This window comes from Saccharothrix sp. ST-888 (assembly GCF_000955975.1).
Lineage (GTDB): Bacteria > Actinomycetota > Actinomycetes > Streptomycetales > Streptomycetaceae > Kitasatospora.
The window spans coordinates 1-112,518 of the sequence record NZ_JYJF01000006.1; the positions used below are offsets into that span (position 1 = coordinate 1).

The following is a 112,518-nucleotide window of genomic DNA, read 5'->3' on the forward strand; positions in this document are numbered from 1 at the left end:
GCAACATGATCCGCCTCGACATGAGCGAGTACCAGGAGAAGCACACCGTCAGCCGCCTGGTCGGCGCACCCCCCGGATACGTCGGCTACGAGGAGGGCGGCCAGCTCACCGAGGCCGTACGCCGCAAGCCGTACTCCGTCGTCCTCTTCGACGAGGTCGAGAAGGCCCACGCCGACGTCTTCAACACCCTGCTCCAGGTACTGGACGACGGCCGGATCACCGACGCCCAGGGCCGCACCGTCGACTTCCGCAACACCGTCATCATCATGACCTCCAACCTCGGCTCCCAGTACCTGCTCCAGGACGCCACGGCCGGCGGCGAGATCAAACCCGAGGTACGTGACCTGGTGCTGGGCGAACTCAACAGCCACTTCCGGCCCGAGTTCCTCAACCGGGTCGACGACATCGTGCTCTTCCACCCGCTCGGACTGGCCCAGATCGAACGCATCGTCGACCTGCTCCTCGACGAGCTGCGCCGCCGGCTCGCCGACCAGCGCATCACCCTCACCCTCACCGAGGACGCGCGGCGCCTGATCGCCGCCGAGGGCTACGACCCGGTCTACGGGGCCCGGCCACTGCGCCGCTTCATCTCGCACGAGGTCGAGACGAAGATCGGGCGTGCGCTGCTGGGCGGTGACGTCCGCGAGGGCGCGACGGTCGTGATCGACGCCCGGGACGGCGAACTGGCCGTCGGCTTCCGGGACGAGTCCGAGGAGTCCGCATGAGCGGGCGGAGCCCGCGAATCATCTGGGGGTGCGCGTTGCGCTCGCGCCCGACGAACGGAGAGAGGAGGGCCGCATGAGTGCCGAGGCTACCGTCCGCCACGGAGCCATGGTCTGAGCCCCATCCGCGACCGTCCGAGGGAGTGAGCCGTGACCACCGCACAGACGCCCGTGCCGACACCGGACCCCTACGGCGCCTTCCCCCGGCTGACGGACGACCAGATGGCCGTCCTGCGCACCTGCGGGCAGCGCCGGCCGGTCGGCGCGGGCGAACTGCTCTTCCGGGAGGGCGAACTCAGCGAGGAGTTCTTCGTGGTCCTGCGCGGCAGCGTGGCCGTGGTCGAGGGCTACGGCGGCCCGGAGAACACCATGCAGCTGTACGGCCCCCGGGGCTTAATCGGTGAACTCGGCCTCCTGGAGGGCCAGCCCGCCTTCCTCACCGCCGTGGTCCGCGAACCCGGCGAGGTCCTCGCGGTGTCCTGGGCCGACCTGCGGGACCTGCTGGTCCGCGAACCCCCGCTCGGCGACCTCATCCTCCGCGCCTACCTGCAGCGCCGCGTCATGCTCGCCGGACACGGCAGCGGCTTCCGGATCATCGGCTCCCGGTTCTCCCCGGACACCCGCCGGCTGCTGGAGTTCGCCTCCCGCAACCGGCTCCCGCACCGCTGGGTCGACCTGGAGCAGGACACCGAGGCCGAGGCACTGCTGCGCCGCCTCGCCGTCACTCCCGAGCAGACCCCCGTGGTGCTGTGGCGCGAGGACCGCGTGCTGCGCAACCCCTCAACCGCCGAACTGGCCCGGGTGATCGGCCTGCGGACCGACCCGGCCGTCGCGGCGGTCTGCGAGCTGCTGGTGGTCGGTGCCGGACCGGCGGGTCTGGCCGCTGCCGTCTACGGGGCCTCCGAGGGGCTGAGCACCATCGTGCTGGAGGCCGTGGCCGCCGGCGGCCAGGCCGGCACCTCCTCCCGGATCGAGAACTACCTCGGCTTCCCGGCCGGCATCTCGGGCGCCGACCTCGCCGAACGGGCCGTCCTCCAGGCCGGGCGGTTCGGCGCCCGGATCACCGTCCCGGCCGAGGCCGTCGGCCTGGAACAGGAGGGCGGCCACCACCTGGTACGGCTCGCGGACGGAGCCGCGATCTCCGCCCGCACGGTGGTGCTGGCCACCGGCGCCCGCTACCGGCGCCTGCCCGCGCCGGGCTCCGAACGGCTGGAGGGCCTCGGTGTCCACTACGCCGCCACGCTCTGGGAGGCGAGGACCTGCCGGCTGGACCCGGTGGCCGTGGTCGGCGGCGGCAACTCCGCCGGCCAGGCCGCGCTCTTCCTGGCCGCCCAGTCGCCCGCCGTCCACCTGCTGGTACGCGGCGGCGACCTCGACGCCTCGATGTCCCGCTACCTGACCGACCGGATAGCCCGGCACCCCGGGATCGAGGTCCTGCTGAACACCGAGGTGCAGGAGGTGACCGGCACGGACCGGGTCGAGGCCGTCCTGGTACGGGACAACCGCACCGGCGAGCAGCGTGTGCTGGCAGACCGCGCCGTGTTCGTCTTCATCGGCGCGCGTCCCTGCACCGCCTGGCTCACCGGCGCCGTCGGCCTGGACTCGCACGGGTCCGTCCCCACCGGCCAGGACGCGGTCGGCACCGCCCCGGCCGAGCTCTGGCGCCATCTGGCCCGCACCCCGCTCGCCCTGGAGACCGACCGCCCCGGGGTCTTCGCCGTCGGCGACGTCCGCACCGGCTCGGTCAAACGGGTGGCCTCCGCCGTCGGCGAGGGCGCGATGGCCGTCCGCCTGGTCCACGAACACCTCAGGGTGGTCGGATCACCCATCATCCGCTGACAGCCGCCCACCCCACGAGCCACAGCAGGTGAAGCAACCTGCCCGTCAGGCGCGCCCGCCCGCGCCGGTGTCACCGTGGGGCGGTGGAACCGCCGGCCCGGACTCCAACTCCGCCACCCGGGCCAGCAGATCGTCCCGGCCGATGGCGTCGGTCCTCGTCGCCGGCACGGTGCAGGCGTGGGCTCCGGCGACGGCACCGTAGAGACCGCACCGCAGCGGCGCCGCTCAGCCAGCCGAAGAGGAAGCCTGCCGCGAAGGCGTCGCCGGCGCCGTTGGAGTCCACGACCGGCCCCGGGGGCGGGACGGCCGGAAGACGGGTCAGCTCGTCGCCGAGCAGCAGCTGTGCCCCCTCGGCTCCGGCGGTGGCGACGACCACCCGGGCGCGGCCCCGCTCGGCGATCCGCCGCATGGTCCGCTCCGGGTCCGCCAGGGCGGTGGCGGACAGGAAGACGATGTCCAGAAAATACCGGCAAGCAGTTCCGGTCGCCCCGGGAGCCTTCGGTGAAGCAGCCGGCACTATGTCAATCCCGCTGGGAGGCAAGGGCGGTGAGGCGCGGTGCCAGCGCTGCCGGGCTCGGCATCGCCGCGATCTCCGCGCGGACTTCGCGCGCTGCCCCGGCCAACGCGTCGTCGGTGATCAGCCGTTGCAGCAGGGCCGGGTCGATCTCCCCGGCGGTCGCGCTCAGCCCGGCCCCTCGCTCGTGCACCGCGTCCGCCGTGACGAAGCGGTCGGAGCCGTCGGGCAGCACCAGTTGCGGTAGGCCGGCGTCCAACGCGGCGAGCGCGGTACCGCTGCCGCCGTGGTGGACCGCAGCCCCGCAGGTGCCGAGCAGCGCCCGCCACGGCACCCAGCCGTAGGACCGCACGTTGTCCGGCAGCGCGCCGAGCGTACTGAGGTCGAGGTCGCCGGTGGCGAGCACGAAGTCCGCGTCGACGTGTGCCGCCGCCGCGATCACTCGCTCGATCCTGGTCAGCCCGTCGGTCTTGGGGGGAACGGTGCCGAGCGTCACCGCCACCCGCGGGCGGTGGGCGGGCGCGGCCAGGCGCTCGGGCAGCGGGCCTTCCCCGTTGTAGGAGACCGGCCGCATCGACCAGCCGTACCGCTGTCCCGCTGCCATGCTCGGCGGCGCCAGGTCGATGGTCTCGACGTGCTCCGGCAGCCGGTGGACTCCGTGCCGGGCGAAGGTCTGCGCCATCTCCGCGAGCATCAGCGCGCGCAGTCCCGGGGTGCGCACGAACCCCAGGTCGTGCTGCACTGCGGGCACGCCCAGGCTCGCGGCTGCGAGCAGCGCCGCCGGGAAGAGGTACTCGTACACCACCAGGTCCGGCCGCCACCGTGCGGCGAGTTCGACGGTGGCGTCGGCCACGGCGTTGTTGACGTGTGCGGCCAGCGGGACGAACGCCTCCCGGTCGGCCGCGTTGGTCTCGACCACACGCTTCAGCAGATCGGGCCGCCGGGTGCGGCCGGCCTCGCGGATCTCCCGGCGCCAGTCCAGACCGGGGGAGAGGGGCAGGAACGGCAGCCCCGAACCGGCGACCGCCTCCCCGCCGTCCATCGAGGCCACCGCGACCTCGTGGCCGAGCTCCCGCAGCGCCCTGGCCAGCGGGACCAGCGGGAAGAGATGGCCGACACCGGGTGCGCCGGCGAACAGGACACGCATAAGGACCCCAGAGAGTGGTGCGGACAACGTGGTTCAGCCGGCGGCCCGGTGCAGGGCGGTCTCGAGACCGTCCAGTACCGCGTTGCAGTCGCGGAGCAGCGTCGCGGCGTCGGTGGCGCTCAGCAGGTAGACCCCCAGCCAGTTGCGCGACCCCGCCGACGGATCGAAGACCGGTGTCGGCCGACCCGTCGGCATGGCGAACGCGGGCACGGGCTCGATGGTGCTGCCCGGTGACAGCAGGCTCTGCCAGTCCACCGCCTGCGGGTTCCAGACCGGCCTGGTCCGCCAGGGCACACCGGCCGCGTCGGTGGGGACGACGGCCACCGACGCGGCCGCCCTGACTCCGTCGGTCAGCATGGCCGCGGGGTACGCCACCCGCTCTCCCAGGAGCTGGCGGACCAGCATCCCGATGGGATCGACCCCGAACACCTCGTGGATCTGCCGGGTCGTCAGAAGGCCGCCGAACCGGGCCGCGGTCTCGATGACCACCAGCCGTCCGTCCTTCATCAGCTTGAGCTCGGTGTGCGTGCCGCAGGTCTCAAGTCCGAGCGCGTCGACGGCCTGCCGCGAGACGTCCTCGATCCGGCGTTGCAGGGGCACCGGCAGCACGCACGGGGCGGTGCTGGCCACCTCGACGAACGACGGTACGGTCGGCAGCTTGGCGGTGATGGACAGGGGGTGGTAGACGCCGTCCGCGACGATGCCCTCCACGCTCACGTAGTCGCCGTAGCCCTGTTCCTCGTACCAGCCCTCGGTGGAGCCCTGTGCGATCTCCTCGACCAGCCGGTGCCGGTCGGTGTCCGGTGCGTACAGCTCGTTCATGCCCACCCGACTGCCGGCGTGGAGCGCCGGTTCGATCTCCGCCCAGGCCGGGACGGCGTCCGCGGGCGAGGTCAGCACGAGCTGGGCGACCGATCCGGCGCCCCAGGCCGGCTTGAGCAGCAGCGGGGGCGTCAACTCGGCCAGGGCGGTGTGCAGGTCCTGGACGCTGTCGACCCGGCGGAACCGGGGGATCGGCACCTGGGCCGCGGCCCAGGTCTCCCGCATCAGCCGTTTGTCCCTGGCCCGGAGGATCCCCGGTCCGGCACCGGCCAGACCGAGCCGGCTCGCGGCGTGCGCGACGGCCAGCACCGCGAACTCCGACAGGGTCAGGACGGCGTCGGCGCCGATGGCCTTCGCGTGCTCCACGATCAGCTCGACCAGGGCCTCACCGCGCGGCGGATCGGTCACCAGGTCGATGCCGGTACAGCAGGGCCGCCACACGTCCGCTCCGGTCGTGGGCAGCGGTGCGAGCGCGAGTACGTGCAGCTCGCCGCAGGCGGCCATGCGCGGGAACGCGTACTCCAGCGGTGCGCCGCCCTTGACGTAGACGTAGAGGATCTTGTTCAACTGGCTTTCTCCTGAGAACGGTTCAGGTGCCGCCGCACCGGGTGCCGGGGGCGGGGGCGGGACGGGCCGGTGGGCCGGTACCGGGTGTCGCGGGTCAGGCCGCGGTCTGGAAAGGGCGCAGCTGGAGCAGGCTGATCCGATCGCCGTCGATCGCCCACTCGATGTCGACCGGAGCGGCGAAGGTGTCGTCGGGCGCGAAGTGCGACTGGAACAGCCGGCTCATCAGGGCCAGTCGGCACAGGACGTCCTTGGTCGCGGCGTCCAGGTCGCAGGAGGCGGATCCGAGCGACACCGTGCGGCTGCCGCCCTCGACCGTGTTGCACAGGTACTGGAGCGGGGCGCCTTCGCCGGAGACGACCTCGGTCACCGAGTGCTGGGAGATGTTGAGGTAGACGTTGCGGAAGTCCTGCGGGTTCAGCGGGTTCCAGGTGACCAGCACACCGCCGGTCGTTGCGCCGACCTGCTCCTGGACGATCACACCCATGTAGCACCGCTCCAGGGGGATGCCCGCCTCGTGCTGGAGGGCCACGGCGCGTGGGGAGAGCAGGGAGGCCCACACCTCCCTGACGCCGTCGAGGACCGCGTCCGTGGTGGTGAGGTCCGGCACCGACTGGTAGAGCCCGGCGGCGGAGAACCCGGGCAGGTCCTCGGCGTTGGACGAGCTGCGGGCCACGAAGCGGGAGACGCCGGACAGGTGCCGGACGAGCGCGCGGTCGATCTCGGTGCGGATGCCGTCCGGGACGGGGGTGCTGCGGATCAGCCGCTGCAGTTCGAGGCAGAGCTGCTCGGTCTGCTCGGTCTGCTCGGTCTCCGAAGTACCCGGCTCTAGCGCGCTCTTCAGCCGGGTGAGAGCCTGTCGGATCTCCGGCGAGGACTCCAGGAAGCGCTGCTGGAGGGAGAACGGCAGCACGATGCCCCGGGGCACCTCGGCGTACTCCTTCATCAGGAGTTCCGCGCTCGCCGTCAGAGCGTCGTCGTCGGCGCCCGGGACGCCGAGCTGCCGTGCGAGGTAGCGCAGCAGGTTCGTCCGGGGCGGCCGGGGGACGCGGTAGAAGCCGAACCAGCGCGGCGAGCCGTGCTGGAGCAGATCGCAGAGCTCGCCGAGGTTGGCGGCCTTGGTACCGAACCGGCAGTGGTCGCCCATGCGCAGCTCGGACAGGGAGGTGACCGGGGTCGGTGCGAGCTCGGGCCGGTCCAGCACGATGTGCTCGGCCGCCCGTGGCCGCAGCCGGCCGCCGTCGGAGAGCTGTTCGGCGGGTTCGAGGAGGACGTCGTGGGCGTCGGCCTCGACCCGGTAGCCGACCCACCGGCCGTCGAGGCCGGCCCGGTCGATCCGGTCGATGATGCCCAGCCGGACGGCGTTGGGAATCCGCCACCCGGCGGCCATGACGTTGACATGGGACAGCGGGGTGGTGTGTTCGGCGCTGATGATGCCCGACAGCCGGGGGATGTCCTCGGGCACTCGGGGCATCACGATGATGTCGTGCCATTTCAGTGGGTCCGTGTTGGCCCGGTATTCCTCCTCGGACCGGAACACCCGCAGCCGGCCGTGGGCCGATCCGGGGTTCAGCGATACGAAGGACGCGGCGCCGTAGAGCTCGTGGGACAGGACCCGGGGTATCTCGGACTCCGGGAGGTCCGCGACGTAACCCTCCTGCAGGTGGTTGGCCGGTTTGAGGAACAGCGGCAGCGACCGGTCGACGTGGCCGCGCACGGAGTGGTAGAAGAACCGCAGCATGTCCTTGGACATGGTGTCGACGTCGACGGTCTCCAACGACAGGAAGCTCTCCGGCCGCCCGCTCTCCGCAGCCTCCCGGGTGTGCAGCGCCAGTGTTCCCAGGTAGAAACGGCGATCGGGGTTTCGATAGACGTCGTCGTTGAAAGAATCGAGGCGCAGGGCCAGCTCGTCGATGGATATACCGAGTATGTCGCGTGCGATGTAGTGGACATGGAGAATACCGTCGGCGCTGTCGATGAAGTGGATCGTCGACTTGGTGCGGTCGATCACGATTTTCACGTAGGGGTAGCCCCCCACGGTACCGGCGAGCTGGGAGAACACCGGAAGGGTGAGTTCGTCGCCCGCACCAGAAGGCCAGGTGGTCGCCTCATTGCGACCCGGACGGGAAATGCGCACGGTTCAGCCATTCTTCATCGTGTACACGGCCAGGTGTACACCGGGCCGGAAGGTGGTACGGCTACGCACATATTGCCACCAGATCTGCACGACTGATGGATACTCTGGACGAATTCAAGCCAGGAGGTATTGATTCGGCCATTCGGATCTCGTCGGTGAATCACCGCGGCTTTACCCGGAAATCCGGGATCACGGCCAATGACCTGCGGGTTCGGTGGCGCAGGAGCTTGTGTGGGTGAGGTCAAGGTGTGGTAAAGGTCACAGGGTGGCGATGGACTCGGGTGGGGCTGAGGTGCATTGCGCGAATTCCCGGAACGCCGAATTCCGCCCGACTCCCGGTCCGGCGGTCCTCGGACTTCCTCGGCCGGTCGGCGCATGATCCCCCGGTGATCCGACGGCCTGAATGATCGCCATGTATGCATCAAGATTGATCATCTCCATGGACCGTCGCCATGGATCGCCTCCATCGACCGTCTCCATGGATCGCCTCCGCACGGCTCGGTTCTGCCGAAGTGCCGGGGCGCGGTCGTGGACCTACTGCGGCCGTACATCTCCCGGTACTGTGCTCGCCACCAACATCCCACCGGGGAAAGGGTGTTCCGTGGCGATCGCGCGCAGGTCGATACTCAAGGGATCATCGGCGGCCGGCGCCGCCCTGGCGGTGGGAGGCGCCAAGGAGGCCTCCGCCGCCGAACCGGCCTCCCCGCCCGGGTCGTTACTCCAGTCGCGCCCGCACCGGCTCGGGGCGCCGAGCGTGAGCGGACTCCATCTGCAGTTCGGCACCGACCCGTCCGCCGAGATGACCGTCTCCTGGATCACCCCGCAGTCGGTGGGGCGCCCGCAGGTCCGGCTCGGTTCGCCGGAGGGCGGCTTCGGCCGGGCCTTCGACGCCGGGACCAGGACGTACCGTGACGGCCTCTCCGGCGAAGAGGTGTACGTCCACCACTGCCGGCTCGCCGGCCTGCGCCCGGCGACCACCTATCTCTACGCGGCCGTGCACGACGGCGCCGTCCCGGAGACGGGCTCGTTCACCACCGCACCGCGCGGCCGCGCGGCCTTCACCTTCACCAGCTTCGGCGACCAGGCGACCCCCAACCTCCGCAGGACGATCACCCTTCCGCCGGACGTCCCGTCACCGACCGGAGGCTTCCCCCTCTACAGCAGCAGCCAGGTCGGCTCGGCCGCGTCCGCGGACATCGTGGCCGCCGTGGAGCGGGTCGGCCCGCTCTTCAACCTGGTCAACGGCGACCTCTGCTACGCGGCGGCCGGCAGCCGCTTCGGGCAGAGCCGGGTGGCGACCTGGGCGGACTGGTTCATCAGCAACAGCCGCTCCGCCCGGCTGCGCCCCTGGATGCCGTGTGCGGGCAACCACGAGAACGAGAAGGGCAACGGCCCCATCGGCGCCTCGGGCTACCAGACGTACTTCGAACTGCCCCGGTCGTCCGCCTCCTCGGACCAGGAGACCCGGGGGATGTGGTACGCGTTCACGGTCGGCGCCGTCCGCTTCATCAGCCTCGCCAACGACGACGTCGCGATCCAGGACGCCGGGGACAGCTATGTGCACGGCTACTCGGGTGGAGCTCAACGGGTCTGGCTCGAAAGGGAGTTGAGGCTGGCGAGAGCCGACAGGGCGGTCGACTGGATCGTGGTCTGCATGCACCAGCCGATGATCTCCAGCACCAAGTCCGGCAGCGGCAGCGACCTGGGCGTACGCACCTCCTGGGGCCCGCTCTTCGACGCGTACGGAGTCGACCTGGTGGTCAGCGGCCACGAGCACCACTACGAGCGCTCGCACCCCGTGCGCGGCTCGCTGCCCAACGAGACCCGCACCCCGGTGCCGGTCTCGACCCGGAAGGACGTGATCGACACCGGCCGGGGCACCGTCCATATGGTGATCGGCGGGGGCGGGAACTTCGCCACCTCCCAGGGCGACCTCTTCGACAAGCCGTACGGCCGGGTCATCGTCTCGCTCGGCAGCCAGGTGGGCAATGTCCTGCCGCACCACCGGGATCCGGTCTGGGTCACCGAGGACGCCCCCTGGGCCTCGGTCCAGGACCGCCAGCACACCCATGGGTTCGCCGCGTTCGACGTCGACCCCGGTGACCGCAGGAGCGGCCGGACCCGGATGAGGGTCACCTACTACACCTTCGACGGGCCGCACGGCGACCTGACACCGGTGGACACCTTCACCCTGGAGCGGCCGCGCTCCGACGCCGACGGCTGACGCCGGGCCCGCCGCCGCCCCGGACGCCGCACCCCGGTGCCGTGCTCACGGTGTGTCCGGCGTCGAGGTGCGGCGGCCGGGGGCCGAGGTCAGCGCAGGCGGCGGATCCACACGAAGCAGAAGGCGGTCAGGGCGGCGGCGACGACCAGGCTGATCCCGGCCTCGGTCCACAGCATCGGCCACTCGGCGCTCGGCGGCTGGTAGTCGGAGTACGCCTGCACGATCTCGCTGTGGTGCGCGATGCACTGGGCGGGTTCGGACGGGCAGACGGCGGTTCCGTCGGGCAGCGTGTTGATCCAGTCGTTGGCCAGCGGAATTCGCAGTCCGTCGGCGGTGAGGTAGCCGTTGCCCAGGGTGTACGACTCCAGCGGCGCACCCGTTTCGAGGTGGCCGACGCCCACCAGGGGTGTCCGGCCGCTCGGCTGGAGGACGGTCACATGGGCGGCGGCCACGGCCTGCTTCGCGGGCAGGAGAACGAACCGGAAGTGGTCCACCAGCAGCCGGACGGCCGCGGTGAGAGCGGCGGTGACGGCCATCGCGGCCACCACCCGGCGGACCACCAGGCCGGTGGCCGCGCCGATCGCGACCGAGACGACGCAGAACCCGACCATGGCCGGTCCGCTGGTCGCCCGGCTCATCCAGGTGAACCAGTGGTAGTAGCCGGGCACCGCGAAGCGGCCCTCGACCACGTGGACCCACCAGGTGGAGACGGTGGCGAGCACGGTGGAGCCGACCAGTGTCACAGCCAGCGGTATGCCCAGCCGGGCGGCCAGCCAGCGCCGCCGGGAGACCGACTGCGTCCAGGCCAGCCGGTAGGTGCCGGTCTCGAACTCCCGCGCCAGCAGCGGCGCCCCGAGGAACAGGCCGAGGGCGGGCGGCAGCGCGGCCAGGAGCCAGCCGGTGGCCAGCACCATCAGCTGCCACTTCTGGTCGAGGCCCTCCGCCAGGCCGGAACCCGACCCCTGGCACTCGGGCGGGAAGTAGACGACGTTGCAGCCCTGGATGTGGTGGGCGGTGACGTAGTCGCTGATGGTGCTGCCCAGGAAGAGCAGCCAGCCGCAGACGGCGAGCAGCACGGCGGCGGCGACGGCGAGGGCCGTCCGCTCCTGGCGGTAGCCGACCCAGCTGACGCCGTGCAGCACCCGGCGGGGCCGGGCCGGGGTGAGGGTGCCGGTGGTCATCGGGCGGCCCCCGCTCCGGCGGCGGGACGGGCGCCGGGTGTGAACAGCGCCGGGGCGTCGGGCGAGCGCAGGTAGGAGAGCAGGAGTTCCTCCAGGGTCGGTTCCGCCACGTCCCAGTCGATGTCGAGGTCCGCCGTCGGTCGGATCATGGCGGTCACCTGACGGCCGGTCCGCCGGACCTCGACCACGTGGTGTCCGTCGAGTTCGGGTACCGGGTCGTCCCCTTCGTGGGCGCCGACGATCCGCCGGTGGGAGACGAGGAGTTCGTCCACGTCGCCGGCCAGCCGGACCCGGCCGTCGCCCAGTACCAGGACGTAGTCGCAGACGCCGTCCAGCTCGGCGAGCACATGGGAGGAGATCAGAACGGTGGTGCCGTTCTCGACGGCCTCGGCCAGCACGAGGCCGGTGAGCTCCTGGCGGGCGACCGGGTCGACGTCGGAGAGCGGCTCGTCGAGCAGCAGCAGGTCGGGCCGCTTGCCGAGGGCCAGCGCGAGGGCGACCCTGGTGCGCTGACCGCCCGACAGTCCGCCGACCCGGGCGGACATCGAGAGGTTGCCGTGCCGGACGATCCGCTCGGCGGCCTCCTGGTCCCAGCCGGGGTTGAGCTCGTGGCCGGCGCGCAGCGTCTCGGCGACGGTCAGGCGGGGGTAGAGCGGCTTGTCCTGGCCCAGGAAGGCGGTCCGGCGGCGGGCCGCAGGCGTGCCGGGAGGCCCGCCGAACACCTTGATCTCCCCGGCGCCGGGAGTCAGCAGGTGGGCGGCGAGCGACATCAGGGTGCTCTTGCCGGCCCCGTTCGGGCCGACCAGCCCGCAGATCCGCCCGGCCGGCAGCCGGAAGTCGCAGTCGCGCAGCGCCCACTGCCTGCGGTACTTCAGGCCGAGGCCGATCGCCTCCAGGGCCGGGGGGTCGTCCGCCAGGTGATCGGCGGGGTCAGGTATGGGGTGGCTCACCCGGGCTCCTCGTCGGCCTTGTCGGTGTCGGTCGTGCCGGTGGTGTGGGTTGCTGAGGCCGTCCCGGCCGTGCCGGTGGTGGCCGGTGCGGGGCCGGCGAAGCCGCTGTCCAGGGCGATGGTGATCAGCGCGGCGGCGTCCTCGCGGTCCAGTCCCGCCTCGCGGGCGTGCCGGACCCAGGCGGCCAGTTCCGCGTGCAGCGGGGAGTCCGCGACGGTCTGCGGTTTGGCGAGGGAACGCCGTACGAACGTGCCCACCCCCCGGCGGCTGTCGACCAGCCCTTCGCGTTCCAGCTCGCGGTACGCCTTGAGCACGGTGTTGGGGTTGATCGCGGTGGCCTGCACCACCTCGCGTGCGGTGGGGAGTTGGTCACCGGGGCGGAGCACGCCCAGCCGCAGGGCGCGTTTGGTCTGCTCCACGATCTGCAGGTACGGGGAGAGTCCGCTGTGCCGGTCGATGAGGTACTCGACCATGCTGACCGCCATTCCACTAGTTATCTAGCTAAATCCTGCCCAGCTCGGAGGGCCTCCGTCAAGCCTGGCCTTGACAGGGCCGGGTCGGCTGCACACCATTCCACTAGTTAACTAGTGAAGTGGTGTGCAGATGATCGACAACTTGGCCCATCGACGCGTGCTTCCTCGGACGGCCCCCCGGCGGACCTGGCCGGGCCCGCAGCGGATGGCCCTCGCCGTCACCGGGCTGTTCTTCGTCCTGTACGTGCTGGTGTCGGTCCGGCGGCACGAACGGATGCTGAGTGCCGCGTACGACCTGGGGATCTTCGAGCAGGCCGTCCGCGCCTACGCCCACGGCGGGGCGCCGATCGCGGAGTTGAAGGGCCCGGGCTACAACCTGCTCGGCGACCACTTCCACCCGGTGCTCGCCCTGCTGGCCCCCGCATACCGGCTGTTCCCCACCCCGCTGACCCTGCTGGTGGTCCAGGCGGCGCTGATGGCCCTCGCCTGTCTGCCACTGACCCGCTGGGCCCACCGGACGGCCGGGCCGGTCGCCGGACTGGTGGTCGGCTGCTCGGTGGGCGCCTCCTGGGGGATCGTCTCGGCGGTCTCGTACGACTTCCACGAGATCGCCTTCGCCGTGCCGCTGCTGGCCTTCGGCACGGAGGCGCTGGCCGCGCGGCGGTGGCGGGCCGCCGTGCTCTGGGTGCTGCCGCTGGTGCTGGTCAAGGAGGACCTCGGGCTGACCGTCGCGGCCGTCGGGGCGTACATCGCCTGGTACGGGCGGGGGAGGCGGGCCCGGCGGCTGGGCCTCGTGGTGGCCCTGTTCGGGGTGGCCGCGACCGTGCTGGAGATGACGGTCCTGCTGCCGCTGGCCAACCCGCACGGTGCCTTCGACTACTGGCACCAACTGCCAGGTACGGCCGACTCGGCACCCTCCTCCGACGGCAGCGTACCGGGGCTGCCGCTCCGGCTGGTCTGGCCCCCGGTGAAGTGGCTGCTGTTCGCCATGCTCGCCGCGCCGACCGCCGCAGCCGGCCTCCGCTCACCACTCGTCCTGCTCTGCGCACCCACCCTGGCCTGGCGCCTGCTGGCCGACAACGTCCATTACTGGCAGCCGAGTTACCACTACAGCGCAGTGCTGATGCCGATCCTCTTCGCGGGCCTGGTCGAGGTGCTCGGACGCCGGGCCGACCTCCGTCGCCCGGCCGTGCTCAGGCGGATCCTGCTCGGCTGCGCCGCGTTCGCCGCGCTCACCACCGTCGTCTACCCGCTGCACGATCTGTTCCTGCCGTCGACCTGGCAGACCTCGGCCCATGTCCGCACCGCACACCGCCTGTTGGACCGAATACCGGACGGCGCCTCGGTGGCGTCGAGCAACCGGCTCGCCCCGCTGCTGGTGTCCCGCACCACCGTCGGCCTGGTCTGCCGCGAGCCCGGCCCCTACGCCGCCACCCCGCCCGACTGGGTGGTCGCGGACCGTACCGACCCCACCGTCAGAACACCGTGCGCCGCCGCGCAGACCGCCCGAATGCTCGACGTCTACCGGGCCGCCGGGTACCTGACGATCGCCGAGGAGGACGGCATCACCGTCCTCCGCCGGCCGTAGCGGGCCCGGCCCTGGCACCGGCCCTGGCCCGTGCTCAGCGGGGTGGCGTGACCAGCCCCATCTCGTAGGCGGTGATGACGAGTTGGACCCGGTCCCGGGCGCCCAGTTTGCCGAACAGCCGTGACACGTGCGTCTTGGCCGTGGCGACCGTGATGAAGAGGTCCTCCGCGATCTCGGTGTTCGAGCGGCCGCGGCCGACCAGGGTCAGCACCTCCCGTTCCCGTTCGGTGATGCCCTCGACCGGCCGTGGGGAGTGCTCCGGGACAGCCCCGGGGCGCCCGACGAAGTCGGCGATCAGACGGCGTGTCACACCCGGTGCGATCAGGGCGTCGCCGGCGGCGACCACCCGGACCGCCGCGAGGATGTCGTCCAGCGCCATGTCCTTGACCACGAAGCCGCTCGCGCCGGCCCGGAGCGCGCCGTAGACGTGGTCGTCCTCGTCGAAGGTGGTCAGGACGAGGACGCGGGTCGCCGTCAGACCGGCCGTGATCTGGCGGGTGGCCTCGATCCCGTCCATGCCGGGCATCCGGATGTCCATCACCACGACGTCGGGACTGACCTCGCCGACCAGTTGGACCGCCTGGGCACCGGTGGCGGCCTCACCGACGACCTCCAGGTCGGGATGGTCCGCCATGATCACACGCAGACCGGACCGCACCAACGGCTGGTCGTCGGCGAGTACGACCCGGACGGTCATCGGGTCTCCACCGGAACTCCGACGGCCTCGGGCAGCGGGAGCCGGGCCGCCACCCGGAAGCCGCCCTCGGGACGCGGCCCGGCGCTGAGCCGGCCGTGCAGCAGGCCGACCCGCTCCCGCATGCCCACGATGCCGAAGCCGTGGGCCGAGCCGTTCCCGGTGCTGCCGCGCCCGTCGTCGACGACCTCCACAGACAACTCCCCGTCCCCGTAGCCGATGGCCACCCGGCAGTGCCCGGTGCCCGCGTGGCGGACCACGTTGGTCAGCGCCTCCTGCACGATACGGTAGGCGGACAGGTCGATGTCGGCCGGCAGCGCACGCTGCTCCCCGCTGCGGCGCACCTCGACGCGGACCCCCGCGTCCGCGGTCGCCGCCGCCAGCCGTTCGAGGTCCGCCAGGCCCGGCGACGGCGCGAGCGGCGCCTGGCCCGAGGCCGCGTCCGGGTCGGCCTGACGGAGTGCCACCAGCGTGCGCCGAAGGCCCGACAGGGTCTCCCTGCTGGTCGCCTCGATGGCTCGAAGTGCCTCGCGCGCCTCCGCGGGCTGCGTCTCGATGACCCGGCTCCCCACCCCGGCCTGGATGGCGATGATGCCGATGCTGTGCGCGACCATGTCGTGCAACTCCCGTGCGATCCGCAGCCGTTCGGCGGTCACGGCCTCGGCCACCTCCTGCGAGCGCAGCGCCACCGCGTGCTCGCGGCGCTCGCGGCTCAGCAGACCGACCATGCAGGATGCGGCCATCGCCAAGAGGGCGATCACGACGTTGACGGTCACGTTGTCCCCGTGCGCGAAGCCGCCGATCACCAGGAGTTGTACGACGAACGAGACGGCCGTGGCGACGATCGAAGCCCGCCGCGTGCGGGTGGCGACGATGAAGCCCAGGACGAAGTCCACCGCCAGGTACGACAGGAACTGGCCCTGATACGACACCGACACGCTCGCATGGTGGGAACTCGGGGTGCCCACCACCATGGCGGTGGACCCGAAGAGCGTCATGGCCAGAGCCAGCAGCGGCATCCGTCGCAGCACACCGACGAGCAGGCTCACGGCCAGCAGAGACCCGACCGCGTGGACCGTGCCCGAAGCCCGCGGCATACCCCCCACCAGCAGACCCACCACGAGGAGGTAGAGGACACCGCCCGCCCAGGCCATGACCTTCGTTCTCGTCATCGGCGCTGCGCCCTTCCGAGCGGGAGGTTGCGGTGCGAAGCGCGCGCAGGCAGCTGCGTGGTCGGTGTGGTGTCCATGCCGCGAGACTAACCAGCCGCTGCCCGCTCGGCATCGACCCGGGGATGTACGCCCGCCGGCCGACCCGGCCGCGCGAGTGTCGCCCACGGACCGATGCCCGGACGGCGGACCGCCCGGCAGGGTTGCCCCTGTGATCGAAGTCAACGAACTCACCAAGCGCTACGGCAGCAAGACCGCCGTCGACCAACTGTCCTTCACCGTCCGGCCGGGCCGGGTCACCGGGTTCCTCGGCCCCAACGGAGCGGGCAAGACCACCACCCTGCGGATGATCCTCGGCCTGGACGCACCCACCGCCGGAACCGCGACCGTCGGCGGCGTCCCCTTCCGCAGCCACCCGCGCGGACTGCGGCACGTCGGCGCCCTCCTGGACGCCAACCAGGTCCACGGCGGACGGAGCGCCGCGGCCCACCTGTCCGCCCTCGCCCGCAGCAACGGCATCCCGCTGCGCCGGGTGGACGAGGTGCTGCAGGAGGTGGGCCTGGCGGAGGCGGCGGGCCGCCGCATCGGCGGGTTCTCGCTCGGGATGAAGCAGCGGCTCGGGATCGCCACCGCGCTGCTCGGCGACCCTCCCGTGCTGATGTTCGACGAGCCGATCAACGGCATGGACCCGGAGGGCGTGCTCTGGGTGCGCCGCCTCTTCCGGCGCCTGGCCGCCGAGGGCCGCACGGTCTTCCTCTCCAGCCACCTGATGTCGGAGATGGAGAACACGGCCGACGAGCTCGTCGTCATCGGCCGGGGTCGGCTCATCGCCGCCGAGTCGGTACGGGACTTCGCGGCCCGCAGCACCCGGACCAGCGTCCTGGTGGGCACGCCGCAGGCCGCCGAACTGGCAGCGGTGCTGGCCGGTGCGGGCGCGTCGGTCGAGCCGGAGGGCTCGGCGGGGGCCGAGCGGCTCGCCGTCACCGGGCTGGCGGCGGACCGGATCGGAGCGCTCGCCTTCGGGAACCGGATCGTGCTGACCGAGCTGACCACCCGAACCGCCTCACTGGAGGAAGCCTTCATGGAACTCACCGCCGACAGCGTCGAATACCTGGCAGGACAGCCCCGATGACCACACTCGCCTCCGTCCCCCCGGCCACCCCGGCCGCGCCCGTCGCCGAACCGCCCGTCCGCTTCCGCGATTTGCTCGCCTCCGAGTGGATCAAGATACGGTCGCTGCGCTCCATCCCGTGGGTGCTGGCCTTCACCACCCTCTTCGTCATCGGATCCGCGGCCGTGGCGGCGCTGGCGGACTACCACCACCTCGCGGACCCCGGCCCGAACCCGCGGCAGTCCCACGACTTCCTGCCCTTCGACGCCTATCCGCCGGGCGGCTACTGGACGTTGATGCTCGTCGCCGGCAGCATCGGCGCCATCACGGTGGTGAGCGAGTACAGCAGCGGCCTGATCCGCACCACCACCGTGGCCGTCCCCGCCCGCGGCTCGGTGGTGCTGGCCAAGGCGGTCGTCACCGCCGCACTCTGGACCGCGGTCGGCACGGTCGTCTCCACCGGTTCCTTCCTGGTCTCCCAGGCCATCCTGAACGGGCGGCACGCCGGAGTCCCGATCACCCACCCCGGGGTCCTCCGGGCCCTGGCCGCGTCCGCGCTGGTGGCCCCGGTCTGCGCACTGTTCGGCCTGGGACTCGGCGTCCTGATCCGGCACAGCGCGACGACGATGGTCACCAGCACCTTCACACTGATCATCCTGCCCCCGCTCTTCTCGACGCGGACCCTCTGGTCCGCCGACGTCAACCACGCGATGCCGGTCAGCGCCTGGCAGCGCCTGGTCGAGAACTGGTCACCGGATCCCGACTCCCTCGCGTTCACCGCCACGGTCCCCGGCTCCTGGATCGTGTACGCGCTCTGGCCGCTGATCGCGGTCACGCTCGCGGTGGTCGTCGTACGGCGCCGCGACGTGTGAACGTGCCTCCGGGAGTGTGGGGTCGGGGCTCCGGCCGTCGACGCACGGGCCCCGCCGTGGGCCGGCCTGCCGCTATCGCGGTCTGTTCCGTACGGCGTCGAGGACGGCATCCACCGCTTCGTCGGGGGACGGCGTCCGGAGTGGTCCGTCCCCGGCCCGGGGGCCGAGCACCTCCCAGCCGTGGACCACGACCGCCGGCTTGCCCGCACGCATGGCCAGCGCCACCTCGCTGAGTGTGCCCCAGCTGCCTCCCACCGCGATCACGGCGTCGCTGGTGCTGACGATCAGGCCGTTGCGGAGCTCGCCCAGTGCGGTGGCGACGGCCACGGACAGGAACGCGTTCCCGGCGTCGCGGTCCGTGCCCGGCAGGAGCCCCACCGTGGTGCCGCCCGCGTGACGTGCGCCTTCGCAGGCCGCCTCCATCACACCTCCCAGGCCACCGCAGACCACCACGGCGCCGTGCCCGGCCAGGAGAGTGCCGACGCGACGTGCCGTTGCGCTCTCCTCCCGCGTTGCGTCACCCGGACCCACGACGGCGACGTAGGGGCAGAACGGGGGTGCCGAGGCAGCTGCGGACATGCCGTTCGTCTCCTCCAGTCGGACAGCGGAGCCCTCCCCAGAGGCTTATAGCACCTGAACGCTTCGCCGCCCGCGAGACCCGCAGGAGAACCGGTCTCCCGGTGGACCCGTCTCCCCTGGGAAGGCCGGGCCGTCGCCCCGGCACGCGGCGATACCGACAATCGGCGATCGTCGCTGGAGACAGGCTCTGTCGGATGTCCGGGATCCGGGGCAGGATGATCCGTATGAACGACGAAGCACCGCTCAGCCGGGCCGATCAGGTCCGCCTGTACCTCGCCACGGTCCAGGCCCGCATGGACCCCGACCAGTTCAGGGTGCTGGGCCGCCTGGTCACGGGGTCCGTCGGGCTGCTCACCTCCCGGAGCGACGAGATAGGCATCGACATCCGCGCCGAGGACCAGGTCCACCTCACCCCGGAGGTGACGGACGAGTTCCTGGTCGTCATGTCCATCCTGGCCACCGGCAGGATGGTCCAGCAGGTCGTCGACCTCGGCGACGGCGCAGCCACGGTGCTGGACACGGACGCAGCCGCCGACGCGGTCAAGGTCCAGGAGATACGGGAGTGGACCGCCGAACAACGCCTCAGGCGGGGAGAGGCCGACGCTGTCCTGCGTGGCATCGTCGACGCACCGCAGACCTGACCGGTCCGGGGTTCCGAACCGGGACGGCCCGTGTGCCGGAAGTCGCGGCCGGCCGGCCCTGTTTCCCAGGCCGGACGGATCTTCGTGGTGGACCCGCCCCGCAGCCCCCCGCCGACCCGACCCCGGCCCAGGTCCTGACCTTCGCCCGGCTGCACGCCCTCGTCTCCGGCACCTGCGACGCACGCCTCGGCGCCGAACACACGCAGCCGGCATCGCACCGGCCCGACCGGGACTTCCGTCCGGCTCACCCGCCCCGACCGCCGGCGCCGCCCACGACTGGCTCTGCGCCGCCCTGGACGCCCAACTCGCCAGCTAGGTCTTCTCGTTCGGGCCATCCGGCCACCCCTTGCTCCCCTAAGTACCCCTGGCAGGGGCAGGCTGCTCGGCGCCCGGTTGCACATACTTGGCCGCATGGACAAGAGGTCGCAGCCGGGGCAGTCCTGCGGGCGCGCCGATCGCGGCTGCGATCGGCGGACGTCGGGCTGTCGGTGTTCGCTTCGTGAGGCCGAAGCGCCTCGGCGCACCAACCAGTGCGGTGCCAATGCTCCGGTCGAACTGGTGCTGACCGAAGAGAACTGACGCCGACTCGCCCAGACGCCCAGACGCCCAGACGAACAGTCGACATCGGTTGCGGGGAGCCCGGCGTGCTCACCGGCATCGCGGAATCGAGCGATGCCGGTGAGTGGCCCCACGCCCCCGAAAATCCGTGGAGGAACCAGGAAGAAGCTACTGGCAGTAGTGAGTTGCCTCGCCCTGGCCGCTGGAATCGGCACCATCGCTTCGGTGCCGACGGCAGCCGCCGCTGCTGTACCCGGTGCCGCGGTCCGCTTCGCCGCGCACTTCGACCTCAGCCGGGGTCAGACACCCGAGAACGTCACGCAGGAGCCCGACGGCGACCTCGACGTGACGTTCTCGGTGTCCCGGCAGGTGGCCAGGGTCGGTGCCGACGGTGCGACGCGCATCCTGGCCACCATGCCGCTGCCCGCTGACGGCGGGGTCAACACGCCGGTCCTGCACTTCGCGGCCACCATGGGCATCGTCCGGGGCCAGGACGGAACCCTGTACTGCCTGTATGCGGCCGGCAGCGCCGACCTGACCGGCGTGTGGCGGATACGTCCGCACGGGAATCCGGAACGGATCGCAGCCCTGCCCGCCAACGGCCTGCCCAACGGAATGGCGCTGGACCCGCGAAGCAGTGTGCTCTACGTCGCCGACAGTGTGCTCGGCACGATCTGGACCGTTCCCACCACCGGCGGTGCGGCGGCCGCCCGGACTCACCCGGACGGTCGACCCGCGCAGACCGCTTCGGCGCCTCCCGCCCGGGGTGAGTGCGGCGCCGCCGAGCGGGATCGGTGTGCGGATGATCTGCTGGGGCAGGCGCGGGCCGGACTTCGCCCCCTCGCGCGCCGTCCCGGCGCGCCCGTCCCCGGAGGACTCCATGGCTGACTTCCTGACCGATGTCCATGAGCTGCGGGCCAAGGCCCGCGCCGAGATCATGAACGGCCCGGTCACCGATGCGTACCACGCGGACCTGCCCCGGGTGATCGAACTGCTCAACACCGCCCTGGCCACCGAGATCGTCTGCACGCTCCGCTACCGCCAGCACCACTTCATGGCGAAGGGGCTCGACTCGGAGCCGGTCGCCCAGGAGTTCCTGGAGCACTCCAACGAGGAGCAGGGGCACGCCGACCTGCTCGCGGGCCGGATCGCCCAGCTCGGCGGCACACCCGACCTGGACCCGGAGCGGGTGGTCGGACGCGCCCACTCCGAGTACGTCCCCGCCACGGACCTCAGGCAGATGATCCGGGAGAACCTGGTGGCGGAGCGGATCGCCATCGCCTCCTACAGCGAGATGATCGAATGGCTCGGGGACGGCGACCCGACCACGAGGCGGATCCTGGAGGAGATCCTGGCCCGCGAGGAGGAGCACGCCGACGACATGCTCACCTTCCTGGAGTCCGACCGCTGAGACCGCTCACTTTCACCGGCGGCGTCAGTCCAGCGGGAGGTGGGCGCGGACGCGCTTGCCGCCGGCGTGGCGGTCGATCTCGCAGCGTCGGCAGAGTGCCAGGACGATCTCCAGCCCGTGCCGACCGACCCGCTGCGGGTCCGGCGAGCGTGGAGCGGGGAGCGTGGCCTCGGTGTCCCAGACGGTGACCCGGACGTCGTCGGCCGTGAGTTCGAGATCCAGCAGGCAGGGGCCGGGCGCGTACTTCGCGGCGTTGGTGACGAGTTCGCTGACGACCAGCCGCACCGTTTCGGCGGCCACCGCGGTGACCGGGACGCCGTAGACCGTCTGCACCTCGGCCAGGAAGTCGGTGGCGAAGCGCCGGGCCGCAGCGATGGTGCCCGGTCTGCCGTCGTACGTGGCGCCGGCCCACAGCCGTACCCGGCTTTCGAGCTGCCCGTCCAGCGGTCCTGCCTCCAACACGTCCTGCACCTTCCCCCCGGTACGCGGGCCCGGGTCCACCCTGGTCTCCGCGCCGCCTACCCGCACACCGGAGATTCATTCGGGCCGTCGCCGAACGGCGGTGTCCCGCCCGCGACGTAGACGGCCAGCGCACCCAGGGCGAAGACGTCGGTGGCCGGTCCGGTCGGTCTGCCCAGGGCCTGCTCGGGTGCCATGAAGGCCGGTGAGCCGATCCGCAGGCCGGTTCCGGTGAGAGCACTGGCGTCGGCGGCTCGGGCGATGCCGAAGTCGATGACGCGCGGGCCGTCGGCGGCGATCAGGACGTTGGCGGGCTTCAGGTCACGGTGCACCACGCCGACGTGGTCATGGTGGTTCTCCGGGCGGGTAGGCGAATGCGGCCCGCGCGCGCCACGAGGTATGCCCGCGCGGTCCGGCGGCGGTGCGTCGCTCCGAGTGACATCGGATCCTACCAGACTGTAATTTCAGTCAGGAATGAGGTTCGGGCCGGGGCGGAACCCCAGGTAGGGTGTTGGGCTGTGGCTGACCGTAGAACAGCAATCATGGAAGCGGCCGCGCGGGTCATCGCCCGGCGCGGAGTCCGCGGCCTGCGGGTGGAGGAACTCGCGGCCGAGGCGGGCGTGTCCACCGCGCTGATCTACTACCACTTCAAGGACCGCACCGGGATTCTGCGGGCGACGCTGGAGTTCATCAGCGACCGCGCCGAGCGGTACACGACGGAGCGGGAAACCGGCGCCCAACCACTCGATGCACGAGGCGAGTTGGAGCAGACGCTGCTGCTGGAGCTCCAGGACACCGCCGAGGTGCGGGAGAACAGCGCGGCCTGGGGAGAGCTGCGGGCGAGTGCGGTGTTCGACCCCGAACTGCGGGAGGACCTGGCGCGGGCCACGCTCGTGTGGGTGCAGGAGGTCGCCGAACTGCTGGGCCGGGTCCGGCCGATGGGCGGGGCTGCCGCGCTGGCCGGCTCGGCCGAGCGCCTGACCGCGCTCCTGGAGGGCCTGAGCGTGCGCTGGCTCAGCGGCAGTCTGCCGTTGGCGCACGCGCGCGAACTGATGGCGGGTGCGATCGACGCCGAGCTGCAGCGACTGCGCTGACAGCTGGGCAGTGAAGGCCGGGCTGTGAAGTTCGGATGCTGACGGCCGGGCGCTGAAGGCCCGTGTCCGAGGTGGCGGACGGCGCTCGTCCGGCCTCGAAGAAGGCGTTCGGGCTGCTCGCCGCAGGTGCCCGAGCGCTGTTTCCACGCCAACCCGTCGATCGGCCGGGGCCGCTCGCGCCGCCCGGCTGCTGTAGACCGGCCAGGCTACCCGCGCCGCCGGTCCGCTGTCCGCGTTCGCCCTCCCGTGGGCTCGCCTGGGCTCACCGCTCGCCGCAATTCCCGTAGGCGTTCACCGCTGTGGGTGGGGTGGCACGCACACTTTCTCCATTCTTGACTGAATTTTCAGTCAGTGTCACAGTGTGGGTACGGCAGCGCCAGGTACGAGTGGCGCCCGGTGACCCCGCCCGTTGGTGAATGCGGGCGGGTGGGCAGCGGCTGCCGTAGGACCGGCATCGGGGTGTCGACCGGAGGGGTGTCCCGCCGACTCGGCACGCAATACTTGATCTGGAGACCTCATGAGTGATCCGTACAGTGTCAGCCGCACGTTCGGCAGTCGGTTCTTCGGGGCGACGCCCTCACGCAGAGGGGTCCTGGGCGCCGCCGGTCTCGGTGTGGCCGGGGCGGCCCTGGGCTCGGTGGTGGGTGCCGCGCAGCCTGCGAGCGCGGCGGCCCCGAACTGGTGGGTGGACCGGGACGACGTACCCCACGCACGTACCTGGATGTCCTGGCCGTCCCGCAAGTCCATCTGGGGCCGGCAACTGGGCGGCGTACAGCAGGACATCGCCCTGATCGCCCGGACGATCGCACGCTACGAGCCGCTGGTCATGGCGGCCCCGGACGAGGAGAGTGCCGCCGCCGCCCGGTCCTTGTGCGGCCCGGGTGTCAGCGTGATCAGCTCGATCCCCACGGACGATCTCTGGATGCGCGACATCGCGCCGGTCTTCCGGCGGGACGGCCGCGGCGGGCTCGACGCCGTCGGCCTCAACTTCAACGGCTGGGGCAACAAGCAGACCCACGACGACGACGCCCTGGTCGCGCGGAACGTCGCCGACTACGACGGTCTGCGCTTCAGCAGGGCGGACTTCGTCGGTGAGGGAGGGGCGATCGAGACGGACGGCGACGGCACCGTTATGGCCACCGAGAGCAGCCTCGTGAACAAGAACCGCAATCGCGGGATGAGCCGGGACGAGATCGAGGACGCGGTCCTGCGCGCCTACGGCGCGGACAAGATGATCTGGGTGCCCGGTATCAAGGGCAAGGACATCACGGACGACCACATCGACGTCACCTCGCGGTTCGTCCGGCCGGGCGTCGTGATGGTGCAGCTGCCCCCGGCGGACCGCACCGACGTGTGGGCCAGGGACGCCCGCGAGCAGTTCGGCATCCTCGCGGGGGCCACCGACGCCAGGGGCCGGAGACTGCAGGTGATCCGGGTGGACGGCCCCGACACCGTGAGGTCCCGCGACCCCAAGTTCGTCGACTCGTACCTCAACTTCCACCTGGTCAACGGTGCTGTGATCACCGCGCAGTTCGGCGACGTGGTGAAGGACGCGGCGGCGAGGCAGACCCTGGCCGGAGCCTTCCCCGGGCGCGAGGTGGTCCAGCTCGACGTCGACCGCCTGATGTCCGGCGGCGGTGGGATCCACTGCTCCACGATGCACGAACCGCTGCCGTAGCCTGGATCCGGGCCCGGACCAGATGCAGCGGATTCCCCAGACCGCGAAGACCGCCTGGCTGCCCTGCCCCGCAGCCGGACGAAGTGGGGTGTCCACGCCCCAGAAAAAGCTCACCTTTTCTCTGTCGGAGTGTCCTGTGTCAGATTCCTCCTTCTCCCGTCGGACGATGCTGCGGTCCGTGGCCGGTGTCGGCCTGTTGGCCTTCGGAGGCGCGGCGTGCGTCCCGTCGGGCGACGACGAGACGGACGGAGCGCCGGCCCCGGGTGCCGCCCAGCCGTCGGCGCCGGGTGGGACGCAGGGGCGTCGGTTCGGCGCGGAGTGGGAGAGCCACGAGCGGACGTTCATGGCCTGGCCGGCCTCGACCGGCATCTGGGACAGCCAGCTGCCGGACGTCCGCTCGGACATCGCGGGTCTGGCGCGGGCCGTCGCGGGCTACGAGCCGGTGGTGATGTTCGCGCGGCCGGGGCAGGCGGATGCCGCGCAGCGGGCGTGCGGGTCCGAGGTGGAGGTCGTCCCGCTGCCCGTGGACGATCTGTGGGCGCGGGACTCCATCTCGGTTTTCGTGGAGGACGCGGGCACGCTCAAGGGCGTCGACTTCAACTTCAGCGGCTGGGGGAACAAGCAGAAGGAGCACGGCAACGACAGCAAGCTCGCCGCTGCGGTACTGGGCAAGTACGGCATTCCGCGGATCACGACGCCGGTGGTCGCCGAAGGCGGCTCCTTCGAGACCGACGGCCAGGGGACCCTGCTGGTCACCGAGAGCTCGGTGGTCAACGAGCGCCGCAACCCGGGCAAGAGCCGGGAGCAGATCGAGGCCGAGCTGAAGCAGGCGCTGGGCGTCACGAAGGTGATCTGGTTCGCCGGTGTGCGTGACAAGGACATCACCGACGCACACGTCGACTGCCTGGTGCGGTTCGCGGCCCCGGGTGTCGTGATCCTGGACCAGCCGTTCCCCGGAGCCCCCGACGACGTCTGGTCGCGTTCCGCCGCCCAGGCCAAGGAGGTGCTCAAGGACGCGACGGACGCGAACGGCAAGCGCCTTCAGGTGATCGAGCTGCCCCAGCCCGACCCGGACAGGATCACCGGCCGGGGCGACGCCTTCGTGTCCTCGTACATCAACTTCTACGTCGCCAACAAGTCGCTGTTCATGCCCCGGTTCGGTGACGCCGCAGCCGACGACCGGGCGCGGCAGATCCTGCGCGACCAGTTCCCCGGCCGTGACATCGTGCAGCTGAAGATCGACAACATCGCCTCCGGCGGCGGCGGCATCCACTGCTCGACGCACGACCAGCCCGGCAAGCCTGCGGCCTGAGCGTCCGGTCACCACACCGGTCGGTCTAGGAGACGATCCACGTGCCGGGCCCGCCGTGTGGTGGTCCCACCCACACCCCGGTCGGCCCGGGAGCGCTTCGCCGCCCCGGGCCGACCGGTCGCCGTCGGCGACACTGCGACGTCGCTGACCGCGCCACCGCGCTGACCGCCCCACCGCGCCGACGGCGCTGACCCGTGCCGGGGCCGCCTCGGTGAGCACGCCCCACCCTCGTGACCGTGCCGGCCAGGCTTTGCTGGCGCTCATTCGATCCTGCCTCAGCCGTCGATTCGAGGGCCGGTCGCAATCGCGTCCGAGTCGTCATGAGGTATATACGAAATTTCAGCCCGTTCATGCCAAGGATCCGATTTTGCTCGCTCATATGAACGAACATCAAAAAACTGTTCGTTCGAAGGGCAGGGAAGGGCGGGGCGGTGCGGGCGGTGGCAGCGGCCGCCTGCACCGCCGCACTGCCGGTCGGTTGGACGGGTTGTGGTGGTCGTCGTACGAGGTGCGGGAAAGGTGTCGAGGCAGGGGTTCCTGACGTCGTCCGGGGTGGGCCCGTCGGTGGCCGTGCCGGTCAGCGGGGGTCCAGGCCCGCCAGCATCTCCGGCAGCTCCCGGCTGTGGATGACCCCGAGGCTCCTCGTTGCGCGCGTGAGTGCGACGTAGAGGTCGTTCGCGCCGCGGGTGTGTGCCGCGAGGATCTCCGCGGGCTCCACGACGAGGACCGCATCGAACTCAAGTCCCTTGGCCTGAGCGGCCGTCATCAGCACGACGGGCGAGTCCAGTGCCGACGGACCGTCGGTGAAAGCGGCGACGCCGTCCAACCCGGCCAACCCGTCGACCAGTTCGACCGCACACGCCGGGGCGTGGATGACCGCCATCCGGCCGCCGTCCAGCGCCGCGATCTCCTTCTCGACGGCGGTGCGCAGCGCCGCTCCTCGGTCGCTCTCGGGGATCCGGAGGCTCCACGGACGGAGCCCGCCGCTTCGCACCGCACTGGGGGCGGTGAGCGCCGGGTCGACCGCCCGCAGGACGCCCTCGGTGATCCGCATGATCTCGGCCGGAGTCCGGTAGTTGACGGTGAGTTCCACCGTACGCCAGCGTCCCGCCGTGTACTCGTCGAGCGCCTCACCCCAGGAGCTCAGTCCGGCCGGCGCGCCGGTCTGCGCCAGGTCGCCCACGATCGTCATGGAACGGCCGGGGCAGCGCCGGGCCAGCAGCCGCCAGTCCATGGGGGAGAGCTCCTGCGCCTCGTCCACGATCACGTGCCCGAAGCCCCAGGTCCGGTCCTCGGCCGCGCGCTCGGCCAGGGGCCGGAGCGACTCCTCGCCGCGGTACTGTCTCGCCAGCATCTGCGCGTCCATCTCGACCAGCCCCACGCCGAAGTCGTCGAGGACGATCTTCGCGAATTCCAGCTCCGCGGCCTCGGCGGCGGCTTCGGCCCGGCGGGAGGTGGTGCTGCCGGGAAGCGCGCCGAGCAGTTCGGCGGCCTCGTCGAGAAGCGGTACGTCGGCGGTGGTCCAGACGGCGGCCGCCTGGTCCGGGCCCGGGTGTTCGCGCAGGAGTGCGGCGCGTTCGGCCTCGGTGAAGTCCGGCATGGCCATCGCCAGCAGCTCCGGGGAGCCGAACAGGGTCGTGAGCAACTGCTCCGGGCTCAGCAGCGGCCACAGCCTGTCGGTCAGGGCCCGGAACTCGGGCTCGACGACGAGCGCGTCGGCGAGGTCCACCACGGCGTCCAGGTCCATACTCGCGCCCTGGTCCCTGGCGCCCCGGTCCCTGGCGATCCGCAGGGCCAGCTCCGAGGAGAGCCGCTCGACCAGCGCGGGCCGGGCCGGGTTGTGGGGTTCGCCGGTCCTGCGCGCGGCGGCGTGGGCCCGTTCGCAGAGGGCCCGGCTGATCAGGAGCTCCTCCTCGTAGGGCGACCTTCTGCCCACGGTGATGGTCCACGGCTCCTCCGGCTCCGGCAGCTGCCGCAGGCCGTCCAGCCCGGCGGCGAGAACCCCGGCCATCCGTACGTCGCCCTTGACGGCGGCCGCCTCGGGCGTCTCCGTGTCGGTCCCAGTCACGCCCGGGTAGAGCGCGCCGATGCTGCTCAGCACGACCTCGCTCTCGCCGAGCGCGGGGAGTACCTGGTCGATGTAGCGCAGGAACGTGGTGTTCGGCCCGATGACCAGTACACCGCGCTTGGCCAGCCGGTCGCGGTGGGTGTAGAGCAGGTACGCGGCGCGGTGCAGCGCGACCACGGTCTTGCCGGTCCCCGGACCGCCCTGCACGACCAGCACGCCGCCGAGTTCGGAGCGGATCACCCGGTCCTGCTCGGCCTGGATGGTGGAGACGATGTCGCCCATCCGCCCGGTCCGGGCCGCCGTCAGCGAGGCGAGCAGGGCGGTCTCCCCGCTGAGCTCGGAGCTGTCCCGGCCCTCCAGGGCACTCACGCCGAAGGCGTCGTCGTCGAAGTCGACGATGGTCCGGCCCTTGCTCCGCAGGTGCCGCCGCCCCGCCACACCGCCGGGCGCGGCGGGCGTCGCCCGGTAGAACGGCTCCGCGGCCGACGCCCGCCAGTCGGTGAGGAGCGGCTCGTGGTCGTCGTCCGCCAGGGCGATCCGGCCGATGTACCGCCGCTCGCCGTCGGCGTTCTCGATCCGGCCGAAGCAGAGCCCGTACTCGGCGGCGTACAGTTCCGACAGCCGGCGGGTGTGGTGGATCTCCAGCGTGTCGCGCTCCATGCGGGACTGGATCGTTCCGCCCTTGTCCTGGAGATGGATCTCGCGCAGCCGAGCCGTTGCGAGTTCGCGCTGCGCTTCGAGGCGGTCGTACAGCTTGCCGACGTACTCGTTCTCCGCTCGCAGCTCTCCGGCCCGCCAGCCGTCGGAGGGCTGAGCGCCGCCGTCGCCAGGGTTCGTCCCGTTTCCGGCTCCGGCACTGACAACTGAATCGGGTTCGAGTCCGGGTTCGAGTTCGGATGAGGGCGATGACGATGATGACGACGTGGGGACCAAGGCTAGCTCCATTGACTCAGGACCCTCAATTGACCGAGCAGTTGAGGGCGGCGGCGGAATGACCGCCATTCACGGCACAACAAAATCTGGGGCCGGGACCTACGCGCACGTGACAGGCCCGGCCGGCATCAAGCCGGTCGCCACCACCGCATCACATCCCGCGGCCGCCGAGGCGACCGCACCTCCGCGCCGAGCTCCCGCAGCCGCACCGCGAGCCCCACCATCGGTTCGACGTCCCCGCGCGACCCGTGCGTCGACGACAACACACGCACTCCGCGCCTCCCAATTCCGCAGATTCCGGCCTCGGCCGACGATTCTGCGGCATGACCGGGGCCTTGCCGCAAGGCCCCCAGTGCGCTATATGTTGAGAGTGGCAAGGAGTGGGTATCCTCCTTGTCTCTGTTTTTTGCCGCTGTCTGTCGCCCGCTGTGGACGGACGACCTCCGCGCGAAGTGGCGGCGCGCCGCGCGTGATGTGCCGCGCGTCACTGTTCAAGTCCCCTGATTGCTCGGTGAGTTCCTCGAGCAGCCGGGTGCCGATGCGCTCCGGAGTGGGCCGCGGGTCTGCCGGTACCGTCCGGCTGTTGTCCGGTGGAGGAGCCTCCCCCGGTGGGATCCTCCCACACCGTGCCTGCGGCCGGGCTGGACTTCCGCTCACCAAGGCCGGACGCTACTGTCCGGTAGCAGTAGTCCGCCGGACAGGTGGACCCGGATCCTGGAGTGACCGTGGCGGCATCGAAGAACTCGGCGAGACTGCTGGCCGGTCTGCTCCTCACGGCCGGGGCGGCCCACTTCGCGAAGCCTCGCCAGTTCGACGCGACCGTGCCCCGTTCGCTGCCCGGCAGCCCGCGGACCTGGACCTACGCCAGTGGAGTCGCCGAACTCGCCGTCGGTGCGGCGGTGGCCGCGCCGCGCACCAGGCGGCTCGGCGCACTGGCGGCCGCGGCCCTGTTCACCGCCGTCTTCCCGGCCAACGTCAAGATGGCGTACGACTGGCGCCACCGCCCCGCCCCCCAGCGCGCCGCGGCCGTGGCGCGACTCCCGCTCCAGGCCCCGCTGATCCTCTGGGCGCTGCGGATCCACCGCGCCGAACAGCCGCGCTGAACGACGGCGCCGGACCGGCCCCGCCGGGTGTCAGCGCCCCGTCGCGCTGTGCGTCGAACGATGGGAGTGGACTGAAGGACGTCGTCGTACGACCGTGGAAGCAGGCTCCCCTCGTGGAAGCAGTCTCCTCGTTCGCTGGAGGTCGTCATGTCCGTCACCGACTCCGCTCCGAAGCTCGAGGTCAGGCCCGACGCGCCGAGCCCGACCGAGACTCCCGAGTGCGAGGCCTCAACCTGCCACGGGATCTCCACGGCCGAGCGTGTGGAACTGCACGACGCCTGGCCCGGCTGGTTCCCGCTGCTGATCATCACGGTCATGGTCGTGTGCGCCGTCGGCTTCATGATCGGGCGCATTCTGTCCGTGTAGCCGACGGTGACCAGCGCACGACCGTCCGGCGCGAGCGGCACCGCCGGCCGGCGACGGCTGCCGTCAGCAGCTCAGGTTCGAACCCGAGCCCGACAGGTGGAGGTGCAGGGCGTGCAACCCCGGGGTGGGAGTGCCTGGCCCGATCAAAAGGCGTTGATCTCACCGGTGATGACGGTGAAGCTGCTGCCATGCGATTTCCCACCGAGGCCCATCGAGAGGTTCAGGTCCGCTACAACCAGCCGAGCTGCATGGGCGGCTTCGCCCGGGTCGCCCTCGACTTCGAGCCGCTGCCGGACGGCGAGTTGGGCTTCGAGTTCCTCAGCCTGGTCGGCCCCGATGAGATCGAGCCGTACTGCGTGGAGCCACTGGCGGAGGGGATCCGGCTCTGGCTGCTCGGTGTGCCGCGGGACCGGCTGGTTCCGGGGCGGCGGCCACCCGTCCCCGACGACGGCGAGCTGCGACGCGGTGTCCCGGTCCGGGGTGAACCGGGGCTGGGCCTGATCGCCGTGCGGGCGGTGCTTCACGACTCACGCGTGCACGAGATCGACTCGACGCCCTGGGCCCATCTGCGTGCGGGCCGGCGGGCTGCGGACAAGGCACTGAGCGGGGCCCTCGGCCGTCCGGTCACCGAGGACCTGCGGGACCGCGCGCCCGCCGGATGACCCCCTGCCCGGCGTGCCAGGGCCGGGGCCTTCCGCCGGGCTCCGGGAACAGCCGACGTGAACGTGCCGGACTGTGTTCGGCGAGGACGGCCGCCGGGGCGGGCGGCACTCCGTGGATGACGGACAGGACGGCTACGCGGTTCGGCACGGTCACCACTGTGCGACGAAGTCCGTACGGTCCGGGGACCGTTCGTTCGGCGCGTACTCCGGGCAGTGGTCGGCCGCCTCGGCGCCCCGCTGCCGCACCGCCCGGTAGCGTGCGCGTCGCGCAGAGCGGCGGACGTGCGGGTGCCGGCCGCCTACGCGAGCCGCAGGTTGGTGCGTTCGTGCGATGCCAGGAGGTGCCCGAGTGGGTATAGCTGTCAACCATCCGGACATCCGGACGACGCCACCCGAGGAGCCAGACCATGACCAAGCCCGTACTCGAGCCTGCCGCCCAGGCCCTGGTGGAGGCCACCGCCAAGCCGCCGTACCTGTCCGACCTGGGACCGATCGAGGGCCGCAAGACGCTGGACGAGTTGCAGAGCCCGGAGGTCGAGGTCCCGGGCACCACGAAGGAGGTGCTCAGCGACCCGGCGGTCACCGTCTTCCGCCCGTCCGACGCGACCGGGCCGCTGCCGGTGATCCTGTACATCCACGGCGCGGGCTGGGTGTTCGGCAACGGCCACACCCATGACCGGCTGGTCCGAACGCTGGCCCGGGACACCGGCGCGGCGGTGGTGTTCGTCGACTACAGCCTCTCGCCGGAGGCCCGGTACCCGGTCGCCATCGGCGAGAGCTACGCCGCCGCCCAGTGGGTCGTCCAGCACGGTGCCGAGCACGGGCTCGACCCGTCCCGGATCGCGGTGGCCGGAGACTCGGTCGGCGGGAACATGGCCGCCGCGCTGACCCTGATGGCCAAGGAACGGGGCGATGTACAGCTGGCGGGACAGGTGCTCTTCTACCCGGTCACCGACGCCGCCTTCGACACCGGTTCCTACCGGGAGTTCGCCAAGGGCTACTTCCTGCGGCGCGACGTGATGCAGTGGTTCTGGGACCAGTACGCCCCCGATGCCGCCCAGCGGGCCGAGATCACCGCCTCACCGCTGCGCGCCACCACCGAGCAGCTCACCGGGCTGCCGCGGGCGCTGGTGATCACGGGCGAGGCCGACGTGCTGCGCGACGAGGGCGAGGCGTACGCGAGCAAGCTGCGCCGGGCCGGGGTGCCCGTGACGGCCGTGCGCTACCAGGGCATCGTCCACGACTTCGTGATGCTGAACGCGCTGCGCGACACCCGTTCGGCTCATGCGGCCGTCGCCCAGGCCACCGGCTTCCTGCGCCGAGTGCTGGGCCAGCGCTGACGCGGTGAGGGGCGCAGAGTAGAGGCGGACGGGTCCGCCGTCCGCTGATGGCCTCAAGCGCGGGAGGCGGACCTGGCGGAACCGCTCCAGGAATGTTCAACATTCAACACGTGTTGTTCCCGACGTACGGAACAGAACCCGGCAACGGCTTCCGAAGGAGCGTCCGATGCCCGCAATCACCGTCCAGAACATTCTCGCCCTTCCGCGGATACCCCGACCCGACGGCACGGTCCTCTCCCAGCGGCCGGTGAGCTCGGTGACCACCGCCCCCAGCGGCCTGGAGGGGGAGGGCTTCCCCGTCAGGCGCGCCTTCGCCGGGGTGAGCCTCCGGGACCTCGACCCCTTCGTGCACATGGACCAGATGGGCGAGGTCGAGTACGCACCGGGTGAGGCCAAGGGCACCCCGTGGCACCCGCACCGCGGCTTCGAGACCGTCACCTACATGATCGACGGCATCTTCGAGCACGCCGACTCCAACGGCGGCGGCGGTGTCATCACCAACGGCGACACCCAGTGGATGACCGCCGGGAGCGGCATCCTGCACATCGAGGCTCCGCCGGAGCACCTGGTGGTCTCCGGCGGGCTGTTCCACGGCATCCAGCTCTGGGTGAACCTGCCCAGTGCCGACAAGTGGAACCCGCCGCGCTACCAGGGCATCGAGGGCCGCGAGGCGGTCCTGCTCGCCTCGGAGGACGGCGGCGCACTGGTCCGCGTCATCGCCGGAGAGGTGGCCGGCCACACCGGCCCGGGTTCCACCTTCACGCCCATCACCATGCTCCACGCCACCGTCAACGCGGGAGCGGAGCTGACCCTGCCCTGGCGGCCCGACTTCAACGCGCTGGTCTACGTGCTCGCGGGCCGGGGAACGGTCGGACCGGAGGCGCGCCCCGTACACATCGGCCAGCTGGCCGTCTTCGGCGCGGGCGACCTGCTGACTCTTGCCGCCGCACAGCAGCAGGACAGCCGCACGCCCGAGTTGGAGGTCCTGATCATCGGCGGCCGGCCGATCCGTGAACCGGTCGCCCACTACGGCCCGTTCGTGATGAACACCGAGGCCGAACTGCGCCAGGCCGTCGAGGACTACCAGGCCGGCCGGCTCGGCGTCATCCCCGCCGTGTATCTGCCGCACGGCACCTCCGGCGGCGAAGCCGGGCGGGCGGACCGGACGGATCGGAGCGGGCAGCACTGAGCAGTCCCCATCAGCCCCATCAGCCATCAGCCGCCGGCCGGGCTGAGCAGGGCCGAACAGAGCACGACAGGGCCACCCCTCCCAGGAGCACATACCGATGGAACTGAACCTGACCGGCGACGTCGCCGTCGTCACCGGCGCCAGCAAGGGCATCGGGCTCGCGGTCACCGAGGCCCTGGCCCGCGAAGGCGTCCGGGTGGTCGCCGGAAGCCGTACCGAGACCCCCGAACTCGCCGCACTGTGCAAGGAGTACGAGGTCTCCTTCGTCCCCGTCGACCTGGCCGGTGCCGACGGTGCCGGCCAGCTGGTCCGATCTGCGGTCGAGCAGCACGGCAGGATCGACGTACTGGTCAACAACCTCGGTGCGACCAGTCCCCGTTCCGGCTTCCTGGACATCGACGACGGCGAGTGGCAGCGGGTCTTCGAGCTGACCTTCTTCAGCGCGGTCCGCACCAGTCGTGCCGCGCTGCCGCACCTGCTGGTCCAAGGCGGGGCGGTGGTCAACATCAGCTCCATCAACGCCCGGCTGCCCTTCCCCTCCGTCGTGGACTACTCGGCGGCGAAGGCAGCACTGACCAACCTCACCAAGGGGCTGTCGGAGGAGTTCGCGCCCCAGGGCGTCCGCGTCAACTCCGTCGCGCCCGGACCGGTCCGCACCCCGTTCTGGACCGCTCCCGGCGGGTTCGCCGAGGCTGTCGCCGCAGGGGCCGGCACCACAGGCGAGGAGGCACTGGACACCGTCGTCCCGCGGGAGATGGCGATCTCCACCGGACGGGTCACCGAACCCCACGAGGTCGCCGAACTCGTCCTCTTTCTGGCCTCCCCCCGCGCGGCCAACATCACCGGCGCCGAATTCGTCATCGACGGCGGCCAGATCAAGACCACCTGACCGCTGCCGACCGCGGACCCGCCATGCCCGGAGCGGTCGTCGAAGTGGACGGTTTCTGAGCCGCGCGCGGCTCTGCTCCGCCGTCACGTCACCACGTGGTGCCGCCCGGCGGCGGGGCGTCGGCCGGGCCGGTGCCCCAGGTGCCGGGGGAGGCGGCGAGCCGGTAGTCGAGGCGGCCGCCGTGGGCGAGTGCGGAGTGGGTGAGCCAAGTCCGGTGCCAGGCAGAGCCGTTCAGCCTGGCTTCGACGATGTGGCGGGTGTCCTGGTCGGCTCCCGGGGCGGAGATCACCACCGTGCCGCCCTGCCGGTCGCGGTACGGGCCGACGGTCAGCTCGGCGAGCGGGAACTGCGGGACGGTGAGCAGGTAGGTCCCGGTACCGGCGGCGCCGGGGTAGAGCCCGAGGGCGGTCAGGACGTACCAGGCGGACATGGTGCCCAGGTCGTCGTTCCCGGTGACGCCGTCGGGGGCGTTGGTGAAGAGGGTCTCGGCGGCCCGGGTGACGGTCGCGGTGCGGTCGGGCCGGCCGGTCCACAGGTAGAGGTACGGGGAGAGCAGGTCCGGTTCGTTGTTGGGGTCGTAGGTGGTCCTGCCGAAGTAGTCGGTGGCGCCGTAGACCCAGGCCGAACGGGCGGCGCCGGCGGGATCGGTGAGCAGCCGGTCGTAGGCGAAGAAGGAGTCGAGCCGGGCGGTGGCCGCGTCGTTGCCCCCCAGCAGGCCGATGAGTCCGGCCGGGTCCTGCGGCACCGACCACAGGTACTGCCAGCCGCCGCCCTCGTGGAAGGCGGTCTGGCCGCCGTCGCCGTGCTCGAAGCCGGAGACCGGGTCGTAGGGCGACACCCAGCTGCCGTCGGGGTTGCGCGGTGCGAAGAAGCCGGTGGCGGCGTTCCACAGGGTGCGGTAGTTCCGGCCCCGGACGGTGAGCATCGCCGCGTCCGCGTGGTGCCCCAGGGCCCTGGCCATCAGGGCGAGGGCGGCATCGGCCGCCGCGTACTCCAGGGTCGCCGAGGCCGGGTGCTGGCAGTCGTTGTCCTGTCCGTGCTTGCCGGGGCAGCCGTTCGCACCGAGGTAGGGCAGGTAGCCGAGCGCGGCGTACCGCGGATTTCCGCTGCGCCCGCTGAACGGCGAGTCGGCGGGCGGTACTTGGGTGACGTTCTGCAGCAGGGCCCGGTAGGCCTCCTCCTCGTGCCCGGCGAGCAGGCCCTTCGACCAGCCGTCGACCAGGAAGGGTGTGACCGGGTCGCCGGTCATGACCCCGGTCTCGCTGTTCTCCAGCGACCACCTCGGCAGCCAGCCGCTCTCGCGGTGGATCGCCAGGACGGACAGGTCGATGTCGCGGGCGACGGCGGGGGTGAGCAGTTCGAGGAGCTGGTTCTGGGTGCGTGAGGTGTCCCAGAGCGAGAAGTTGGCGTACGGCGTCCAGTCGGTTGCAGTGTGGACCCTCCCGTCGGCGCCCGGGTAGCGCCGGTCCACGTCGCCGATCAGGTTGGGGTGCAGCAGCGCGTGGTAGAGCGCGGTGCAGAAGGCCACCCGGTGGTCGTGGTCCGAACCGCCGATCCGTACCGAGCGCAGCCGCCGGTCCCAGTCCGCGGTCAGGGCTCGGCGGGTGCGGTCGAAGTCGTGGCCGGTGGTCTCGGCCGCCAGGTTGCGGCGCGCGCCCTCGAACCCGGTGTAGGAGAGCCCGACCTTGACGACGACCCGGCGGTCGGTGTCGGTTCCGGTGTCGGTTCCGGTGTCGAAGGTGAGCCAGCCGCCGCTGCCGTGGGCGCGGTCGGGGCCGCTGTCCCCGGCGGAGTCCCGGGAGCCGGGGGAGAGCGTGCTGCCCCGCCAGGTGCCGAAGGAGCTGAACGGCCGGTCGAAGGAGGCCGTGAACCAGAGGGTGTGGCGGTCGCCGGTGCTGCCGCAGAACCGGCCGTCCGTCACCCGGCCCTCCACGGTCCGGTCCCCGACCACGTGGAACTCCGAACTGTCCACCGGCATATGGGCGTAGCCGGTGTTGACCAGGACGTTGGCCTGGCGGCCCGCCGGGAAGGTGTACCGCTGCCAGCCGGTGCGGGCGGTGGCCGTCAGCTCGGCGTCCACCCCGCTGTCCAGGCCGACCCGGTAGTAGCCGGCCGAGGTCTGTTCGTCGGCGTGGCTGAAGTGCGCGGCGTACACGGCCGGATCCGCGGAGGTGACGGCGCCGGTGGTGGGCAGGATCGGCACCTCGCCGCTGACGTAGCACCCCGCGCCGGAGAGGTGGGTCTGGCTGAAGCCCAGGATCTCGTCGTGCGCGTAGGAGTAGCCGTAGCTGGAACCGTCGGGGGCGAGGGTGTCCGGGCTCGGCTGCGCCATACCGAACGGTGCGGCGGGGCCGGGGAAGGTCAGGCCGCCGCGGAGGGTGCCGATCAGCGGATTGACCAGGGTCGAAGGATGGTCGACCGGCACTGGTGCGGTGCCCGCCGGGGCGGCCGCGGCTGCGGCTGTGGCTGCGCCCGGGGCCGGGGCCGGGCCGACCGCCGCCAGTACGGCGGACACCAGGGCCCACACGACCCGGCGGCTGCCGGTCCGGTGGCGTCGGCGTGGGTGGCGGCGCAGTGGCATGTCTCTCCCCGGGTACTCGGCCGGCGGCGGGTCGGGTCGGTGTGATCCCCCGATCCTGCCCTCGGCGGCCGGGGGAGGGCGGGTGCAACGCCCGGCCGTGGTGACGATCGGTCAGCGGCTGCCGGTGACAGGGCCTCGACGGCGGTCGGCGTCCGGTGCGGGAGCACAGTGGCTCGTGTGACGATCACACAGGATGCGGCGACCGCACACGCCTGGGCCGCCCTCGGCGGCAGGCCCGAACTGGTCGGGGGAGTGTCGTACGAAGGGGCCGGAGAGGTGCTCCCGGCCCGGCTGCCGGTGCGGGAGCTGGCGCGCGCCACGGTGGGCGTGTGCTCGCTGGCGGCGGCCGAGCTGCTGGCGCTGCGCACCGGGACGCCCGTACCGACGGTGCGGGTGCGGGAGGGGGCGGTGGCCACGGCGTTCGTCAGCGAGCGGCACCTGCGGATCGACGGCCGGACCCCGACGTCCTTCGCGGCGCTGTCCGGTTTCTGGCGCGCCGCCGACGGGTGGGTGCGGACCCACGCCAACTACCCGCACCACCGCGCCCGGCTGCTGGGCGCCCTGGGCATCCGTGACACCGGAGACGATCGGCACTGGTGGACGCGCTGGCGCAGGAGCTGGCGGTGCGCCCCGCCCGGTGGATTCAGGAGGCCGTGTACGCGGCGGGCGGCCTGGCCGTAGCCGTGTCGCCGGCGCCCGGTGCGGACGCGCCGGCACAGGCCGGGAGGCTGGCCGAGGCGGAGCGCTCCGGGGAGGGTGCTCCCCGTCCGCTGCCGGCGGCGGCGCTCCCGGCGGACGGGGTGCGGGTGCTGGACCTGACCAGGGTGATCGCCGGTCCCGTCGCGACGCGCTCCCTCGCCTTCCTGGGCGCGGACGTGCTGGCTGATGCACGGGATCCGGCCCGCGGCGGTGCCGGGAGGCGCCTACGATCCGCAGTCCTGGCCGGCCGAGACCGCCTCGCCGTACGGTGCGCTGCGGCATGCCCGCTCCCCGCTCCACCACGACGGCGCACCTGCGGACTGGAGCCGCCCGCCCGTTCGCTGGGGCACGGACCTGCCGTCCTGGTGACCGTCCGGTAAACACGCACAGTGAGTCACCGGCGTGTCACCAGCCGTCTTGATCTTGCGTGAGGAACTGATTACCATACGTATAGTTGCTCCGGGCAACTAAGTTGACGGGTCGGACTCGAGGGGCTGCCAGGCCGGAATGACGGCCCATCAGGTCCGGTTGTCACCACCGACCACGAACTGTCGGCGCAGCGGACTCGTGCGCCGATGCCAGGAGGGGAATGACGTATGACCAGCACCACGCAGACACTCCAGAGCGACGCCGAGCCGTTCCAGAGCTATGTAGAGCGCAACCTCGACACGCTGGGGGAGCACCCCGGCCGGGAGGCGGTCGTCCACGAGGGGCGGCGCATCACCGCAGGCGAGCTCCGCGATCTCGTCCACCGGATGGCCCGCGCCCTCCAGGCGCGGGGGGTGGGCCGCGGACAGACCGTCACCCTGCTGAGCGGCAACCTGCCGGAGACGATAGCCGCGCGCTACGCCGCCAACCTGCTCGGCTGCCGGATCAACCACCTGTACAACAAGCTCTCGGCGGACGTACAGGCCGCGATCGTCCGGGACATCGAGACCGTTGCGCTGATCGTCGACCCCCGCTATGCCGAGCGGGCCGCCGAGCTGACCGCCCAGGTCGAGGTGGAGCACGTCCTGGTCCTCGGGCCCGCGAAGGACGGTGAGGACTTGCTGGAGCTGGCGGCCCGGCAGTCCGCCGAGCCGCTGACCGGCCTGGCCCGGCCCGACGACGTGTGCTCGATCCGCCACACCGGTGGCACCACCGGCCACCCCAAGGGGATCTGCGCCACCTTCGAGCAGGTGGGCGGCTTCCGGACCCAGCTCGACGAGGTGCGGCGGGAGACGCACCGCCAGCTGGTCTGCACCACCCTCGCGCACGCCGCCGGCTACCTCGTCGATCTCACCCTCTCCGCCGGCGGCACCGTGGTGCTGCTGGACGACTTCGACCCCGCCGAGGTGCTGGCCGCGATCGAGCGCGAGCGGATCACCCGGCTCTTCCTCCTGCCGCCGCTGCTGTACCAGCTGCTCGACCACCCCGACATCGCCCACCGCGACACCTCCAGCCTGGGCAGCCTGATGTACGGCGGCTGCCAGGCGTCCCCGGTCCGCCTCGCCGACGCGGTGCGGCGGCTCGGCCCGGTGCTGTTCCAGTTCTACGGCCAGAACGAGGCCGGCGGCATCAGCACGCTGGCCGCCGAGGACCACGACCCCGACCGGCCGGACCGGCTGCGGACGGCGGGCAAGGTCCTGCCCGGGGTCGAGGTGGCGATCCGCGACGAGTCGGGCACCGACCTGCCCGCCGGTGAGCTCGGCGAGATCTGCGTACGCTCCGGCAGTGTCATGCTGGGGTACTGGAAGCAGCCGGAGCTGACCGCCGAGGTGCTGCGCGACGGCTGGCTGCACACCGGAGACCTCGGCCGCCTGGACGAGGACGGCTACCTCACGGTCGTCGACCGGCTGAAGGACATGATCATCGTCGTCGGCGGCCACGTCTACACCACCGAGCTGGAGGACCTGCTCAACTCCCACCCCCAGGTCCGGCAGAGTGCCGTCTTCGGCGTCCCCGATGCCGACCGGATGGAGCAGGTGCACGCCGTCGTTGTCCCCGTCCCGGGCGGCAGCGTCGACGAGCAGCAGCTCCGCGAGCTGGTGCTGAGCGAGCGCGGCGCGATGTACGAGCCCGCCCGGATCACCTTCGTCACCGAACTCCCGCTGACCGACGTCGGCAAGCCGGACAAGAAGGCGCTGCGTCGCAGTGCCGAGTCCCGGTCGGCCTGACCGCCCCGCTGCTCCCCGCTGCCACGCCGCCACGGCGGCGGGGAGCGCTCCGTGGCAGTCGGTGCGTAAAGTCCTGGGAATGCGCCATGTACACGACGCATGACAGACTGTAGCGTCATCCTCTGTCAACCGACATGCAACGGAGGGTAGTCATGGACCGCGAGAAGATCCCCAGAATCCTCGAGGGCACGGGCACGTTCGTCGTCGACCCGGAGGACGATGAGCGGGAGTGCGCCCAGTCGTGCTGCCGCCGGGCCGATCCACCCACGCACTGGGGGCAGTGGCTGCGCCCGGCCTGACCGGGTGATCCCGCGGCGACCGGGCGCGTCCGCCTCCCCGGACCGGCCGCCCGCCGGGTGACCTGCTGCCGCCCCCGAAGAACGGGTGACTCCACCCCGTCCTTCGAACCCCCTGCCGGCCGACGGCACCGAAGTTCCGGCCGCCACCGCTCCCCCCGGTCGGTGGCGGCCGGTCTCGCCGGCCCGGCCGCGCAGATCCGCCGAGGCGCCGTGTCGGTGCCGCTGTGCGTGACCGGATCGGTCCGCCGCCGGACCCGATACGGCCTGTCGCCGCCGCACCGGCGCGAACCAGAATCAGGGACATGAACCGAGCACTGATCGTCGTCGATGTCCAGGAATCCTTCCGCGCCCGTCCGCTCTGGGAGACCGTCTCCGACCCGAAGATCGCGCACCAGGTGGACCGCCTGGTGCGACTCGCCCGCCGGGCGGGCGATCTGGTGGTGTGGGTGCTGCACTCCGAGCCCGGCACCGGCGACGTCTTCGACCCCGCCCTCGGCCACGTCCGGCTGATGGCGGAACTGGAGCGCCGGGACGAGGAACCGCTGATCCACAAGACCTCGCACAACGCCTTCACCACCACCAACCTGCAGCAGCTCCTCACCGAGCACGGCATCCGCGAGCTCACCCTCTGCGGCCTGCGCACCGAGCAGTGCGTGGAGACCACGACCCGCCTCGCGAGCGACCTGGGCTACCTGGTCACCTTCGCCATCGACGCCACGGCCACCCACCCCATCCCGCACCGCGACGCTCCCGCTCACCGGACCGCCGCCGAACTGCTGGCGGACCCCCGGACCCTGGGCACCGAGGAGATCATCAGGCGGACCGAGTACGCCCTCGCCGGACGCTTCGCCACCATCGCCACGGTCGGCGAGCTGGAAGCCGCGGCCGGTCCTCGGGCATGATGACCGGATCGTGAGCCACATCGTCTTCCTGCTGGTGCCCGGAGTACATCTGCTGGACCTGGCCGGCCCCGCGCAGGCCTTCTCCACCGCCGCCGACTTCGGGCACCCCTACACGCTCGGCTACGTCGCCGAGCGGAGTCCGGTCCCCAGCGCCCAGGGGCTGCCGCTGACGGCCCGGCCGGACTGGCCCGACCTCGGACCCGACGACCTGATCGTGGTGCCCGGCTGGCAGGTGGGGACGCTGGCCCAGGGCCCCGACATCGGTGCGGGCTCGCTCGACGCCCTGCGGAAGCACCACGCCAGGGGCGGCACCGTCGCCAGCGTCTGCGCCGGGGCCGACGCGCTCGGCCGGGCGGGACTGCTCGACGGCCGCCGCTGCACCACCCACCACGAGCTCCAGGACGAACTGGCCCGGCGCCACCCGGGGGCGGTGGTCGTCCGCGACGTCCTGTTCACCGTCGACGACCGGGTGGTCACCTCGGCGGGCATCGCCAGCGGCATCGATCTGGCCCTGTACCTGATCGCGGCCCGGCACGGGCCCGCCGCGGCCGCCCAGGTGGCCCGGGACATGGTCGTCTACGCCCGGCGCAACGGCCATGAACCGCAGACCAGCGCGATGCTCCGGCACCGATCCCACCTCGACGACACCGTGCACCGCGCCCAGGACGTCATCGACTCGCGGTTCGCCGAGGCGCTGCCGCTGCCCGCGCTGGCCTCGGCCGTCGGGGTGAGCGAACGCACCCTCACCCGGCTCTTCAGCCGGGCCACCGGCGGCCTCACCCCACTGCGCTACCAGCAGACGCTCCGCCTCGAACGCGCCGAGCACCTCATCAGCCACGGCTCGACGGTCGACGCCGCCGCCCGCTCGGTCGGGTTCGAGGACGCGCGCATGCTGCGCCGGCTGCGCGCCCGCACGGCCTGATCCGGCACCCGGCCGGTTGCGGTGGGCGGGCGTCAGCTCCGCCTGGTGGCGACGGCGAAGACGCGGCGGAACGGGTACACGGTGCCGTGGCGGGTGGCCGGGTAGGCCGCGCGGAGCAGGTCGCGGTACTCGGTGAGGAAGTCGGCGGTGGCCTCGGGGTCGTCCGCCAGAGCGGTGAGGACGGGGCGCAGCGCCGTGCCCTTGGTCCAGTCGAGGACCGGATCGGTGCCGCTGAGGAGCTGAGCGTAGGTGGTCTCCCAGGCATCGACGGTGCAGTTGAGGCCAGCCAGGAGTTCGAGGTAGCCGGCCGGGCCGAGGACGACCTGGCGCCGCCCGTCGGCCCGGCCGCCCAGGCATCGGCGCCACCGGGCGCTCTCGCAGAGTTCGTCGAGCAGGGTGTGGCTGGGGGCGGCGGACTGGTCGGGCACCTGGAGGGCGAAGGTTCCGCCGGGGGCCAGGGAGTCGACCCAACCGGCAAGCAACTCGGGGTGGTTGGGGACCCACTGGAGGGCCGCGTTGGACACGACGAGGTCGTAGGGCCGGTCGGGGATCCACTCGGCGGCGTCGGCCGCACGGAAGCCAAGGGTGCCGCCGCCACTGGTGGGGCCGGCGAACTCCCGGGCGGCGGCGAGCATGTCGGCGGAGTTGTCGAGTCCGGTGATGTGCGCGTCGGGCCAGCGGTCGGCGAGCAGGGCGGTGAGGTTTCCGGCGCCGCAGCCCAGGTCGGCGATGTGGGCGGGGGTGCCCGGCAGCTCGGAGACACGGGCCAGGAGGTCGAGGAAGGGACGGGTCCGGTGTCCCGCGTGGCGCAGGTACTGCTGTGGATCCCAGGTCGCCCGGTGCATGTGCGCTACTCCTTCAGCCAGGTGTCTCTGCGTGCGGGACTGGGATGTCCCGGTCCCTGGCCATCCTCCACCCAGAGTATCTCGATATCAAGCTTCTCCATATCGAGATACTTCGAACGGGGCAGCCGCCGTCCGGCGTGCGGTCGGCGCTGCGCGATTTCTCCGCCGACGGGCCGCTGCTCGGTGCCACCGCCGAGGGGTCACGGGATCGGGGTCACCAGGTGTGCCCGGGGGCCGCGGTCGGGGTGAGGAGGGACCGGCGTACCTGCTGGGACACTTCGGGGCTGGTGAGCAGATCGTCGTGCTTCCCCGGCGCACGGGGGCCGAGGCAGGGGACGGCGGTCAACTGCGGCTCATGGCAGGGGTGTCAGCGGAACAGCGCCGATCCGAACCAGTCGGCCGGGCTCCCGACACCGGGGAGCGTGAAGAAGTACCCGCCACCCGTCGGTGAGATGTAGTCGACCAGCGGCTCGCCCGCCAGCCGCTGCTGCACGGTCTGGAACTGCCGTGCCACGTCCTGCTGGTAGCAGCAGAAGATCAGCCCGACGTCCAGGTTGCCGTCGGTGTCCAGGCCGCGGTCGTAGTTGTAGCCGCGGCGCAGGATCCGCTGGCCCGCCGACTCGGGGGTGCGCGGGTTGGCGAGCCGGATGTGCGCGTTCATCGGGGTCAGCAGGCCCTGGGAGTCGGCCCCGTAGTCGGGGGCGTCGGACTCCTTGACCCCGTCCAGCGGCGCGCCGGAGTCACGGCGGCGGCCGATCATCCGCTCCTGCTCGTGCAGCGAGACCCGGTCCCAGAACTCGACCAGCATCCGGATGATCCGCACCACCTGGTAGGAGCCGCCCTCCACCCAGGCCGGCTCGCCGTCGGCGCCGCCGTGGGTCCAGAGCACCGAATCGGCCACCGCCTGGTTTCCGACGTCGGGATTGGCGATGCCGTCCTTGAAGCCCAGCTGGTTGCGCGGGGTGCCGGACGGACGCGGGGCGGCGTGGAAGCCGTCGGCCTTCCAACTCGGCTGCATACCGCCGCGGGTGTGCCTGGTGATGTCGCGCAGCGCGTGCATCGCGGTGTCGCGCGAGTCCGCGCAGATCTGCAGCGACAGGTCGCCGTGCAGCTCCTTGGAGTTGACCAGGTCGTCGTCCGGGAACACCGGCATCTGCACCAGCCGGGCCGGTTTGCGGGCGGCGAGCCCGTAGCGGTCGCCGAAGAGCGAGGCGCCCACGCTCACCGTGACCGTCAGCCCGTCGGCGGGCAGCACGGGCCCGAGCGTCGCACTGTCGGTGGGCGGCGAGGCCAGGTCGGTGGCGGGCACCGGGCCACCCGCCGTCAGCACCCGGGTCCGCTCGGTCAGGGTCCGGAACAGGTCCTCCAGCGCGGCCCGGTCGGGCGCGATGACATCGAACGCGACGAAGGACGCGGCGGACTGCTGCGGCGTGGTGATACCCGCCTGGTGCGGGCCGTGGAAGGGGATACGCCGCCCCGACGGCCCCGGGCCGGGCTCGGCGGCGGCCGCGAACGCCCCGGCCAGCGCGCCCGCGCCGACGGCGGCACCCACCGTGGCACCGCGCAGGAAGGCACGCCGGCGCAGCGGCTGCGCCGGCGCGGGCGGGACCGCCGGTGCGGGTGGGAGCAACGGGGCAGGCGGGACCGGCGGCTCGGGCGTCGTCATGCGTGGTTCCTCGGGGTGAGCAGGTTGGGCAGGACAGCCAGCTCCTCCAGGAGCTGACCGAGGTCTCCGTCGAGGCGCCGGCGCTGCGCCGCACCGAGGTTCGAGGATGCCGTCCAGGAGCCGTCCTTGGCCCGGTAGGCGGTCACCTCGCCGTCGTAGGAGGGGAGTTCCCGGTTCAGCCGGTCGAGCAGACCGGGGTCCCGGGGGCGGATCACGGGAGCGAGGATCTCCAGGACCTTCTCGGTCCCCTGGATGTTGGCGTCGAGCGTGGCCAGGGTGGTGCCGCTGCCGTAGTCGGCGATGCCGTTGAGCTGGAACTGCAGCGAGTTCTCCAGGATCTCGTGCACGCGCAGCGAGAGGTCGCCCGGGTCGGTGTCCTCGCTGGGGAAGTCCTGGACCAGACCGTCGATGTCCGTCACCAGCCGCTGGGTGACCGGACGCAGCCGGTCGGCGCTCCAGCCGTGCCACAGGCCGTACTCCACGGCGAAGAAGCCGGTCCAGTCTGGGGTGTCGACGCCCTGGGGCAGCCCGTTCGCCAGGCCGTTCAGGGAGGTGTCGAAGTTGCCGAAGGAGTTGTAGGCGGCGCCGAGGCGCTCGTAGTCCAGGTGGGCGGTGAGCCAGTCGGCCTTGGCGGCGGCCAGGTCTCCGCCGGCCACGTCGGCGTCGAGCGTACGTCCTGCGGTGAGCAGCCCGGGCAGCGCGGCCTTGACGTAGTCGCGGTAGGCCTTGACCGGTGCGCCCATCTCCTTGTCCGGCATGGGCTGGTAGCCGGCCACGGCGCCGGACGCGGTCCCGGCCACCGTCACGGGACGGGTGGTGAGCACCGGACCGCTGGAGAAGACGCAGCGGACGGCGTACTGACCACCCGTCAGGGTGGTGGCCAGCGGCAGCGTCCGGCCGGGGCCGAGCCAGGGGATCTCCGCGTAGGCCAGGCTCGCGTCGGGCGAGACCAGGTAGAGCGTGGCGAAGACCTTGGAGTTGTTGGTGACGCTGAAGGAGAGCGGCCCGGCGGGCAGCTTCTCGGGAGGTGTGCCGCAGGTGGTGGTGTCCACCTGGAGCCGCCCGCCGGGTGGTGCCGGGGCGCTGCCGTCGGCGGGCGCGGAGCCGATCACGGCGGTAACGCCCAGCAGGAGCAGCCCGGCCACCGCAGGGCGCAGCCGCCGGGTGGCGGCGGCCCGCGGTGGCGGACTGTCCTCCGGATCGGCCGAGGGGGTGGGTGGGATTGGCTCCGGCATGGTGTGGACTGGTCCTTCGAACGGGCGGGCGCGTCCCGGCCCGGGGCGGCGGCCGACGACGGCCGCCGCCCGTGCACGAGGCCGGGACTCCTGGACGGTGGTGTGGAGCCGGTCGGTCTCAGTTCCAGATGTCGGTGATCGGCGCGGCGGACGCGCTCTGGCCGACCGGGGCCAGGCCGTACATCTGCTCCAGGGTGGCGAGCACGTTGTAGTGGTTGATGGTCTCGCTGTACTGGCCGGGCTGGACGTGCGCGCCGAAGAACAGGGTGGGGATCTGGTTGCTCTCGGTGTAGTCGTCCTCGTCCCAGGTGACGACCAGCAGGCTGTTGTTCTGCTGGGCCCAGGTCGCGTAGTCGGCCAGGTTGTTCTGCAGCCAGGAGTCGCCGTCGGCGATGGTGCCGTCGTGCATGTCGTCGTCGAGGTTCGGGATCACGAACGACACGGTGGGCAGCGTGTTGTAGTCCGTGGGGAACGAGGAGAACGGCAGCGAGTCGGCGGCCGGGACGTTGCTGAAGTTGACCCACGGCGAGTGCTTGCGCGCGTAGCCGCCCGAGCTGCAGCTGGTGGAGCCGGTCCTCGGCAGGCCCTCCGAGTACCCCTTGAAGGTGCGGCCGGAGGCCAGCAGTTCGGAACCGAGGTTGGCCTTGTTGCCCTCGTTGACCGGGCAGGCGTCGGAGCTCAGGCCGAAGGTGCTGCCGCCGAACAGCGCCATGTAGTTCGGCTCGCTGGGGTGGGTGACACCGAACGAGGAGGTCATCAACGCGCCCTGGGACGCCAGGGAGTTGATGTAGGGAGCGTCGGAAGTGTCGCCGATGACGTCGTCGAAGGAGTGGTTCTCCTCCATCACGACCACGATGTGCGCGGGAGTGGGGACGGTGCCGGCCGTCGCCGCGGCGGTGGCCGAGCTGTGCGGAGCCAGGGCCAGGGATGCCGCAACCGCAGCCGCCGTGGCGACAGCGGAGAGCCCGGCGAAACGCGACCTCGAACGCATGGAGACTCCAGGGGAGGACGAGCCGGTCGTGGTCGCCGGCTCATACGGGAGGTGGGGGAGCTTGCCGCACGGGCCTCGTGGCGGAGCTGCGGACCGGTGCGGGGGCGGCCGGGCGACGTGCGCCCGGCCTCGGTGCCGCGTACAGCATTGGGGTCGCAGGTGCCTTTCAGTTGTCGGTGGACTGGCGAGTCTGTGAACTTAGCAAGGAGACGGCGGTTCGGGTGCGAGTCGGGTCAGATTTACCGTCATCTGGCAGAAAAAGCAGGAGAATTGACGACTGACCAGGTGTTTTCGATCGCAGCGCCCCGTGCGGATCCGGGGGGTGTGGGGGTGGGGCGTCCGGGTCAGTGCTGGGTGCCGGATCCGGTGCCGGGCTGCGGGACGAGGCGGAAGGCGTCGCCGCTCCGGCGGACCAGGCCGCCGGTGGGACGCGGGAAGTGGCTGCCGAGCAGCAGGGTGTCGGTGTCGGCCAGCTGCTCCAGCAGGCGGGCGCGGGTGCGGGCGGCCTGGGCGGGGTCGATGTCCACGCAACTGCCCACGGCCGGTTCGGCCAGCTGTACCGGGTGGTGCACGCAGTCGCCGGTGATGACGGCGGACCGGCCGCCGCTGCTCAGGACGACGGCGACCTGGCCGGGAGTGTGCCCGGGGGTGGGGAGCAGGGTCAGGCCGGGCGCGATCTCGGTGCCCTCGGGGGCGACGTCGACCAGGTCGAGGAGGCCCTGCTCGTGCACGGGCCGGACGGAGTCGTCCAGCATCTGACGGCGGCTCTCCTCCAGCTCGGCGCCTGCCCAGTAGGCGTGCTCCGTACGGGCGGTGAGGTAGCGGGCGTTGGTGAAGGTGGGCTGCCAGCTGCCGTCGGCGGCGGGCCGGGTGTTCCAGCCCACGTGGTCGGCGTGCAGGTGGGTGAGGATCACGAGGTCGACGTCCGACGGCGCGAAACCGGCGGCGGTGAGCCGCTCCAGGTAGGGCGTGTCCAGCTGGTGCCAGGCCGGGTTGGCGCGGGTCTTGCCGTTGCCGATGCCGGTGTCGACCAGGACCCGCAGCCCGCCGATCTCCAGCGCGAAGCTGTGGACGGCGAGCCTGAGTCCGCCGTCCGGACCCGCGAAGTCCGGCCGCAGCCAGGGGTGGCGGGCCACCACCTGCGGTGTGGCTTCGGGCAGTAGCCACGGACCGGTGGCGGCGGGCAGGGCGATCTCGTCGATGCGGTGGACGGTGATGTCACCGATCTCCCAGCGTGACACGGGTGACTCCTCGGAAGGTGGCGGAAGGCTCGGCACGGTGTGCGAAGCCGGTTCCGAGCCAAGCAGACCGGGGCGTCAAAAGCAAATAATTAGCCTTTAGCGTCCCGCTGTCCTGGCGCCCCTCAGCTGCTCAAGGATGTGCGGCAGTCGGTCCGCAGGGAACTCGCGCCGTGCCCGCATGGCGTGGAACGTGTCGACCGGCAAGTGGAAGTACGGTTCGTCCAGGATCGTGAGCAGCTCCCCGGCGATGCTCGACTTGCCGGAGCTCGATGTGCCGTTCAGGAAGATGATCAGCCCGCCGGGCCGGTCGTCGTCCGCCGAAGTAGCCACTGTGCGTTCCCCGTTCCCCGTCCCCTCGCCCTGCCGGTACCTGATCATGATGCCTGCCCGTGGCCCCGAGGTTCACCCCGGGGGCTGCAACAGGGAGGGCGGATTGAGCAGGGGGTCGGGACGCGCCGGAAGCCGGATTCGTGTACCCGCGCACGTGGACGGCTGTCCGGACGGCCGAACCGCACGGCAGCAGAGCATGCCTGATCGATCGTCATGTCAACTGTCCGGGTGCGGTGCCGGACCGGAATACCGGTGCGGCTTCGCGGGTACCCGCCCTGGACCGGCCCGATCGGAGGACTCCCGTATGTGCCGTCTGTTCGGCATGAGCAGCAGCCCCAGGCGCACCCGCGCCACCTTCTGGCTGCTGGACGCTCCCGACAGCCTGAGCGACCAGAGCCACCGCGACCCCGACGGGACCGGCCTGGGCTTCTTCGAAGCCGACGGAACCCCACGGGTGTACAAGAAGCCCATCGCGGCCTACGAGGACCGCGCCTTCGCCGAGGAGGCCAGGCAGGTGGAGTCGGCGACCTTCATCGCCCACATCCGCTTCGCCTCCACCGGCAGCCTCCGGGGGCGCAACACCCACCCGTTCGTGCAGGACGGACGCCTGTTCGCGCACAACGGCGTCATCGGAGGTCTGGAGCAGCTGGAGGAGCACCTCGGCGAGGACCGTGCCCTGGTCCAGGGGGACACCGACTCCGAGCGCTTCTTCGCCCTGATCACCCGAGAGACCAGGGCCAACGGCGGCGACGTCACCGCCGGCATCACGGAGGCGGCCCGCTGGGTCGCCCGGAACCTGCCCCTGTACGCACTCAACCTGATCCTCACCACCCCCGACGAACTGTGGGCGCTGCGTTACCCCGACACCCATGAGCTCTACGAGCTCCAACGCCACGCCGGCGGCCACCACGGAGACCGGCACCTGGACCACAGCGGCACCGGCGGCCGGATGCGCGTCCACTCCCGGGACCTCCGGGACGTCGCCACGGTGGTGGTCGCCAGCGAACGCATGGACGAGAACCCCCACTGGCAGCTGATGGTCCCCGGTGAGCTGCTGCACGTCGGACCGGACCTCCGCCTGACCCGCCGGATCGTCCTGCCGGAGGCGCCGGTGCATCCGCTCAGCCTCAGCGATCTGCGTCCCGAGGCCGCCGCCTCGCAGAAAGCCGCCTGACCCGCCCGACCCGCCCGCCGAGGCCGGCACCCCCTGCCCGAGCCGGCCTCGGCGCCTCCCGCTGTCGCCGCTGCCGCTGCTAGCTTCCGCCGGCGCCGGCCTCCGCCGGTGTCCGCTTCGTGCGGCGCCTGCGTCGCCGACGCTCGCCCCGCGCCAGGCTCCGGACCCCCTCCAGCCACTCGAACCGCTGGCGGTTCGCCACGGAGGCCCGGTCCAGTTCCTCCATGAGGCGTCGCGACCGGTGGTCCAGGTCCAGCTCGTCCAGGATCCGGTCGATCTCGGCCAGCAGCGAACCGTGCAGCTGCCAGGCGTGGGGGTGCTCCTGGACCTGCCGCAGCAGCATCTGGGCCACCGTGTCGCGGCTGTCCCTGGCTGCGGACAGCTCGGCGGCCAGCCGGCCCTCCGCCTCCTCGGCGCTGTGGCTCACCTGGGTGGTCACCAGCACGGCGAAACTGACCAGCGCCCCGCCGACGTGCACCAGCAGCTCCTCCAGGGCCAGGGCCACCTGCGGCGGGAAGAGGTCCTCGTCCCGGTCGCGGCGCTTGGCCAGGTCGGTGAGCGAACGGGCCATCACCCGGACGACGACCACGCAGATCTCCAGGGTGTCCAGACCGGTCCGCAGCACCAGCCTGGGGAGCTGGCCCTCCCGGATCCGCGGGTTCAGGCGCAGGCTGTCCTCGGCCTGGCGCAGCGCGCCGTCGACGTCGGTGATGGCCTGGTCGAGGCGGCGGGCCTCGTGCAGCCGGGCGGCGGCGCTCTCCACCGTGGTGGGGCCGCCCAGCTCCTCGGCGATGCGGACCAGCAGGTGGCGGGTCCGGCGGGCGAGGTCCTCGATCGACTCGCCCGCCGTGTCCACCCACACCGGCGGGGCGAACAGGAAGTTGAAGAGCAGGCCGACTCCGGCCCCGATCAGGGTCTCCAGCACCCTGTCCCACGCCTGGGACGCCAGCCGGGTCACCCCGAGCACCAGCATCGCGCTGATCGCGACCTCGTTGACGAACTCGTCGACCCGCACGAAGTGCCCGATCGTCAGCGACGCGAGGATGATCAGTCCCAGGCTCCACCAGGAGAGCCCCATCACCGAGCTGAACCCGATGGCGATCAGCACCCCGACCACGACCGAGTTCACCCGGCGGATGCTCGTGGTCAGGGTGGAGTAGAGGGTGACCTGGACGACCAGCAGCGCGGTCAGCGGTGCGGTCAGCGGAGCCGGTTCGCTGCTCAGGTGCACCGCGACCGCGTAGGACAGCGTGGCAGCCACGGTCGCGCGTACCGTCAGGACGACGACGGGCTCCTTGAGGCGGCGTCGGACGGCTTGGGTCGGCGTCTCGCGTGCAGCAGGCATTTCCTCCTTGTTCCCACTCAGGTGCCGCACTCACCTCTTGCGGTGAGTGCGGCACCTGGATGGTCAGCCGGAGGACCGGAGGCCCGGCTGCCTGAAACGCCTCGCTACGTCTGCGGATGAGGGTGCGGCCGGCCCCGTGTGCCGTTGGCGGCCGCCGCACCGGAGCCCAGCTTCCGGATCCGGGAGCGCAGCTGGATCGCATGGACGATCTCGATCAGGCCCAGGACGATCAGCCAGATACCGGCCACCAGGGTGAGTGCCGCGATCGACCGGAACGGCGAGACGATCAGCACCACACCGGCTATCGCGGTGATCACCCCGAGGAACACCTGCCAGCCACGGGCCGGCAGCGCCGGGCTGGAGATCGCCACCGTGGTCAGCATGACGCCGCGCAGCAGCCAGCCGAAGCCGATCCAGAGCGCGAGCAGCAGGATCGTCTCGGCGGCCCCTCGGAAGCAGATCAGGCCCAGGAGCAGGAAGAGCGCGCCGCTGACGAAGTGCAGCGCACGCAGGTGGCCGGGCACATGGTGACCGAAGGCCGCGGTCAGCTGGAACACGCCGCTGATCAGCAGGTAGATGCCGAAGAGGACACCGACCACGAACAGCGTCGCGCCCGGCCACACCAGGACGAACACACCGAGTGCCACGGCTGCCACACCCGCTGTCAGCAGCACCTGCCAGGTGGCGTTGGCCAGCGCGCCCAGCGCGCCGCCGTACGGATCGATGCCGTGCCCCTCCAAGGGCCCGGTACCCGCCGCCGTCCCGGTGCCCTGTGCGGCACCGGCGCGGGACGGCTCGCCGGCGCCCTGCGGCCGGTTGTCGCGCGGGTCGGCACCGGACGGGATTTCGGATGAAGAGCTCATGGCCCGCACCTGCCTATCTCAGTTCCGGGACACTGCTCTCCATCGTCACCCGCTGGGAGCAATCCCGCCTGTCCTGCGACGGCGTGAAGCGGGATCGCCGCACGGGGGCCTGTGGGTGCTGCCGCCGGACCGGACGCCGCTCCGGAGCGTCGTGCGGCTGACGCGAGGTCAGACGGCGGGCTCAGCTCTCCGGGTCGGTCTGGTCGGCCGCGTCGTCCTCGGTGCGACCGGCCCGCCAGTAGCCCATGAAGCAGACCGCGCGGGCTTCGAAGCCTCGCTCCCGGACCAGGTGGCGGCGCAGTTCCCGGACGGCGGCGGCCCAGCGCGAGCCCGGACCGACGTCGCCGTGCAGGGCGACGTCGATGTCGATCTCGTCCGGGTCCCGGCGCTGCGCCCGGACGGTGTAGGTGCGCAGCGTGGGACGTTCGTCGACCGGCATCTGCCGCCACGCCTGGTACCAGGCGAAGTCGCCTTCGTCGGACGGGAGTTGCGGCTCGTGCTGGCCGGGCAGCGGGAGCAGCGGCTTGATCCGCTGGTCGAGTCCGCCGTTCACGAAACCCGTCAGATCGTCTCCGGCGAGCGTGATCCTGACGATGTGTGGCGCGACCAGGGAGGTTCTGGCGACTGAAGCGGGAAGAGGCGGAAACGAGCTGGAGCGGCGACGGCAGTCAGGACGGGCTCCTTCCACGGGGCTGGGCCGGGCGGTGGTCCGGGCGCGGCGAACGCCGACCTGGACCACATTGGTCAACTTAGCCTAACCTAAGTTAACTGTCTTCTGGCTGGCCGTATGCCGGACCCGCCCCGGGGCGCCCCCGGCCGGGCGCCGTGGGTCGGTCAGCGGACCGTGATGTCTCCGTCGGGAACGTCCTCGACCGTGACCTTCTCCCGGGGCTGGCCGAGACCGTGTGCCACGGCCTGGGCGATCCCGTCGGGGTCGGGCTTGACGGGGTACGGCACCTCCTCGTCCGGGCCGTAGCTCTCGATCGCCTTCACCAGGTAGCCGGGGTCCCAGGCGCCGACGGCGCCCCTGACCTCCACCGCGCTCACGCGCCGGTCCCCGACCTGCTTCCGCAGGGTGGCGAGGATCTGGTCCGACCGGTACTCGCCGGGGACCTGGAACAGGCTGGCGTGGGTGCCCACCAGGCCGCCGCCCCGCAGCCGGACGGTGATGGTCAGGCAACTCGTCACGCTGGGATAGAGGATGCTGCCGCCCCGGCCGACCTCGCGGACCTGCCCCTCGGTGATCCGTACCTGGAGTGCCTGGACTCCTCGGCCGTCGACGGCGGGTGCAGGTGTGGGGGCGGGCGCGGGTACGGCTGCAGGTGCGGCGGCGACGGTGTGCGGTTGCCCGGTCGCCTGGGCCTGCGCCGCAGTCCCGGTGGCGCACTGGAGCGCCAGTACTGCCAGCACGGCGGTCAGGGAGGCGGCAGTCGGGGCCGTTCGACGATTCTGGCGGATGGACACAAGAGCTCCTTCTGGTCTGCTCCGGCGGATACTACGGCCACGACGGCACCGCCGCGAAGGCGCGCTATTCCCCGGCTCCCAGGCCCAGTGACCTGCTGCTCTGTCAGTGTGGCTTTGCTGCAACCGGGTTGGCGCCGCCCCCGGGAAACTGATGCCGACTCAGAACACTCGCTCCGTGAACAAGGGGCTGGTGGTCCAGGGCACGACGGTCAGGGTCCCCTACGACAAGCAGGTCCCGGGACTGCCCGCCCAGCCGGGAGCCGGCGGCGGCTACCTGGCGCCGAACCTGGTCTCACAGGTCTGGAACAAGTACGGCAACGGCCTCAAGGGACTGATGACCTGGTCGATCAACTGGGACGGGTCGAAGGGCTGGACGTTCGGCGACAACGTCAAGGCCCTGCAAGGTCGTTGATCCCGAGCGGCGGCCCGCCCCGCCCGTGCTCAGCGGCCGCGCGGCAGGCTCGCCAGCACACCGAGTGCGAGTGCGGCCACCACGGCGGCGAAGACCGTCCCGGCGGTGCGCAGCCCGATGTGGCCGATCAGCACGCCGACGCCGATCGCAGGCAGCGCCAGCATCGCGTAGATCACCGCGAACAGGGCGGAGAACGTCTGCCCCCGTACGGCCGGTTCGGTGCGCCTGGTGACCAGTGCGATGCCGTCGCCGAGCGCCAGGCCGGAGGAGAGCCCGACGGTCACCGAGGCGGCGACCAGCGGCGCGGCGGACGCGGTGAGCATCGCGGTGGCGAGCAGCACGGCGGCCGTGACCAGCCCCAGGCAGGCGATCGGCAGGACTCGGCGGGGAGTCGGCACCCGGGCCAGGAGCTGGCCGGTGCCGACGCAGACGAAGGCCAGCGAGACGGTCGCTCCGGACAGTGTCGGGACGCTGAGCTTCAGCAGCAGGTCGAAGAAGAGTCCGGTGGTGGCGGTGAGCACGCCGAGTACCGCGAAGCCGGACCCGGCCGCCAGCGCACAGCGCACGAACGGCACCCGGATCTCGGCGGGCACCCTGGGCAGTGCGAGGGCGATCAGTCCCCGGCCCGAGCGCCGGGGGACGGTCTCCGGGACGGTGGCCAGGAGCAGCAGGGTGAGCAGGACGAGGGCGGCGACGACGATCCAGACCAGCCGCAGCGGCGCGGGTGCCCATTCGGCCAGGCTCCCGGCGAGCAGCGGGCCGCTGGCCAGGCCGCCCATGTTGGCCGCCAGCGCGATCCGGCCCGCCCTGACCTGTTCGCCGGGCGCGGCGAGTTCGGTGAGGTGGGCGGTCGCCGCGCCGGTGACCAGCGCGGCGGCCAGACCGGAGAGCACCCGCCCGACCAGCAGGACCACCAGATCGCCGGCGGCCAGGAAGACCCCGGCGGCGGCTCCGGCCAGCAGCAGCGAAACGGCGGTGACCGGGCGCCGTCCGAGCCGGTCGGAGAGCGAGCCGAAGCAGAGCAGGCCGAGGACCACGCCGAGCGCGTAGACCGCGAAGGCGACCGTGACCATCAGGTCGGAGAAGTCGAACGCCTCCTGGTACCGGGGATAGAGCGGGGTGGGGACGGTGGTGCCCACCATGACGGCCCAGAACGCGGCGGCCACGGTCGCGGTCGCCTCGCCGCAGCGGCGACGGGACGGCCGGGAGCGGGAGGCGGTGCTGTCGGAGGTCATGGGACTCCTGCGGTCGGACCGTCGTGCGAACGGGCAGTCACCAGGCAGTGAACCACCGCGCGCGGCAGCCGTGGTCCCACAACACCCGGACGACGGTACGGGCGGGCGTCGTTCACCAACTCGTGAGCCGTACTCGGCTGCTGAGCGGAGGTCCGCCGGACAGACCGCCTCCCTGAACTCGTCCTCGTCGTTCGCCGACAGCGGCGACTGCCCGTCGCCACCCGCAGGGGCGCGCTCCGCCTCCGGCGCAACGCGCAGGAGGTCGGCTGCGCACTCCCACGCCGCTTTGATGCTTCCATAGGTGCGCCCGGCTCATCGGCGACGCAGCGCTGATCACCCGTCAGCAGAGAGGCATGGGATGGCAGAGCAGCTGGATGTCCTTCGGGACGGCGGCGCGACCGGTGGACGAGTGCGACCGGCGGTCCGGACGGGGTCGATGGTCCTGGGCTGGCTGCGCACCACCGACCACAAGACCATCGGCAACATGTACCTGCTGACCGCGTTCGGGTTCTTCCTCTTCGCGGGGGTGCTGGCGATACTGATGCGGGCCGAACTCCTGGAGCCCGGACTGCAGTTGCTCAGCCGGGACCGGTACAATCAGCTGTTCACCATCCACGGCACCGTGATGCTGCTGCTCTTCGCGACGCCGACGTTCGCCGGGTTCGCCAACGCGGTGATGCCGTTGCAGATCGGTGCGCCGGACGTCGCCTTTCCGCGTCTGAACGCCTTCACCTACTGGGTGTTCCTGTTCGGCGGGCTGATCGTGGTGAGCGGGTTCCTCACCAGCAACGGGGCGGCTTCGTTCGGCTGGTTCGCCTATGCCCCGCTGAACGGGGCGGTACGCAGCCCGGGAGCCGGCGGCGACCTGTGGGCCATGGGCCTGGTGGTGGCCGGGATGAGCACGATCCTCGGATCGGTCAACTTCATCACCACGATCGTCTGCCTGCGGGCGCCGGGGATGACACTGTTCCGGATGCCGATCTTCACCTGGAACGTCCTGTTCACCTCGGTACTGGCCCTGCTGGCGTTCCCGGTGCTGACCGCGGCCCTGTTCGCGCTGGAGGCGGACCGCAAGCTCGGCGCCCACGTCTTCGACCCCGCCAACGGCGGTGCGATCCTGTGGCAGCACCTGTTCTGGTTCTTCGGGCACCCCGAGGTGTACATCGTGGCGCTGCCGTTCTTCGGGATCGTCTCGGAGATCCTCCCGGTGTTCTCCCGCAAGCCGGTCTTCGGGTACTACGGACTCATCGGCGCGACCATCGCGATCACCGGGCTCTCCGCCGTGGTGTGGGCGCACCACATGTTCGCCACCGGGCAGGTGCTGCTGCCGTTCTTCTCGCTGACCTCGCTGCTGATCGCGGTGCCGACCGGGGTGAAGTTCTTCAACTGGGTCGGCACGATGCGCTACGGCTCGCTCTCCTTCGAGACCCCGATGCTCTTCTCGATCGGATTCCTCGTCACCTTCCTGCTGGGCGGCCTCACCGGTGTGCTGATCGCCGCGCCGCCGATCGACTTCCACGTCACCGACAGCTACTTCATCGTGGCCCACCTCCACTACGTCCTGTTCGGCACGGTGGTCTTCGCGACCTTCGCCGGTTTCTACTTCTGGTGGCCGAAGATGACCGGCCGGATGCTCGACGAGCGGTGCGGAAAGCTGCACTTCTGGCTGCTGTTCCCGAGCTTCCAGGCGACCTTCCTGGTCCAGCACTGGCTCGGCGCGCAGGGCATGCCCAGGCGGTACGCGGACTACCTGCCGTCCGACGGATTCACCACCCTGAACGCGGTCTCCTCGATCGGCTCGTTCGTCCTGGGGCTGTCGACGCTCCCGTTCCTGTACAACGTCTGGCACACCGCCAAGTACGCCGGGCGGGTCACCATGGACGACCCCTGGGGGTACGGCCGCTCGCTGGAGTGGGCGACCTCCTGCCCGCCGCCGCGGCACAACTTCCACGCCCTGCCGCGGATCCGCTCGGAGGCGCCGGCCTTCGACCTCCACCACCCCGAGTACTCGCGGGCCGCGATGGAGGCGCTGGAGTCGCACGAGGGGATGGGCAGCCGATGAGAGCCGAGAGCGCGCTGTTCGCCGGGGTCGCGGCGTTCTTCGCGGTCACGGGTGCGCTGTACGGGTGGCTGGCGGCCGAGCCGGCCGGGACGGTCGCGCTGACCGTCGCCTTCCTGATGTCCGGCCTGCTGGCGCTGTTCTGCTGGACCCAGCACGTCAAGCGGGGCGAGCGGCTCCAGGACCGTGCGGACATCGCGGTCGTCGAAGGGGCCGGGCCGCTCGACTTCTTCGCGCCGCACAGCCTCTACCCGGTGCTCTGCGCCCTGGGGGCGGCGCTGTTCGGGCTCGGCGTGGTGTTCGGCGTCTGGCTGGTGCTGATCGGCTTCGGCGTGCTGGTCCCCGGGACGGTGGGATTCGTCTTCCAGTACGGTCAGCGGGAGCGGTGAGGGCTCACGGCTGCCGCCCGGTCGGCACGGTCTCCTCGTTCTCCGGCCCCTCCTGGCTCTCGGGGAACTCGACCCGGTCCCGGTAGTACCAGGAGCTCAGCGCCGCCCGCAGCCGTGCGCGTCGCGAGGCGCCCGCCGCGGGCCGGGGCAGCGGACGCGGCACGGTCCTGGACACCAGGGTGAACCGCTCCCGAGCGCTGATCGGGTGCGAGGCGGCCGTGAATCCGCCCTCGACCGACTCGTCGACGAACCCGCTCTCCTCGCCCTCCGCCAGCCGCTCGCGGTCCGCCTGCTGGAGCGCCAGGCAGAGCCGCTTGGTGACCCAGAACGCCACGACCGGCACGACGAACAGCAGCGCCCGCAGGACCCGGTCGAGTCCTTCCACCGACAGCGCGAAGGTGCGGGCGATGAGGTCCTGGCCCCCGGCCAGCAGCAGGACCACGTAGCAGGAGAACCCGGCCACCCCGAGACCGGTCCGCGTCGGCCGGTTGCGCGGCCGGTCGCACAGGTGCTGCGGCCCGTGGTCGCCGGTGACCCAGCGCTCCAGGAACGGATAGGCGTAGAGCGCGACGAAGAGGACGAGCGGGAAGAGCACGGCCGGCAGCAGCGGATTCCAGGCGACGGAGTGGCCCCACAGCCGGGTCTCCGTGCCGGGCATCAAGCGCAGCGCGCCCTCGATGAACCCCATGTACCAGTCGGGCTGCGCGTCGGTCGACGCCTGGTCGGGGCGGTAGGGCCCGTACCGCCAGATCGGGTTGATCTGGCCGATCGCCGACAGCAGCGCCAGCACACCGGCGACCATCGCGAGCAGGCCGTTGGTCTTCACCAGGAACAGCGGGTACAGCGGTTTGCCGACCACGTTGCGGTTGCGCCGGCCGGGCCCGGCCCACTGGGTGTGCCCGAGGGCGAACACCAGCAGCAGGTGGAGCGTGATCAGGCCCGCCAGCGCCCCGGGCAGCAGCAGGATGTGCGTGGTGTACAGCCGGGGGATGATGCTCTGCCCGGGGAAGTCGCCGCCGAACAGCAGGGAGCTCAGCCAGGTGCCGACCAGCGGAACCGACAGGACGAACCCCTGCGCGGTCCGCAGCCCGGTCCCGGACAGCAGGTCGTCGGGCAGTGAGTAGCCGGCGAAACCCTCCAGCAGCGCGAGCTGGAAGAGGGTCAGTCCGACCATCCAGTTGACCTCCCGGGGACGGCGGAACGCGCCTGTGAAGAAGATCCGCAGCAGATGGGCGCCGATCGACGCCGTGAAGACCAGCGCGGCCCAGTGGTGGATCTGCCGGATCAGCAGTCCGCCGCGGACCTCGAAGCTGATCGCGAGCGTGGAGGAGTACGCCTCGCTGACGAGGACCCCGTGCAGCGGGGCGTACGGTCCGGTGTAGACCGTCTCGGCCATCGACGGCCGGAAGAAGAAGGTCAGGAACACCCCGGTGAGCAGCAGGAGCACGAAGCTGTAGAGCGCCAACTCGCCGAGCAGGAAGGACCAGTGGTCCGGAAAGATCTTCCGGAGCAACCCCCTGAGCCCGTCGAACAGCGGGATCCGGCCGTCCAGCGCCACGGCCTGGCGCCGGAGGGACCGCCGGGTCCGCCCGGCAGGCCCGGGCCTGCTCCGCAACCGCACCATCACGACTCCCGTCCACGACCGACCGTTCCGCACAGCCATACCGTGAACTCCCCGACGCTCTCGGCCGGACGCGCTCGGCGCCCTGGCCTTCACTCGTTTGCACCGGACCGTCCGTCCTGGGCGGTGGCCGGGGTGCGGGCGTGAACGACTCGAGGTGGTCCAGCCGGACCGACCGGCTCTCGGGGGCGGCCTCCCACTCCCGCACGGCCTGCCGGAGTGCGGTCAACTCACCCAAGCCACTGGTGAGTTGGTCCAGCAGGTGGTCGAAGTCGTCCCAGTGTGCGTGCGTCGGCAGGACGAAGCGCGGGTGGTCCAGGCGGTCCGGCAGGCGTGGCACGTGGTCGTGGACGGACCTGCCACCCGGGCTGGATCATCGCCGGATCAGGGTGCCAGGGTTCAGGGCTTCCGTGCCGAGCCTGCACGCGGAACGTGCTTCAGCCGGTCGCCGCCCGCGAGCAGGGCGTCGGCGAGCGAACGCACCGGACCACGGGCGGCCCGGCGTCCCGAGGTCAGGACGAACTCGGTCTCGCCGAGGTCCGGCAGCGCGGGCTGCTGCGGCAGTGCGCGCAGGCCCGGCGGGATCAGGCCGCCGGCGTGGGCCATCACACCCAACCCGGCCAGCGCGGCGGCCCGTACGCCGGACAGGCTGGTACTGGTGCAGGCGATCCGCCACGGCTGCCCGGCCGCTGCCGAGGTCAGACGCGGAGGTCGCGCCGCCGTCGGCCGGCCGGCTGTCCGGTGTCGTGGGAGCGTGCCAGCCGGTCCATCGCGAGGAGGAGCTCTCCGAAACCGCCGTGGGAGTGCGGGCGTACGCGTCCTGAGGTCACCACGGGGTGGTCCTCCGAGCGGTGGACGCGGTAGCCGGCCGTCTCCAGCGCTGAGACCAGGGCCCGGTCTTCTCCCACCGCCAGGGGACGGAACCCGCCGACCGCCCGGTAGGCGTCCGCGCGTACGGCCAGGTTCGCTCCGTGGACGTGCGGGTGGGCGGCCAGCGCGAGGTGGCGGGCGTGCCGGTGGGCTCGGTAGTGGTGGTAGAAGTACCGGGCCGTCCCCGGCGGGTGCCCGGACCAGTCGTCGACGTCGACCGTTCCGGCGACGGCGTGCCACCCGGCGGCGGCCTGCGCCAACTGGTCGGCCAGCCAGCCGCCGGGGACCACGGAGTCCGCGTCGGTGTGGGCCAGCCAGACGTCCTCCGCCCGCAGCTCGCCGGCCGGAGCGAGCAACCGGGCGAGGGCGAGGGCGCTGCCCGCCGCTCGGGCCGTGCCGGCACTGTGGGCCGAGATCTCCAGGACGTCGGCCCCCAGCCTCCGGGCGACCTCCACGGTGGCGTCCCGGCAGCTGTCGGCGGCCACGAAGACCACGACCGGAACACCCCGCAGGTCCCGATGCCCGGCCGCCCGGCCCACCGCCTCCAGGCACGCGCCGATCAGCCGCTCCTCGTCGTGGGCGGGTACGACGACCGCGACGGCGCGGATCACCACTGCCCCCTGGCGATCGCGACCGACCGCCGCCCGATCACGGCCACCGGCCCCGGTGAAGCCCGGAGCCGTCGGCCGGCTGCGCCGCCGAGCACCGGAGCGGCAGGAGAGTCGACGTCCGTCGGCAGCCGGTTCGGTCGGGAGGCCCCGTGCGTGCAGGGCCGGGCGCCGCGCGGTGCCGACGGAGCCGGACCGCTGGCTCCGCTGCCCCAGGGGCAGGTTCCTCGTCGGGTGCCGAGGGTGTCACCCGGGAACGGCAGGCCGAGTTGATCGCACTGCCGGGGGCCGTCTGGGTGAACCCGGAGGCGCCGGCCGGTCGCCGCCCGTCCGGATCGTCGGCGCAGGTACCGCCCCGCCCGGCGGCAGGCGGACCGCCACCGGCCGTCGGAACGGCCGCAGTCGGCTGCTCAGCCGCCATCGGGGCCTCCTCGCTCGACGTGGTGCTGCCGGTCACAGCTCCTCCCTCCATGCGGATCGCCTCCCGCAGGCCCTGGAGCGCCTTGCGCGCCTTGCCAGCCTGCTGTTCCAGCATCGCCGCAGCGATCGCATCGAGCTTGTGCTGGACGGCGCGCTCGGACCGCCGCTCGGCGTTCTTGGGCAGCGCCAGCGGCAGGGTGACGGCGCTCGTCGCATCGCTGACGAACAGCTCGTCTGCGCCGCGCACGCGGATCGATGGCGGACGGTCGGCGGCGAGTCACGAAGAGCGGCAGGCTGAAAATCGGCCAGCGCCTAGTCGGGCACGGCCTCCTGGGCTCCCGGGGGACCGTGCAGGACGAAGCCGGGCACGGTACCGAGGAGCAGCAACAGCGGGATCAGGGCGACGAAGCCGAAGTAGGTGACGAGAGCGGCGAGCAGTCCGCCGGGGTCGTCCCCGTACCTCTTGATCACGCCGAACAGGAAGGCCGGTGCGGCCCGGCGCTGCTGCGCGCGGCGACTGCGCGGAGACTCCGCTCCGACGGGTTCACGGCCGTTGTGCGGAGGTCAGTCCTTGGCGATGTCCTTGACCTTCTCTCCGGCCTGCTTGGCGTCGCCGCTCACCTTGTCGGCCTTGCCCTCGGCGGTGAGCCGCTTGTCGCCGAGCGCCTTGCCGGCGGCTTCCTTGGCGTGGCCCTTGGCCTTCTCGGCCATGTTCCTGACCTTGTCCGCGCCACTCATGGTTGCCTCCTCGTCTTCGGGACGGTCACTGGGTGGGCACCTGCCCACATCCGGGCGGGTCATGCGGGAGAACCGGCCGGCTCTCACTCGTAGGGCGGCAGCTCGACGTTCTCGATGCGCACCACGCGCACCGCCCGTTCCCCGGTCGACAGCCCGAGTTCCTGGTCGAGTGCCCGGGCGATCAGGTCGCTGTGCGGGTCGTCCCCGACGTCCGGTTCGGCCGGCGGGCTGTCCGGCTCGTCCTGGGGGCGGCGCCCGCCCCCCGGTCCGCCGGGCTGCGCGTGGCCGGACGTCTGGGCAGGTCCGAAGGGCCCGTGGGGGTGCTGCGACGGACGGTTCTCGGGTGTGCGGTTCATGGCGACTCCTCCTGGTGGACCGGCCGGGCGTGTGCCCGCGGGATCGGCGGCGAAACACCGGCGGAACGGTTCTGCCCCGGGTGCCCGGGGCGGCCGGCAGCCGCTGATCGCGCCCCGGGTCCGTCATACCCCCGGGGCCGCCTGCCGGGCCACCGGGCCGGGATCAGCAGGTCAGTTCGGGCAGCACCTGGTCGCGGTAGAAGTCGAAGAACCCGGGCAGTTCGGGGCCGATCTGCCCGACGTAGACCTCGTCGAAGCGGGCTTGCCGGTACGGGCGCAGCAGCGCGAGGTGGCCGGCCGGGTCGTCGCCGCAGCCGCCCGCCTCGGCGACCATCGCTTCGGTCACCAGTCCGGTGGCCTGCTCGAAGTGGCGGGGCGTGGGCAGGAGCTGTGCGAGCTCGCCGGGCAGGTGCTCGCAGGCCCAGAGGCGGTGCCGGGTGCGGACGGCCTCCTCGCGGTCGCGGCCCCAGCAGACCTTGGTGGCGCCGATCACGGGCCTGCCCTCACCACCGGCGACCCGGAACTTGCGGACCAGGTCGGCGTCGGCCGCGGTGGTGACGAACCCGTCGCCGATCCGGGCCGCCAGCCGGGCCGCCTTCGGCCCCGAACCGGCGACGTAGATGGGTAGTTCACCCTCGGGGGCGGTGTAGAGGCGGGCGTTGTCCACGGTGTAGTGGCGGCCGTGGTGGCTGATCATCTCGCCGGTGAACAGGGCGCGCATGACCGCGACGGCCTCGGCCAGCATCTCGGCGCGGACGTCGAAGGAGGGCCAGACCGTGCCCAGGATGTGCTCGTTCAGCGCCTCGCCGGTCCCGACGCCCAGCCGGAACCGTCCGCCGGTGAGCACGCTGGAGGTGGCCGCGGCCTGGGCGGTCACCGCCGGGTGCAGGCGGACGGTCGGACAGCTCACCAGCGTGGTCACCGGGAGCCCGGTGATCTGTGACAGCGCGCCGATCAGCGACCAGACGAACGGGCTGTTGCCCTGGGCGTCGCTCCAGGGGTGGAAGTGGTCGGACACGGCGAGCCGGGTGAAGCCCGCCTGTTCGGCCAGCCGGGCCTGTTCGAGCAGCTGGGCGGGCGTGAACTCCTCACAGGAGAGGAAGTAGCCGAACTCGGTCATGGGCCTGCTCCCGGGGTCCGGCGGGCGTCGCACCCGGCGCGCAGGGCGGGCAGCAGGCGGTCCTGTGCCCACTCGATGAAGGCGGGCTGGCTCTCGCCGCCGATCTGGACCAGGGCGACCTCGGAGAACCCGGCCGCCGTGAACGACCGGACCGCCTCGGCGACCTCCTCCACCCGGTCGCCGCACGGGATCGCCTTGGCCACGTCCTCCGGGCGGACGAAGGCGCTGGCAGCGGCGAAGCCGTCGGGCCCGGCGAGCTCGGCGTTGACCTTCCAGCCGCCGCCGAACCAGCGGAACTGCTCGTGGGCGCGGGCGACCGCCGCGTCCCGGTCGCGGTCGTAGCAGATCGGAAGCTGGCCCACCCCGGGCTTGCCGGAGCCGCCGTGCCGGGCGAAGCCCTCGATCAGCGAGCGCTTCGGCTCCACGGCGATGACGAAGTCGGCCAGCCGCCCGGCCAGGGCGCAGGAGTGCGGGCCGGAGACGGCGACACCGATGGGCGGCGGCGGGTCGGGAACGTCCCAGAGCCTGGCCGACTCGACCTCGAAGTGCTCCCCGCGACGGCTGACCGAGCCGCCGCCGAAGAGCTCGCGGATGATCTCCACGGCCTCGGCCAGCATCTCCTGCCGGACCGCAGGAACGGGCCAGCCGCCCCCGACGACGTGCTCGTTCAGGTTCTCCCCGCTGCCGAGCCCGAGCCGGAACCGCCCCTGTGACAGCAGCTGGACGGTCGCCGCCTGCTGGGCCACCACCGCCGGGTGGTACCGCATGGTCGGACAGGTCACGTACGTCATCAGCGGGATGCGGGTGGTCGCGCGGGCCGCGGCGCCGAGCACCGCCCAGGCGTTCGGCGAGTGGCCCTGGGCGTCGAGCCAGGGGAAGAAGTGGTCGGAGATCACCGAGAAGTCGAAACCCGCTCGCTCGGCGAGGACCAGGTCGTCGACCAGGCCGCGTGGTCCGCGCTGCTCGGTCATCATCGTGTAGCCGATCTGCACCATGCCCGGCGGCTGCCCGGAAGACGGCACCGGAAACGGCCTCGACGCCGGAGAAACCGGTGTGGTGCACCGGCACGCTGCGTAGCCGGGGCCGGGCCCGAAGGACCTGCGACGCAGCGGGAGCGGGGCGGTACGGGAACCCCAGGGGTCCTCGGCCGAACGGGAACCGCCCGGCGCTGTGGTCCGCTGCCTACAGGCCGGCGGGCGGGCCGGGAAGGTGCCCGGCCCGCCCGCCTGGCGGTGCGTCAGAACGGCTTGGTGGGAAGGTACTTGCCGTCCAGGGTGATGACGGCGCGCTCGCCGCCCTCGGGGTCGGCGACCTTCTTCACGTCGAGCTTGAAGTTGATCGCGCTGATGATGCCGTCGCCGAACTGCTCGTGCACCAGGGCCTTGAGGGTGGTGCCGTAGACCTGGAGCATCTCGTAGAAGCGGTAGACGGTCGGGTCGGTGGGGATGCCGCCCGGGATCGAGCCGCGGGTCGGGATCGTCTGCAGCAGCAGCACCGCGTCGTCGTCCAGGCCCAGCAGCTCGGCGACGGCCTTGGCCGCGGCCTCGGGCAGGGCGTGCTGGCCCAGCAGCGCGGCGGTGACGAAGGCGACCGACAGGCCGGTGACGTCGGCTATCTGCTGCCAGGAGAGGTCCCGGCGGGTCTTGGCCCCGACGGCCGCGATGGCCAGGTTCTGGCGGGCGGTGGGGTCGAACTGGGCGTGCACCATGGCAGAGGTGTCCTTTCGTGGGTGCCGGTCCCGGGGATCGGGCCCGGCGCGGTGACGGGTACTGCGGGACGGCCGGTGTGTGGGCGGCGGGTACTGCTCGGCGGCCGGCGCTGCGCGGGGTCGGGTCTCGCGTGGGCCGGTCCTGGCGTACCGCCGGGTCAGGTGTGCGGGCCGGGCTCGTGAGCGGTTCGGGCCCGCAAGGTCTCAGGCCGCGAGGACGGCTGCGCGGCCGGTCACGGGGTCGAGCCGCTCGACCCGTCCGGTGCCGATGTCGTAGACCCAGCCGTGCAGGTCGACCGTGTGCCGCGCCAGCGCACGGGCCACCGAGGGGTGTGTGGCCAGGTTGGCCAGCTGCGCGAGCACGTTGTCCCGGACCAGGGCGGCCACCCGGTCGGTACCCGCAGCGGCGTCGGTGGCGGTGCGGGCCAGGGCCGCCTCGGCGTGGCGCAGCCAGGCGGCCACCGCCGGTGCGCCGGTCAGGTCGTGGCCGTCGGCGAGGGCGGTCATGGCGCCGCAGGCGGAGTGCCCGCAGACGATGACGTCGCGTACGCCCAGGACGGCCACGGCGTACTCGATGCTCGCCGCGACCCCGTCGGCGCCCGGCGCGTAGGCCGGTACGAGGTTGCCCGCGGTGCGGATGACGAACAGCTCGCCCGGCTCGCGCTGGGTGATCAGTTCCGGCAGGACACGGGCGTCGGAGCAGCTGATGAACAGCGTGCCCGGGCGGTGAGTGGTGGCGAGGTGCTCGAAGAGCGGCGCCTTTGCCGGGAACACGTCCCGCTGAAAGCGCGCGAGCCCTTCCGTGAGGTCTTGCATGGTCACTCCCTTCGGTGGGTGTCCGCCCCGTGGGGCTGACGAGATCCACCATGCATGAACTGCATCTATAGTGTCTAAGAGCTACTGGCCATGGTTTCTATCGTTCTCATCTATAGTCGGATCCATGGCTCTGGAACTGCGTCATCTGCGCTACCTGCTCGCGGTGGCCGAACACGGCAACTTCACCCGCGCCGCCGAGGACCTGCGGATCTCCCAACCGACCCTGTCCCAGCAGATCAAGCAGCTGGAACGGACCGTCGGCGTGCAGCTGTTGGACCGCTCCGGACGGGCGGTGCGTCCGACCGACGCCGGCCTCGCCTACCTCCACTACGCCCGGCGCGCCCTCCAGGACCTCGCCGCCGCCGAACGTGCCGTCCACGATGTGCAGGACCTCTCCCGGGGCAGCGTTCGGCTGGCGATGACACCCACGTTCACCGCCTATCTGATCGGCCCCCTCGCCGAACTGCTGCACGCCCGTCATCCAGGAATCGCCCTGGACGTCAGGGACATGACGCAGGATCAGCTGGAGACGGCGCTGCTGGCCGACGAACTCGACCTCGGCATCGCCTTCCACCGGCCCCACCCGCCGGGGATCACCGGCACCGAGCTGTTCGCCGAGACCCTCAGCCTCGTCGTCGGCACCTGCCACCCCAGCGCCGACCGCACCGAGCCGCTACCGGTGCGCGAACTCGACCGACACCCCCTGGCCCTGCTCAGCGGCGACTTCGCCACCCGGGTCCACATCGACGCCTACCTCGCCCGGCACGGCGCGACGCCACGGATCATGGTGGAGGCCAACTCGATCAGCGCCCTCACCGAGATCGTCCAGCGCACCCCCCTCGCCACCGTGCTGCCCGACGCCATCGCGCACCACCACCCTCGGCTGCGCCCGATCCCGCTGGAGCCCGCCCTTCCGGCGCGCACGGTCACCCTGCTCCGCCGGGAGACCGCCTACCGGAGCGCTGCCGCCCGCGCGTTCACCGCGCTGACGTGCCGCTGGGCCGAGGGGCGGGACTCCCGCTGAACCCGCCGCTGCCGACCGGGCGGTGGGGCGGCGGCCGTCACTGAGTGCGCAGTCGCTCCAGGTCGCGCCGGTCGCGCTTGGTGGGCCGCCCGGTGCCCCGGTCGCGCAGGCCGACCGAGGCGGCCTCCTCGCGGGCGGGCGGCGGCGGGCTGTTGTCCACGAAGCACTCGGCGGCGACTCCCGCGCCGACCCGCTTGGCGATCACCCGCGAGACGACCACGATCCGCTCCCGGCCTTCGTGCTGGAGCCGCACCTCGTCCCCGGGCCGGACCAGCTGCGCCGGTTTGACGCGCGTGCCGTTGACGCGGACGTGCCCCGCCCGGCAGGCGGCTGCCGCCAGCGAGCGGGTCTTGGTCAGCCGGACCGACCAGATCCAGCTGTCGACGCGTACGGTTCCCTCGTCCGAAGTCATACCTCAGACCCTATGGCCTGCGCGGCGGTGCCCGGAGGTCCGGGATCGCCCCACGGCACCGGACCGCCCGGCCCTCCGCCAGTGCTGCCGATGGGAGCCCGTCAGCGGCTGAGGGCGGTACTGCCCTGCGGGCCGATGCCGCGCAGCAGGGTGTCGACCACGAGGGTCGCCAACTCGTCGACGTCGTCGGACTCGTCGGCCCGGTCGGTGCGGTCGGTGCGGTTCTGGGCGGCCTCGTGGATCAGGGCGTAGTAGACGCGGCGGGCCAGAGCAAGGTGACCGCCGACGTGGGGCGCCGGCGGCGTGTGCTCCGGGCGGTCAGCCGGCCGGTCACCGTGCGCGGAGCGGTCGGCGGTCCGGGCCGGGTTCCGTGCCGCCGGTGCGGGCGAGTCCGCTGAGGAGCCGGGCCGAGGGCCGTTACCTTTCCTTCGTGACGAACCATCAACCGGATGCCGATCCGGACGCGACCATTGCCCGCACCGCCGTCTACGAGTACCTCACCGCGCGCTCGGAGCACTGGCGGCAGCTCGCCATCGCCACCCACGACGGTGACCGGCAGGCGATCTATCACGCCGCCGAGAACCGGCTGACCCGCTGGCGCGAGCAGGGGACGCTGGACAGTTGGGTGGCCAACGACGTTCTCGAGGCCGCCAAGCAGAACGCGGCCCGCGAGCACAGCGAGGCGCTGGCCACGCCGGTCGGCAGCGCCGTGAGCGAGGCCGCGGTCCAGCGGGTGCAGGCGATCCGGCGCTGGTGCCGCGCGCAGGGCTACGTCCTGAGTGACGACGTGACCGAAGGGGAGTGAGGGCGCCGCGCGGCACGAGTTCGTCGTCCACCCGGGTAGCGGCCACGGGCGGGGGCCGGAGCCGCGGCGGTCGGTGCCCGATCGGCTGTCGATTCAGCTGTCGATCTCCCAGACGCCGGTGAAGACCTCGTCCAGTTCCTCCTGCCGGGTGGGCAGCCCGGGGAGCGGCTGGGGCGGCCCGGCGCGGAAGGAGTCGAGGACGAGGGCGAGGTAGCGGCGCCAGGCGTCGGGGTGGACCGAGGCGAAGGCGGGGACGGCGCGGCAGATCGGTCCCATCACCACCAGCAGGTCGATCGGGGTGACGTCGGTGCGCAGGGTGCCCTGCTCCTGGGCTCGGGTGACCAGGGCGGAGACGGTCCGGGTGTTGCGCTCGATGGTGTCGGCGAGCGCCTTGACGTCCGGGTTGCTCATGGTGACCAGGTCGTTGATGCCCCGGTCGGCGGCGACCAGGGCGAAGATCCGCTCGAAGTAGCGGGTCAGCGCGGTCCAGGCGTCCTCGATCCGCAGCACCTCCTCGGCGGCGTCCGCGAGTCCGGCCAGCGCCTCGGCGAACACCTCCTCGATCAGTGAGTCCCTGGTCGGGAAGCGCCGGTAGAGGGTCGCGTTGCCGACACCCGCCCGGCGCGCGATCAGGTCCAGCGGTGCGCCGAGGCCCTGTTCGGCGAACACCTCGCGGGCGGCGGCCAGCAGCAGTTCCCGGTTGCGCTGCGCGTCCCGCCGCAGTCCCGTGGACGCGGCGCCGGGCCCGGCTCCCAGGGCGGTCGACGCGGTGCCCGGCCGTCCTGCGGTCCCCTTCCGTTCTCCCCCCGCGGTGCCGGGGTGAGGTGCCTGCCTGTCGGTGTGCTCTGCCATGGCACGACCCTAACAGCATGCGGGGACTGCTCCCCGTTTACGGTAGAGTCCGACTCGGAATCGGGGAGTAGTCCCCGTTTTGATCCTGCTGTGTTCCCTCGATCGACAGGGGTGTGTGATGCCTTCAACCCGGACGGCCTCGCGCGGCGTCAGGGCCGCCGACCGGGCGGACGGCCGACTGGGGGTCTACTCCCTCGCCCGGGCCAACCTGCGCAAGATCTTCCCGGACCACTGGTCCTTCATGCTGGGCGAGATCTGCCTCTACAGCTTCGTCGTCATCATCCTCACGGGTGTGTACCTGACGCTGTTCTTCAAGCCGAGCATGGCCGAGGTGGTCTACCACGGCCCTTACGCCCCGCTCGACGGCATCAAGATGTCCGAGGCGTACGCCTCGACCATGAACATCAGTTTCGAGGTCCGCGGTGGCCTGCTGATCCGTCAGATCCACCACTGGGCCGCGCTGGTGTTCGCGGCCGCGATGTTCGTGCACATGATGCGGGTCTTCTTCACCGGGGCGTTCCGCAAGCCGCGCGAGATCAACTGGGTCTTCGGCTTCCTGCTGCTCTTCCTCGGCATGCTGGACGGCTTCTTCGGCTACTCGCTCCCAGACGACCTGCTGTCGGGCACCGGTATCCGCTTCATCGAGGGAACCGTCCTGGCACTGCCACTGATAGGCACCTATGTGCAGATGTTCCTGTTCGGCGGCGAGTTCCCCGGCACCGACATCGTGCCGCGGTTCTTCACCCTGCACGTGCTGCTGATCCCGGGCATCATGCTGGGCCTGCTGGTGGCGCACCTGATCCTGGTCTTCTACCACAAGCACACCCAGTGGGCCGGGCCCGGACGCACCGAGAAGAACGTGGTCGGCATGCCGCTGATGCCGGTCTACCTGGCCAAGGCCGGCGGGTTCTTCTTCCTGGTCTTCGGCATCGTCGTGGTCATCTCCGCGATCGCCACGATCAACCCGATCTGGGCGTACGGCCCCTACCGTCCGGACCAGGTGTCCACCGACGCCCAGCCGGACTGGTACATGGGCTTCGCCGAAGGACTGATCCGCGTCATGCCGGGCTGGGAGGTCCGGGCGCTGGGCCACACCCTCAACCTGGGCATCCTCATCCCCTTCCTGCTCTTCCCGCTGGTGCTCGGCGCCATCGCGGTCTACCCGTTCATCGAGGCGTGGATCACCCGCGACACCCGCGAGCGGCACCTGCTGGACCGGCCGCGCAACGCGCCGGTCCGGACCGCGCTCGGCGCCGCCTGGATCAGCCTCTACCTGGTCCTGCTGGCGGGCGGCGGTAACGACCTGTTCGCCACCCACCTGCACCTCTCGCTCAACGCGATCACCTACGCGGTGCGGATCGGCGCCTTCGCGGTACCGGTCGCCGTCTTCGTGGTCACCAAGCGGTGGTGCCTCGGCCTCCAGCGCCGCGACCGGGACGAGGTACTGCACGGCCGTGAGAGCGGAATCATCAAGCGTCTGCCGCACGGTGAGTTCGTCGAGGTCCACCAGTCGCTGGCAGCGGAGCAGTTGCACCGGCTGACCGTGCACGAGCAGCACCGGCCGCTCGAACTCCAGGCCCGGACCGACGGGAACGGCGTCGCACGGAAGGCCGGCCCGCTCACCCGGACCCGGGCCCGGCTGTCCGCGGCGTACTTCGGCCCTGGTGGCCAGACGGCCAAGCCCACCCCGGCCGAGTACCACGAGCCGGCCGGCGGACAGCACTCGAACACCCGCTGATCCCGGACGACTTCGAACCACCTCGGATGATCTCGGAGCTGTGACATGACGACGACAGCGCTCCACGGGGAGCCGGCCGTTCGGCGCCGGACCGCACAACTGGCGGCCCACCGGAACCTGTTGCTCACCACCGCGGACGGCACCCCGCTGACCGCCCCGACCTGGGTGGTCCCGGACGGCGCGGCGCTCGGGCTCTGGCTCCCGGCCGACAGCCCGGCCGTCCGGCAGGTGTCGCGGCGCCTGCGGGTGTTCGTCGTCCCGTGCGACGGCCACGGCAACCCGAGCGGAGCCCGGACGCCCGCCCGCGCCGCCGTCTGCGACCCGGACACCACGGCACGTTACCGGACTTCGCTGATCAACAAGTACGGCCTCACCGCCCTGCTCCGGCTGGCCCGCAGCCGCCTGCGGAGCGGTCTGGACGGCACCGTCGGCATCCGGCTCACCCTGGTCGGCCAGGAGAGCCTGCTGAGCGCCGAACCCTGGCGGCCGTCGGGCTGGTACAGCCTCAACTAGGCGCCGCCCCGGCCGATCCCGGTGGTACGGGAACCATGCGAGCAGCCCCGCCGCAGTGCAGCGGGGCTGCCCGAGCGGTTCCCGGCCGGCACCGCCCGGATTCACCATTTGGTGGGAAGCGCCCGGCGTTCTGCGCGCCGCGGGCATGACCGACCGTAGTCTCTGATAGTCAGTCAGTCGCCGTGCCCACGGGTATCTCCGGCGCGGCCCACGCCTCTTCGCGCATCGGCGCGGGTGGATGTCCTGACAGAAACGAGGTCTTCGTGTCACTGGCAGCCCCGTCCTGTGCCGTCGTGCGTTCCACCGCCCTCCCGGCCGAGGTGTCGAGCCACCGATGGCAGGGGTACAACTGCGAGTCGCGGCTGGTGCGGACGAGCGCGCCGCGCATCGCACCGGTGCTGCTGATCGGCGGCGCGTTCCAGACCAAGGAGACCTGGGGCAGGTTCGAGCGCGAGTTCCTCGAACACGCGGACGTGCTCACGGTCGATCCACCCGGCTGGGGAGCGGGCGGAGTCCTGCCCGACCGGTACGGTGCCGACTTCCTCGCCGACGCCCTGTGCCACATGCTGGCCGAGACCGGGCTGCCGCCCGCCAACATCGTCAGCGGCTCGTACGGCACCGCCATCGCCTACCGGCTGGCGCAGCGCCACCCGGAGCGGGTCCGGCGGATAGTGCTGATCGGCACCATGACGTCCATCCCCGAGCACGCCCGGATCGCGATGCGCCGGACCATGGACTTCCTGGCCGCCCGGCGGATGCAGGAGTTCGCCGAGGCGTCGGTCGAGGTGCTGATGAACGCCGACGGCGTCGCGTCCGTCACCGCCGGGGCGCGGGTGCGCCGGTTCCTGCTGCGCCGACTGCTCAACCTGGCGGCGGACGAGGTCGAGCAGACCTTCGCCAACACCCACCGCCTGCTCAAGCACGAGATGGTCGACCCGAGCCGGGCCCCGGCCGTGCCGGTCCTGGTCACCACCGGGGAGCACGACACCTTCACCACGCCGGACCTGTGCCGGGCGCTGGCCGCCACCTGCTCGGACAGCTGGTTCGCGGAGGTGGCCGACGCCGACCACATGCTGCACCTGGAGCGGACCGCCGAAGTCGCCGACCTGGCCACCCGGTTCCTGGCGGGGGAGTCCCTGGCCGGGCTCGCGTACTGCCGGAGCGTCGAGCGGATCTCCCGGCCCGGTGCGCTCCGCTGGGAGCAGCCCACCGGCCCGTAACCGGCCCGGGCCCCGGATCGTTGGCAGACGACGGTTCGTCCGGGCTCGTTCGGGTACCACCGGTTCCGTCGATCGGCAGCAGGAGGCCCACGGGAATGCGTATCCAGCTCATCACGGTGGGCACGATGGGCTCGGTCGCGCCGTACACCGGCCTCGGGCACCGGCTCGCGGACGAAGGCCACGAGGTGGAGATCGTCACCCACGCGAAGTTCGCCGAGGTGGTGGGCTGTTGCGGTCTGCGGATGCGCCCGCTGGCGGCGGACCCGTTCGAGGCGCTGATCGGGGCGCACAGCCGCCTCCAGGGCGCACAGGGCTCGCCGGACGCCCCTGGTGCGCTCCGCGCGCTGTGGTCGCTCCGGAGTGCCACCGGGCTGGCCACCCTCGGGCTCGTCGACGGAATCCTCGACGCGGTGGACCCGACCGCGGACCTGATCCTGCTGTCCACCCTCGCCGCCCCGATCGGCGCCCAGGTCGCGGAGTACCACCGGATCCCGAGCATCGGGGTCTTCCTCCAACCCGAGGTTCCCACCCGGGAGTTCGCCCCGTGCGCGACGGCCTGGCGGCCACCCGGGCGCGCCAATCTGCTGCGCGGCCGAGCGGCCAACGTCCTGCTCGACAGCTTCTACGGCGCCGCACGCCGCCGACTGCACACGCGGCTCGGACTCACCCACCGCAGCGGTCACCGACTGCGCAGCGCGCGCGAGCGGAACCGGTGGCCGATCTGGCACGGGTACAGCCCCTCCGTCGTCCCCCGCCCGGCGGACTGGCGGCCGGGGCTGCACGTGGCCGGCTACTGGTGGCCGCACGAGTGCCCGAACTGGCAACCACCCGCGCTGGTGGCCGACTTCCTCACGGCCGGACCGCCCCCGGTGCTGATCGGCTTCGGCAGCATGATGCCCGGCGACCCGCGACGGCTCGGCGAGATCGCGGCTCGCGCGCTGCGGCAGGCCGGGCTGCGCGGGATCGTCCAGTCCGGCTCGGTCGGGCTCTCGGTGGTCGACGACGACGTGATCACCGTCGGCGCCCTGCCGCACGGCTGGCTGATGCCGCGCACGGCCGCCGTGGTCCACCACGCCGGGGCCGGCACCACGGCCGCCGCCCTGCGCGCGGGCGTGCCCGCCGTGCCCGTGCCGGTGATGACCGACCAGCCCTGGTGGGCGGCCCGGCTGGTCCAACTGGGCGTCAGCCCGCAGGTCCTGCCCTGCACCGAGCTCACCGCCGGGCGCCTGGCCGAGGCCCTGGGCCGGGCGACCGGGGACGCCGGCTTCGCCAGGCGCTCGGGCGCTCTCGCCGCCCGGCTGGCGGACGAGGACGGGTCCGGCGCGGTCGCCCGCGCGGTCGCCGAACTCGCCGGCTGACCCTGCGGCCGCCGTGGCTGCCACGACCGTGACGGCTGTCGGAGCTGCTACGACATGCCAGGCCGGTCGAAGGCGTTACGGCATGCCAGGGCTGTCGCACCTGCTACGACACGCCAGGGCTGTCGTACCTGCTCCGGCTGTGACCGGCGTGCGGACAGAACTCCCGAGCCCCCCACGGACAGAGGACACCGCTGTGACATCACACGCGCCCCTGCGTACGCCCCCGACGGGCGCCCGGACGGTGAGCGACACCGCCATGCCACCGCTGGACGCCTGGTTCCACCGGCAGCAGAGCAGCGGCGCGGCCTGCATGACGGTCGGGGTCCTCGCCTGGTTCGACGGCCCGGCGCCGACACCGGCCGTCCTGCGCGAACTGGTGCGTGAACGCCTCCAGCCGTACGAACGCCTGCGTCTCAGCGCCGCCCCGACCACTGCGCCGAGCTGGCCGCACTGGCTCCTCCAGGCGGAGTTCGACCCCGAGCACCACGTCGGCTCGGAGCTCCATGCGACCACCCTGGCCGCCTCCGTCGAGGAGCTGATCGCCCGGCCCCTCGACCCGGACCGGCCACCGTGGCAGCTGCACCTGCTCCCCGCCGACCCCGGCACCTCCACCGATCCTGCCGCCTCCACCGGCGAGGGCTTCGCGCTGCTGCTCCGTGCCCACCACGCCCTGCTGGACGGGAACTCCCTGATCGCGGTGGTCCGCGCCCTGCTCGACGGTCCGACCGGACAGCCTCCGTCCTGCCCCGAATTCCCGTCCCGGCAGCGCTCCTTGGCTGCACGAGGACGCGAACTCGCCTGGTCCGTGGCGGATCTGCTGCCCCGGGCCCGCCCGCTGCCGTTCCACGGCCCCGTCGGGCCTCGGCGAGCGGTCGCCTTCAGCCGGATCGCGAGGGACGAACTCGACGGCGCCCGCGCTGCGTTGTCGCCGGAGCGGGCCTCCAGGAACGCGGTGTTCCTGGCTGCGACCGCAGGCGCGCTGCGGACCCTCGGGCTCACCGGGCGGCTGCCGCAGCTCCCCGGCGTCTGGGCGATGGTGCCCGTCGACGTACGCACCGCCGCCGAAACGTCTCTGCTGGGCAATCGCTACGCCACCGTCCGGGTGCCGCTCCCCGCGCTGCGACAGCCGCTGCAGCGGCTCGCCACCGTGCACAGCCTCACCCGGCGCGACGCACTCAAGCAACGGGCCGACGCCCAGGCCGAGTTGGTGGACCGGCAGCCGCGTCGATACACCACCTTGGGTGATGTCCTGGGCCGGTACGTCGACTCGCCCCGCTACTTCTCCGTCCTGTGCAGCAGCGGAGCGACGTACGCGGGCCGGTTCACTCTCGGCTCCGCATCCTTCGCCGCCCTCGCCGGTCTGCCGCCGCTGGGCCCCGGCCACCCGCTGGCGGTGACCATGTTCCACCACGACGCAACCACGGTGGTGACCACCGTCGCCGACCAGCACCACCGCCAGCTGGCGGCCCCACTCACCGAGCTGATCCACGAGGAGATCCGCGTCCTCGGCCGCTGACCCCGTCAGTGTCCCTGATCCGCACCGGAGTCGGCCGGATCCTCGGTGAACGGGCGCTTCCCGGCCGTGCAGTGGTAGCAGAGCTCGCCGCTCCCGTCCCGGTTGTACCACTCGTGAGTCCCGCAGTCGCCCGCGCCCTTGCCCGCGAACCCGAGCTCGACGAGAAACCAGGGCAGACGCCTGCGTATCGAGGTCCGCCACCGATACCTGCCCGCCCGAGTCATCCCCCGACCCTATCGGGGCGGTGCCGGGGGGCGAGGTCGACGTGTGTGCTCAGTGGCGCTCAGTCCTGCGCGAGCCGGGTGCGCAGGGCTTCGATGTCGGGCACGAACCAGAGTTGGGTGCCCCGGTTGCTTTCGCGGACGAAGTCCCGCAGCGCGGTGCTGGCGTCCAGGTGGTGCGAGATGTCCCCGACGATGGCGAGTCCGAGCCGGTAGTTGACGAACTTCTGGACGATGTCACCCGCGATGCGGGTACGGAGCCGGAAGAAGTCGTCCGTGAGCCGGCCGACCGGGACCGCGACCCAGTCGGCGCCGAGGCCGAACCCGTCACCGATCACATCGGTTGCGGTGCGCTCGTCGCGCAGCGGCGTGCCGTCGGACGCGCAGACGAGGACGGGCGTGGCGCCGAGGTGCTGGAGTGTGTCGGGCATGGGCTGCGTTCCTTCCGGGGAGAGCAGGAGGGTGGAGGTGCGGATGCCGGTCATTCCGGTTGCTCGAGCACGGTGTTGACGACCTTCAGCAGGTCGGCCGCGGTGTCCAGGCCGCCCAGGACGATGATCTTGAGGGCGGCCCGTTCCTCGTCGTAGACGGTCTCGACGCGCAGGCGGTCACCGGTCCCGCCGTCGTGCCGTCCCATGGCGACGGCCATGACCGTATTGGTCAGGCGGGTCGTCGCCTCGGGGCTGATCGCTTCGATCTGCACGATGGCGGACACCTCGGCATGGCGGGTCCTTCGGGCGGGCGAGGGGGCGGGAGTGCCGGTGAACGCCTCCAGGTCCTCGCGCGCGATCCGGTACTGCTTGCCGACCCGGGCCGCTTTCAGCCGCCCGTCCCGCACGTAAGTCCGGATGGTCCTGACGTGCAGTCCCAGCAGGCTCGCCACCTGGTCCACCGAGTAGTAGGGCTGCTGCACCATGCCGCGTCCATCCCGTCCTGGCCCTCGATCGAGCCGCGTAGCTACCGCATCTGTCCCCAAAGTATCACTTGATGAGGACTGATAGGGGCGTATAGGGAGTCCATTGTCTCGCTCTTGCTCGACTGAGCAAGAAGGTCTACAGTATTGCTCATGCAAGCAAGGATCAGTTCGGACGAGCAAAGCGGCGCCCCGGCGGGCCGGACCTTCACCGAGTCGGCGCGGCGGACGCAGATCGTGCAGGCCGCCATCGAGGTGATCGCGGACGTCGGCTATGCGAAGACCTCGTTCGCGAAGATCGCCAAGCAGGCCGGTCTGAGCAGCACGGGGATGATCTCGTACCACTTCAAGGGCAAGGACGACCTGATGCACGAGGTCGTCGTCGAGGTGATGCGGGTGGCCGAGGTGTACATCGTCCCCCGGATGGCGGAGGCCGACGGGTACCGGGGGCGGCTGCGCGCCTACATCGAGGCGAACGTCGAGCTGCTGGCGGCCTTCCCCAAGTACCTGCCCGCCCTCACCGAGGTGGTGACCCACCTCAAGGGGGACGATCCGCACCGGATAGGGTTCGCCGGCACCCTGAAGTCGATCATGGACGTCCAGGAGCACCAGATGCGTGCGGCCCAGCAGGCAGGGGAGTTCAGGGACTTCGACGTCCGGGTGATGGTCACGGCGCTCCGCGGTGCCATCGACGGTGTGGTCGTGCGTTCGGCGGCCGACCCCGGGCTCGACATCGCCGCCTGCGGACGCGAGTTGGCGGACATCTTCGACCTGGCCACCCGCAGCACGCCGTAGCAGCAGCCGCCCGGCCGCCCGCAGCCGGGCCAGCACTCACCAGCAAGGCCGGCACGTCCGGTAGAACCAGCAGGACCTGCAAGAACACCGGAAGCAGCACGTGCGGCAGCCAGTCCGCACACCACAGGGGGAGCACACCGTGAACCGGTTCACCAAGAACGCCCGGACCACCGACACCACGGCGGCCACCACGGGCGCACAGGGGGAGGCCATGGAGCAGACGGCCGCGCAGGCCACCGCACCGACACCCGAGCAGAAGCGGAAGGCGGCCGCCGGCCGCCGGCAGCTGATCCGGTCGCTGGTCCTCGAACTGGCGCTCCCGCTGGGCGGTTACTACCTGCTGCACGGCCTGGGCATGAGCCAGTGGGCGGCTCTGGCGATCAGCAGCCTGCTGGTGGTGCCCTGGCTGGTCTTCGGGATGGTCAAGCTCCGCCGGGTCGAGGCGATGCCGGTGTTCACGCTGATCCTGCTGTTCGTCGGCGCCCTGATGTCGATGGTCACCGGAGACCCCAGGACCCTGCTGATCAGGGACAGCTGGCTGATCGGTGTGCTGGGCCTGTGGGTGCTGGGCACGCTGGCGACCGACAAGCCGTTCATGCTCACCGCCGCACGCTCGATCGTCGCGGCGAAGATCGGCGAGGACGGCGCCCGCGAGTGGACGGGCCGCTGGAACCACGAGCCCGAGTTCCGGCGGCACATCCGGCTGCTCACCGCCGTCTGGGGAGCCGGCTTCACCCTGGACGCCGGTGTCCGGGTGGTGCTCGCCTGCACGCTTCCGGTCGACGCGGTTCCGCTGGTGAGCTCGCTGCAGTGGCTCGCCGTGCTCGGCGCGCTCTTCGCCTTCCACTACCAGTACGTCACCCGGCACGGCCTGAAGGTCTGACAGGCCGTCCGCCGCAGCCGGGAGACCATCAGGGACACGGGCAAGGAGATGGACATGGACACGGACGTCCTCGTCGTCGGAGCCGGCCCCACCGGGCTGCTGCTGGCCAACGAACTGCAACTGGCGGGCGCCGACGCCCTGGTGCTGGAGCGGCTGCCGCAACGCAGCGGCCAGTCCAAGGCGTTGAACCTCCAGCCCCGCACCGCCGAGATCCTCCAGCTGCGCGGCTGGCTGGAACCGGTACTGGACCGGGCGATGGCGACCATCCCCGGCGGGCACTTCGCCGGGCTGCCGCTGGACTACGGGGTGTTCGACACGCCCTTCCCGTACCAGGTCGGCATCCCGCAGGCCAGGGTGGAGGAGTCGCTGGAGCAGCGGCTGGCGGCGTGCGGTACCCCGGTCCGGTACGGTCACGAGCTGCTGGACATCCGGCAGGACGGCGACGGTGTGACGGCGGAGGTGGCCGGCCCGGACGGCCGACGGCAGCTGCGGGCGCGGTACCTGGTCGGGGCCGACGGCGGACGCTGCACGGTCCGCCAACTGCTGGGGGCCGCCTTCCCCGGCCGGGACGGCCGGATCTCCGCGGTGGTCGCGGACGTGCTGCTCGACGGCGGGGAGACCGCGCCCGCCGAGTGGCGGCTGCCGGACTTCGAGCCCGACGAGAACGGCGTCTCGTTCCTGCTCCCGCTCGGCGACGGCGTGTACCGTCTGCTCTTCGGCGGCCCGGCGCAGCAGGGCGTCGAGCGGTCCGTCCCGGTCGGCGAGGACGAGGTGCGCGCCGCGCTGCGCCTGCACCACGGTGACACCGTGCGGCTGCGCGAGCTGCGGTGGGCGTCCCGGTTCACCGACGCCTCCCGGCAGGTCGAGCACTACCGGGCCGGCCGGGTGCTGCTGGCCGGGGACGCCGCCCACATCCACCTCCCGGCGGGCGGCCAGGGGCTGAACCTCGGCATGCAGGACGCCTTCAACCTCGGGTGGAAGCTCGCCGCCGAGCTGCACGGCCGGGCACCGGAGCTCGTACGGTGTGGTCACGATGGTCGACGAGGGAGGCCGCCCGGGCCTGGGCTGGCAGCCCAAGGCGGTGTTCGACGCCATCGCCGAGGCCTACCGGGCCCGGTAGCGTCACCGCCGACGCGGCGCGAACCGGCGGAACCGGCAGCGGGCAGGCGGAGCGGGCGGCGGGCGGGCGGCGGAAAACCGCAGGCCCCGCCGCATCGCCCAGGGGCGCGGCGAACCCTGCGACCGGGCCCGGCACGGAAGGTGCAGGGTCGCTCGCGGAGTTCGCCGCGCCCCTGGGGCGGGCCCGGCGTCACCAGGTCACGGGCAGCTCATGGACGCCGTAGACCAGCATGTCGCTCCGGTACCTGAGGTCCTCGAACGGCACCGCCAGGCGGAGCTCCGGCAGGCGCTCCAGCAGCGTCTGCAGGGCGATCTGCAGTTCGGCGCGGGCCAGCGGCTGGCCCAGGCACTGGTGGATGCCGAAGCCGAAGGCGAGGTGGCGGCGGGCGTCCCGGGTGACGTCGAGCCGGTCGCCGCCGGTGAACACCTCCTCGTCCCAGTTGGCGGTGGAGGCCATGCACAGGACGCCGTCGCCCGCCCGGATCAGCGTGCCGTCGAGGTCCACGTCCTCCAGTGCCACCCGGGGGATGCCCAGGTGGACGATGGTCAGGTAGCGCAGCAGCTCCTCGACCGCGCCCTTGATCAGCGACGGGTCGGCGCGCAGCCGCTCGGCCTGCTCGGGGTTCTGCAGCAGTGCCAGGGTGCCGAGCGCCGTCATGTTGGCGGTCGTCTCGTGGCCGGCGACCAGCAGCAGGACGCCCATCGCGGCGGCCTCCTCCAGGGTGACCTCGCCCTTGGCGACCAGCCGGCCGAGCACGCTCTCGTCGGGCTCGCGTTGTTTGCGCCCCGCCAACTCGACCAGGTAGGAGTTGAGCGCGTGCTGCGCGGCGTCGACCTCCGCCAGCGAGGAGTTGAGCGAGAGCAGCGTCTGGCTCTGCGCCTGGAAGAACCCGTGGTCGGCGTACGGGACGCCGAGCAGCAGGCAGATCACCAGGGAGGGGACCGGCAGGGCGTACTCGCGGACCAGGTCGGCCGGCCCGCCGTGGGCGACCATGCGGTCGAGCGCCTCGTCCACGATCTGCTGGATCTGCGGCCGCATCGCCTCGACCCGCTTGATGATGAAGTCCCCGGTGAGCAAACGGCGTTGACGGGAGTGCTCGGGGTCGTCGAGGCGGATGAAGGTGGGTGTGGTCCGGTCCAGCAGTTCGCGCCGGCCGGGGGAGAGGAACGGGAATCCGGGCACGCGGGCGTCGGCGCTGAACCGGCGGTCGCCGAGCACGAATCTCGCCTGCCGGTGGCCGGTCAGCAGCCAGCACGGGCTGCCGTCCCAGAGGCTGACCCGGTTGATCGGACCGGCGCGGTGGGCCTGCTCGTAGGCGGGCGGGGGAGCGAAGGGACAGGTGCCCCGGTCGGCGGGGACGGCCAGAGCGCTGTCGGCCTCACCGTTGGCAACGGTGGTCATGCGGCTCCTTCCAGGTGCAAGGGTGCAAGGGTGCGGGGCTGCGATGGGGGACCCGGCTGGTGGTGCGTCAGGAAGGTCGGGTGGGAGAGGTGGGGAGAGGTCCGTCAGGTGTTGCTGTCGTGCACGGTGATCGCGCCGCCGGGGCAGAGTGCGGCTGCCAGCCGGACGTCGCTCTGCACTGCGGGCTCGGGGCGGTCCGTGCGGAGCCGGACGAGTCCGTCGTCGTCCCCCTGGTCGAACACCGTGGGGGCGGTCAGTACGCACTGTCCTGCACCGCAGCAGCGGTCCTGATCGATGGTCACGTGCATCTCGGGCACCTCGGGTGGGAGAGACGAAACAGTTGCCTCGGGCAACTGATTGCAATCTAACCCAAGCCCCGTCGCACACGAAGAGCTTCCCGGCAATTCGCTGCGGTTGGCCGGAATCCACCCATCGGATCCGGTCCACCGCCCTTGCGGACGGGGAGTGGCGAGCTGACGGAGAATCCGGGAGTTCGGTGGTGTCCGGACGACTCTTGTGGTCTCATACAACTAGTTGAATAACGAACCTTGCCGCCGCCCGAATCCACATTCGACGCCAACTGCCCAGCCCCGGCCACTCGTTGCCGCGGGCGGCGGATCCCGGTCGGCAGGCCGGACCGACGACATCCTCCCGACGCCCTGGAGAGACCCGAGATGGACCTGGCGAACGCCACCGACGCCGACACCTTCACCCGCAGCGCCGCCGTGGTCGCCACCGGTACCGCCACCGACTACCGTGTCGAGATCCGCGCGGGCAAGCACCCGCTGTCCGCCGACGAACCGGAGTCCGCAGGCGGCCAGGACACCGCTCCGACCCCGGTCGGCCTGCTGCTCTCCGCTGTCGGCTCGTGCACCGCGATCACCCTGCGGATGTACGCCCAGCGCAAGGGCTGGCCGCTGGAGCAGGTCCGGGTCCACGTCGCCTACGAGAAGAGCGAGCACGGCGACCGCCTCACCCGCCGCATCGACCTCAGCGGCGACCTCGACGAGGCCCAGCGCGCCCGTCTGTTGGACATCGCCGAGCGCACGCCCGTCACCCGCGCCGTCCGCGACGGCCTGCCGATCGTCCCCGCCGGAGGTGCCCGCCACTGACTCCGGCACTGACCGCGTCGGCCGGAGGGGCGGCTCGGGGGGCGACAGACGACAGACCAGGGGGAAGCTGTGACGTCGAACGGTCAGAACACATCCCGCCATCCGTACGCCGGGTACGGCTTCGACGAAGCCGGCCCGGCGTATCCGGCCCACCCGGTCTACGACTGGCGGGACTTCACCTCGGAGAGCCCCGGCCGCACCAGGGCCCGCAGACGAGCCCTGCGGACCCTGGTGAGCCTGGTCGGCGCCGTGGCCTTCACGATCACCGGGGTCGTGTTCGACTGCACCAAGGTGCACCTGTGGGTGCACTTCGCCGACGCCGACGAGGTCTCCGCGGTCGTCACCGAGGCCGAGTACGTCAAGGCCGAGTCCAGGGAGAGCCCCGCTGCGATCCGGCTCACCATCGCCACCGACGACGGCCCGGTCCAGGTGACGACCGACGATCCCGGCAGCGGGCCCGACGGCCTGTCGGCGGGAGACCGCGTCCGGGTCCTGTTCGACCCCGCGCGCCCCGGACACGCCGCCTTCCCGGACCAGCTCGACTGGAACGCCATCGCCTTCCCCGGCGGGGCGTTCACCGTGATCGGCCTCGGACTCGCCGGGCAGGAGGCCGTCCTCGCCGCCCGGCTGTTCCGCAACCGCCGCGCGGGCTGACCGGGGGCCTTCCTCCGGGGCCTCTCCGGGGCTTCTTCGAGGAGGCCCGACTACAGCGGGCGGATCATGCACACCCGAGGCCAGCGGTCGAGCCCGTGCGAGGCCTCGCGGCGACGGATCTCCCGCAGCCCGGGGGTGAGCAAGGTTTGCTCCAGCGGCCGGAAGCCGCAACGCTCGTAGTACGGCGCGTTCCAGGGGACTTGGACGAACGTGGTCAGGGTGAGCGCGGGCATCCGGCGCTCGGCGGCGTAGGCCGCGAGATGCTCCAGCAGCGCCCGCCCGATGCCCCGACGTCCGAACTCCGGGTGCACCGTGACCTGTTCGACGTGGAGGTTCCCGTCGACGGGCTCCGCGAGGACGTATGCCACCGGACGGTCGGCCGCGTCCACCGCCACCCAGGCCAGCTCGGCCCGCTGGTAGCGGGCGAGTTCGTCGACCGACGGCGGTTCGTCCTCGGCGATCTCGGGCATTCCGACCGAGCGGAAGGACTCCCCGGCCGCCCGCTCGATGTCCTGGAGCAGCGGGAGCTCGTCGATTCGGGCCATTCTGATGATCATCGGCCCATTCTGGTGCAGACCCATCCATCCGGGCCACTCGTTAACCGGCCCGCGCCGCTGCGCCGAGCACGCCGGTCACCAACCCGCTCGCTTGGCGGCGAGCTGCCCGTCCGTGGCCCATCCGAGTGGCGATAGTGGGGAGATGACCACCAGTCAGCCGGAGGAACCGGGCGGCGCCCCGCGCTGCCGCCCGTCCGCTCGCCCGTCCCGCCGCCGGGTGCTGACCGGCGCGCTCGGCGCAGCCGCGCTGGCCGCCGGGTGCAGCGAGCACGGCGCCGCACCGACCACCCCCGCCACCCCCACACCGCCCACGGCCGCCGGCGGACCGACCGGTGCATCCTCCGCCGCGCCGGCCCTGCCCGCCACCTCGGCCTGGACACCGGGTGCGGGTCAGGTGCAGCCGGACGTCAAGTTGCGTGCTGCGCAGCTCATCGAGGCACTCGGAGCCTGGCCGGACGGCGGACAGGGCGTGGCCCGGGCCCGGGACCGGATCGCACCGCTCGGCCTCGACCCCGCCCTCGCCGACCAGGCGGGCGCCCTGCTCCCGACCGCCGACCGGGCCGCGCTCCAGGTGATCGTCGCCCAGTACGGGGGCATCCTCACCGACTCGGCCAGCGTGCTGGTGGTCTGCGACCAGTGGACGCAGACGGCGGACGGCCCGGTCCTGCCGGGCGGTACGACGGTGGACGTGAGGCTGAGCGCGGCGAGTCCGCGCTGGACCGTCACCGCGCTCAACCCGGCTGCCCCCGGGCCCCCGGCGGCCGCGCTCTCGCAGCCCGCCGAGAGCGTCCTGGCGGACCGTCGGATCACCCTGCCCCCGGCGGCTGTGGCCGACATCCGCAGCGGGGCCGTGCACGACAGTGTGCTGAACGCGATGCTGGCCCTGGCCGCCGCCCACGCCTTCGCGGTGAGCGTGGTCAGATCCGGCCATCCGCTCGACGTGTTCGGCACCGCCCGCCCGAGCGACCACCCGCTCGGCCGGGCCTTCGACGTCTGGCAGATCGACGGCCGGGCCGTGGTGGACCCGGAGACGCCGCACGCCCTGGTGGACGGCTTCATGCGCGCCGCCGCAGCGGCCGGTTCCTACAACGTCGGCGGCCCCCGCCGGCTCTCCGGCGGGTCGACGCCGAACCAGTTCTTCACCGACGCCACCCACCACGACCACGTACACGTCGGCTTCCGGACCTGAACCGTCCGCGCCTACGCCGGGCAGGCCGTGCCGGACCGCCGCCACTGGACGTTCCGGTGGGACTGAACAGCCGGAGTGCGAGCGCCAGGAAGGCCGCCGAGATGTTCCTCGGCGGCCTTCCGACGGCAGTGGGCAGCGGCCCCCGGGGTCAGGGCTGCTGAAGGTGCAGCGCCTGGCCGGGGAGGATCAGGTCGGGGTTGCTGCCGATGGTGCCCTTGTTGTCCTCGTAGAGGTGCTGCCAGCCGGCGAGCTGGTGCGACTGGGCGATGGCGGAGAGGGTGTCGCCGTGCTCGACGGTGTAGGTCTGGGGCCCGGCGGTCGGGGCCGCAGGCGCGGCGGGCGCACCGGTGGAGCCCGGCGTCAACGGAGTGGTGGTCGCATCGCCGGACGCTGCGGGCGTGCCCGGAGCATGCGGCGTGGCGGTCGCGGAGCCGGCGGCGGGGGTGCCCGGTGCCTGCGTCGCGGGGGTGGACGCACCCGTCGTGGGGCTGTCGGACTGCGGCGACTGTGGGGCGGCCGGGTCCGTCGGGCTCGGCGTCACCGCGCCGGCACCCGTGCCTGTTCCCGTACCCGTACCCGTACCCGTGCTCGGAGCCGTACCGGGGGCCGAGGCCGGGGCGGTCGCGTTCATGTGCTGGATGTAGACGTCCTGGTGGATGGTCCAGTGCCAGACGCCGCCGTCCTGGTACCAGTACACGCCGTTGGCCGGGTCGTAGCCCGCTCTGCCGGGGAACGGCGGTGCGGGGGTGCCCGGAGCAGGGCTGCTGCTGTCGGCGGCGGGCGCACTCGGAGTGGGCGTGGCCGCCGGGGGAGCGGGGGTGACGCTCGGCGCGGGGGTGGGCGTGGCCGAAGGCGCCGGGGTGGGCTTGGTCTCCTTCGCGTGGGCATCGCCGGTCAGACCGGCCTCGTCTGCGCACTTGGACCAGGTGCCGGGGCCGGAGTCGGCGAGGACGCGCTCGGCCACGGTTATCTGTTGGTTCTTGGTGGCGTGGTCGGGCTCGGCGGCGAACTTGTCGCCCCCGTAGGCCACCCAGGTGCGCTGGGTCAGCCCGAGGCCGCCGTAGTGACCGTTGCCGTCATCACTGCCCCAGTTGCCGCCGGTCTCGCACTGGGCCACGGCGTCCCAGGTCTTGACGGGGGCGGCGTGCGCCCCGGCGGCGGTGAGCAGTGGAAGGGCCAGGCCCACACTCGCCACTCCGGCGGCGGCGACGGCGCGATCGGCCTGGGTGGGACGGCGGTGGCGGCCGGAACCGGAAAAGACCACGGGACGTTCCTCTCCGTACGCCTGCGAGGTGAGCTGTCGGGTTCGGACCGGGAGGTGGCCCGGCCGCGCGGGTGCGCGGCTTCACCCCAAGCCGTTGGGGGCGGCAACTAACCTGGGTCCCCCGCTCCTGCCCAGGGGTTTGCTCGGTGTCCCGGAACGCGTGGTGGGCAGGACTCGGCGTACTGCGTCCGGGAGCCCGCAAAAGCGGACTGGGGGGAGACTAGAGGGATCATCACCTCGATAACAAGCCCGCATCCGGAACATCACACAAAAATCACGACACCCGTCCAGCGCGTCGCCGCAGCCCGCGCCGGCGGTTGCTGCCGGCCTCCTGCCGTGCCGGGTGTCCGGCGCAAGGCAGTTGGCGCGCCAGGGGGTGCGGGGAACCGTACGGTCGCCCGCGCGCCCCGAAGCATGTCGCTCGTCCGCCCTTCAGGAACCCCCCTGCAGAGCACCCTGCACGAACAATCCGCTCCTACATGAGCACCCCGCCACCGTCCACGGTCGCCGTCGTGCCCGTGGTGAAGGTCTGGCGCATCAGCGAGACGTACACCTGCGCGACGTCCGACGGTTCGCAGACCCGGCCGAGCGGGGTCGCGGCGGCCGTGCTCTCGTAGAGGCGCTCACGGTCGGCCTCCGGCATCGACGCCCACAGCGGGGAGCGGACCACGCCGGGGGCGACCGCGTTGACCCGGATCGGTGCCAGTTCGAGGGCCAGCGCGCGGACCGATGCCTCGACCGCACCGCAGATGCCGGCCGCCACCGCCCACCCCGGGCCCGGCCGGGCCCCGGCCGTCCCACTGGTGAGCACCACCGAGCCGGACGGACGCAGGTGGGGCACGGCGGCGCCGACGGCGGCCGGTGCGCCGAAGTACCGCAGGCCGAAGAACTCCTGGGCCCGCGCGACATCCAGGGCTTCGAGGCCCATCAGGGTCAGCGGCTCGCCCGCCGTGAACACCAGGTGGTCGAACGTGCCGATCCGGCCGAGGAGTTCGCGGACCTGGGCCGGATCGGCGAGGTCCGCGCTCTCCCCCCGGGTGCCGGCCGGCAGTTCGGCCAGTGCGCGCCGGCCGCACGGCCGTCACCATCGACGACCTCGCCGGTGAACGGCTCCTGCAGGACCCGTACGCCGTGCCCGAATGGCCGACCGGCAGCGGACGGACAACCGACCGGCGGACCACCGACCGGCGGGCCGCCCACGGTCCGGGTGCCCGTCCCGGCGCCCGGACCGTGGAGGAGAAGCTCGAACAGGTCGCCGCAGCGGGCGGCGTGGTGATCCTGCCGCGCTCGACCGCGCTCGCCTACCCCCGTCCCGACATCGTCCGCCTCCCGGTCACCGGCATCGGCCCCCATCAGGTCTGCCTCGCCTGGCTCGGGGCACGCAGCTCACTGCTGATCGAGGAGGTCGCCGACATCGCCGTCGGGTGCGAGGCCGGCCGGGGAGCGTCCCGGACAGTGCACGGCTGAGCGGCGGTCGAGTGGCCGCCGGGGGACGACGGAGGGAGGGCGCCTCAGCGATAGTCGTAGTGCAGCTGCTCGAAGTCGGCGACCAGGGCCGCAGGCGACGGCATGTCGGCGATCTCGATCTGCAGGGCGTCGGCCGCCTCGCGCAGCTTCCGGTCGTCGAGCAGGCGGGTGAGCAGCGCGGCGTCCACGGCGCTGCCGTCCGCGCGCAGGGCGAAGCCCTTGGCCTCGGCGGCGTCCGCGTTGATGAAGTGGTCGGCGCCCTGCGGCAGGATGAGCTGTGGGACACCGGCGACGGCCGCGGTCATCATGGTCCCGGAGCCGCCGTGGTGGATCACCGCGTCGCTGGCGTCGAGGAGTTGGGCGAGCGGGGTCCACGGCAGCGGGCGGATGTTGTCGGGCAGGGTACCCAGCGGGGTCAGGTCCGCGTCGCCGACGGCGAGCAGGAAGTCGGCGTCCACCTCCGCGGCCTGCTCGGTCAGCCAGGTGATCGGGCTGACACCGGCGTACTCGGTGAGCACCGTGCCGAGGGTGACCGCGATCCTGCGGCGCTCGCTGCGGCCGATGAGGTCCGCGGGGACGGTGCCGCCGCCGTTGTAGGGGACGTAGCGGACCCGCCAGCCGGTGCCGTCGCCGCCGAGGGAGGCCGGGACGACGTCGAGGACGGTGCTCGCGGCGGGCCCGGTCAGGCCGTGGGCCCGGTACTCGGCGGCGAGTACGTCGGCGAGCTGGCCGAGCATCGGCAGCCCGGGCATCACACCGAAGTTGTGGACGACGGTGGGGATGCCCAGCTTGGCCGTGACCAGCGGTGCACCGGCCTGGAAGGACTCGTGCACCACGATGTCCGGGCGCCAGTCGGTGGCCAGCCGCAGCAGGCCGTCGATGGTGGCCCGGCCGTGCTCGGCGAAGCCGAGGGCGGCGAGCTTGAGTATCTCCTCGGTGGTGCGGTCCTTCGCGACGTACCTGGGCTCGTCCTGGGTGATCCGGCGGAACGCGTCGCCGATCGAGGAGCCGTCGCCGATCTCGGACACCGGCAGGCCGGTGTTGCGCAGCATCTCCAGCGGGGCCGATCCGGCGAACAGGACCTGGTGCCCGGCCGATCGCAGGGCCTGAGCGGTCGGGATCATCGGGAAGATGTGCCCGGCCGCGGCCGGGGCGGTGAACAGGACGCGCATGAGGTGACTCCTCGCGTGGTGCGGGAAAGATTCAAATCTGACGGTACGTCAGGAAACTCGATCGAAGCACGGGGGTTTTCGGATGCGGGGAGTTCGGAGCGTCCGAGGGCTCGCAGCAGTGCCGGGAGGGCGGGCTTCTGGTCGGTGATCGCGGCCGGTCGTGGCGTGTGCGCACGCTCAACCACCCTGTGCAGCAGTGCTCTTGCGGACATGGCGATCCCTCCCCCCATTTCACTGGACAGCCTGTCTTTCATCGGACAGGCTGTCAAGCGCTTGTATGATCAGCGCCTATGGCCACCCGTAAATATGACCAACGCCTTCGGGCAGAAGCCTCGGAGGAGACCCGGCGGCGGATCCTCGACGCTGTGGCCACCTGCCTGCGCGAAACCCCGGCCGAGCCGGTCGGCCTCGACCGGGTCGCCAGGCTCGCGGGAGTCGCACGCTCCACCGTCTACCTGGTGTTCGGCTCACGCGGCGGCCTGTTCGCCGCCTTCGGTGAGAACCTCCTGCGACACAGCGGCTTCGCGGACATGCTGAAGGCGAGCGCCCACCCGGACGCCCGCGAGGACCTGCGCGGCGGAATCCACGGCGTGGCGAAGATGTACGCGGCCCACCGGGACGTCCTGCGCGCGCTGCACTCGATGGCGATGCTCGACCCGGACGCGGTCGGCGGGGTGATCCAGCGAATGGACCAGGGACGGGCCGCAGGCACCCACCGCCGCGCACTGCGCCTGGCCGACCAGGGCCTGCTGCGCCCGGACGTCACGGTGGACGAGGCGACCGCCGTGCTCTGGCTGCTGATGAGCTTCGACAGCTTCGACCAGCTGTACACCGGCCGTTCCCTGCCGGCCGATCAGGTCGCCGGGATGCTCGCCGCGACGGCTGAACGCAGCCTCTGCCGGTAGCGGGCCCCTCACGCGCCCCGGGGTCGGACGACAGGTGTGCGGCAGGCGCCGGCCCGGGCGCGCCCCGCGACAGCGGGGGCGCGCCCGGGCCGGCGTTCGGCGCAGCAACTCTCAGCAGATCCGGGGCAGTTGCTCCCCGACCGGCAGGTCGACCACCCGGGTGCCGCCCAGGCCGGTGCGGGCCACCACCATCCCGGCGTGCTCGGCCACACACTCGCCGATCACGGCCGACCGGGCGCCCAGCGGGTGCGCCCGCATCGCGTCCAGGACCGCGTCCGCGTGCTCCCTCGGCACGAAGGCCACCAGCTTGCCCTCGTTGGCGACGTACAGCGGGTCGAGGCCCAGGATCGCGCAGGCGTTGGCCACCGGCGCGGGCACCGGCACGCTGCGCTCCTGGATCACCACGCCCACCCCGGCTGCCACGGCGATCTCGTTGAGCGCGGCGCCGAGTCCGCCCCGGGTGGGGTCGCGCAGGACGTGCAGCCCGGGGGTGACCGCGAGCATCGTCTCGACCAGCCCGCCCAGCGCCGCGCAGTCGCTCTCGATCTCCACGCCGAACTCCAGCCCCTCGCGCACGCTCATCACCGCGACACCGTGCACACCGAGGTCCCCGCTGACGATCACCACATCGCCCGGCACCGCGCGCTGCGGGCGGATGTCGACCCCGGCCGGGATCAGCCCGATCCCGGCGGTGTTGAGGTAGATGCCGTCGCCGCGCCCGGCCTCCACCACCTTGGTGTCGCCCGTGACCACCTCGACCCCGGCCAGCCGGGCCGCCGCCCCCAGCGCCTGCGCCACCCGGGCCACCACGGCCGTCTCCACGCCCTCCTCCAGGATGAACCCGCAGGACAGGTACGCCGCGCGGGCCCCGCTCATGGCAAGGTCGTTGACCGTCCCGTTGACCGCCAGGTCCCCGATGCAGCCGCCCGGGAAGAACAGCGGACGGACCACGAAGGAGTCGGTGGAGAAGGCGATCCGGGCGCCGCCCAGGGTCACGGCCGCCGAGTCCCCGAGCCCGGCCAGGACCGGACCGCCGAACGCCGGGGCGAACACGTGCTGGACCAGTTCGGCGGAGAGCGCACCGCCACCGCCGTGCCCCATCACCACCCGGGGATGGTCGCGCAGCGGCAGCGGACAGCTCCAGCCGGAGAAGTCGGGGGCGCTCCCGGCCGGTGCGCTCACCGGATCGCTCGTCTCACGCAACGGGGTTCACCTCCTTCGCCACGGCGGCGGGGGCGCCGAGCCGGCGGTAGAGGTAGTACGCGGCGCACGCCCCCTCGCTGGAGACCATGGTCGCCCCGAGCGGCGTGCGCGGGGTGCACACCGTGCCGAACGCCTCGCACTCGCTCGGCTTCAGCTGTCCCTGGAGCACCTCGCCGGCGCGGCACTGGGCAGGCTCGCAGGGGGTGATGTCCGAGACCTGGAAGCGGTGTTCGGCATCCTGGTCGCGGTAGCGCGAGGACAGCCGCCAACCGCTGGCCGGAATGACCCCGATCCCGCGCCAGGCGCGGTCGGTGACCTCGAAGACGTCCGCCAGCATCGCCTTCGCCACCGGGTTGCCCTCGGGCCGTACGGCGCGCGGGTACGCGTTGTCCACGACGTGCTCGCCGCGCTCCAACTGGCGTACCGTCCGCCGGATACCCTCCAGGATGTCCAGCGGCTCGAAGCCGGTGACGACGATCGGCACCTGGTGGCGGGCGGCCAGCTCCGGGTACTCGTCGATCCCCATCACGCTGCACACATGGCCCGCCGCGAGGAAGCCCTGCACCCGGCAGTCCGGCGACTGCATGATCGCCTCGATCGCCGGCGGCACCCGGACGTGCGAGACCAGCAGGCTGAAGTTGCGGATGCCGAGCCGCTTCGCCTGATGGACCGTCATCGCGTTCGGGGGAGCGGTGGTCTCGAAGCCGATCCCGAAGAAGACCACCTCGCGCCCCGGGTTCTCCTGCGCGATCCGCAGCGCGTCCAGCGGCGAGTAGACCACCCGCACGTCGCCGCCCTCGCTGCGGACCCGGAACAGGTCGCGCTCGGAGCCCGGCACCCGCAGCATGTCGCCGAACGAGCAGAAGATCACCTCCGGCCGGGCGGCGATCGCCAGCGCCCGGTCGATCACCTCCAGCGGGGTGACACACACCGGACAGCCCGGACCGTGGATCAACTCCACTTCATCAGGCAGCAGTTGGTCGATCCCGTGCCGGATGATGGTATGGGTCTGGCCGCCGCACACCTCCATCAGCGCCCATGGCCGGGTCACCGTGGAGCGGATGTCGTCGAGCAGCCGGGCCGCCAGTTCCGGACTCTGGAACTCCTCCAGGTACTTCATCGCCGCGTCTCCTCCGCCGACTCCCATGGGTCCCCGAACTCCTCCTGCAGCAGGCCGAGTTCGGCGAAAAGGTCGAGCGTCCTGCGTGCCGACTCCTCGTCGAGGCGCTGCAACGCGAAGCCCACATGGACGATCGCGTACTCGCCCACCCGAAGGTCCGGCAGGTACTCCAGGCACACGTCCTTGACCACGCCGCCGAAGTCGACGCGGGCCATCCGTGTGCCCTCCCGCTCCTCGATCTCCATCACCCTTCCGGGTACCGCCAGGCACATCGGCCCTCTCCTCGCCTCGAACAGCCCTGAATGTCCGGCCCGGTGTCCGGCCCGGTCACCGAGTCCGCGCGGCCACCATCAGCTGGCCCAGTGCCAGCCCGCCGTCGTTCGGCGGCACCCGGTGGTGGACCAGCACGGTGAAGCCGTCCCGTCGCAGCGCCTCGACGCAGTCGGTGAGCAGCAGGGTGTTGGCGAACACCCCTCCGCTCAGCGCCACCGTCTCCAGCGCGTGCGACCGCCGCGCGCGGACGCACAGTGCGTGCACCAGGCCGGCCACGGCCCGGTGGAAGCGCAGCGCGATCACCGCCGGCGCGGCACCCGTCTGCAGGTCGGCAACGACCGCCGCCAGCACCGGACTCGGATCGGCCACCCACTCGGCAGCTCCCGACTCGGCGTCCCCGGGGGCCAGTTCGAAGCCGTAGCCCTCGCCGACCTCGTTCACCGAGGCCGCGGCCGCCTCCAACTCGACCGCCGCCTGCGCCTCGTAGCCCGACCGGTGGCACACCCCGGCCAGCGAGGAGACCGCGTCGAACAGCCGCCCCATGCTGGACGTCGGTACGCAGTTCAGGTTCCGCTCCAACTGACGCTTCAGCAGCAGGAGTTCCCGCTCGGTGCAGGCCGCCGTGCACGGCAGGTCGGCCGACCACGGGAGACCGGCGGTGTGCAGGTGCGCCAGTGCCATCCGGTACGGGCGCTCCACCGCCGCGTCCCCGCCGGGCAGTGGCACGTACGCCAGCCGCGCGAAGCGGCGGAACCCGTCGTAGTCCGCCAGCAGGACCTCCCCGCCCCACACCGCGCCGTCGTCCCCGTAGCCGGTCCCGTCGAAGGCCACCCCGATCACCGGAGCGCTCCCGTCGAGGCCGTGCTCGGTCATCACCGAGGCGATGTGCGCATGGTGGTGCTGCACCCGCACCAGCCCCGACCCGCCCGTGGCGGAGCGGCGGACGGCCCACTGCGAGGAGCGGTAGCCCGGGTGGCGGTCGGTCGCCAGCACCGTCGGCCCGACCCCGGTCAGCTCCCGGACGTGCTCCACCGCGCGGTCGAAGGTCCGCAGGGTCGCCAGGTCGTCCATGTCGCCGATGTGGCCGGACAGCCAGGCGCTGCGGCCCTCGGCCAGCGCGAAGGTGTTCTTCAGGTCGCCGCCCGTCGCCAGCACCGGCGGTACCGGCAGCGGCAGCGCGACCGGCAGCGGCGCGTACCCGCGCGAGCGCCGGACGGGCAGCACCTGGTCCGCCCAGACGCGCACCACCGAGTCGTCGCACGGGACATGGATCGGCCGGTCGTGCATCAGCCAGGCATCGGTCAGCGGCGCCAGCCGCTCCAGTGCCTCGCCGTCGTCGGTGATGATCGGCTCGCCGGAGAGGTTCCCACTGGTCATCACCAGCAGCCGGGGCCCGGGCGGATCGCCCGGCAGCCCGAACAGCAGCCGGTGCAGCGGCGTGTACGGCAGCATCACACCCAGGTCCGGACTGCGCGGGGCGACCGCCTCCGCCACCGGCCCGCCGCCGGCCCGGCGGCGCATCAGGACGATCGGGCGTACCGCTCCGGTGAGCAGCCGCCGCTCCGCCTCGCCGAGGTGTACCAGCTCCTCGATGTCCGACAGCCGGCCAGCCATCAGGGCGAACGGCTTGTCGCCCCGGGCCTTGCGGCGGCGCAGCATGGCGACCGCAGCGGGGTCGGCGGCGTCGCACGCCAGGTGGTAGCCGCCGATGCCCTTCACCGCCAGGACCGCCCCGTCGGCCAGCAGTCGCCGGGCCGCCGCCATCGCGTCCTCGCCCAGCGCGCGATTGCGCCCCCTGGTCCCGATCAGGCCGAGCCGGGGGCCGCAGGCGTGGCAGGCGATCGGCTGGGCGTGGAACCGCCGGTCGGCGGGGTCGCCGTACTCGCGCGCGCAGTCGGCGCACATCGGGAACCGGGCCATGGTGGTCCTCGCCCGGTCGTACGGCAGCCCGGTGACGATCGTGTAGCGCGGACCGCAGTTGGTGCAGGTGATGAACGGGTGCCGATGGCGGCGGTCGGCCGGGTCGGCGAGCTCGGCCAGGCAGTCGGCACAGGTGGCGGTGTCGGGCGGGATGACGGCCCGTCGGGTGCCGGAGTCCCGTGAGGCGACGATGGTGAACCCCGGATCGCCCGTCGCGGTCAGCACCTCCTGCGCCAGCGTGTGCACCTCGGCCAGCGGCGGGGCGTCGGAGCGGATCCGGTGGCAGAACGCCCGGACCGCCTCCGCGCTGCCCTCGACCTCCGCGAGCACCCCCGCGCCGGTGTTGGTGACGTGCCCGGCCAGGCCCAGCTCGGTGGCCAGCCCGAAGACGAACGGCCGGAACCCCACCCCCTGGACCACCCCCTCGACGGCGACCCGCCTGCGCTGCACGGCCCCGGTGTCGACCGGTGCGCTCACCGCCCGTCCTCCGCCAGGACGGGCGGACGGCGGTCCTGGACGCCGTGGCTGTGATCCAGCCCGTGACCGAGCTCGTGGCTGTGGCTGTGCCCCTGATCGTGACTGTGGTCGTGGCTGTGCTGGGCGGGTCCGGTCGCCATCACCGGTCGGTGCACCGGAGCGCCGTCGAGGACGGCCAGGGCACGGGCCAGCAGTTCACCCGTCCCCGCACCGGTCCGCGCCGAGGTCAGCAGGATCTCGACACCCGGGTTGACCCGGGCCACGTTGGCGCGGAACGCGGCCTCGTCGAAGTCCACCGCCTCGGCCAGGTCCGTCTTCGTCACCACCACCAGGGCGGCCAGCCCGAACGCGGTGGGGTACTTGAGCGGCTTGTCCTCGCCCTCCGTCACCGAGGCGAGCGCGACCCGCAGCGACTCGCCGAGGTCGTAGGACGCCGGACAGACCAGATTGCCCACGTTCTCCACGAACAGCAGTTTCGTGCCGTCCGGCAGCCAGCCAGTCAGATGCCCGCGCAGCATGGCGGCCTCCAGGTGGCACAGCCCGTCCGTGAGCACCTGCTTCACCGGTACCCCCGACCGGGCCAGCCGCAGCGCGTCGTTCTCGGTGGCGAGGTCGGCCGTCAGTGCCGCGACCGGCACCCCGCGCTCCTTGGCGAGCGAGAGCTCGGCCTCCAGCAGAGCGGTCTTCCCACTGCCGGGGCTGGAGAGCAGATTGACGGCGACCGTGCCCCGCCGGGCCAGCACAGCACGCAGCTCCTGCGCGTTCTCGTCGTTGCGGGCGAGTACGGCCTGTTGGAGATCGACGACACGGCACACGGGTTCAGCCCTCCTGATGGGTCCGGGCGAGTGCGGGCTCGTCGGCCCAGCACACGCTCAGAATCTGCAGTTCCCGGCCGGCCAGCAGCTCGGCCTGCGCACCGCCGCAGCCCGGGCAGCACAGGTCGGGCGGCATGCCGACCGGCCATTCGGTGGCGCACCCACCGCAGCGGGCCCGGGCCACGACCGGTTCGGTCAACAGCTCGGCGCCCGCCACCACGGTGTCCGCGCAGGCGAGTTCGAAGCAGAACGCCAGCGCCTCGGGGACCACCCCGGCCAGCTCGCCGACCTGGAGCCGGACGGATTCGACGGACCGGGCACCATGCCTGTGCGCGGCCTCCGCCACCTGCTCGACCACGGCCAACGCGATCGACATCTCGTGCAACGGCCTCTCCCTGCGCCCGGTCGCGGGCCCGTCACACGGCGCGACAGAGCGGACCGCAGGCGCGGCCCCTCGCTCCGCGACCCATTACAGGGCGGCCCGACCACGCACCTCCGCCGCCGCGCCGCGCCCCGGGCCCGGCTACACCATTCGCCGCACACGGTGCCGTACTCCACCGACGGCGGCCTCGCGGGAACCAGGGGCAGCCGCCCACGCCCCGGTCGGGTACGGCGGCCCCCGGTTCCCGCGAGGCCGCCGTACCCGACCGGGGCGTGCCGAACCGGCCGTCACATCCGGCGGATCCGCAGGTAGCGCTGGATGTCGGGCAGGCTCTGGGCGACAGCCAGCGCCAGCCCGGCTCCCGCCATCACCACACAGGTGATCAGGATCTTCCGCATCAGGGTGCCTTTCTCTCTCCACGGTCCGCCATCGGACCGACACCGGCCGGGCGCAGGAGGCCGGTGGCCTCGTCGTCCCGTACGACCTGAAGGATCAGCTCGACCGCCCGGTCGACGGCGGTGGCCACCGCCGGGCTCAGGCCGAGGTGTTCGTCCACCGACTCCGGTTCGCAGCCGACCACCAGGATCCGCTCGGGCGGACTGCCCCCGGTCCCGGCGCAGAGCGTCGCCAGCAGGGCGAGCACCGCGTCCGGTCCCATCCGGTGGCCGTCGAGCAGCGGGGACCCGGGCTCGACCGGGCCGTCCGCCGTCGCCTCGATCAGGTAGAGCGTCCCGGGTGCGTCCCCGCGCTCGGTCGCGTCCACCAGGACCAGCGTCCGGTAGCCGTCGACGAGTTGGTAGGCCAGGTGGACCCCGCGCACGCCGAAGTCGACGGCTTCGACGCCCTCGGGCAGCGGCTGGGCGGCCAGCCGCCGTACCGTCTCGACGCCGAAGCCGTCGTCGCCGAGGAAGATGTTGCCGACCCCCGCGACGAGCACCCGGCCGGCCGACGCCGACGCCGACGCCGACGCCGACGCCGGGTCCGGGGGCATGGCCGGGCTGCTCACGGCTCCTCCAGCGGGGTGACCTCGTCCGGCTGGAAGTACCGGAACCGGCCCTGGGCCCGCCACAGGTCGGCGCCGGGGTCGTCGTCGACCGTCACGGCCAGGTGGACGGAGCCGTCCACGTCCCGCAGCACCGCCTCCACCAGTGCCGTCCGCCCGTGCAGGAACAGGTCCTGCGCATCGGTGCGGCGCTGCCCGGGCTTGAGCAGGACCCGGCTGCCGGCCCCGACCGACCGGCCGTCCACCACGACCCGGTCGACGGCCGGATCCACGCTCCGGTCGGCCCCGGGATCCCACCACGGTGTGCCGGGCAGCGGCCCGGGGAACCCGTCGGCGTCCGCCTCGACCGACGGCGAGGTGACCTCCCGCAGTGCCCGCACGGCACCGTGCAGCCGCTCCAGCACCTCGGGCGGCAGCGAGTCCGCGAGGTCGATCACGGCTCCGGCCCGCTCGTCGGTGCCCCGGGCCTCCCGCTTCTCCTGCTCGGTCAGCGCCGCCGTGCGCAGCGCGAGGATCTCGTCGATCTCGGTGGCGTCGTAGAGCGCGCCGGGACTCTCGGGGGCCACCTCGGGGTGGTCCGCGAGGATGATCGGCGAGGACAGCACCACGTCCGACTCTCCCGCCGCCCCGGCCAGGACCGGCCAGGTGTGCTCGTTGCGGCACTGGGCGACGGCGGGTGCGGCCCACTGCGGCGGGTCGGTCATCGAGACGAAGGTCCCCGCGCTCAGGCCCAGCAGCAGGTGCGCCGACACCAGCGACCGGCGCAGCGCGAGTTCGCGGTCGGCGCCCTCGGGCGGCGTCCAGGTGCTGGTGTTCTCCACCACGGCGTTGAGCCGGAGCGCCGCGTACGGGCCGGGGAGCTCCGCCGCCGTCAGGCGCAGCACGCCGTCGAGCCGCTCCCGCCGGCGCACCAGGCGTCCGACGGCCTTCCCGTGCTCGTGCACGATCTCCTGTACCTCGCGGGCGGGCAGGTCGAACGGGAGGACCACCCCGTCGCCGGTCAACCCGGCCACCGGGACGTCGAGTTCGACCCGTTCCTCGACGCCCTCGTCCCACGGGGCGAGGACCCGGTCGTCCAGCGCGAGCTCGTCCACCGTCTCGAACCCCCGGTCGGGGAGCTGTCGTTGCACCGTTCGCCGCTGGGCGTGCAGAAAGCGCAGTTCAACGCTGAGCGTCGCGCCCCGGCGCGGCTCCATCAGGCACTCGGTGCGCTGGTGGGAGGGCTCGGAGCCGACCGCCCCGAACGACGGCGGGACGAGGACCCCGAACTGCCAGCGCATCCGGTTCTTGGCCGCCGAGGCCCGATAGGGGTAGAGCACGTAGCCCTCGAACAGGACGGCGTCCGCGATCTGCCGGGCGGCCTCGAAACCCGCCTGCGGCCGGGACTCGTTCACCGGACTTCCCCGGGGCGGCCCTGGCGGCCGGCCGAGCGGTGAACTGACCGTCGGCCCGGTGGCGCGAGCCGATGGCGTTCGCTTCGTTGCTGGTCAACGGACATGGTCGGTGGCTCCTGTCGGGTCGAACCATTGAAGGTCGCGGTGCGGAAGGGCTCGCGGCGTCGCCTCAGCGGGCTGCCGTGCCCGCGAGCAGCGCCCGTACGGTCGCCTCCCAGGACGGCAGACCGTGGCGCGAGCGGAACTCCAGCAGCGCGTCCATGGTGTCGCGCGGCAGCCGGACCCAGCCGCAGCCCGGGAAGTGCTGCTCGATCATGTCCTGCCAGACCCCCACCGGCAGCCGGCAGGACGCCTCCTGGTCCCAGGGCACCGGCGCCACCTGGAAGCCGCCGGGGCCGGTGAAGGCGGTGCCGGAGAACAGCAGCAGGACCGGTGCCTCGCCGTCCTCCAGCGCCTGGAAGTACCGGGTGGCGGCGATGTCCATGTCGTAGGTGCACGGCACCATCAGGTCCACCTCGGCCTCCCCGGTGAAACCGGGCACCGTGAGCGACACCTGGGCTAGCTGGATCGGGTTCAGCGAGTTCGACCAGCGCGCACGCTCGCCGAACAGCACTCCCAGCCGCAGCTCCTCCCCGGGCCCGTACGGGCGGCGGGCGGGCTCGATCCGCAGCTGGCAGTGGAGCAGCAGGGCGTGCACCCGGACGCCCTGCTCGGCCGTGATCCGCAGCCGGAACACCAGGGTCGGGCCCGCCGCGTACGGATCGGCGCGCACCCCGAGGCAGCTGAAGCCCAGCCCGGTCATGACGCCACGTCCTCGGCCGGTACCCGCGCGCGTTCCCGGATCCGGGCGAAGACGCCGTCGAGTTCGGCCCGTGCCTCGGCTCCGCCGTCGAAGCCCTGCCAGTGCAGGCGCATCCGGCCGACCAGCTCGTAGCAGACGTCGATCGGCACCAGGAAGCACTGGAAGGTGCCCGCCGTGCGGCGCAGCAGCAGCGCCTCCACGTCGGGCTCCAGCAGTGCGGTGAGTCTGCTGCGGCCGAGCACGGACTCCCAGGTCTGCGGGTCGAGTTCACTCTCCGCCGGGCCGGCCGGGCTGGGGTAGAGCGCGACCAGCCGGTCCAGTACCGCGTTACGGAAGAAGAAGGCGGTGGAGACCGGGATCTGCAGGGCCTCCCAGGCGGACTCGTCCAACTCGTGTGCGGGGTCGACGAGATAGCGGTCCGGCACCTTGCGGTAGCGGCCCTCGGCGGCGCCGGGCGCCTGGAACAGCAGGGCACAGGCCGCACAGGTGCAGGCCAGCCGCCGCTCCTCGGTGTCCACCACGTGCCGGTGGCCGGGCGGCAGTTGGAGGCCGCAGAACCCGCAGCGCTCCGGCTGCGGCGGCGCGGGCTCGCGCAGTCGGCGCAGCAGCGCCGCACCCGGCCGGGCGATCGGACGCGTGCTCACCGGACCTCCGCCACGGCGGCCGGCCGGGTGCCGATCTGCAGCAGCGGCGGGGCGGGCCGCTCCAGCTCCACCGTAGTCACCTCCGGGGCGTGGCAGGCGAGCGCGCTCTCGATGCTCGCGGTGCCCGCCCCGGAGCCGCAGCCGCAGCCCGTGGAGACCTGACGGAGCGTCAACTTCCCTTCGGCCGGGTCGAAGCCGGCCACCTCCACCGGGGAGTCGGTCAGCGCCCGGGCGATCCGGGCGGTGACGTCCTCGGGGTGCAGCTCGTGCAGGACCAGCAGCCCGGCCACCAACTGGTCGTCCAGCAGCGGGGTCAGGACACCGGGCGGCAGCAGCTCCACCAGCCGGGCCAGCCCGGCGTCGTAGAAGGCCATCAGCTCGCGCACCAGCGCCTCGCCGGCCTCGGCCTGCCCGGCGTCGGTCAGCGAGTCCAGCGTCTCCTGGACCCGCAGCCCGGTCTGCTCCGCGCTCATCCGCCGAGCCCGCTCAGGCCGCCCGTGCCGTTCATGCCGCTGAGACCGGTGGGGACGTGCATCTTCTGCACGGTGCGGCCGCCGCCCACGTACATGTGCACCCCGCAGGGCAGACAGGGGTCGAAGCTGCGCACCGCGCGCATGATGTCGATGCCCTTGAAGTTCTCGGGGCTGTTCTCCTCGAAGATCGGGGTGTTCTGCACCGCGTCCTCGTACGGCCCCGGGGTGCCGAAGCTGTCGCGGACGCTGGCGTTCCACGGGGTCGGCGGGTAGGGGTGGTAGTTGGCGATCTTGCCGTCCCGGATCACCATGTGGTGCGAGAGCACGCCGCGGACGGCCTCGGTGAAACCGCAGCCGATGCTCTCGTCCGGCACCTCGAACTTCTCCCAGGTCTGGGTGCGTCCGGCGCGGACCTCGTCGAGGGCCTTCTCGGTGAAGTACAGCGCGGCGGCGGCGCTGTAGGCCTGGAAGTAGGTGCGCGCCCGGTTGCGTTCGAGGGCGTTGCTCCACTGCGGGATCTTCCACTCGAAGGTGACCTCCGGCTTGGTCATGGTGCGCGGCAGGTTGATCTGCACGCTGTGGCCGGTGGCCTTGATGTAGCCGATGTCGACCAGGCCGGACAGCGCGGTGGACCAGAGCCGGGCGATCGGGCCGCCGCCGGTGTCCAGGGCCAGGTAGTCCTTGCCGTCGAACCAGCGCGGCGACATCACCCAGCTGTACTTGTCGTCGAAGTCGCGCTTCTGCGGTGCCGGGATGGTGTGCTGGTTCCACGGGTGCCTGGGGTCCACCGGGTTGCCCAGCGGGTCGTGGGTGACGAACTGCTCCTGCCCCTCCCAGTCCTGGTAGTACGAGCTGCCGAGCAGGATCCGGATTCCGAGGTTGATCTCGGTGAGGTCGTTGGTGACCAGTTTGCCGTCCACGATGATGCCCGGGGTGACGAACATCTTCCGACCCCAGTCGGTCATGTTGCGGTAGGTGAAGTCGCAGTGGTCGGGGTCGTTGAGGGCGCCCCAGCAGCCGAGCAGCACCCGGCGCCGGCCGACCTCCTCGTAGCCGGGCAGCGCCTGGTAGAAGAAGTCGAACAGGTCGTCGTGGAGCGGGACGACGCGCTTCATGAACTCGACGTAGCGGGTCAGCCGGGTCAGGTAGTCGGTGAACAACTGGATGGTGGCCACCGTGCCGACGCCGCCGGCGTACAGCGTGGAGGGGTGCACATGGCGGCCCTCCATCAGGCAGAACATCTCCCGGGTGTAGCGGCTGACCTGGAGCGCCTCGCGGTAGAACTCGCCCTCGATCGGGTTGAGCGAGCGCATGATGTCGGCGATGGTCTTGTAGCCGTGGTCGCCGGCGTGCGGCGCCTCGGTGCGCTCGGCGAGTTCCAGTACGCCGGGGTTGGTCTCGCGGACCATCTTCTCGCAGTAGTCGACCCCGACCAGGTTCTCCTGGAAGATGTTGTGGTCGAACATGTACTCGGCGGACTCGCCCAGGTTGATGATCCACTCACCCAGGTGCGGCGGCTTGACCCCGTACGCCATGTTCTGCGTGTACACCGAGCAGGTCGCGTGGTTGTCACCGCAGATGCCGCAGATCCGGCTGGTGATGAAGTGTGCGTCGCGCGGGTCCTTGCCGCGCATGAAGACGCTGTACCCGCGGAAGACAGACGAGGTGCTGTAGCACTCCGCGACCCGCTTCTGCTTGAAGTCGATCTTCGTGTGGATGCCCAGGCTGCCCACGATCCGGGTGATCGGGTCCCAGGACATCTCCACCAGGCCGCTGCCGTCGCCGGCTGCCCTCGTCGTCTGTGCCATCGTCTGTGTCGTGCCCTTCTTCAGGTCCGGAACGGGGGAGGGCGCCGCACGCGTCGGGCATGCGGCGCCGCAGGTGTCACCAGGGCGGCCGGTAGCCGGTCGCGATCTTGCGGCCGGTGCGGCGCCACCTCGGTTCCTTGTCCACGGTGTCGGCGGTGATCGCGCGCAGCCGGCGGATCACCGTGCCGTACGCGCCGCTGGCGGCGGCGGACACCTTGCTGCCGGGCGGCTCGTCCATGAACGGCATGAACTTGTCGGGGAAGCCGGGCATGGTGCAGGCGATGCAGATGCCGCCCACGTTGGGACAGCCGCCGACACCGTTGATCCAGCCGCGTTTGGGGACGTTGCACTTGACCACCGGGCCCCAGCAGCCGAGCTTCACCAGGCACTCCGGCGAGCCGTACTCGGTGGCGAACTGGCCCTGCTCGTAGTAGCCGCCGCGGTCGCAGCCCTCGTGCACGGTCGCGCCGAACAGCCAGGCCGGGCGCAGCTTGTCGTCCAGCGGGATCATCGGTGCGGCGCCGGTCAGCTGGTAGAGCAGGTAGGTCAGCGTCTCGGCGAAGTTGTCCGGCTGGATCGGGCAGCCGGGGACGCAGACGATCGGCAGCCCGGCCTTGGACTTCCAGTTCCACCCGAGGTAGTCCGGCACGCCCATCGCCCCGGTCGGGTTGCCGGCCATGGCGTGGATGCCGCCGTAGGTGGCGCAGGTGCCGATCGCGACCACGGCGGTCGCCTTGGCGGCGAGGCGGTCGAGCCACTCGCTGGTGGTGATGGGCTGGCCGGTCTCGGGGTCGTCGCCGAAGCCGCACCAGTAGCCCTCCTCCTTGATCGACTCGTTCGGGATGGACCCCTCGACGACCAGCACGAACGGTTCCAGCTCGCCGCGCTCCGCCTTGAAGAACCACTCGATGAAGGTGTCCGCGCCCTGGGCCGGGCCGCACTCGAAGTCGATCAGCGGCCAGTGCACCGCGATCTTCGGCAGACCGGGCAGGGCGCCGGTGACGATCTCCTCGATGCTCGGCTGCATCGCCGCGGTCAGCGAGACGGAGTCGCCGTCGCAGCTGAGGCCCGCGTTGATCCACAGAATGTGCACCGGGGGTGCCTCGGTGCGCTCCGGTGTTGCTGTAGCACCCATGAGGATGCCTCCTCGGAAACGGGATGAGCCCGGCATAACGGACCCATTGACTTCCTAGCACCCAACCGGTCGGTGCGTTCGCCGGGTGGGCCGAAGCGGTGACGGCCGCCCGCGCCACCCGGCGCGGCCGTCCGGGCGGCTCACCGCGGGTCGGTCCTGAGCGGGGGACTCGGCGCCGGGCACTTGTGGACGAAGGCGAACCGAAGTGCGTGGTACGGCGCGTCGGGGTCGAAGAAGGTCCGGTGCATCTCCGTCAGCTCCGCCGTCCGGTACGCGGCCAGCGGCCGGAGCGCCTCGTCGCGCTCCCGGACGGCCTTCTTCGCCGCGATCCGCTCCTGCAGGCGCGCGGAGCGGGCCAGCAGCGCGGCGAGCCGTCCCACCTCCGCGCCGAAGTCCTGCGGCGCGGACGGGATCACCCGGTCCGCCAGCCCGAGCTGCTGGGCCGCCCTGGCGGTCACCGGCAGCGCCTGCTCGGTGAGCCGGCGCGCGGCGGCCTCGCCGACCCGGCGCGGCAGCGTGTACGTCCAGTACTCCGAACCGTGCAGCCCCATCAGGCGGTAGTGCGGGTTGAGCAGCACGCCGCCGCGGCACCAGACCTCGTCCGCCGCCAGGGCCAGCATCGCGCCGCCCGCCGCCGCGTTGCCGCCGAGTGCGGCGACCACCAGGCGGTCGGTGGTGGTCAGCAGAGCCGCCACCAGGTCGTTCATCGCCTGGATGTTCTCCCAGGACTCCTGCCCGGGGTCGGCGGCGGCCTCGATCACGTTCAGGTGGATGCCGTTGGAGAAGAAGTCCCGTCCGCCGCCGAGGACCAGGACCGAGGTGGGGCGGGTGCAGGCGAACCGGTAGGCGTCCAGCAGCCGGCGGCAGTGCGAGGTGCTCATCGCGCCGCCGGGGAAGGAGAACCGCAGGAAGCCCACCGGCCCTTCCTCGCGGTAGTCGAGGTCGGTCCAGGTCCGGCGGCCGGGCGCCGGGCTCAACGGGGCCGGGACCTCGGGCAGTCGGGGGAGCCGGTCGCCGAGGGCCAGGACGGCGGGCAGCTTGAACGTCGGCGGGCCGCCGGGCCGTCGGCGCGCCCGCAGTTCGGGGATCCAGACCGCGCCGTCCACCGTGGCCCGGCAGACGGCACCGGCCCGGGTGGCCAGCAACTCGCCCGGCTTGCCGCACAGTTGGTCCTCGGGGTGGCCGCCGTGCAGATACCACTCGCCGCCGAGCAGCCCGTCCAGCACGCCGGGCTGCGAGCCCGCCGCCCGGAGGCTGCGCAGCACGGCGGCGGTCGGGTCGGCGGACCAGTCGATCCGGCGCAGGGTCTGGTCGAAGTACGGCCGGGTGTGGTCGGCGGCCTGCCAGGCCGGGCCGCTCTGCGGGAGCGGGACGTAGCCGCCCGAGGTGAACCGCTCCACGGCGAGCAGCACCGCCTCCAGCGCGGCGTCGCCGACCTCGTTGCGGTACAGATCGCTCTTGGCCACCGGCGGCACCGGGCACTCGGCACTGGCCCAGACCGGGCCGCCGTCCATCACCTCGTCCGCCTGGAGCACCGTCACCCCCCAGCGGTCCGCGCCTTCGTGGATCGCCCAGTCCAGTGCGGACGGCCCCCGGTCGCCGGGCGGGCCGGGGTGGACCACCAGAGCGGTGCGGGCGGACCAGACGTCCCGGGGGATGACGGACTTCAGCATCGGCGCCAGCAGCAGGTCCGGGGCGTGCTTGCGGACGGCTGCGCGCAACTCGTTCTCCCCCGGCCCCAGTTGGACCTTCACCGAGTGCCCGCGCTCGCGCAGCTCGGCGAAGACCCGTTGACTCAGACTGTTGAACGCGCTTGCAACGAGCAGGATCCGCATCTCGACCTCCGGGGCGCCCGACCTGCTACGGATCGTGAACCACCGCGGTCCGGCAGCGGCCGAGCCCCGGCGGCGAGGTCACCCGATCGGCCGGGGGGTCCGCGCGCGGCGGCTCCGGCGGGCTCCGGCAGTGGCACGACGCCGACCGGCCACAGCAGGACTCGCAGGCCCGCCCGGCGACGTTCCGGGCCACGCCGCCGAACACGGCCGTGTGGAACGGTGCCACCGCCCACCAGTACGCGTGGCCAGGCCGTGCGGGTGGAACAGGGCGCGCCGGCGGCGGTGCGGCCCGGCGACGGCGTCCGGAGCCGTCGGTGCGGTCAGTCGCCAGGCCGGTCGAAGGTGCCGTGGCGACCGGCGCCGGCGGTGAAGCGGGCGGCTCCGGCGGCGGTGTCGGCGGCGAGTGAGACGGTGCCGTGCCGCCATTCGTTGGCGATGGCCTCGGCCTCGGTGAGTCCGTCCTGTTCGAGCAGGGACAGCCGGTCGTGGCGGAGGCAGGTCTGCGGGAACCGGGCGAGTTCGGCGGCCAGTTCCTCGGCGGCGGCGCGTTCCCGGCCGACGGGTACCACCCGGTTGGCCAGACCGATCAGCTGGGCCTCCGCGGCGTCGACCGGGCGGCCGGTGAGGATGAGGTCCATCGCGCGGCCGGTGCCGATCAGCCGGGGGAGCCGTACGGTGCCGCCGTCGATCAGCGGTACGCCCCAGCGGCGGCAGAACACGCCGAACACGGCGTCCTCCGCGGCGACCCGCAGGTCGCACCAGAGGGCGAGTTCGAGGCCCCCGGCGACGGCGTGTCCGGCGACGGCCGCGATCACCGGCTTGCTGAGGCGCAGCCTGGTCGGTCCCATCGGCCCCGGGCCGTCGGCGTCGAGCCGGTTGGACCGGTCGGTCCCGATGGCCTTGAGGTCCGCTCCGGCGCAGAAGGTGCCGCCCTCACCCCACAGCACCGCGACCGAGGCGGTGTCATCGGCCTCGAAGTCCTCGAAGGCCGAGGTGAGTTGGGCTGCGGTGGCGCCGTCCACCGCGTTGCGTGCGGCAGGACGGGCGAGGATCACCGTCCGGACCCGACCCGACTGTTCGACCCTGACCGCCTCGGACTCGGTTGCCACCGGGTGTGTTCCTCTCCTCGGGGAGACGACGGGACGGCAACCGCCGCCCACGGGCGCCCATCATGCCGTCCGGCCCGCGCCCGGAACAGGGGGCGACTGCGCGGGCCGGCGGTGGTGGCGGTGGAGCGGTTGCCGGTGGCGCGGTGTCCGTCGACACCGGCTGTGGGCTGCGAAGTGTGACGTGTTCGCGCCAGTCGAGGTGGGTAGGCAATCGGGACCGCCGACCCCGGGGCAGTGTCCCGTGGTGGTGCGGGCGAGGTGTTCGGCGGACGGAGCGAGCGGGGCGTGGCAGGCAGCTGCGCCCGTCCCTCCGCTCCCGTCGGGCACCCGGCTCCACAGCTCCTCCGTCTCGAAGGGAACACCCGATGCCGTCCGATCACGTTTCAGACCACCGCCCGGCCCCGCTCCGTGCCTCCCGCAGGTTCCGGCTGGCCGGAGCGCTCGCCCTGGCCGGCGCGCTCGCGGTGACCACCGTGTCCGCCGCCTCGGCACGTGCCGGTGAGCCGGACGGCGGGCGGGCGGACCGGCTCGCCGCCGGGGCGGCCGCAGCGGTCCCGCTGGACGGCTGGGACCTGATCCTCCCGGTCGACGCCTCCGGCGGGACTTCGGGCAACCACGCCGCGATCCTGCGCCCCGCCGCCCTCCACTCCCCCTACCTGACGAGGGAGGCGGACGGCAGCCTCAACTTCTGGGCGCCGTCGGTCGGTGCGACCACCACCTCCTCGCTGCACCCGCGCACCGAGCTGGTCGGGCGCGACAGCTGGACGGTCGGGAAGAAGAAGCGGACCCTCGGGGCGAGTGTCCGGGTCGGCCAGGTCCCCGGTTCCACCCACGACGTGATCGTCGGCCAGATACACGGGGCGGGTGACGACAGCTCCGTCCCGCTGGTGATGCTGCACTACGACGGCGGCGTCATCCGGGTCACCGTCAAGGAGGCGTCCGACCGGTCCACGGTGTACAAGCTGGTCACCGGAGTCCCGCTCGACACCGCCTTCAGCTACACGCTGAGCGACAACGGCAACGGCACCCTCACCTTCACCGCGCGCGTCGGCACGGGCAGTACGGTCAGGAAGACCGTGCCCGTGCCGTCGGCGTACAGCGGAACGCAGGTCGAGTTCGCGGCCGGCGACTACGAGCAGGCCGTCGAGGCGCTGCCGTACGGCGACGGCGGGCGGGTGGTCTTCAACCGGCTCACGATCGGATAGCCCGTCGGCGGCGCGGGCCGACGGGCTATCCGGCTACCCCACCATGGCGGCCAGCACGCTGCGCCAGTCCTCGCCCTGCTCCGGGCGGAGCAGGGCGGCCAGCGCGTCCGCCCGGTAGCGCCAGGGGCGCCGCAGCTCGGCGTCGGCCTGCGGGTCGGCGTCCGCCCGCAGCTCGACCGTGCTCGCCGAGCCGAGCAACGCCGCCAGTTCGGCCGCGAGTTCGGCCCACGAGAGGTGGCCGGAGACGGCGTTCACCACCCGGCCGTCCGCGCGTCCCGAGCCGTCGGCGCAGCCGAGCACCGCCCGGGCCAGCGCGGCGGAGTGCACCCAGGACGCGCCGTACCAGGCGTCGCCGTACGCCGCCGGGTCGGGCAGCACCAGCGGCTGCCCGGCCTGCGCGGCCTGGAACAGCGCCCCGGTCGAACCCCAGCGGAGCTGGTCGCGCAGCCGCCGGTGCGGACCCCAGACGATCGGGGAGCGGACCGCCGAAGCCGGGCCCCGGCCCTGCGTACCGGCGGCCTCCAGCAGGATCCGCTCGCAGTCCAGCTTGCCCTGCCCGTAGGCGCTGACCGGCAGTTCGGCCGGCGCGCCCTCCGCGACCTCGACACCGGCCGGACGGCCGTAGGCGTCGATGCTGCTGACGAAGACGAAGCTGCCGCGCCGCCAGGAGTCCACCAGGGTGCGCATGGCGGCGACGTCCACCTCGGGCGAGGTGAAGGTGCAGGCCGCGTGGATCACCGTGTCGACGCCCGCCACCGCCGCCCGCAGGCTGTCGAGGTCGGCGAGGTCGCCCTCCGCCACCTCCACCCCGTCCAGCGCCACCAGGTGTGCGGACTCGGGCCTGGCCAGCGCGCGCACCGGGCGGCCCTGCGCCAGCAGCTCCTGGAGCAGGGCCGCGCCGACGCCACCCGTCCCGCCGGTGAGCAGGACGGTGCCCTCGCGCGCCGGGCCGCGCCCAGGCCGGCCCGGCTGCCGGAGTGCCGCCGCCCGCCGGTCGGCCTCCCGGGTGTCGAGCAGGACCGCTACCGCGCGCGGGGTGCGCTGCTCCAGGATGTCGAGGCCGGTCAGCGGCAGGCCGGTCCGCCCGCGCAGCCGCTCGGCGAGCTGGAGCGCGAGCAGGGACTGCCCGCCCAGCGCGAAGAAGTCGGCGTCGGGCTCCGGGCGGGTGCCGAGCAGCTCGCCGAAGGCGGCCCGAACGGTCTCCACCCGCGCACCGTTCGCCGGCGGTGTCTCAGGAGCGGCGCCCGGCAGGCGGCTACGGTCCACCCCGCCGTCGGCCAGCCGGGGCATCGCGTCCAGCAGGGTGACCGCCGCCGGAACGAGTGCGGAGGGCAGGCCGGAGCGCAGCCGGATCCGCAGCTCGGTGCCGCCCGGCGCACCGGGGCCGTGGACCACCGCGTACGCCAGCGGCGGCAGCCCCTCGCGCTCGACGACCAGGGCGTCGGCCACCGCGGGGTCGGCGAGCAGCGCGGCCTCGGCCGGGTGGGCCCGGTCCGGCTCCGCCGGGAACGGCTCCCCGGGCAGCTGCCCGAGCCGTCGGCCGCCGTCCTCCGCCACCGCCCGCAGCAGGGCGCCGAACCCCGCGAGCAGCTGCCGGGCGGCCGGCTCACCGAGCGCGTCGGTGTCGTACTGCACCAGGCAGCGCGGCTGCGGGCCGTCCTCGACGAACAGGCCCAGGTCGAACTTGGCCAGCCCGAGGTCGACTTCGACGGCCTCGGCCACCAGACCGGGCAGCCGCAGCGGGTCCGGCCGGCCGACCACGTCGCAGGTGACCGAGAGCAGCGCGGTGCCGTCCGAGTCCCGGGCGGCCGCGCCCAGGCGCTCGACCACCAGGTCGAACGGGACCTGGTGGTGCTCCTGCGCGGTGAGCAGCGCACCGCCGACCCGGCCGAGCAGCTCGGCGAAGCTCGGATCCCCGGCCAGATCCGCCCGGATCGGCAGGGTGTTGACGCACAGGCCCACCAGGCGGCGCAGTTCGGGGCGGGAGCGGTGGCCGCTCACACAGCCCAGGGTGAGGTCGGCCTCGCCGGTGGCCCGGTGCAGGGTGGCGAACGCCGCGGCCAGCACCACCGCGAACAGGGTGGCGCCGTGGTCGCGGCCGAGCCGCCGCAGCCCGGCCAGGGTCTCGGCGGGCAGCGGCTCGGTGTGCAGTGCGGCGGCCCGGGTCCGCGGCCCGGCGGGCGAGCGGCGGGGGAGCGGTACCGGCCGGGCGCCGGCCAGACGGTCGGCCCAGGCGTCGACCTCGGCGGCAAGACCGGCCTCGCGGGAGCGCTCCCAGCGCGCGAAGTCGGCGTACTGGAGCGGCGGTTCGGGCAGCTCGGCGGGCCTGCGGTCGAGGGCCGCCGCGTAGCGCGTCGCGAGTTCGGCGGCCACCAGGGGCAGCGAGCCGCCGTCGACCGCGATGTGGTGCAGGGTCAGCAGGACGGTGTGGTCGTCCGAGGCGTGGCGCAGGGCCAGGGCGCGCAGCACCGGACCGGTGGCCAGGTCGAAGGGGCGGGCCGCCTCGGCGCGCAGCAGGGCGGCGGCCCGGTCCGGAGCGGCGGTCACCACCGGGACGGGGACCGGTGCCAGGGGCAACGGCTCCTGGTAGGGCTCGTCGCCGAGCCGGCCGTAGCGGGTGCGCAGCACCGGGTGGCGGCCGGTCAGCGCGGTGAGCGCGTCGGCGAGCGCCCCGAGGTCGAGCGGGCCGCGAAGCCGGGTGGCCACCGGCACGTTGTAGCGGGCGCCGCCCTGGCCGAGGCGGTCCATCAGCCACATCCGCTGCTGGGCGTGCGACAGCGGGGCCCGGCCCTGCTCGGCGCTCCGGGGAATGGCCTCGGGACGGGCACCGGCCGCCCGCTGCCGGGCCAGCCGCAGCAGGTCCGCCTGGGGCAGGGCCGGGTCGGTGCGGTTCATCGGGAGCCCCCCGCGGGTGCGTCGGCGCTGCCGTGGGCGGCCAGCAGGGCCTGTTCGACCAGGTCGGCCTGGGCGGCGACGGTGGGGTGGGCGAAGAAGTCGGCCAGCGACAGTTCCACGCCCAGGTCCTCGCGCAGGTCGTCGACCACCCACATGGCCATCAGGGAGTGTCCGCCCTCGGCCAGGAAGTCGGCGTCCGGCCGCTCGACGGCCCGGCCGAGCGAGCGCGACCAGGCGTCGGCGACGGCCTGCTCGAGCGGCGTCAGGGCGAGTGGCGCGGCCTGCGGGGCGGCAGCCGGAGCGGTGGAGCCGGTCCCGGCCAGGGCGCGGCGGTCGACCTTGCCGGAGCCGGTGAGCGGCAGGGCGTCCAGGACGGCCCAGACGGTGGGGACGAGATGGGCGGGCAGCCGGTCCGCCAGGTGGGTGCGCAGGGTCTCGGCGGCCGGCCGGTGACCCTCGGCGGGGACGACGTGGGCGGCGAGGGCGGCGTCCTCCTGCCCGGCGTGCTGCACCACCACGGCCGCCTGCGCGACCTCGGGGTGCAGGCGCAGCGCGTGCTCGACCTCGCCGGGCTCGATCCGGAAGCCGCGGACCTTGACCTGGTCGTCGGCCCGCCCGTGGAAGTCCAGGGTGCCGTCGGGGCGGGCGGACACCAGGTCGCCGCTGCGGTACATCCGGCCGTGGCCGGGGATCTCCCGGAACCGGTCCGCCGTCAGCTCGGGCCGGCCGAGGTAGCCGAGCGCGAGCCGGCTGCCGCCGATCCACAACTCGCCCTGGGTGCCGTGGGGTACGGGGGACAGCTGCTCGTCCAGTACGGCCGTGCTCGCGCCGCCGTACGGGCGTCCGATCGGCACCGGCCCGGTGCAGTCGGCGGCCCGCACCCGGTGCAGGGTGGTGAAGGTGGTGGCCTCGGTCGGCCCGTAGGCGTTCACCAGCGTGAGCCAGGGGAAGGCCCGCAGGACGGACTCGGCGTGCTGCGCCGACAGCGCCTCGCCGCCCACGACCAGGGTCCGCAGCACGCCGAAGAGCCGCGACTGCCGGGCGGCCAGGTGGTGGAAGAGCGCGGTGGTCAGAAAGGCCGTGGTGACGCCGAACCGCTCCACGTCCCGGGCCAGTTCCTCGGGGGTCGGCCGCTCGGCGGGGGAGACCATCACGGCGGCGCCGTGCGCCAGCGGCGCCCAGATCTCGAAGGTCGAGGCGTCGAAGCTGGTGGAGGAGTGGAACAGCACCCGGTCGACGGGGCTCAGCGCGATCCCGTCCGGGGCCGTCGCCAGGCCGGTGATCGCGTGGTGCGGGATCTCGACGCCCTTGGGGCGGCCGGTGGAGCCGGAGGTGTACATCACCAGGGCGGTCGCCCGGGGCCCGTCGACGGCGGGGTGCGGTGCGCCCGGGGCGGTGCCGTCGCCCGGTTCGACGCCGTCCGGGTCCAGGGCCAGCGTCCGGTCGTCCGGCAGCCCCGCGGCGGCCAGCAGGGTCTTGTCGCCGAGGGTGAGGCGTACCCCGGCGTCCTCCAGCATCGCGGCGGTACGGGGGCGCGGATAGGCGGGGTCGAGCGGCACCGCATGGGCGCCCGCCCACCACACCGCGAGCTGGGCGACGACCAGGCGGGCGGAGCGGGCGGAGAGCAGCCCGACGGCGCTGCCGGGGCCGATCCCGCGAGCGCCGAGCTCGGAGCCGAGTCGGGCTGCCGCGGCTATGAGTTGACGGTACGTCAGCGAGACGGTGCCGTCGGACACGGCCAGCGCGTGCGGGTGCCGTTCGGCGTACCGGGCGATCAGGCCGGGCACGCCGCCGGGTAGACCGGCGCCGGTGGCGCGGTCGGGTGCGGGTTCGACGAAGACGGGGGAGGTCATGGCGGGTTCCCTTCCGGGCGCCCCGGCGTACGGCCGGGGCGCCCTGGTGCGGCATGGAGTCAGGAGGCGGCGACGGCGTCCGGTCGGCGGGCCTCGACCAGCTCCGCGAGTCGGCGCAGATCGGGCTGGCGGAGCAGCTGCGGGGCGCGCAGCCGCACGCCGAACTCCTGCTCCAGTGCCGCCAGCAGACGGGCGGCGGCGAGGGAGTTGCCGCCCGCGTCGGTGAAGTTGTCGAGCGGGCCGAGTTCGGGCCGGCCGAGCAGGTCGCGGCAGAGCCGCAGCACGGTGCGCTCGGTCGGCGAGGCGCCGTCGTCCGCCGGTCCGTCGGCCGGTCCGGGCGCCTCGGCCGCCAGCAGTGCGGCCCGGTCCACCTTGCCGTTGGCGTCCAGCGGGAAGGTGTCGACCAGCCGGACCAGCGTGGGGACGGCCTGCTCGGGCAGCCAGGCGCGGACCTGCGGCAGCAGGTCGGCCCCCGAGGTCGGGGCGTGCCCGGCGGCCGCCTGGACGAAGGCCACCAGCTGCACCCCGCCCGCCGCGTTGCGCCGCGCGGCCACGGCGGCGCGGCGGACCCGCGGATCGCGCTCGAAGGCCGCCTCGACCTCGGCGGGCTCGATCCGCACCCCGCTGACCTTCACCTGGTCGTCCAGCCGCCCCAGGAACTCCAGCACGCCGTCGGGTCGCATCAGCACCCGGTCGCCGGTGCGGTACACCCGGTCGATCCCGGCGCGGCCCTCGGGTGCGCCGTGCTCCGGCGCGGCGACGAACCGCCGGGCGGTGAGCTCCTCGTCGAGGTAGCCGAGCGCCAGGCAGCGCCCGCCGATGCGCAGTTCGCCGGAGACCCCGCGGGGCACCGGGCGCCCGTCCTCGTCGGTGACGGCGACGACGGCCCCCGGCAGCGGGCGGCCGATCGGCGGAGCGTCCGCGCCGTCCGGGGCTGCGCCGGGTGCCATGGTGTGCACCGTGGTCGCCACCGTCGCCTCGGCCGGACCGTAGGCGTTGTGCAGGTGGGCGGTGACGTCCGGTCCGGGGTACCTGCGCAGCCGGTCGCCGCCGACGGTGATGTGACGGAGCGTCAGATCAGGTCGCCACGGCAGGTCGAGCGCGGGCTCGGCCAGCGGGGTCGGCAGTACGCTCACCGTGATCCGGGCCCGGTGCCACCAGTCGGTGAGCGCGCCCGGGTCCCAACGCACCTCGTCCGGGGCCACGCTCAGCGCGGCGCCGGAGGTGAGGCCCGCCCACAGCTCCATCAGGTGCGGGTCGAAGGCGACGCCGATCATCAGGCTGTGCCGGTCGCCCGGGCCCAGGCCGGTCAGGTCGCGGTACCAGTGCAGCAGCGCGCCGAGCGAGTCCTCGCCCACGGCCACCGCCTTCGGGAGGCCGGTCGACCCGGAGGTCAGCACCGAGTAGTACGTACCGGCGGGTGCACCCACCGCACCCGGGGCGGCCGGGGCGAAGGCCGCGACCACGGTGGCGGCGGCGTTCGAGCCCTCGGCCGGCAGCGGCAGCGTCAACTGCTCCACGGTGCCCGGCTGTTCGGTGCCCGGCTGCTCGGTGCTCCGGTGGGAGGGCGGCAGCAGGGCCGGGTCGCCGATCAGGCAGCCCAGGCGCAGGTTCTGCGCCACGGCCTGGAGCCGCCGCCCGCCGGGGCGCGGGCCGAGCGGCAGGTAGACGGCGCCCAGCCGGGCCACCGCCACCGCGACGGCGACCAGCGCCACCGAGTGGTCCAG

Annotated in this window: 107 protein-coding genes, 1 pseudogene and 1 riboswitch (1 of these 109 only partly in view); of the genes and pseudogenes, 44 read left to right on the top strand and 64 right to left on the bottom strand. The window is 72.5% G+C overall.

From position 1 onward, the window contains the following. Positions 1–725 (top strand): AAA family ATPase (locus UK12_RS04525; RefSeq protein ID WP_045299775.1); only part of this gene is annotated, 725 nt, incomplete at its 5' end. 147 nt (positions 726–872) lie between these two features. Then, positions 873–2,561, top strand: coding sequence for an FAD-dependent oxidoreductase (locus UK12_RS04530; RefSeq protein ID WP_045299777.1), 1,689 nt, complete (start codon positions 873–875; stop codon positions 2,559–2,561). A 70-nt stretch (positions 2,562–2,631) separates the two neighbouring features. Here the strand turns inward: UK12_RS04530 and UK12_RS04535 are convergent, their stop codons facing one another. From UK12_RS04535 to UK12_RS04550, 4 genes are all read right to left on the bottom strand, one after another. Then, positions 2,632–3,078 carry a PfkB family carbohydrate kinase gene (locus tag UK12_RS04535; protein WP_231591040.1) on the bottom strand — a complete coding sequence of 149 codons (447 nt, stop codon included), beginning with the start codon at positions 3,076–3,078 and terminating at the stop codon, positions 2,632–2,634. Between the two features lie 4 nt (positions 3,079–3,082). Next, complete coding sequence (locus UK12_RS04540) at positions 3,083–4,222, bottom strand: nucleotide disphospho-sugar-binding domain-containing protein (RefSeq protein ID WP_045299779.1); 1,140 nt, start codon at positions 4,220–4,222, stop codon at positions 3,083–3,085. A 33-nt stretch (positions 4,223–4,255) separates the two neighbouring features. Beyond that, positions 4,256–5,611: an ATP-grasp domain-containing protein gene (locus tag UK12_RS04545; protein WP_045299781.1), complete on the bottom strand. Its 1,356-nt coding sequence runs from the start codon at positions 5,609–5,611 to the stop codon at positions 4,256–4,258. A 94-nt stretch (positions 5,612–5,705) separates the two neighbouring features. After that, positions 5,706–7,745: a PEP/pyruvate-binding domain-containing protein gene (locus UK12_RS04550; protein ID WP_045299783.1), complete on the bottom strand. Its 2,040-nt coding sequence runs from the start codon at positions 7,743–7,745 to the stop codon at positions 5,706–5,708. A 601-nt stretch (positions 7,746–8,346) separates the two neighbouring features. Here UK12_RS04550 and UK12_RS04555 point away from each other — a divergent pair. Continuing rightward, positions 8,347–9,969 (top strand): purple acid phosphatase family protein, encoded by a 1,623-nt coding sequence (locus UK12_RS04555; RefSeq protein ID WP_045299785.1) that lies wholly within the window; start codon positions 8,347–8,349, stop codon positions 9,967–9,969. An 89-nt stretch (positions 9,970–10,058) separates the two neighbouring features. Here UK12_RS04555 and UK12_RS04560 read toward each other — a convergent pair whose 3' ends face one another. From UK12_RS04560 to UK12_RS04570, 3 genes are read right to left on the bottom strand one after another with little or no spacing between them, the layout of a single operon-like run. Further along, entirely contained in the window at positions 10,059–11,150 is a 1,092-nt protein-coding gene (locus tag UK12_RS04560) for an ABC transporter permease (protein WP_045299787.1), read from the bottom strand. Then, entirely contained in the window at positions 11,147–12,100 is a 954-nt protein-coding gene (locus UK12_RS04565) for an ATP-binding cassette domain-containing protein (protein ID WP_231591041.1), read from the bottom strand. The genes UK12_RS04560 and UK12_RS04565 overlap by 4 nt, the downstream gene beginning before the upstream one ends. After that, positions 12,097–12,585, bottom strand: a complete 489-nt coding sequence (locus tag UK12_RS04570) for a GntR family transcriptional regulator (RefSeq protein WP_442973770.1) — start codon at positions 12,583–12,585, stop codon at positions 12,097–12,099. The genes UK12_RS04565 and UK12_RS04570 overlap by 4 nt, the downstream gene beginning before the upstream one ends. A gap of 118 nt (positions 12,586–12,703) precedes the next feature. On the opposite strand from UK12_RS04570, the gene UK12_RS04575 reads away from it, so the two are divergent. Continuing rightward, the gene (locus UK12_RS04575; RefSeq protein WP_082119313.1) at positions 12,704–14,161 is read left to right on the top strand and encodes a DUF2079 domain-containing protein; all 1,458 of its coding nucleotides are present in this window, start codon (positions 12,704–12,706) and stop codon (positions 14,159–14,161) included. Positions 14,162–14,195: 34 nt separating this feature from the next. Here UK12_RS04575 and UK12_RS04580 read toward each other — a convergent pair whose 3' ends face one another. After that, on the bottom strand, positions 14,196–14,858 hold the full coding sequence (locus UK12_RS04580) for a response regulator (protein WP_045299792.1): 663 nt from the start codon (positions 14,856–14,858) through the stop codon (positions 14,196–14,198). Then, the gene (locus UK12_RS04585) at positions 14,855–16,027 is read right to left on the bottom strand and encodes a sensor histidine kinase (RefSeq protein ID WP_045299794.1); all 1,173 of its coding nucleotides are present in this window, start codon (positions 16,025–16,027) and stop codon (positions 14,855–14,857) included. The genes UK12_RS04580 and UK12_RS04585 overlap by 4 nt, the downstream gene beginning before the upstream one ends. A 208-nt stretch (positions 16,028–16,235) precedes the next feature. Between UK12_RS04585 and UK12_RS04590 the strand changes: the two genes are divergently transcribed. Then, complete coding sequence (locus UK12_RS04590; RefSeq protein ID WP_045299796.1) at positions 16,236–17,156, top strand: ABC transporter ATP-binding protein; 921 nt, start codon at positions 16,236–16,238, stop codon at positions 17,154–17,156. After that, positions 17,153–18,007 (top strand): ABC transporter permease, encoded by an 855-nt coding sequence (locus UK12_RS04595; RefSeq protein WP_045299798.1) that lies wholly within the window; start codon positions 17,153–17,155, stop codon positions 18,005–18,007. The genes UK12_RS04590 and UK12_RS04595 overlap by 4 nt, the downstream gene beginning before the upstream one ends. Positions 18,008–18,079: 72 nt before the next feature. Here UK12_RS04595 and UK12_RS04600 read toward each other — a convergent pair whose 3' ends face one another. Continuing rightward, complete coding sequence (locus UK12_RS04600; RefSeq protein ID WP_045299800.1) at positions 18,080–18,586, bottom strand: TIGR00725 family protein; 507 nt, start codon at positions 18,584–18,586, stop codon at positions 18,080–18,082. A 224-nt stretch (positions 18,587–18,810) separates the two neighbouring features. Here UK12_RS04600 and UK12_RS04605 point away from each other — a divergent pair, with 224 nt between their 5' ends. The 3 genes from UK12_RS04605 (at position 18,811) to UK12_RS04615 (ending at position 21,196) form a co-directional block, all read left to right on the top strand. Beyond that, positions 18,811–19,227 (top strand): hypothetical protein, encoded by a 417-nt coding sequence (locus tag UK12_RS04605; protein ID WP_052681531.1) that lies wholly within the window; start codon positions 18,811–18,813, stop codon positions 19,225–19,227. A 783-nt stretch (positions 19,228–20,010) separates the two neighbouring features. After that, positions 20,011–20,673 carry a hypothetical protein gene (locus UK12_RS04610; RefSeq protein ID WP_156178533.1) on the top strand — a complete coding sequence of 221 codons (663 nt, stop codon included), beginning with the start codon at positions 20,011–20,013 and terminating at the stop codon, positions 20,671–20,673. Continuing rightward, positions 20,666–21,196, top strand: a complete 531-nt coding sequence (locus UK12_RS04615) for a ferritin-like domain-containing protein (protein ID WP_045299802.1) — start codon at positions 20,666–20,668, stop codon at positions 21,194–21,196. The genes UK12_RS04610 and UK12_RS04615 overlap by 8 nt, the downstream gene beginning before the upstream one ends. Before the next feature lie 24 nt (positions 21,197–21,220). On the opposite strand, the gene UK12_RS04620 is transcribed toward UK12_RS04615, so the two are convergent. Both UK12_RS04620 and UK12_RS42990 read right to left on the bottom strand, forming a co-directional pair. Further along, positions 21,221–21,658 (bottom strand): ATP-binding protein, encoded by a 438-nt coding sequence (locus tag UK12_RS04620; protein ID WP_231591042.1) that lies wholly within the window; start codon positions 21,656–21,658, stop codon positions 21,221–21,223. A 56-nt stretch (positions 21,659–21,714) separates the two neighbouring features. Next, positions 21,715–22,110, bottom strand: coding sequence for a protein kinase domain-containing protein (locus UK12_RS42990; protein WP_082119300.1), 396 nt, complete (start codon positions 22,108–22,110; stop codon positions 21,715–21,717). Between the two features lie 87 nt (positions 22,111–22,197). Between UK12_RS42990 and UK12_RS04630 the strand changes: the two genes are divergently transcribed. From UK12_RS04630 to UK12_RS04640, 3 genes are all read left to right on the top strand, one after another. Beyond that, the gene (locus tag UK12_RS04630) at positions 22,198–22,749 is read left to right on the top strand and encodes a TetR/AcrR family transcriptional regulator (protein WP_045299806.1); all 552 of its coding nucleotides are present in this window, start codon (positions 22,198–22,200) and stop codon (positions 22,747–22,749) included. Positions 22,750–23,266: 517 nt separating this feature from the next. Further along, positions 23,267–24,427, top strand: a complete 1,161-nt coding sequence (locus tag UK12_RS04635) for an agmatine deiminase family protein (protein ID WP_045299808.1) — start codon at positions 23,267–23,269, stop codon at positions 24,425–24,427. Positions 24,428–24,593: 166 nt separating this feature from the next. Then, on the top strand, positions 24,594–25,739 hold the full coding sequence (locus UK12_RS04640) for an agmatine deiminase family protein (protein ID WP_231591043.1): 1,146 nt from the start codon (positions 24,594–24,596) through the stop codon (positions 25,737–25,739). A gap of 577 nt (positions 25,740–26,316) precedes the next feature. Here UK12_RS04640 and UK12_RS04645 read toward each other — a convergent pair. Then, positions 26,317–28,740, bottom strand: a complete 2,424-nt coding sequence (locus tag UK12_RS04645; RefSeq protein ID WP_231591044.1) for a HelD family protein — start codon at positions 28,738–28,740, stop codon at positions 26,317–26,319. A 725-nt stretch (positions 28,741–29,465) separates the two neighbouring features. Here UK12_RS04645 and UK12_RS04650 point away from each other — a divergent pair. From UK12_RS04650 to UK12_RS04675, 6 genes are all read left to right on the top strand, one after another. Then, a complete protein-coding gene (locus UK12_RS04650) occupies positions 29,466–29,843 on the top strand; it encodes a DoxX family protein (protein WP_045299948.1) in 378 nt (125 codons plus the stop codon). A gap of 147 nt (positions 29,844–29,990) precedes the next feature. Continuing rightward, the gene (locus UK12_RS04655; RefSeq protein ID WP_045299812.1) at positions 29,991–30,209 is read left to right on the top strand and encodes a hypothetical protein; all 219 of its coding nucleotides are present in this window, start codon (positions 29,991–29,993) and stop codon (positions 30,207–30,209) included. A gap of 188 nt (positions 30,210–30,397) precedes the next feature. Next, the gene (locus UK12_RS04660) at positions 30,398–30,871 is read left to right on the top strand and encodes a hypothetical protein (RefSeq protein ID WP_045299814.1); all 474 of its coding nucleotides are present in this window, start codon (positions 30,398–30,400) and stop codon (positions 30,869–30,871) included. A 407-nt stretch (positions 30,872–31,278) separates the two neighbouring features. Beyond that, on the top strand, positions 31,279–32,211 hold the full coding sequence (locus UK12_RS04665) for an alpha/beta hydrolase (protein ID WP_045299816.1): 933 nt from the start codon (positions 31,279–31,281) through the stop codon (positions 32,209–32,211). Positions 32,212–32,377: 166 nt separating this feature from the next. Further along, positions 32,378–33,400 (top strand): pirin family protein, encoded by a 1,023-nt coding sequence (locus tag UK12_RS04670; RefSeq protein WP_045299818.1) that lies wholly within the window; start codon positions 32,378–32,380, stop codon positions 33,398–33,400. A 97-nt stretch (positions 33,401–33,497) separates the two neighbouring features. Continuing rightward, positions 33,498–34,289 (top strand): oxidoreductase, encoded by a 792-nt coding sequence (locus UK12_RS04675; protein WP_045299820.1) that lies wholly within the window; start codon positions 33,498–33,500, stop codon positions 34,287–34,289. Positions 34,290–34,377: 88 nt separating this feature from the next. On the opposite strand, the gene UK12_RS04680 is transcribed toward UK12_RS04675, so the two are convergent. Further along, the gene (locus tag UK12_RS04680; protein ID WP_082119302.1) at positions 34,378–36,870 is read right to left on the bottom strand and encodes a GH92 family glycosyl hydrolase; all 2,493 of its coding nucleotides are present in this window, start codon (positions 36,868–36,870) and stop codon (positions 34,378–34,380) included. A gap of 177 nt (positions 36,871–37,047) precedes the next feature. Here UK12_RS04680 and UK12_RS40880 point away from each other — a divergent pair, with 177 nt between their 5' ends. From UK12_RS40880 to UK12_RS04700, 6 genes are all read left to right on the top strand, one after another. Further along, positions 37,048–37,551, top strand: coding sequence for a hypothetical protein (locus UK12_RS40880; protein WP_052681534.1), 504 nt, complete (start codon positions 37,048–37,050; stop codon positions 37,549–37,551). 204 nt (positions 37,552–37,755) lie between these two features. Beyond that, positions 37,756–37,938 carry a hypothetical protein gene (locus UK12_RS40890; protein ID WP_197084578.1) on the top strand — a complete coding sequence of 61 codons (183 nt, stop codon included), beginning with the start codon at positions 37,756–37,758 and terminating at the stop codon, positions 37,936–37,938. A gap of 227 nt (positions 37,939–38,165) precedes the next feature. Further along, positions 38,166–39,725: an AMP-binding protein gene (locus tag UK12_RS04690; protein ID WP_045299821.1), complete on the top strand. Its 1,560-nt coding sequence runs from the start codon at positions 38,166–38,168 to the stop codon at positions 39,723–39,725. 152 nt (positions 39,726–39,877) lie between these two features. Further along, the gene (locus tag UK12_RS39400) at positions 39,878–40,024 is read left to right on the top strand and encodes a hypothetical protein (RefSeq protein ID WP_156178535.1); all 147 of its coding nucleotides are present in this window, start codon (positions 39,878–39,880) and stop codon (positions 40,022–40,024) included. Positions 40,025–40,326: 302 nt separating this feature from the next. Continuing rightward, positions 40,327–40,926, top strand: coding sequence for a cysteine hydrolase family protein (locus tag UK12_RS04695; RefSeq protein ID WP_045299823.1), 600 nt, complete (start codon positions 40,327–40,329; stop codon positions 40,924–40,926). A gap of 10 nt (positions 40,927–40,936) precedes the next feature. After that, the gene (locus UK12_RS04700; protein ID WP_045299825.1) at positions 40,937–41,848 is read left to right on the top strand and encodes a GlxA family transcriptional regulator; all 912 of its coding nucleotides are present in this window, start codon (positions 40,937–40,939) and stop codon (positions 41,846–41,848) included. Positions 41,849–41,880: 32 nt separating this feature from the next. On the opposite strand, the gene UK12_RS04705 is transcribed toward UK12_RS04700, so the two are convergent. The 6 genes from UK12_RS04705 to UK12_RS04730 form a co-directional block, all read right to left on the bottom strand. Then, positions 41,881–42,693, bottom strand: coding sequence for a trans-aconitate 2-methyltransferase (locus UK12_RS04705; RefSeq protein ID WP_045299827.1), 813 nt, complete (start codon positions 42,691–42,693; stop codon positions 41,881–41,883). Positions 42,694–43,060: 367 nt separating this feature from the next. Further along, on the bottom strand, positions 43,061–44,359 hold the full coding sequence (efeB, locus tag UK12_RS04710; RefSeq protein ID WP_082119303.1) for an iron uptake transporter deferrochelatase/peroxidase subunit: 1,299 nt from the start codon (positions 44,357–44,359) through the stop codon (positions 43,061–43,063). Next, entirely contained in the window at positions 44,356–45,594 is a 1,239-nt protein-coding gene (locus UK12_RS04715) for an EfeM/EfeO family lipoprotein (RefSeq protein ID WP_052681538.1), read from the bottom strand. Before UK12_RS04715 ends, efeB begins: the two co-directional genes overlap by 4 nt. A gap of 118 nt (positions 45,595–45,712) precedes the next feature. Then, positions 45,713–46,585: an alkaline phosphatase family protein gene (locus tag UK12_RS04720; protein WP_045299829.1), complete on the bottom strand. Its 873-nt coding sequence runs from the start codon at positions 46,583–46,585 to the stop codon at positions 45,713–45,715. A gap of 344 nt (positions 46,586–46,929) precedes the next feature. Next, positions 46,930–47,826, bottom strand: coding sequence for an MBL fold metallo-hydrolase (locus UK12_RS04725; RefSeq protein WP_197084564.1), 897 nt, complete (start codon positions 47,824–47,826; stop codon positions 46,930–46,932). Positions 47,827–47,922: 96 nt separating this feature from the next. Continuing rightward, positions 47,923–48,156: a chloramphenicol phosphotransferase CPT family protein gene (locus tag UK12_RS04730; RefSeq protein ID WP_231591045.1), complete on the bottom strand. Its 234-nt coding sequence runs from the start codon at positions 48,154–48,156 to the stop codon at positions 47,923–47,925. 304 nt (positions 48,157–48,460) lie between these two features. Between UK12_RS04730 and UK12_RS04735 the strand changes: the two genes are divergently transcribed. Beyond that, positions 48,461–49,330, top strand: a complete 870-nt coding sequence (locus UK12_RS04735; RefSeq protein WP_045299832.1) for a class II glutamine amidotransferase — start codon at positions 48,461–48,463, stop codon at positions 49,328–49,330. 79 nt (positions 49,331–49,409) lie between these two features. On the opposite strand, the gene UK12_RS04740 is transcribed toward UK12_RS04735, so the two are convergent. From UK12_RS04740 to UK12_RS04755, 4 genes are all read right to left on the bottom strand, one after another. Then, positions 49,410–50,675: an FUSC family protein gene (locus UK12_RS04740; protein ID WP_045299834.1), complete on the bottom strand. Its 1,266-nt coding sequence runs from the start codon at positions 50,673–50,675 to the stop codon at positions 49,410–49,412. A gap of 104 nt (positions 50,676–50,779) precedes the next feature. Beyond that, positions 50,780–51,538, bottom strand: coding sequence for an HdeD family acid-resistance protein (locus UK12_RS04745; protein WP_082119304.1), 759 nt, complete (start codon positions 51,536–51,538; stop codon positions 50,780–50,782). 181 nt (positions 51,539–51,719) lie between these two features. After that, positions 51,720–52,277 (bottom strand): siderophore-interacting protein, encoded by a 558-nt coding sequence (locus UK12_RS04750; RefSeq protein WP_442973772.1) that lies wholly within the window; start codon positions 52,275–52,277, stop codon positions 51,720–51,722. Between the two features lie 95 nt (positions 52,278–52,372). Then, on the bottom strand, positions 52,373–53,002 hold the full coding sequence (locus UK12_RS04755) for a hypothetical protein (RefSeq protein ID WP_197084565.1): 630 nt from the start codon (positions 53,000–53,002) through the stop codon (positions 52,373–52,375). A 175-nt stretch (positions 53,003–53,177) separates the two neighbouring features. On the opposite strand from UK12_RS04755, the pseudogene UK12_RS04760 reads away from it, so the two are divergent. Continuing rightward, positions 53,178–53,414 (top strand): annotated as a pseudogene (locus tag UK12_RS04760) (chitinase); the annotation flags it as partial. A gap of 29 nt (positions 53,415–53,443) precedes the next feature. Here UK12_RS04760 and UK12_RS04765 read toward each other — a convergent pair. Next, positions 53,444–54,649 (bottom strand): MFS transporter, encoded by a 1,206-nt coding sequence (locus UK12_RS04765; protein ID WP_045299838.1) that lies wholly within the window; start codon positions 54,647–54,649, stop codon positions 53,444–53,446. A gap of 358 nt (positions 54,650–55,007) precedes the next feature. On the opposite strand from UK12_RS04765, the gene ctaD reads away from it, so the two are divergent. After that, entirely contained in the window at positions 55,008–56,711 is a 1,704-nt protein-coding gene (gene ctaD, locus UK12_RS04770; protein ID WP_082119305.1) for an aa3-type cytochrome oxidase subunit I, read from the top strand. Continuing rightward, positions 56,708–57,097, top strand: a complete 390-nt coding sequence (ctaF, locus tag UK12_RS04775; RefSeq protein ID WP_045299842.1) for an aa3-type cytochrome oxidase subunit IV — start codon at positions 56,708–56,710, stop codon at positions 57,095–57,097. Before ctaD ends, ctaF begins: the two co-directional genes overlap by 4 nt. Before the next feature lie 4 nt (positions 57,098–57,101). On the opposite strand, the gene qcrB (UK12_RS04780) is transcribed toward ctaF, so the two are convergent. From qcrB (UK12_RS04780) to UK12_RS04825, 10 genes are all read right to left on the bottom strand, one after another. Further along, positions 57,102–58,655 (bottom strand): cytochrome bc1 complex cytochrome b subunit, encoded by a 1,554-nt coding sequence (qcrB, locus tag UK12_RS04780; protein WP_197084566.1) that lies wholly within the window; start codon positions 58,653–58,655, stop codon positions 57,102–57,104. A 462-nt stretch (positions 58,656–59,117) separates the two neighbouring features. Beyond that, positions 59,118–59,324 (bottom strand): hypothetical protein, encoded by a 207-nt coding sequence (locus UK12_RS40895; RefSeq protein WP_052681541.1) that lies wholly within the window; start codon positions 59,322–59,324, stop codon positions 59,118–59,120. A 92-nt stretch (positions 59,325–59,416) separates the two neighbouring features. Beyond that, positions 59,417–60,199 carry a glycosyltransferase gene (locus UK12_RS04790; RefSeq protein WP_052681557.1) on the bottom strand — a complete coding sequence of 261 codons (783 nt, stop codon included), beginning with the start codon at positions 60,197–60,199 and terminating at the stop codon, positions 59,417–59,419. A gap of 729 nt (positions 60,200–60,928) precedes the next feature. Then, positions 60,929–61,087 (bottom strand): hypothetical protein, encoded by a 159-nt coding sequence (locus UK12_RS39410; RefSeq protein ID WP_156178536.1) that lies wholly within the window; start codon positions 61,085–61,087, stop codon positions 60,929–60,931. 93 nt (positions 61,088–61,180) lie between these two features. After that, the gene (locus tag UK12_RS04800; protein ID WP_045299849.1) at positions 61,181–61,354 is read right to left on the bottom strand and encodes a CsbD family protein; all 174 of its coding nucleotides are present in this window, start codon (positions 61,352–61,354) and stop codon (positions 61,181–61,183) included. 83 nt (positions 61,355–61,437) lie between these two features. Further along, positions 61,438–61,710, bottom strand: coding sequence for a hypothetical protein (locus tag UK12_RS04805; protein ID WP_045299851.1), 273 nt, complete (start codon positions 61,708–61,710; stop codon positions 61,438–61,440). 163 nt (positions 61,711–61,873) lie between these two features. Then, on the bottom strand, positions 61,874–62,830 hold the full coding sequence (locus UK12_RS04810) for a TIGR03557 family F420-dependent LLM class oxidoreductase (protein ID WP_045299853.1): 957 nt from the start codon (positions 62,828–62,830) through the stop codon (positions 61,874–61,876). Further along, positions 62,827–63,822: an LLM class F420-dependent oxidoreductase gene (locus UK12_RS04815; RefSeq protein WP_197084573.1), complete on the bottom strand. Its 996-nt coding sequence runs from the start codon at positions 63,820–63,822 to the stop codon at positions 62,827–62,829. Before UK12_RS04815 ends, UK12_RS04810 begins: the two co-directional genes overlap by 4 nt. A gap of 245 nt (positions 63,823–64,067) precedes the next feature. Further along, positions 64,068–64,538, bottom strand: coding sequence for a cyanase (gene cynS / locus UK12_RS04820; protein WP_045299857.1), 471 nt, complete (start codon positions 64,536–64,538; stop codon positions 64,068–64,070). Between the two features lie 204 nt (positions 64,539–64,742). Further along, on the bottom strand, positions 64,743–65,354 hold the full coding sequence (locus UK12_RS04825; RefSeq protein WP_045299858.1) for a carbonic anhydrase: 612 nt from the start codon (positions 65,352–65,354) through the stop codon (positions 64,743–64,745). 124 nt (positions 65,355–65,478) lie between these two features. On the opposite strand from UK12_RS04825, the gene cynR reads away from it, so the two are divergent. After that, the gene (gene cynR, locus UK12_RS04830; RefSeq protein WP_045299860.1) at positions 65,479–66,378 is read left to right on the top strand and encodes a transcriptional regulator CynR; all 900 of its coding nucleotides are present in this window, start codon (positions 65,479–65,481) and stop codon (positions 66,376–66,378) included. Between the two features lie 37 nt (positions 66,379–66,415). Here cynR and UK12_RS04835 read toward each other — a convergent pair whose 3' ends face one another. Beyond that, positions 66,416–66,790 (bottom strand): RNA-binding S4 domain-containing protein, encoded by a 375-nt coding sequence (locus UK12_RS04835; RefSeq protein ID WP_045299863.1) that lies wholly within the window; start codon positions 66,788–66,790, stop codon positions 66,416–66,418. Between the two features lie 430 nt (positions 66,791–67,220). On the opposite strand from UK12_RS04835, the gene UK12_RS04840 reads away from it, so the two are divergent. Continuing rightward, positions 67,221–67,595: a hypothetical protein gene (locus UK12_RS04840; RefSeq protein WP_045299865.1), complete on the top strand. Its 375-nt coding sequence runs from the start codon at positions 67,221–67,223 to the stop codon at positions 67,593–67,595. Positions 67,596–67,688: 93 nt separating this feature from the next. On the opposite strand, the gene UK12_RS04845 is transcribed toward UK12_RS04840, so the two are convergent. Then, the gene (locus tag UK12_RS04845; RefSeq protein WP_082119306.1) at positions 67,689–68,447 is read right to left on the bottom strand and encodes a TetR/AcrR family transcriptional regulator; all 759 of its coding nucleotides are present in this window, start codon (positions 68,445–68,447) and stop codon (positions 67,689–67,691) included. Positions 68,448–68,565: 118 nt separating this feature from the next. Between UK12_RS04845 and qcrB (UK12_RS04850) the strand changes: the two genes are divergently transcribed. The 5 genes from qcrB (UK12_RS04850) to UK12_RS04870 all read left to right on the top strand — a co-directional run bounded on the left by qcrB (UK12_RS04850) (position 68,566) and on the right by UK12_RS04870 (position 74,792). Further along, a complete protein-coding gene (gene qcrB / locus UK12_RS04850; RefSeq protein ID WP_045299867.1) occupies positions 68,566–70,185 on the top strand; it encodes a cytochrome bc1 complex cytochrome b subunit in 1,620 nt (539 codons plus the stop codon). A gap of 45 nt (positions 70,186–70,230) precedes the next feature. Next, the gene (locus UK12_RS04855; RefSeq protein ID WP_045299869.1) at positions 70,231–70,698 is read left to right on the top strand and encodes a hypothetical protein; all 468 of its coding nucleotides are present in this window, start codon (positions 70,231–70,233) and stop codon (positions 70,696–70,698) included. 263 nt (positions 70,699–70,961) lie between these two features. Then, positions 70,962–71,918 carry an alpha/beta fold hydrolase gene (locus UK12_RS04860; protein ID WP_052681543.1) on the top strand — a complete coding sequence of 319 codons (957 nt, stop codon included), beginning with the start codon at positions 70,962–70,964 and terminating at the stop codon, positions 71,916–71,918. Between the two features lie 95 nt (positions 71,919–72,013). Further along, entirely contained in the window at positions 72,014–73,276 is a 1,263-nt protein-coding gene (locus UK12_RS04865; protein ID WP_045299871.1) for a glycosyltransferase, read from the top strand. A 193-nt stretch (positions 73,277–73,469) separates the two neighbouring features. Next, positions 73,470–74,792 (top strand): wax ester/triacylglycerol synthase domain-containing protein, encoded by a 1,323-nt coding sequence (locus UK12_RS04870; protein WP_197084567.1) that lies wholly within the window; start codon positions 73,470–73,472, stop codon positions 74,790–74,792. Positions 74,793–75,075: 283 nt separating this feature from the next. Here the strand turns inward: UK12_RS04870 and UK12_RS04880 are convergent, their stop codons facing one another. Continuing rightward, positions 75,076–75,444, bottom strand: coding sequence for a DUF4180 domain-containing protein (locus UK12_RS04880; protein WP_045299968.1), 369 nt, complete (start codon positions 75,442–75,444; stop codon positions 75,076–75,078). Positions 75,445–75,494: 50 nt separating this feature from the next. Next, on the bottom strand, positions 75,495–75,929 hold the full coding sequence (locus tag UK12_RS04885; protein WP_197084568.1) for a helix-turn-helix domain-containing protein: 435 nt from the start codon (positions 75,927–75,929) through the stop codon (positions 75,495–75,497). Between the two features lie 150 nt (positions 75,930–76,079). On the opposite strand from UK12_RS04885, the gene UK12_RS04890 reads away from it, so the two are divergent. From UK12_RS04890 to UK12_RS04900, 3 genes are all read left to right on the top strand, one after another. Then, on the top strand, positions 76,080–76,721 hold the full coding sequence (locus UK12_RS04890) for a TetR/AcrR family transcriptional regulator (RefSeq protein WP_045299878.1): 642 nt from the start codon (positions 76,080–76,082) through the stop codon (positions 76,719–76,721). Between the two features lie 139 nt (positions 76,722–76,860). Further along, complete coding sequence (locus tag UK12_RS04895) at positions 76,861–77,604, top strand: VC0807 family protein (protein ID WP_197084569.1); 744 nt, start codon at positions 76,861–76,863, stop codon at positions 77,602–77,604. 54 nt (positions 77,605–77,658) lie between these two features. Further along, a complete protein-coding gene (locus UK12_RS04900) occupies positions 77,659–78,972 on the top strand; it encodes an FAD-dependent monooxygenase (protein WP_052681545.1) in 1,314 nt (437 codons plus the stop codon). On the opposite strand, the gene UK12_RS04905 is transcribed toward UK12_RS04900, so the two are convergent. Both UK12_RS04905 and UK12_RS04910 read right to left on the bottom strand, forming a co-directional pair. Then, the gene (locus UK12_RS04905) at positions 78,914–80,125 is read right to left on the bottom strand and encodes a cytochrome P450 (RefSeq protein WP_045299880.1); all 1,212 of its coding nucleotides are present in this window, start codon (positions 80,123–80,125) and stop codon (positions 78,914–78,916) included. The two genes, UK12_RS04900 and UK12_RS04905, sit on opposite strands and share 59 nt — an antisense overlap. Before the next feature lie 104 nt (positions 80,126–80,229). Further along, a complete protein-coding gene (locus UK12_RS04910; protein WP_045299882.1) occupies positions 80,230–80,433 on the bottom strand; it encodes a ferredoxin in 204 nt (67 codons plus the stop codon). 366 nt (positions 80,434–80,799) lie between these two features. Here UK12_RS04910 and UK12_RS04915 point away from each other — a divergent pair, with 366 nt between their 5' ends. Both UK12_RS04915 and UK12_RS04920 read left to right on the top strand, forming a co-directional pair. Next, positions 80,800–81,237 (top strand): OsmC family protein, encoded by a 438-nt coding sequence (locus tag UK12_RS04915; protein WP_082119310.1) that lies wholly within the window; start codon positions 80,800–80,802, stop codon positions 81,235–81,237. 69 nt (positions 81,238–81,306) lie between these two features. Beyond that, positions 81,307–81,891 (top strand): DUF3592 domain-containing protein, encoded by a 585-nt coding sequence (locus tag UK12_RS04920; RefSeq protein WP_045299884.1) that lies wholly within the window; start codon positions 81,307–81,309, stop codon positions 81,889–81,891. A gap of 50 nt (positions 81,892–81,941) precedes the next feature. On the opposite strand, the gene UK12_RS04925 is transcribed toward UK12_RS04920, so the two are convergent. Further along, positions 81,942–82,445: a GNAT family N-acetyltransferase gene (locus tag UK12_RS04925; protein WP_197084575.1), complete on the bottom strand. Its 504-nt coding sequence runs from the start codon at positions 82,443–82,445 to the stop codon at positions 81,942–81,944. A 145-nt stretch (positions 82,446–82,590) separates the two neighbouring features. On the opposite strand from UK12_RS04925, the gene UK12_RS04930 reads away from it, so the two are divergent. After that, positions 82,591–83,637 carry a hypothetical protein gene (locus tag UK12_RS04930; RefSeq protein ID WP_045299886.1) on the top strand — a complete coding sequence of 349 codons (1,047 nt, stop codon included), beginning with the start codon at positions 82,591–82,593 and terminating at the stop codon, positions 83,635–83,637. Between the two features lie 148 nt (positions 83,638–83,785). On the opposite strand, the gene UK12_RS44300 is transcribed toward UK12_RS04930, so the two are convergent. Both UK12_RS44300 and UK12_RS04940 read right to left on the bottom strand, forming a co-directional pair. Beyond that, the gene (locus UK12_RS44300) at positions 83,786–84,901 is read right to left on the bottom strand and encodes a LysM peptidoglycan-binding domain-containing protein (RefSeq protein ID WP_045299888.1); all 1,116 of its coding nucleotides are present in this window, start codon (positions 84,899–84,901) and stop codon (positions 83,786–83,788) included. A gap of 4 nt (positions 84,902–84,905) precedes the next feature. Beyond that, positions 84,906–85,060: riboswitch (cyclic di-AMP (ydaO/yuaA leader) on the bottom strand. 316 nt (positions 85,061–85,376) lie between these two features. Continuing rightward, positions 85,377–85,961, bottom strand: a complete 585-nt coding sequence (locus UK12_RS04940; protein ID WP_045299890.1) for an SDR family oxidoreductase — start codon at positions 85,959–85,961, stop codon at positions 85,377–85,379. Between UK12_RS04940 and UK12_RS04945 the strand changes: the two genes are divergently transcribed. Then, positions 85,961–86,368 (top strand): hypothetical protein, encoded by a 408-nt coding sequence (locus tag UK12_RS04945; RefSeq protein ID WP_052681548.1) that lies wholly within the window; start codon positions 85,961–85,963, stop codon positions 86,366–86,368. The genes UK12_RS04940 and UK12_RS04945 overlap by 1 nt on opposite strands. Positions 86,369–86,412: 44 nt before the next feature. Here the strand turns inward: UK12_RS04945 and UK12_RS04950 are convergent, their stop codons facing one another. Then, a complete protein-coding gene (locus UK12_RS04950; protein ID WP_045299892.1) occupies positions 86,413–87,540 on the bottom strand; it encodes a nucleotide disphospho-sugar-binding domain-containing protein in 1,128 nt (375 codons plus the stop codon). A gap of 290 nt (positions 87,541–87,830) precedes the next feature. On the opposite strand from UK12_RS04950, the gene UK12_RS04955 reads away from it, so the two are divergent. After that, a complete protein-coding gene (locus tag UK12_RS04955) occupies positions 87,831–88,445 on the top strand; it encodes a TetR/AcrR family transcriptional regulator (RefSeq protein ID WP_045299894.1) in 615 nt (204 codons plus the stop codon). 111 nt (positions 88,446–88,556) lie between these two features. Here UK12_RS04955 and hypE read toward each other — a convergent pair whose 3' ends face one another. The 16 genes from hypE to UK12_RS05030 form a co-directional block, all read right to left on the bottom strand. Beyond that, positions 88,557–89,648 (bottom strand): hydrogenase expression/formation protein HypE, encoded by a 1,092-nt coding sequence (gene hypE / locus UK12_RS04960; RefSeq protein WP_231591046.1) that lies wholly within the window; start codon positions 89,646–89,648, stop codon positions 88,557–88,559. Next, positions 89,641–90,768 (bottom strand): hydrogenase formation protein HypD, encoded by a 1,128-nt coding sequence (gene hypD, locus UK12_RS04965; RefSeq protein WP_045299898.1) that lies wholly within the window; start codon positions 90,766–90,768, stop codon positions 89,641–89,643. The genes hypE and hypD overlap by 8 nt, the downstream gene beginning before the upstream one ends. Next, positions 90,765–91,040: a HypC/HybG/HupF family hydrogenase formation chaperone gene (locus UK12_RS04970; protein WP_045299900.1), complete on the bottom strand. Its 276-nt coding sequence runs from the start codon at positions 91,038–91,040 to the stop codon at positions 90,765–90,767. The genes hypD and UK12_RS04970 overlap by 4 nt, the downstream gene beginning before the upstream one ends. Positions 91,041–91,095: 55 nt before the next feature. Beyond that, on the bottom strand, positions 91,096–93,438 hold the full coding sequence (gene hypF / locus UK12_RS04975) for a carbamoyltransferase HypF (protein ID WP_045299902.1): 2,343 nt from the start codon (positions 93,436–93,438) through the stop codon (positions 91,096–91,098). After that, positions 93,435–94,253: a hydrogenase nickel incorporation protein HypB gene (hypB, locus tag UK12_RS04980; RefSeq protein WP_045299904.1), complete on the bottom strand. Its 819-nt coding sequence runs from the start codon at positions 94,251–94,253 to the stop codon at positions 93,435–93,437. Before hypB ends, hypF begins: the two co-directional genes overlap by 4 nt. A 4-nt stretch (positions 94,254–94,257) precedes the next feature. Beyond that, positions 94,258–94,629 (bottom strand): hydrogenase maturation nickel metallochaperone HypA/HybF, encoded by a 372-nt coding sequence (locus UK12_RS04985; protein WP_231591048.1) that lies wholly within the window; start codon positions 94,627–94,629, stop codon positions 94,258–94,260. Between the two features lie 293 nt (positions 94,630–94,922). Further along, positions 94,923–95,033 carry a DUF6893 family small protein gene (locus UK12_RS44940; protein ID WP_442973771.1) on the bottom strand — a complete coding sequence of 37 codons (111 nt, stop codon included), beginning with the start codon at positions 95,031–95,033 and terminating at the stop codon, positions 94,923–94,925. Then, positions 95,033–95,641, bottom strand: a complete 609-nt coding sequence (locus UK12_RS04990; protein ID WP_331386634.1) for a hydrogenase maturation protease — start codon at positions 95,639–95,641, stop codon at positions 95,033–95,035. Before UK12_RS04990 ends, UK12_RS44940 begins: the two co-directional genes overlap by 1 nt. Beyond that, a complete protein-coding gene (locus UK12_RS04995; RefSeq protein ID WP_045299907.1) occupies positions 95,638–97,032 on the bottom strand; it encodes a hypothetical protein in 1,395 nt (464 codons plus the stop codon). The genes UK12_RS04990 and UK12_RS04995 overlap by 4 nt, the downstream gene beginning before the upstream one ends. A 169-nt stretch (positions 97,033–97,201) precedes the next feature. Continuing rightward, positions 97,202–97,834, bottom strand: a complete 633-nt coding sequence (locus tag UK12_RS05000; protein WP_045299909.1) for a DUF6084 family protein — start codon at positions 97,832–97,834, stop codon at positions 97,202–97,204. After that, positions 97,831–98,478, bottom strand: a complete 648-nt coding sequence (locus UK12_RS05005) for a DUF5947 family protein (protein WP_045299911.1) — start codon at positions 98,476–98,478, stop codon at positions 97,831–97,833. Before UK12_RS05005 ends, UK12_RS05000 begins: the two co-directional genes overlap by 4 nt. Further along, on the bottom strand, positions 98,475–98,951 hold the full coding sequence (locus tag UK12_RS05010; protein ID WP_045299913.1) for a hypothetical protein: 477 nt from the start codon (positions 98,949–98,951) through the stop codon (positions 98,475–98,477). Before UK12_RS05010 ends, UK12_RS05005 begins: the two co-directional genes overlap by 4 nt. Beyond that, a complete protein-coding gene (locus UK12_RS05015) occupies positions 98,948–100,759 on the bottom strand; it encodes a nickel-dependent hydrogenase large subunit (protein WP_045299915.1) in 1,812 nt (603 codons plus the stop codon). The genes UK12_RS05010 and UK12_RS05015 overlap by 4 nt, the downstream gene beginning before the upstream one ends. 76 nt (positions 100,760–100,835) lie before the next feature. Continuing rightward, a complete protein-coding gene (locus tag UK12_RS05020) occupies positions 100,836–101,894 on the bottom strand; it encodes a hydrogenase expression protein HypE (RefSeq protein WP_045299917.1) in 1,059 nt (352 codons plus the stop codon). A 140-nt stretch (positions 101,895–102,034) separates the two neighbouring features. After that, complete coding sequence (locus tag UK12_RS05025) at positions 102,035–103,729, bottom strand: enoyl-CoA hydratase-related protein (protein ID WP_045299919.1); 1,695 nt, start codon at positions 103,727–103,729, stop codon at positions 102,035–102,037. A 320-nt stretch (positions 103,730–104,049) separates the two neighbouring features. Next, positions 104,050–104,838, bottom strand: coding sequence for a crotonase/enoyl-CoA hydratase family protein (locus tag UK12_RS05030; protein ID WP_045299921.1), 789 nt, complete (start codon positions 104,836–104,838; stop codon positions 104,050–104,052). Positions 104,839–105,203: 365 nt separating this feature from the next. On the opposite strand from UK12_RS05030, the gene UK12_RS36315 reads away from it, so the two are divergent. Beyond that, positions 105,204–106,043 carry a polysaccharide lyase family 7 protein gene (locus UK12_RS36315; protein ID WP_052681550.1) on the top strand — a complete coding sequence of 280 codons (840 nt, stop codon included), beginning with the start codon at positions 105,204–105,206 and terminating at the stop codon, positions 106,041–106,043. 33 nt (positions 106,044–106,076) lie between these two features. On the opposite strand, the gene UK12_RS05040 is transcribed toward UK12_RS36315, so the two are convergent. The 3 genes in view from UK12_RS05040 to UK12_RS05050 are tightly spaced (at most 59 nt apart) and all read right to left on the bottom strand, a layout consistent with a single transcriptional unit that may run on beyond the window. Beyond that, positions 106,077–108,938, bottom strand: coding sequence for a condensation domain-containing protein (locus UK12_RS05040; RefSeq protein WP_045299923.1), 2,862 nt, complete (start codon positions 108,936–108,938; stop codon positions 106,077–106,079). Continuing rightward, entirely contained in the window at positions 108,935–110,791 is a 1,857-nt protein-coding gene (locus UK12_RS05045) for a non-ribosomal peptide synthetase (protein ID WP_045299925.1), read from the bottom strand. The genes UK12_RS05040 and UK12_RS05045 overlap by 4 nt, the downstream gene beginning before the upstream one ends. Positions 110,792–110,850: 59 nt before the next feature. Then, a protein-coding gene (locus UK12_RS05050; protein WP_045299927.1) for a non-ribosomal peptide synthetase crosses the window boundary here: on the bottom strand, positions 110,851–112,518 show its 3' portion. It continues 222 nt past the right edge of the window; 1,668 of the gene's 1,890 nt are visible here — the last part of the coding sequence; its start codon lies off the right edge, out of view — the gene reads right to left on this strand; its stop codon occupies positions 110,851–110,853.

Excerpts from the sequence above, each read along its gene's own strand:
- UK12_RS04720 (WP_045299829.1), bottom strand. The coding sequence starts at position 46,585 with ATGCGTTCGAGGTCGCGTTTCGCCGGGCTCTCCGCTGTCGCCACGGCG.
- UK12_RS04855 (WP_045299869.1), top strand. The coding sequence starts at position 70,231 with ATGACGACGACAGCGCTCCACGGGGAGCCGGCCGTTCGGCGCCGGACC.
- UK12_RS36315 (WP_052681550.1), top strand. The coding sequence starts at position 105,204 with ATGCCGTCCGATCACGTTTCAGACCACCGCCCGGCCCCGCTCCGTGCC.
- UK12_RS04615 (WP_045299802.1), top strand. The coding sequence starts at position 20,666 with ATGGCTGACTTCCTGACCGATGTCCATGAGCTGCGGGCCAAGGCCCGC.
- UK12_RS04655 (WP_045299812.1), top strand. The coding sequence starts at position 29,991 with ATGTCCGTCACCGACTCCGCTCCGAAGCTCGAGGTCAGGCCCGACGCG.
- UK12_RS05015 (WP_045299915.1), bottom strand. The coding sequence starts at position 100,759 with ATGGCACAGACGACGAGGGCAGCCGGCGACGGCAGCGGCCTGGTGGAG.
- UK12_RS04670 (WP_045299818.1), top strand. The coding sequence starts at position 32,378 with ATGCCCGCAATCACCGTCCAGAACATTCTCGCCCTTCCGCGGATACCC.
- UK12_RS05020 (WP_045299917.1), bottom strand. The coding sequence starts at position 101,894 with ATGGGTGCTACAGCAACACCGGAGCGCACCGAGGCACCCCCGGTGCAC.
- cynR (WP_045299860.1), top strand. The coding sequence starts at position 65,479 with ATGGCTCTGGAACTGCGTCATCTGCGCTACCTGCTCGCGGTGGCCGAA.
- cynS (WP_045299857.1), bottom strand. The coding sequence starts at position 64,538 with ATGGTGCACGCCCAGTTCGACCCCACCGCCCGCCAGAACCTGGCCATC.
- UK12_RS04735 (WP_045299832.1), top strand. The coding sequence starts at position 48,461 with ATGTGCCGTCTGTTCGGCATGAGCAGCAGCCCCAGGCGCACCCGCGCC.
- UK12_RS04740 (WP_045299834.1), bottom strand. The coding sequence starts at position 50,675 with ATGCCTGCTGCACGCGAGACGCCGACCCAAGCCGTCCGACGCCGCCTC.
- ctaF (WP_045299842.1), top strand. The coding sequence starts at position 56,708 with ATGAGAGCCGAGAGCGCGCTGTTCGCCGGGGTCGCGGCGTTCTTCGCG.
- UK12_RS04745 (WP_082119304.1), bottom strand. The coding sequence starts at position 51,538 with ATGAGCTCTTCATCCGAAATCCCGTCCGGTGCCGACCCGCGCGACAAC.
- UK12_RS04575 (WP_082119313.1), top strand. The coding sequence starts at position 12,704 with ATGATCGACAACTTGGCCCATCGACGCGTGCTTCCTCGGACGGCCCCC.
- UK12_RS05025 (WP_045299919.1), bottom strand. The coding sequence starts at position 103,729 with ATGCGGATCCTGCTCGTTGCAAGCGCGTTCAACAGTCTGAGTCAACGG.
- UK12_RS04640 (WP_231591043.1), top strand. The coding sequence starts at position 24,594 with ATGCTGCGGTCCGTGGCCGGTGTCGGCCTGTTGGCCTTCGGAGGCGCG.
- UK12_RS04900 (WP_052681545.1), top strand. The coding sequence starts at position 77,659 with ATGGACACGGACGTCCTCGTCGTCGGAGCCGGCCCCACCGGGCTGCTG.
- UK12_RS04885 (WP_197084568.1), bottom strand. The coding sequence starts at position 75,929 with ATGGTGCAGCAGCCCTACTACTCGGTGGACCAGGTGGCGAGCCTGCTG.
- UK12_RS04690 (WP_045299821.1), top strand. The coding sequence starts at position 38,166 with ATGACCAGCACCACGCAGACACTCCAGAGCGACGCCGAGCCGTTCCAG.
- UK12_RS04800 (WP_045299849.1), bottom strand. The coding sequence starts at position 61,354 with ATGAGTGGCGCGGACAAGGTCAGGAACATGGCCGAGAAGGCCAAGGGC.
- UK12_RS04580 (WP_045299792.1), bottom strand. The coding sequence starts at position 14,858 with ATGACCGTCCGGGTCGTACTCGCCGACGACCAGCCGTTGGTGCGGTCC.
- UK12_RS05000 (WP_045299909.1), bottom strand. The coding sequence starts at position 97,834 with ATGACCGGGCTGGGCTTCAGCTGCCTCGGGGTGCGCGCCGATCCGTAC.
- UK12_RS04865 (WP_045299871.1), top strand. The coding sequence starts at position 72,014 with ATGCGTATCCAGCTCATCACGGTGGGCACGATGGGCTCGGTCGCGCCG.
- UK12_RS04765 (WP_045299838.1), bottom strand. The coding sequence starts at position 54,649 with ATGACCTCCGACAGCACCGCCTCCCGCTCCCGGCCGTCCCGTCGCCGC.
- UK12_RS04985 (WP_231591048.1), bottom strand. The coding sequence starts at position 94,629 with ATGTCGATCGCGTTGGCCGTGGTCGAGCAGGTGGCGGAGGCCGCGCAC.
- UK12_RS04665 (WP_045299816.1), top strand. The coding sequence starts at position 31,279 with ATGACCAAGCCCGTACTCGAGCCTGCCGCCCAGGCCCTGGTGGAGGCC.
- UK12_RS04560 (WP_045299787.1), bottom strand. The coding sequence starts at position 11,150 with ATGACCACCGGCACCCTCACCCCGGCCCGGCCCCGCCGGGTGCTGCAC.
- UK12_RS44940 (WP_442973771.1), bottom strand. The coding sequence starts at position 95,033 with ATGCGGAAGATCCTGATCACCTGTGTGGTGATGGCGGGAGCCGGGCTG.
- UK12_RS04630 (WP_045299806.1), top strand. The coding sequence starts at position 22,198 with ATGGAAGCGGCCGCGCGGGTCATCGCCCGGCGCGGAGTCCGCGGCCTG.
- UK12_RS04600 (WP_045299800.1), bottom strand. The coding sequence starts at position 18,586 with ATGTCCGCAGCTGCCTCGGCACCCCCGTTCTGCCCCTACGTCGCCGTC.
- UK12_RS05040 (WP_045299923.1), bottom strand. The coding sequence starts at position 108,938 with ATGAACCGCACCGACCCGGCCCTGCCCCAGGCGGACCTGCTGCGGCTG.
- UK12_RS04805 (WP_045299851.1), bottom strand. The coding sequence starts at position 61,710 with ATGAACCGCACACCCGAGAACCGTCCGTCGCAGCACCCCCACGGGCCC.
- UK12_RS04635 (WP_045299808.1), top strand. The coding sequence starts at position 23,267 with ATGAGTGATCCGTACAGTGTCAGCCGCACGTTCGGCAGTCGGTTCTTC.
- UK12_RS04955 (WP_045299894.1), top strand. The coding sequence starts at position 87,831 with ATGGCCACCCGTAAATATGACCAACGCCTTCGGGCAGAAGCCTCGGAG.
- UK12_RS40890 (WP_197084578.1), top strand. The coding sequence starts at position 37,756 with ATGCACGGGATCCGGCCCGCGGCGGTGCCGGGAGGCGCCTACGATCCG.
- UK12_RS04835 (WP_045299863.1), bottom strand. The coding sequence starts at position 66,790 with ATGACTTCGGACGAGGGAACCGTACGCGTCGACAGCTGGATCTGGTCG.
- UK12_RS04825 (WP_045299858.1), bottom strand. The coding sequence starts at position 65,354 with ATGCAAGACCTCACGGAAGGGCTCGCGCGCTTTCAGCGGGACGTGTTC.
- UK12_RS05045 (WP_045299925.1), bottom strand. The coding sequence starts at position 110,791 with ATGACCTCCCCCGTCTTCGTCGAACCCGCACCCGACCGCGCCACCGGC.
- UK12_RS05010 (WP_045299913.1), bottom strand. The coding sequence starts at position 98,951 with ATGAGCGCGGAGCAGACCGGGCTGCGGGTCCAGGAGACGCTGGACTCG.
- UK12_RS04890 (WP_045299878.1), top strand. The coding sequence starts at position 76,080 with ATGCAAGCAAGGATCAGTTCGGACGAGCAAAGCGGCGCCCCGGCGGGC.
- ctaD (WP_082119305.1), top strand. The coding sequence starts at position 55,008 with ATGGCAGAGCAGCTGGATGTCCTTCGGGACGGCGGCGCGACCGGTGGA.
- UK12_RS04660 (WP_045299814.1), top strand. The coding sequence starts at position 30,398 with ATGCGATTTCCCACCGAGGCCCATCGAGAGGTTCAGGTCCGCTACAAC.
- UK12_RS04605 (WP_052681531.1), top strand. The coding sequence starts at position 18,811 with ATGAACGACGAAGCACCGCTCAGCCGGGCCGATCAGGTCCGCCTGTAC.
- UK12_RS04930 (WP_045299886.1), top strand. The coding sequence starts at position 82,591 with ATGACCACCAGTCAGCCGGAGGAACCGGGCGGCGCCCCGCGCTGCCGC.
- UK12_RS04540 (WP_045299779.1), bottom strand. The coding sequence starts at position 4,222 with ATGCGTGTCCTGTTCGCCGGCGCACCCGGTGTCGGCCATCTCTTCCCG.
- UK12_RS40895 (WP_052681541.1), bottom strand. The coding sequence starts at position 59,324 with ATGGCCCACGCCGGCGGCCTGATCCCGCCGGGCCTGCGCGCACTGCCG.
- qcrB (WP_045299867.1), top strand. The coding sequence starts at position 68,566 with ATGCCTTCAACCCGGACGGCCTCGCGCGGCGTCAGGGCCGCCGACCGG.
- UK12_RS04705 (WP_045299827.1), bottom strand. The coding sequence starts at position 42,693 with ATGCACCGGGCGACCTGGGATCCACAGCAGTACCTGCGCCACGCGGGA.
- UK12_RS04880 (WP_045299968.1), bottom strand. The coding sequence starts at position 75,444 with ATGCCCGACACACTCCAGCACCTCGGCGCCACGCCCGTCCTCGTCTGC.
- UK12_RS39400 (WP_156178535.1), top strand. The coding sequence starts at position 39,878 with ATGGACCGCGAGAAGATCCCCAGAATCCTCGAGGGCACGGGCACGTTC.
- UK12_RS04675 (WP_045299820.1), top strand. The coding sequence starts at position 33,498 with ATGGAACTGAACCTGACCGGCGACGTCGCCGTCGTCACCGGCGCCAGC.
- UK12_RS04810 (WP_045299853.1), bottom strand. The coding sequence starts at position 62,830 with ATGACCGAGTTCGGCTACTTCCTCTCCTGTGAGGAGTTCACGCCCGCC.
- UK12_RS04585 (WP_045299794.1), bottom strand. The coding sequence starts at position 16,027 with ATGACGAGAACGAAGGTCATGGCCTGGGCGGGCGGTGTCCTCTACCTC.
- UK12_RS04905 (WP_045299880.1), bottom strand. The coding sequence starts at position 80,125 with ATGACCACCGTTGCCAACGGTGAGGCCGACAGCGCTCTGGCCGTCCCC.
- UK12_RS04695 (WP_045299823.1), top strand. The coding sequence starts at position 40,327 with ATGAACCGAGCACTGATCGTCGTCGATGTCCAGGAATCCTTCCGCGCC.
- UK12_RS04910 (WP_045299882.1), bottom strand. The coding sequence starts at position 80,433 with ATGCACGTGACCATCGATCAGGACCGCTGCTGCGGTGCAGGACAGTGC.
- UK12_RS04715 (WP_052681538.1), bottom strand. The coding sequence starts at position 45,594 with ATGCCGGAGCCAATCCCACCCACCCCCTCGGCCGATCCGGAGGACAGT.
- UK12_RS04845 (WP_082119306.1), bottom strand. The coding sequence starts at position 68,447 with ATGGCAGAGCACACCGACAGGCAGGCACCTCACCCCGGCACCGCGGGG.
- UK12_RS04570 (WP_442973770.1), bottom strand. The coding sequence starts at position 12,585 with ATGGCGGTCAGCATGGTCGAGTACCTCATCGACCGGCACAGCGGACTC.
- UK12_RS04595 (WP_045299798.1), top strand. The coding sequence starts at position 17,153 with ATGACCACACTCGCCTCCGTCCCCCCGGCCACCCCGGCCGCGCCCGTC.
- UK12_RS04950 (WP_045299892.1), bottom strand. The coding sequence starts at position 87,540 with ATGCGCGTCCTGTTCACCGCCCCGGCCGCGGCCGGGCACATCTTCCCG.
- efeB (WP_082119303.1), bottom strand. The coding sequence starts at position 44,359 with ATGACGACGCCCGAGCCGCCGGTCCCGCCTGCCCCGTTGCTCCCACCC.
- UK12_RS04915 (WP_082119310.1), top strand. The coding sequence starts at position 80,800 with ATGGACCTGGCGAACGCCACCGACGCCGACACCTTCACCCGCAGCGCC.
- hypD (WP_045299898.1), bottom strand. The coding sequence starts at position 90,768 with ATGAAGTACCTGGAGGAGTTCCAGAGTCCGGAACTGGCGGCCCGGCTG.
- UK12_RS04970 (WP_045299900.1), bottom strand. The coding sequence starts at position 91,040 with ATGTGCCTGGCGGTACCCGGAAGGGTGATGGAGATCGAGGAGCGGGAG.
- UK12_RS04680 (WP_082119302.1), bottom strand. The coding sequence starts at position 36,870 with ATGCCACTGCGCCGCCACCCACGCCGACGCCACCGGACCGGCAGCCGC.